The sequence below is a fragment of the Bradyrhizobium tropiciagri genome (assembly GCF_001189845.1).
Lineage (GTDB): Bacteria > Pseudomonadota > Alphaproteobacteria > Rhizobiales > Xanthobacteraceae > Bradyrhizobium > Bradyrhizobium tropiciagri.
Map to the genome: position 1 here is coordinate 1 of NZ_LFLZ01000001.1, position 114,455 is coordinate 114,455.

Consider the following 114,455-nt stretch of genomic DNA (forward strand, 5'->3'; position numbering starts at 1 on the left):
CGCCAGGACGACACTGGTGGAAATTCGCGTCTACCCCTCCGCCTCGAGCCATTCCGCGGCGCCGCGCCACAGGGCGTCGCGGTGTTCGCTGCGGAAGAAGCCAAAATGGCCGATCGCCTTCGCGCCGGCGTCCGCAGGACGGATCGAGATGATCTCCGGTGTGATCGACGTGAACGCCGAGCACAGCAGTTCGACCGCCGGCCGCGTCGCCCAGGTGTCGTCGGTGATGGTGAGTGCGCGGAGCTTGCCCTTGAACTTCGGAAAATTTTCGCGCGCAGCAAGCGCCGGGTCGTCGAGCAGATAGCGCTCGCGCATCACCCAGCCGCGCCATTGCTCGAACACGCCGCGCGGCAGGTCCATGCCGAGGCCGGCCCAGCCCGGCACATAGCCGAGCGTGCGGGCGAGCGGCAGGCCGATGCCGTTCATGAAGGCGACGACGCGGTAGCGTTCGGGCGAGGCCATCAGCTTCCAATGCGCGGCTTGCGAGGCGATCAGCAAAGCGCGCGGGATCTCGGCGTTGTTCGGCAACAGGCCGAGCGCCTGGCCGCCGAAGGAGTGGCCGACGTAGGCAAAGGGCAGGTCGCGGTAGCGCTCGCGCATCCAGCGCACGGCGGCGGTGGCGTCGAGCGCGGCCCAATCCGCCATCGTCGTCTTGAAGCCGGCCAGCGACTTCCGCTTGTTCAGGCCGGTCGCCGCCATCGGCCTGCTATCGCCGGTGCCGCGGTAGTCGTAGGTCAGGACCGCCGAACCGCGGCGGGCGAGGTAGCCGGCAAAGCCGCGATAGACCTTGCGGGGCACGGCGGTCGCCGAGTTGATCAGGACGGCGTGGCGCTTCCTGCCGCGGGGCAGGAACAGCGTGGCGGCGAGCGGATAGCCGTCCGCGGCCGGCACGACGATGTCGTCGCTAAAAACGTCGTCCAGCGCGGCGGCGGCCACGGCGATTTCCCCGGCATTCATGCTATGCTCTACCAAATGCGAATTCGGATTTTCTTGCAAGGGCTTGACGGAATTGCAGGAATCCTTCTAGCGGGAGGCTGGCGCCCTGTGTATAAGCCGGGCTTTCCGTATGCCGCGATTAAGTCGCGGTTTTTGCTCAGGAGTTGACCTCATGTCCGAGCGGTGGACACCCGATAGCTGGCGCGCCAAGAAGGTGCTGCAGGTGCCCGATTATCCCGATGCCAAGGCATTGGCCGATGTCGAGGCCCAGCTGGCGACCTTTCCGCCGCTGGTGTTCGCGGGCGAGGCGCGCAGCCTGAAGAAGGCGCTGGGCCGGGTGGCCGCGGGCGAGGCTTTCCTGCTGCAGGGCGGCGACTGCGCCGAGAGCTTTGCCGAGCACGGCGCCAACAACATCCGCGACTTCTTCCGCGTGCTGCTGCAGATGGCTGTGGTCATGACCTATGCCGGCGCGCTGCCGGTGGTGAAGGTCGGCCGCATCGCCGGGCAGTTTGCCAAGCCGCGCTCATCGCCGACCGAGAAGCAGGGCGACGTCGAGCTGCCGAGCTATCGCGGCGACATCGTCAACGACATCGCCTTCACCGCGGAGGCGCGCATTCCCGATCCGCAGCGCCAGCTGATGGCCTATCGCCAATCGGCGGCGACGCTGAACCTGCTGCGCGCGTTCGCGACCGGCGGCTTCGCCAATCTCGGCAGCGTGCATCAATGGATGCTCGGCTTCCTGAAGGATTCGCCGCAGTCCCGCCGCTACAAGGAGCTCGCCGACCGCATTTCGGACGCGCTGAACTTCATGCGCGCCTGCGGCCTCGATCTCGAGAGCCATCCGGAGCTGCGCGCCACCGATTTCTACACCAGCCACGAGGCGCTGCTGCTCGGCTACGAGCAGGCGATGACGCGGGTCGATTCGACCACCGGCGACTGGTACGCGACCTCGGGCCACATGATCTGGATCGGCGACCGCACCCGCCAGCTCGACCACGGCCATGTCGAATATTTCCGCGGCATCAAGAATCCGATCGGCCTGAAATGCGGTCCGTCGCTGAAGCCGGACGAACTGTTGAAGCTGATCGACATCCTCAATCCCGACAACGAGCCGGGACGCCTGACGCTGATCAACCGCTTCGGCGCCGACAAGGTCGGCGATCATCTGCCCGGCCTGATCCGCGCCGTGCAGCGCGAGGGCCGCGTCGTGGTCTGGTCGTGCGATCCGATGCACGGCAACACCATCACCTCGACCACGGGCTACAAGACGCGGCCGTTCGACCGCGTGCTGTCGGAGGTGAAGGCGTTCTTCCAGATCCATGCGGCGGAAGGCACCCATGCCGGCGGTGTGCATCTGGAGATGACCGGGCAGGACGTCACCGAATGCATCGGCGGTGCGCGCGCCATCACCGATGAGGATCTCAACGACCGCTATCACACAGTCTGCGATCCCCGTCTCAACGCCGAACAGTCGATCGACATGGCCTTCCTGATCGCCGAGCTCCTGAAGCAGGAGCGCGCCGGCAAGGTCAAACCGATGCCGGCCGCCGCGGGGTTGTGATTTGGGGCAGGCGAGTTGGGGGCAGTGACTTGAGGGCAGTGACTTGCTGAGGTTCTGGCGAGCCACCATCAACTCGCGCAACGGGCTGGCATTCGCCATCCGCTCGGAGCAGGCGATCCGCGAGGAGGTCGTGGCGCTGGTGCTGTCGGTGCCGCTTGCCTGGCTGGTCGGCGCCACCGTGATGCGCCGGGTCGAGCTGGTCGCGACCGTGGTGCTGGTTCTCGTGATCGAGCTGCTCAACACCGCGATCGAGAAGCTCGCCGACCGCCTGACCATGGATCACGATCCGCAGATCGGCCGGGTCAAGGACATGGGCTCCGCCGCCGTCGGCGTCGCGCTTGTGATGGCCGGGCTGTTCTGGCTGTTCGCCCTCGCCGAGCGCTCGGGTGCATTCTGACCGTGAGTGCCAATACGCCGATCAAGCTTGCGGTGATCGGACGGGGTCTGATCGGATCGGCCGCCGCGCGCCATCTGAGCAAGATGGGCCACGAGGTTGCGCTGATCGGGCCGGGTGAGCCGGTCGATTTTGCGCGCCATGACGGCGTGTTCGGCAGCCACTATGACGAAGGCCGCATCACCCGGACCTACGATCCGCAAGCCTTCTGGCGGCAGATGAACCGCGCCGCGATCGCGCGTTACGGCGAGATTGCTGCGGAAAGCGGCGTCGATTTCTACCAGGAGACCGGCGCGCTTCACGTCGGTAACAGCGAAACCACCGATGTCGGCTCGATCGGCGACGTCTGCGCCGACGAGGCGATCGCGTGTGAGGCCTATCAGGACGCGGCGCTCGCCGAGCGGTTTCCGTTTCTGAAAGCGACCGCGGGCATGCTGGGCTATTTCGAGCCGCGCAATGCCGGCTATGTCAGTCCGCGGCGCCTGGTGCGGGCGCAGACGATCGCGGCGGAGCGCGCGGGCGCGCGGATCATCGACGAGCCTGCGCTCGGGATTTCGGAAACCGCTTCCGGTGTGACGATCCGGACGCGATCGGGCAACCTCGAGGCCGAGCGTGTGCTGGTTGCCGCAGGCGGGCATACCCAATCGCTGATCGGCCGATCGCTGGGTGTTACGGTCTACGCGCGCACCGCGGCGCTGTTCCGGCTCGATCGGCCGGAGGTCGAACGCCTGGCCGGCATGCCGTCGATGCGCTGTCTCGGGCCGAAGGGCGACAACCCCTATATCCTGCCGCCGATCCCGTATCCCGACGGCCAGACCTGGTTGAAGCTCGGCGGAGATCCGGTCGATCGTCCGCTCGGCAGCGAGGCTGACATCAAGGACTGGTTCCGGTCGGGCGGGTCGGTTGACGTTGCTGATCGCCTGCAAGCGCAGATACTCGATCGCATCCGCGGCCTCAAGTTCGAAGAGCGCCGCGTCGTGCCCTGCATGACCAGCTTTGGCGACACCGGCTTGCCGCTTATCGGGCCGCTGTCCGAGCGGGTCACCGTCGCATTCTGCTGCTACGGCAAGAGCGCAAAATGTTCGGACGAATTGGGCCGGCTGGGTGGTCTGGCGCTGCTCGGCGAGGTGAGGGCGGAGCTTGCACCCTGACGAGGAATCCCAGTGCGATTTCTGCAATCGCACCATGACCGGACGGCCATTGAAGTTTGCCCTTGTGCGGGACAACATAATGCTATGAGCGAACAACAGATCAAGATTACCCTGGCGCAACTCAACCCGACGGTCGGTGACGTCACCGGCAACGCCGCGAAGGCGCGTGCCGCGCGCGAGAAAGCCAAGGTGGACGGCGCCGATCTCGTGGTGCTCTCGGAGCTGTTCCTTGCCGGCTATCCGCCGGAGGACCTGGTGCTCAAGCCGGCGTTCCAGGCGGCCTGCCGCGCCGCGGTCGAGGAGCTGGCGCGCGAGACCAAGGACGGCGGTCCGGCCATGCTGATCGGCACGCCCTGGGTCGAGGACGGCAAGCTCTACAATGCCTGCGCACTGCTTGACGGCGGACGCATCGCCGCGCTGCGCTTCAAGGCCAATCTGCCGAATTACGGCGTGTTCGACGAGAAGCGGCTGTTCGCGCGCGGTCCCGCGCCGGGCCCGGTGACGGTGCGCGGCGTGCGCATCGGCGTGCCGATCTGCGAGGACATCTGGCTCGAGGAGTCCGAAGAATACGAGAACGTCGTCGAATGTCTCGCCGAGACCGGTGCCGAGATCCTGGTGGTGCCGAACGGCTCGCCCTATGCCCGCGACAAGGCCGATCTCAGGCTGTCGATCGTGGTGGCGCGGGTCACCGAGAGCGGGCTGCCGCTGGTCTATTTGAATGAAGTGGGCGGCCAGGACGAGCTGATCTTCGACGGCGCCTCGTTTGCGCTCAATGCCGATCTGTCGGTCGCGGCGCAGCTGCCGGCGTTCGAGGAGAACATCACGACGCTGACCTGGCGCAAGACCGCCGACGGCTGGCGCTGCAACGGGCCGAGCACGGCGCAGCTCGAGGGCGACAAGGCCGATTACGCGGCCTGTGTGCTCGGCCTGCGCGACTATGTCCGCAAGAACGGTTTTCCCGGCGTGCTGCTCGGCGTCTCCGGCGGCATCGACTCGGCGCTATGCGCGGCGATCGCGGTCGATGCGCTCGGTGCCGACAAGGTGCGCGGCGTGATGCTGCCGTTCCGCTACACCGCGCAGGTGTCGCTCGACGATGCCGCCAAGCTCGCCGCCGCGCTCGGCATCCGCTACGAGATCCTGCCGATTGCCGACGCCGTGAACGGGTTCGAGAAGATTTTGGCGCCGGTGTTCGCGGGCCTGGAGCGCGACATCACCGAGGAGAATCTGCAGGCGCGCGCCCGCGGCACGCTGTTGATGGCGATCTCCAACAAGACCGGCGCCATGGTGGTGACGACCGGCAACAAGTCGGAAATGTCGGTCGGCTACGCCACGCTGTATGGCGACATGAATGGCGGCTTCAACCCGATCAAGGACATCTACAAGACCGAGGTGTTCCGCCTGTCCAGCCTGCGCAATGCCTGGAAGCCGGACGGCGCGCTCGGTCCGTCGGGCGAGGTGATTCCGGTCAACATCATCATCCGGCCGCCGACCGCGGAGCTGCGCGAGAACCAGACCGACCAGGATTCGCTGCCGCCTTACGAGGTGCTGGATGCGATCCTCGAGCGTCTCGTGGAGCGCGAGGAGCCGCTTGCGACCATCATCGAGGCCGGCTTCGATCGCGATGTGGTGACCCGCGTCGACCGCCTGCTCAACATCGCCGAATACAAGCGCCGGCAGGCCGCGCCCGGCGTGAAGGTGACGCGGAAGAATTTCGGCCGCGACCGCCGCTATCCCATCACCAACCGCTTCCGCGATTTCGGCAAGGCGCTGCCGGAGCCCGACGAGAAGCTGGTGACGCGCACCTCGCGCGCGTCGGCGGAGGCGTTCGAGGGGTGAACCCTCTCGAGTGCCACGATGCTCTTCTCCCTCTCCCGCTTGCGGGGGAGGTCGGGGTGGGGGTGTCGCCGCGAGCGAGACCGCCGACGTGGAGAAAGCCCCCACCCATATCGCATCTTCGATGCGATATGACCTCCCCGCAAGCGGGAGAGGTGGGGAATGAGTTCGCGGACGGGCTTCTACTGCTTCTTCTGCTGAATGAAGGTCGGGCCGACCGTGCGGATCTGACCGTCGCTTGCGGGCGCAGCCGGCGCCGTGGTGGCGTCAGCGGCGGCGGGCTGCTGCTGTTGAGCCGCGGCCGGCGCGCCCTTCTTGCCGGCGGCAGCTTGGTCTGCGCGCGCTGCTGCATCTTCCGCGCGCTCTCCTCGGTGACGATGATGTCGCCCTGCTGCGCGGCGGACGTCTGGTCGTCGACGGCCTTCAACGCCTCGGCCCAGCTCTGGCCGGCCGCCCTGCAGGAGCACGACGGATTGAACTCGGTGCGGTACTTGAAGGCGTTCGGCAGCGACGAGTAGGACTGGCCGCTGATCGAGACCGCCTGGTTGATGTCTTCGCCGGGATTGCGGTAGGCGAACAGGCTGGCCTCCGCGGCCGGGCACTGCGCCTTACAGATCTGCTCGTCGGCGGCAAAGCGCGCCGACGAGGTCGCGAACGAAATCGGGAAATAGGCGCCGTCGCAGGTGCGCACGCAGACGGTGCGGAAGGTGCCGGACTGCCCGCCATATTGTGCGTCGGGCGGGGGCAGCGGCGTATTCGGATTGGCGCCGCCGCCACCGCCGCCGAACAAGTTCTCGATGAAATTGCCGGGGCCACGCGCGGCGGCCGCAGCGTATTGCGGGCCGCAATTGTTCTGCGCCAGCGCGGTCAGGACCGAGCGGCGCTGGTTCTCGCGGTCGGCGCCGCCGAGCCCGCCGGTGCGCAGCCGTTCGAGATTGGTGGTCATCTGGTCGAGATTGGCGCGCATCTGCTGGATCTGGTTGTTGACCGGTCCGCACTGCGCCGAATTGTTATTGAACAGCGAAAAGAACCCGGAGCTGTCGCAGCCCATGCGCCGGGCCTGCGCGGTCACGCGATCGAGTTCGCCCTGCTGCCTTGTTGCCGCGTCCTGATAGCGGCGGATCTGCTCGTCCTTGGCCGGATCGCCACCGCCGCCGCCGCGATCGATCGCCGCCAGCTGGCCCTCGAGCCGCACGCACATCGGATTGGCCGGCGGATTCGGCTGGGCGCCCTGGGGCGCCGGGCCGGGCGGGCCAGGCGGCACTTGCGCCAGGGCATCCGTGGCGGGCAGGGCGATTGCGGCCAACAGGGCGCAAGTCGAGAACCAGCGGGAGAAGCGAGAACGGGAGCTATTGGGCATATCCGGCCATTAAAACGACGCCGCCCGGCGAGCAACGCCAAAGCGCGCGGGCAAGGCCGCTGCAATAGCCTTTTCTCGGGGCAGCGTCACGTCGTTTCCGGGGCGCCGGTGTGGCAATAACCCCGTTTATCCAGCAGCTTGGCTCAGCGCTGACACGTGATGGCGACGTATTCGCCGCAGCTATTGCCGGTGCATTTCTCATTGGCGGCGTGCGGAACCGCGCCGGTGATCTCGTCAGGATCGACGCGGCGGTAATTGGTGGCCTGCGCAAAATCCCGTGACCGGCAGTAGGCGCGGGCGGCGGACGCGCCGCAGCGGTCGCCACGAGCGAGGCACTGGTCGATGCCGTAGCCGTCGGCCTGGTTGGCGACGATGAAAACGCGGCTGTCGGCCCGTGCGGCCGAGGGGACAAGGGCGGAGGGGACAAGTAAGAGCGCGCAGGCAATCAATGCTGAAAAGGGCCGCATGGTGCACCGATGAAATGGCGGGGAATCCGCAGGCCCTCCCGTACGCCCAAATGCTTAATAATGATTAACCATGAGGGCGTTGGCGTGATTTTGGTGCGGCGCCAGCTGCAAAACGCTCGAAAACAAGCCCCTTGACGCGATAAAGGGGCCATGAGACATGGTGGAACCATGAACGGCCACCTCGCCATCTGCAGCATTTGCCGCGAGATTATGAGCTAGCGATTCGCTGGCTGAGGCCGTCTTTTCTCAATCACCCTGAGAATCACTGGACGCCCGGCCGCAAGGGACGGTGATCCATGGAATTGCGCCTTTACGACACGTTGACCCGGGAGAAGCGGCTGTTCGTGCCGCTCGATGCCAACAACGTCCGCATGTATGCCTGCGGACCGACGGTCTACGACTTCGCCCATATCGGCAACGGCCGGGCGGCCATTGTCTTCGACGTGCTATTCCGCGCGCTGCGCCATCGCTATGGCGCCGGCCACGTGACCTATGTCCGCAACATCACCGACGTCGACGACAAGATCAATGTCCGCGCCGCGCGAGACTATCCCGGCGTGCCGCTGAACGAGGCGATCCGCAAGGTCACCGAGCAGACCTACCAGCAGTATCAGGATGACGTCACGGCACTGGGCTGCTTGCCGCCCACAGTGCAGCCGCGCGCGACCGAGCACATCCCGGAGATGCGCGCGATCATCGAGAAGCTGGTCGCCGGCGGCTTTGCCTACGTCGCCGAGGATCATGTGCTGTTCTCGCCGCAGGCGATGAACGCGGCCAACTCGGTGCTGCCGCGCTATGGCGCGCTGTCGAAGCGCTCGCTCGACGAGATGATCGCGGCGCCCGCGTCGATGTCGCGCCCTACAAGCGCGACAACACCGACTTCGTGCTGTGGAAGCCGTCGAAGCCGGGCGAGCCGTCCTGGCCGTCGCCGGCAGGCATCACGGTCGAGGGCCGGCCCGGTTGGCACATCGAGTGCTCGGCGATGGCCTGGAAGCACCTCGGCGAGAAGTTCGACATCCATGGCGGCGGCATCGACCTGGTGTTCCCGCACCATGAGAACGAGCTCGCGCAGACCTGCTGCGCGTTCCACACCGACCGCATGGCCAATGTCTGGATGCACAACGGCTTCCTGCAGATCGAAAGCGAGAAGATGTCGAAGTCGCTCGGCAACTTCTTTACGATCCGCGATCTGCTGACGGATTGGCCGGGCGAGGTGCTGCGGCTCAGCATGCTCCGAACGCACTACCGTTCGCCGCTCGACTGGACGCTGAAGAGCGCAGAAGAGGCCGCAAGGACGCTCGACGACTGGTATGCGGTCGCGGCCGACGCCGAGTCCGGCGCGCCGTCGCCGGCGATGGTCGAGGCGCTCTACGACGATCTCAACACCGCGCAGGCGATGGCCGTGCTGCACGGCCTGCGGAATGCTGCCGCGAGCAGTGAGGCAGGCCGCAAGGAATTTGCCGGTTCGCTGCGGCTGCTCGGCTTCCTGTCGGAGAGCGCGGCAGCATGGGAGGCGCGCAAGCAGCAGGCGAGCGGCGTCGACGCTGCCGCGGTCGAGGCGCTGATCGCCGAGCGCACCGCGGCGCGTGCGCGCAAGGATTTCAAGGAGTCCGACCGGATCCGCGATCAGCTCGCCGCGATGGGTGTGGTGATCAAGGACTCCAAGGAAGGCACCACCTGGGAGATCGCGCGATGAGCCGTTCCGCACCCGCGTTGCGCCCGTATCTGCCTGATGACGCGCCGCTGCTGGCGGCGATCTTCACGGCCTCGATCATGGATCTAACCGGTGACGATTACAGCGAGGCGCAGCAGGAAGCCTGGGCGGCAACTGCCGACGACGAGGCGGCGTTCGGCAAGAAGCTCGCGGGCCAGCTCACACTGATCGCGACGTTGCAGGGCGCGCCGGTCGGGTTTGCCTCGTTGAAGGGCGCCGACCATATCGACATGCTCTACGTGCATCCGAGCGCGGTCGGGCAGGGCGTAGGCGCCGCGCTGTGCGATGCGCTGGAGAAGATCGCGAGCGCCCGCGGCACCAAGACCCTGAAGGTCGATGTCAGCGACACCGCGCTCGAATTCTTCCGCAAGCGCGGTTACGTCGCGCAGCAGCGCAATTCGGTGACGATCGGCGACGAATGGCTCGCCAACACCACGATGCAGAAGACGCTCGACGGCGTTGCCACGCCCGGAGGCCACGCATGAGCCGCGAGCGCCTCTATCTGTTCGACACCACGCTGCGCGACGGCGCGCAGACCAATGGGGTCGACTTCACGCTGCAGGACAAGCAGGTGATTGCGGGCATGCTCGACCAGCTCGGCATCGACTATGTCGAGGGCGGCTATCCCGGCGCCAATCCGACCGATACCGAGTTCTTCAGCCGGAAGCCTGCCTTCGACCATGCGCGCTTCACCGCGTTCGGCATGACGCGGCGGCCGGGGCGTTCGGCCTCGAACGATCCGGGGCTCGCCAGCATCCTCGAGGCCAAGGCGGACGCGATCTGCTTCGTCGCAAAATCCTCCGCCTACCAGGTCCGGGTCGCGCTCGAGACCACCAACGAGGAGAACCTCGCCTCGATACGCGACAGCGTTGCCGCCGCCAAGGCGCTCGGCCGCGAGGTGATGGTCGACTGCGAGCATTTCTTCGACGGCTACAAGGAGAACCGCGACTACGCGCTCGCCTGCGCAACGGCGGCCTATCAGGCCGGCGCGCGCTGGGTGGTGCTGTGCGACACCAATGGCGGCACCATGCCGCATGAGATCGAGACCATCGTCGCTGATGTCGTCACGCATGTGCCCGGCGCCCATGTCGGCATCCACGCCCATAACGACACCGAGCAGGCGGTCGCCAACTCGCTCGCCGCGGTGCGTGCCGGCGCGCGGCAGATCCAGGGCACGCTCAACGGCCTCGGCGAGCGCTGCGGCAACGCCAATCTCTGCTCGCTGATCCCGACCCTGAAGCTGAAGCAGGAGTTTTCCGACAAGTTCGAGATCGGCGTCACCACCGAGAAGATGGCGACGCTGATGAAGGTGTCGCGCACGCTCGACGACATGCTGAACCGCGCGCCCAACCGTCACGCGCCTTATGTCGGCGAGAGCGCCTTCGTCACCAAGACCGGCATCCATGCCTCTGCCGTGATGAAGGATCCGCAGACCTACGAGCATGTGCTGCCGGATGCCGTCGGCAACCACCGCAAGGTGCTGGTGTCGGATCAGGCTGGCCGCTCCAACGTGATGGCCGAGCTCGACCGTGCTGGCATCGTCTATGACAAGAGCGATCCGCGGCTGACGCGGCTGGTCGAGGAGTTGAAGGAGCGCGAGGCCGCGGGCTTCGCCTATGAATCCGCGAACGCTTCGTTCGACCTGTTGGCGCGCCGCACGCTCGGCAAGGTGCCGCAATATTTCACGGTCGAGCAGTTCGACGTCAATGTCGAGCAGCGCTACAACGCCAACGGCCAGCGCGTTACGGTGGCGCTTGCGGTGGTGAAGGTCGATGTCGACGGCGAGCGGCTGATCTCGGCCGCCGAAGGCAACGGTCCGGTCAACGCGCTCGACGTGGCGCTGCGCAAGGACCTCGGCAAGTACCAGAAGTACATCGATGGCCTGAAGCTGATCGACTACCGCGTGCGTATCCTCAATGGCGGCACCGAGGCGGTCACGCGCGTGCTGATCGAAAGCGAGGACGAGACCGGCGAGAGCTGGACCACGGTCGGCGTCTCGCCCAACATCATCGACGCCTCGTTCCAGGCGCTGATGGATTCGGTATTCTACAAGCTGGTGAAGTCGGGTGCGCAGGCGTAGCCGGCTAAAGGAAAACAGACGTCGTCATTGCGAGGAGCGATAGCGACGAAGCAATCCATATCTCAGCGAGCGGCGCGATGGATTGCTTCGCTTCGCTCGGAATGACGAGAAGGGGGCTTCCATGATCGACCACGTTTCCGTCGGCGTCCGCGATCTCGAACGCGCGGCGCGGTTCTATGAACCGACACTGGCCGCGCTTGGCCTGAGCCGCCTCGTCACGCGCCCGGCGACGATCGGCTTCGGCAAGGCCTATCCCGAATTCTGGATCAACCTGCGCGCCACGATGGCGCACGTCGCGCATGAGAGCGGCACCCATATCTGCCTGCGCGCGAAGACCACCACCGAGGTCGATGCCTTCCACGCTGCCGCGCTGGCCTCCGGCGGTCTCTCCGATGGCCCGCCCGGCCTGCGCCCGCACGACCGCGTGCGCTATTATGCGGCCTTCGTCCTCGACCCCGACGGCAACCGCATCGAGGCGGTGACATTTCCGAGTGAGTGAGGTTGGACGAACCTCATTGTAATCCGTCATCCTGAGGCGCGAGCGGAGCGAGCCTCGAAGGATCGACGGCCACCAGCCGGGCCGTTCATCCTTCGAGACGCGCTTCGCGCTCCTCTCAGAGCCTGACTGAAAAAGGAGTGAGTGATCTCGGTTGGCTGTGATTCGTTCGGATTTGCGAAGATTCGAGGGAGGGCACGATGCCGTGGACCGAAATCACTCGTGTCGAGTATCAACGCAAAGGGCTGCGCTACACAAGCGATCTGACCGATGCGGAGTGGGCGCTGATATCCCGGAAGATGCCAGCGCGACAGCGACGAGGACGCCCGCGGGAAGTCGATTTGCGTGAGGTGGTGCAGGCGATCTTCTACATTTTGTCGACGGGCTGCCAATGGCGAGCTCTGCCGAGCGAGTTCCCGCCATACTCAACGGTTCAAGGCTATTTTTATGCCTGGCGCGACAGTGGCCGATGGCACCGGATCGTCGGAGCCTTGGTCCGGCAAGCGCGGCGGAAACTCGGGCGCAAGGCGGGACCGACGGCTGCCGTCATCGATAGCCAGACGGCTCCGACCACGCAGGCCGGCGGGCCACGCGGCTTCGACCCCGGCAAGCGCCTTCATGGACGCAAGCGGCACATCGTCACTGACACCAATGGTCTGCTGCTGGCAGTCCACGTGCATCCCGCCAACGTTCAGGATGTCCACGGTGCTGTCCCTCTGCTGGAACACCTGAGAGAACACTTCCCCGGGCTTCAGCATGTCTTTGCTGACCGAGTCTATCGCGGCAAACAGCTGCTCGACGCACTGTCCCATTGCGGCCAATGGACCATCGATATTGTCCAGCGGCCACCCGGCGTCAAAGGCTTCCAGCTCTTACCCCGACGCTGGGTCGTCGAGCGTACCTTTGCCTGGTTCGGCAGGTGCCGTCGTCTCGCCAAGGACTTCGAGGGCTCCGCCGCAACCGAAGTCGCTTGGCTTCTCGTCGCCCATCTCAGGCTCCTGATCAGACGACTCGCCAGGCCACAACACGCTTTTTGAGTCAGACTCTCAGGATGACTGGGATAGCTTTGCGAGCTTGAGCGATCAGAGCCGGCGCGCCACTTCGGGGGCGAGCTCCTTCGCGGCTGCCGGCTTGCCGGCTACCGCCGAGCGCAGCCGCGGCAGGATGTCGTCGACACGGTCGGCCATCAGGACGTTGATCGGCAAGGTCGGGCGGATGAACTCGGTCATGCGCATGTGGTTCAACAGCGAGAGCAGGGGCTCCCAGAAGTTGTCGATGTTGGCGAGCAGGATAGGCTTGGAGTGACGGCCGAGCTGCTGCCAGGTCAGTTGCTCGACCAGCTCCTCCAACGTGCCGATGCCGCCGGGCAGTGCCACGAACGCGTCCGAGCGCTCGAACATCAGCCGCTTGCGCTCATGCATGTCTGGCGTGACGATCATCTCCTGAACCGAGGTCAGCGCATTCTCGCGCGCGCGCAGGAATTCGGGAATGATTCCGGTCACGGAGCCACCATGGTCGAGCGTAGACTTTGCGACCGCGCCCATCAGGCCGATCGAGCCGCCGCCATAGACCAGGCGAACGTTGTTTTCGGCAAAGGCCTTGCCTAGCGCGATGGCAGCTTCAACAAAGCGGGGATTGTTACCGGGGCCGGAGCCGCAATAAACACAGACGGTCTTGATTTGGTTCATACGATCCTTGTGGCACTGCAGCGTAAACAGGGTCAAGACTCGCATATGGGGATTGAGGGCCAAAAAATCCCGTAAATTCCCACGAATCGCGAACAATTTTCGTCATAAGCCTGTACGCCGCGTTCAAACGATCTATATGACGGGCACAATGGCAAATCGTGGAAAAGATGTGGCAGCGGACCGCCGCGCCATGACGGCGAGAGCGGGCTCCTGATGGTGCCGCCGCAACAGAAGATCACCGCTGCTGGGGAGCCCAAGGCCGCCACGCCGGCCGCCGAGAAGGGCACGCTGCTCGGTACCCTCGTTCACCTCTGGCCTTATATCTGGCCCGGCGATCGCGCCGATCTGAAGATGCGCGTGATCTGGTCGGTGGTGCTGCTGCTGTTCGCCAAGCTCGCGACGCTGTCGGTGCCGTTCACCTTCAAATGGGCGATCGACGCGCTGAACGGCGCGGGCTCGGCGCCGGTCGAGCCGTCGAACTGGGTGCTGTGGCTGATCGCCTCGCCGGTGCTGATGACGATCAGCTATGGCGCGGTGCGCATCATCATGGCGGTGCTGACGCAGTGGCGCGACGGCATCTTTGCCCGTGTCGCGATGCACGCGGTGCGGCGGCTCGCCTACATCACCTTCGTGCACATGCACGAGCTGTCGCTGCGCTTTCATCTCGAGCGCAAGACCGGCGGTCTGACCCGCGTGCTGGAGCGCGGCCGCTCCGGCATCGAGACCATCGTGCGGATGGTGATCCTGCAGTTGATCCCGACTATCGTCGAGGTTGCGCTGCTCGCGGGCGTGCTGCTGTGGCAGTTCGACTGGCGCTACGTGCTCGCCGTGCTGCTGACGGTCGTCGTGTTCATGTACTTCACCTACATTGCGACCGAGTGGCGTATCGAGATCCGCCGCAAGATGAACGACTCGGATACCGAGGCGAACACCAAGGCGATCGACTCGTTGCTCAACTACGAGACGGTGAAATATTTCGGCGCCGAGGAGCGTGAGGCGCGGCGCTACGACCGCTCGATGGAACGCTACGAGCAGGCCAGCGTGAAGACCTATACGTCGCTTGCGGTGCTCAACACCGGGCAGGCGATCATCTTTACCGCGGGGCTGACCGCGACCATGCTGATGTGCGCATTCGGCATCCGCAACGGCACCCACACCGTCGGCGATTTCGTGCTGATCAATTCGATGATGATCCAGCTCTACGTGCCCCTGAACTTCATGGGCATGGTCTATCGCGAGATCAAGCAGGCGATCATCGACATCGAGAAGATGTTCGAGGTGCTGGAGCGTGATCCGGAGGTGGAGGACGTGCCCGGCGCCAAGCCGCTCGCGGTGTCCACAGGCAGCGTGCGCTTCGAGGACGTCCGCTTCTCCTACGAGCCTGACCGGCCGATCCTGAAAGGCCTGAGCTTCGAGGTGCCGGCCGGCAAGACGGTCGCGATCGTCGGCCCCTCCGGCGCCGGCAAGTCGACGATCTCGCGGCTGCTGTTCCGGCTCTACGACGTCTCCGGCGGCCGCATCCTGATCGACGGCCAGGACATCAAGAGCGTGACGCAGGCGTCCCTGCGAGCCTCGATCGGCATGGTGCCGCAGGACACCGTGCTGTTCAACGACACCATCCGCTACAACATCCGCTACGGCCGCTGGGACGCCAGCAATGAGGAGGTTGAGGAGGCGGCCCGGCTCGCCCAGATCGACGGCTTCATCCGGATGTCGCCGCAGGGCTATGAGACGCCGGTCGGCGAGCGCGGCCTGAAGCTCTCCGGCGGCGAGAAGCAGCGCGTCGCGATCGCACGCACGGTGCTGAAAGCGCCGCCGATCCTGGTGCTGGACGAGGCGACCTCTGCGCTCGACAGCCACACCGAGCACGAGATCCAGGGCGCGCTGGAGCGGGTCTCGCGCAACCGCACCTCGCTGGTGATCGCGCACCGGCTGTCGACCATCGTCGCGCGACGAGATCATCGTGCTGGACCAGGGCCGGATCGCTGAGCGCGGCACCCACGCGCGGCTTTTGGCCGCCGACGGTCTCTACGCCAGCATGTGGAACCGGCAGCGCGAGGCCGAGGAGGCCCGCGAACGGCTCGCGCAGGTCGGCGAAGACGGCACCGCGCCGAATCGCCTGCCGCCGGCGGTGGCCGAATCCTCAGAGGATTCCACCCCTGACGCGGGTGAGAAACCCTTGCCGACCGCCGCGGAATAGTCGATTAGGGCATGATCCGGAAAAGTGCGAAGCGGTTTTCCGAAAGAGATCATGCCTAAAGCAACCAACTAAAGCGCGATGATCGCGCTTTAGGGCGTCTCCCGCCGCAGGGGCGGGTACCACAGCGAGTTCTGATGTCGATCGCCAATTCCATCCGCGCGCAGATCCCGCCGATCCACCCCGAGGGCTATCCCTTCATTGGCGGCTTCGCTCTGGCGAGCCTGATCCTGTTCTGGATCTGGACCCCGCTGGGCTGGATCGGGACGCTGCTGACGGTGTGGTGCGCGCTGTTTTTCCGCGACCCCGTGCGCGTGACGCCGCTGCGCGACGGCATCGTGGTGTCGCCGGCCGACGGCCGCGTCTCCATGGTGGTGCAGGCGCTGCCGCCCGCCGAGCTCGGCCTCGGCGACAAGCCGCTGCCGCGGGTCTCGGTTTTCATGAGCGTGTTCAACTGCCATGTGAATCGCAGCCCGGTGGCCGGCCGCATCGACCGCATCGCCTACCGGCCCGGCGCCTTCATCAATGCCGAGCTCGACAAGGCGAGCGAGGACAATGAACGCAATTCGCTGGTCATCTCGAGCGCGAACGGGCGGATCGGCGTGGTCCAGATCGCCGGCCTCGTGGCGCGCCGCATCGTCTGCTTCGTCAAGGAAGGCCAGTCGATCGGCGCCGGCGAGCGTTTCGGCCTGATCCGCTTCGGCTCGCGGCTCGACGTCTACCTGCCCGAGGGCACCAAGGCGCTTGTCTCCGAAGGCCAGACCGCGGTCGCCGGCGAGACCATCCTGGCCGATTTCCGCGGCGCCGATCCCGGCCGTACCTACCGGGCCGATTAACGCTGTTTTGGCCGGTCGATCAGCCGGTTCCCGCGCCAATGGCGGAGCGGGGCCATGCTTGCTATATTTATCGCACCATGACCCCATTCGATAACAATTCCAGCGAGCTGCGCCGCCGCCGGTTCCGCCCGATCCCGGTGCGGATGCTGGTGCCGAACATGATCACCTTGCTGGCGATCTGCGCCGGCCTGACCGCGATCCGGCTGTCGACGGAAGGGCGGATGGAGCTTGCGGTCGCCGCCATCGTGTTCGCCGCGATCCTCGACGGCATCGACGGCCGCGTCGCCCGCATGATCAAGGGCCAGTCGAAATTCGGCGCCGAGCTCGACAGCCTCGCCGACTTCGTCAATTTCGGCGTCGCGCCGGGCCTGATCCTGTATTTCTGGCAGCTGCATGAATTGAACAACGGCGGCTGGATCGCCGCGATGGTGTTCGCGATCTCCGGCGGCCTGCGCCTTGCGCGCTTCAATGCCTCGATCGACGACCCGAACAAACCGGCTTTCGCCGCCAACTATTTCACCGGCGTGCCGGCACCGGCCGGCGCGATCACCGTGCTGCTGCCGATCTATCTCGCCTTCCTCGGCGTGCCGATGCCGCCGGCGACCTTGACGGCGTTCTACACGCTCTTGATCGCCTTCCTGATGGTGTCGCGGCTGCCGGTGTTCTCCGGCAAGACCGTGAAGATGCGCGTGCCGCCGGAAATGGTGTTGCCGGTGTTCGTCTCGGTGGTGTTCTTCGTCGCGCTGCTGATCGGCTATCCCTGGCACATCCTGTCGGCGGGCTCCGTGCTGTATCTGATCAGCCTGCCGTGGGGCTGGAAGTCCTACCGCGACCAGGAGCGCCAGCTGGCAGCGCAGACGCAAGCCGCAACCACGCCGCCGGCGACATCGCCTGCGGCTCCCTACGCAGCGCCGGTCGCGGAGAGCGACCACGACGATCGTCCGACGCATCTGCATTAAAGCGCGCCACTGATTGACCCGTCATCCCCGCGCAAAGGCTTCGCCTTTGTCGCTGGAGGTGCGAGCGTTGCGGCGCAATTGCGCCGCTGGGCGAGCCTCGAAGGATGCACGGCCACCAGCGGGGCCGTCGACCCTTCGAGACGCGCTGCGCGCTCCTCAGGGTGACGGTGATTGAGCCGCGTGAGTCTACTCTCCCAAATATCAGCCATGAGCGTGCCTCGGTTGGGTTCGCCTCCGATCTCGGCTATAGGCTGAGACGGCCCGCTCGAGCATGATCCGGAAAAGTGGAGACCGGTTTTCCGAAAGATCATGCTCAAACAAAGAAATCTCACGCCAAAAATCAGGAGAGAAACGCCGTGACGACATCCGCTTCCGCCCCGCTTCCTGCCTCCGTTCTTGAAGCGTTGGCGCGCTACGACACGCCGACGATCTGCAACGCGATGGAGATCGTAGCGCCCGAGCGCCGTCTGATCGGCTACACCGTGAAGCCGCTGGTCTGTCCGTTCCCGACCTTGCCGCCGATCGTCGGCTACGCGCGCACGGTTGCGATCCGCTCGGTGCTGAAATCCGGCCTCTCGGCCGAGGAGCAGTCGAAGCGCCGCATCGACTATTACGAATATGTCGGCACCGGCTTCGGTCCGCGCATCTCCGTGATCCAGGACATCGACGGTCCCGACGTCGGCTACGGCGCGTTCTGGGGCGAGGTGCAGAGCGCCGTGCATAAGGCGCTCGGCTGCCTCGGCGTCATCACCGACGGCTCGATCCGTGACATTCCGCAATGGGCGCCGGGCTTCCAGGCGCTGGCCGGCTCGATCGGCCCGTCGCATGCATGGGTGCATGCCGAGAGTTTTGGCGGCGAGGTCCGCGTCGCCGGCATGACGGTGCGCTCCGACGACCTGATCCACGCCGACAGCCACGGCGCGATCGTGATCCCCTATGAGCTTGCCGCAAAGCTGCCGGAGGCCGCCGAGCTCTGCGGCCGCCGCGAGACCCCGATCCTCGACATCGCGCGATCCAAGGACTTCTCGCTCGAGAAGCTGAAGGACGCGCTGAAGCGTTCGGCCGAGATCCACTGACGCACGGTGCAGACGATAGGCATGTGCCTCCGTCATTGCGAGGAGCGATAGCGACGAAGCAATCCACATCTCGGCAAGCGGCGAGATGGATTGCTTCGCTTCGCTCGCAATGACGCAAGTCAGGTAGGTCACGTCAGGCCGGCGCGACCTTGGCGATCTCGGATGCGCCGCGGATGGTCATGTCGACGGCGACATAGAGGATCACGGCGAGGCCGACATAGGCGATCCAGCGGTGGTTCTGTAACAGCCGCGCGATGAAGGTGGCGGCGGCGCCCATCATCGCGATCGAGAGAGCGAGGCCGAACACCAGCACGATCGGCTGCTCGCGCGCCGCGCCCGCCACCGCCAGCACGTTGTCGAGCGACATCGAGACGTCGGCAACGATGATCTGCGTCGTCGCCTGCCACAGCGTCTTGCGCGGCACCTCCGCGCCGTCGAAGCCATCCACGGCGGTGGTCTCGTGCGTGCTTGCGCGCAGCTCCCGCCACATCTTCCAGCACACCCACAGCAAGAGGATGCCGCCGGCCAGCAGCAGGCCGACGATCTGCATGAGCTGCGTAGTGAGAAGCGCGAACAGAATACGCAGCAGCGTCGCGGCGCCGATGCCGATCAGGATCGCCTTGCCGCGTTGCGTCGCCGGCAGGCCGGCCGCGGCAAGGCCGATCACGACGGCATTGTCGCCGGCCAGCACGAGGTCGATGACGACGACTTGCAGCAAGGCGCTGAGCGCGTCGATTGAGAGCAGTTCGGACATGGACCATGTTCCCCTTGAGGTCGGGGAGTGGACTGTTTCGACGAATCCGGCTGTCGCCGTCATCCGACGGCAAATCCGCCACGACGGTGTCGCGTCGCGGGTCGAAGCAGGGCCACTCCAACTGAGTTCCAGTCCGACATCGCAGCTTGTGGCTGCCAGAGGGGCCCGGCCTGGGATTTACGGTCGTGATACCGGACGAAGCGCGGCCTGTTCCTCGAAGAACAGCGCCGCCTGATCCGGCTCGCCGAGGATCGCCGCCGCACACCCCATGAAGGTGAAGGCACCGGCAAAATCCCACAGCGTGAGGTTCGCCGCGCTCGCGCGCACGTGGATCACGCGCGCCGCAAGCGCGGCAATGGCTGCCTCCGCGAACAACGACAGGCTGAGCGCGGGCAGCACGAGTGCGGGCTCAACCAGACGAAGCGTCAGGACGATCGGCAGCGCGGTTAGCACGCCGAACAACACGAGCATGCCGAATGGCTCCGGCAAGGGAGCCTTCCGCAAGATCCCGTCTGGAATGGTCGAGGACATTCCGGTATCCTGGCTTTGTCGTTCATATCGACGATACCAGAATCCACTCACGTTGACGCGCGGCGCGGCGCCGCGCGACCGCAGGCCGCGCGACAAGCTGTACGCCTGGTGGACATGGAGGAGGGCTGTGGTCGGAGTCATTTCGGACGCCGTTTTGGTGCGGATGGCGCCTTGGCATGCCATGGCAAAGTTCACGCGGCATATTTATCCTTGGTGGCTGCGCTGGGCGAACGATCGAAAGGCAATTTCGATGAATATGGCAGGCAAGACGGTGCTGATCACCGGTTCCACCGATGGCGTCGGCCGCTACGTCGCGATGAAGCTGGCGTCCGCCGGCGCCCGGGTCCTGATCCACGGCCGCGATACCAAGCGGGCGCAGACCCTCGCCGACGAGATCAAGCGGGTCAGCGGCCGCGAGCCGATGTTCTATCAGGCCGATCTTGCCTCGCTCGCCGAGGTCCGCGAGTTCGCCCAGCTGGTGCTCGACGACCAGGAGCGCCTCGATGTATTCGTCAACAACGCCGGCATCGGCTCGCAGAACGAGGGGCCGGCGCGGCAGACCAGCAAGGACGGCCATGAGCTGCGCTTTGCCGTCAACTATCTCGCCGGCTTCCTGCTCGCGCACCTGCTGCTGCCTCGGCTGAAGGCGAGTGCGCCGGCGCGCATCGTCAATGTCGCCTCGGTCGGCCAGCACCCGATCGATTTCGACGACGTGATGATCACGAAGAACTACAGCGGCGGCCGTGCCTATGCGCAGAGCAAGCTGTCGCAGATCATGTTCACCATCGACCTTGCCGCCGAGCTGGAAGGCACTGGCGTCACCGTCAACGCGCTGCACCCGGCGACCTACATGAACACCACGATGGTGCGCGCCAGCGGCGTCACGCCGATCTCGACCGTCGAGCAGGGCGGCGACGCCATCCTGCGCCTCGTCCAGGGTGAAGACGTCGCCGGCCAAAGCGGGCTGTTCTTCGACGGCAAGCGCAAGGCCCGCGCCCATGCGCAGGCCTATGACGCCGAGGCGCGCCGGCGGCTGCGGACGTTGAGTCTCGCGCTTACGGGCCTGCGGGCTTCCTGACGCGGCGCGCCACGGGCGCGCCTTGGGCGAAAACGGTCACGCACGCTTCGAAGGCCGCTAGCTCTGACGCTGCGCGAGGTAGAATCCGGCCAATACGGTGACCAAGCCGGCCGCCTGCAACGTGGTCGGCGGCTCACCGATCAGGAGCCATCCCAGCAGCAAGGTGAGCACCGGCACGGTCGCAGGAAATACGGCCGCGCGGGCAACGCCTAACCGCTGGATCGACTGCGCGAACAAATACATTGCTGCGGGCCCGGCCAGGATGCCCTGGCCGACGGCTTGCAGCGCATTCTCGTTCAGGCCGATGGCCGCATCGCGCGCCAGGCCGCCCGAGGCGGCGTACAACGGAAACAGCGAGAGCGACAGCACGCTGATGACCGTTGCCACCGAGAACGCGGACACACGCCAGTAGCGTACCAACGTGGCGAAGCCTGCAAACATCAATCCGGTCGTGACGAAGATCAGATCGCCCATCACGGCGCTCAATCCCATATGGCCGATCGACTCGCTACCGATCACGCCAAGGCCGACAACGATGACGATTGCGCCTGCGACACGGGAGAGTGAGATCGATTCCTTCAGCAGGGCGACCGCGAGAAACAGTCCACCCAGGGTCGCGCAGGAAGGCTGGATCACGCTGCCATGCCCGAGGGGCACGAACACGAAGCCGGCATAGCTGATGAGCGACATCACCGGCCCGCCCAGCATCATCAGCGCCATGCCGCGGCCCCATCCGATGCCGCAGAGGTCTTTCAGGCCGGCACGCACAACGAGCGGGATGAATACGATGCCCGACCACAGGAAGCGGTGCATCAAGAGGTCCACGGGCGTGAACCCGACTTTCAGGCCGTGCCGGGTCGCCACGAAGCCGAGAGCCCAGCAAAGCGCTGCGCCGAGACCGCCTGCGACCCCGAGCAGAATGGCTTTCGTATCAGGAAGGGTTGCAGTCTCGGCGCTGGCCGCATGTTCGCTCATGCCGGACGACTACGTGAGCTGGCAAAGCGGATCAACCCATCGCGCGGCCAATTGCCAAACCCTTCTCCGGCGACGAACGCGCGCGCTTGACAGAGGCCGGTTGCGCTACCGATCTCGTGCCGCTGCACGCCAGGCGCGGGCCTTGGCTGTGGTTTCTTCGACGAAGGCAGTTTTGCCGTTTCGATAGGCCCCGATGTTGTCGTTTGACGAAGCAGCGAGGGTTCGCTTGATGTCGGCGTAGGCGCGAGCTGCCTCAGGGTGCGCGCGAAGATAGTCGCGAAACACCACCAATGCTTCCCAACGCGGATGCGACGGCTCCATCACATGCAGATGGTGGGTCCACGGACCCGGCGGTCCCTTGCGGAAGAACAACTCGCCGGGGATCCATGCGGCGTATTCCGGGACGTAGATGTAGCCAAGCGCCTCGATCGGCTCGACGCATCGTCGCTTTGCCTCTTCGAGGCTCTGCACACCGACCAGCAGGTCGATGATGGGCTTCGATGGGAGACCGGGAACGGCCGTGCTGCCCACATGCTCAACGGCCAACGCGAACACGCCGAGCGCCTGCGCGATCCGCGCGCGCTCCTGCGCGAACAGGGTAGGCCAGTTGGGATCATAATCGATGATGACGATCGACCCGGCGCCGTATTTCTCCACGCTTCACCCCGTGACTGCCTTCGCACGATATCATGCGGGGCGCGGCCGAAGAAGGCTCAGCTCGGCCAGGGAGTGTTGCGGATGCGGACGCATGCATTCGGCTTGCGGAACGTCGGATCGCGATCTTCGATGTAGTCGAAATTGACGGTTCCGAACGTGGTCTGAGGCTTCTTCAGGGCCGAGCACGTCTGTATCTCGAGAAACTCGTTCTTGAAGTCACCGCGCGGAAATGCGGCGATCACCTGCTGGCGTTGCTCCGGCGTGTAGTCGTCGTATCCGACGCCTACGACATCGACCAAAACTCCCGCGTTGGTGAGCGCGATTTCCGGCCGCATATATTGCGGAATCCCGGGGGTGGTGTGCAAGGCAATCGCCTCCCAGACCAGATCGCTCTTCGCGTCCGCGATGCCGCGCGCCCGCAGAAATTCGCGTGCTGCATCGGCGCCGTCGACCTCAAAGCGTTTGGTCTCGGTATGGTAGTGATCGACCAGGCCGAGATCGTGAAACAGTGCCGCGACATAAAGCAGCTCGGAATCGAATTTCAGCTTCTGCCGGATTCCCCTGATCGCGCCGAACACATAGACGCGAACCGAATGGTTGAACAGCATCTCGTTTTCATATTGGCGCACCAGCTCGGCCGCCTCGCGCGCCAGCTTGCTGTCGGGAATCGTGATGCCGGAAACCTCGGTCATTTGGTGGCTCCTTCTTCCATGGCGTTGATCATCAAGCCGCCAGCCCGATCGCCGCCTGCGGCGTGTTCCGAAAGCTGATCGCCATGCGATTGTAGGCATTCATCAGGCTGATCGCGATGGTCAGGTCGACGAGCTCGCGCTCATCGAAGACCGCTCGGACAGCCTCATAAGCCTGATCCGGCACGCCGGTATCGGCGACGCGGGTCACCGTTTCCGCCCATGCGAGCGCAGCGCGTTCGCGCTCGTCGAAGAGATCGCCGGCTTCCGCCCACGCCTGCAGCAGCGCCAGCTTTTCGATCTTCACCCCGCTCTTGAGCAGGTCGCGCGTGTGCATGTCGAGGCAATACGCGCAGTTGTTGATCTGCGAGATGCGCAGGTAGACCAGGGTGATCAGCGTGGCGGGCAGGTTGCTTTGCAAGACATAGCCGTAGACTCCGCCGAGGGCTTTGACGCCGGCCGGCGCAATGCGGTTGTAATCGAGACGCATGTGGGTGGGCTCCTTAACGATCGTTCTGTTTGACGGGAGTGGTCAGTTCCTTCTCGTCGGTGTCGACGACGAATACGGCGAGCAGTTTTGCCGGCGCGGTCTTGCTGGCGTTGCGGCTGACGGGATGGCGGGAACCGGGCGTCTCGTAGAAGCTTTCGCCGGTGCGGTAGACCCGCGCCGGTCCGTCATTGATCTGCGATTCAATTTCGCCAGACAGCACATAGCCGAAGATGAAGGCCGACTTGGCATGGACGTGCGGTGGCGACGCTGCGCCCGGCGCATAGTCGACGACGACCGCAATCAGCGACTTGCCGGGAATGTTGGTGATCGGCTGCTGGAAGGTCGGCGTGACCGTCTCATGCGCTGCGGCAGGCGTTGCCGCGGCGATGGCAAGGGCGGCGCAGGCAGCGAGGATGGATGATATTTGCATGGTCAGTGCTCTCCTTTGCTCCCATAGGTGCGCCTACGTTGGTCCATAAAAAAGTACCAAGAATCGGCAAAAACCGTGTACCAACGGCTATGACCGGGCGCTTCCAACTGGAACTGGATCGATCCGCGAAGACGCCGCTGGCGGAGCAGATCCGCAGAGGGATCGGCGGCGCCATCGAAAGCGGCGTGCTCGCTCCTGGCGCGCGTCTGCCGTCCTGGCAGGACCTCGCGGCTCAGCTTGGCGTTGCGCGAGGCACCGTGCGCGCGGCGTATGAAAGGCTTTCCTCGGCGCAGCTGATCGTCGCGTCACGCGCGAGGGGAACGCATGTCGCGGATCGGCCGTCCTTTGCGGCCGTGCAGGAAGAGGCTCCCGACCCCGGCTCCTTCATGGAGACGTATCAGGAGCTCATCGCGGGACCCGCCATCTTCCAGATGGGCGTACCCGCGCAGGCGACATTCCCCGCCACGCTGTTCTCGAGGCTGCACACGCAGGCAGTTCGCGCGGAGATGAGCGCGCCGGCTCTCTACCCGGATCCGCGCGGCGAACTGGAATTGCGGCGGGAGATCGCGGCATACCTTGCGCTGGCGCGCGGGATCGCGTGCACGCCATCCCACGTTTTCATCACCGGAGGCTTCAGCGGCGGCCTTGGATTGACGCTTCATGTTCTCGGCCTTGAGCAGAAGAAAGTCTGGATGGAGGAGCCGGGCTTTCCTTTCACCCGGCACGGTCTCGAGCTGGCGCGCTTGTCGATCGCGCCGATTCCGGTTGATGCCGACGGCATTGATGTCAGTTATGGCCTGCAACACGCGCCGGATGCCGCCCTGGTGGTCGTAACTCCCGGACAGCAGGCGCCGCTCGGCTTCACACTCTCGTTGGCAAGACGCGCGCGTCTGCTCGATTGGGCCGCTCAGGAGCGAGTCTGGGTGATCGAGGATGACTATCTGAGCGAGCTTCAGCTGAAGGGCCGCGCCACGCCGGCGCTCGCCTCGCTCGATCGTGCCGGGCGCGTCATTCACATCGGGTCGTTCAGCAAAACCCTGACGCCGGCCTTGCGGCTGGGCTTTGTCGTTGCACCGCCGTCCCTGATGCCCCGGTTTGCCGAGATAGCGGCCTGTCTCGCCCCGGCGCCGGCACCCCCGGTGCAGCTCGCGACCGCCGAATTCATCCGCGACGGCCACTATCTGCGGCATCTTCGCCGCACCAAGCGGGTCTACGCGGCGCAGCGTGACGCATTGCTCAAATGTCTGCGGGCCCGGGCCAAGAACGTGACCATCGGTGGATTGGCCGCGATCCTGCGACTGCCGGACGGGATTTCTGATCTCTCGATCGCAAGGGAACTGGCATCGTTCGGCTTGGCGCCCACGCCTCTGTCGCTCTGGTATGCGTCGAGCGCTTCGGTGCGATCCGGTCTGGTGCTCGGCATCGCCACGTCTCCACAAAAGAGAATCGAGGCTTCCTGCGACCGGCTCTTCAACGTCATCGATCGGCTCACGGGACACGTGCCCGCGTAGGCCGCCGTGCCGCAACGCGGGCCAAGCTCACGAATCCTGCTTCACCTCGACAGGCTTTTTCGCGAACTGCGGAAAGGTCTCGGCGACGACAGGTCCATCCAGCCGCCACGAATAGCAGCCGCCGACGAAGAACGGCGGCTCGGTGACATCGCGCTGATGATCGAGCGCGCCGCGGCCCTGCGGGTCCTTGCCCGAGGTCGCAGTCTGGAACAGCGTCGTCACCGCAGGACCCAAGAGCTCGGCGAGATGGGTGCAGGTCTCCAGCTTGCCGATCTTGCGGCGGACGAGTTCGCGCCAGCCCTTGCCGATGCGTTCGCCGACCAGACGCTGCAAGATGCCCTCGACATCGAGGCAGGACGGGTAGGGCGTCGAGGCCATATTGGTGCCGGTCTCGCGGATCGTGAAACTGTCGTCGACCGCAAGCCGCAGCCTGATGTCGTGCACGGGATCCTCGGGCTGCTGCAGGCCGCGATGCTTGTCCTGCCGCGCATAGGGCTTGGTGTCGACCAGTCGTGCCTCGACCTCCCACAGCCCGTCGTCGCGGATATAGCCGAGACATTCGACGGAGCGGCGGTGCATCAGGCGGCGGGGCTTGCTGTCGGTATTGGTATCAGGTGCGGACATCGGAACTCGCTGGATTGAATCTGAATCGATCCAATCGGCAGCAAGCTGCGATGTCAACGCTTACGGCTCGCGCGGCGCCATGCAAAGCGTAGCGCTGTGTAGGGCGGGTTAGCCAACGGGTCCGCGCGAAGCGCGGCCCGATGATAAACTCCGCGTAACCCGCCGTTCCGCGCGAACCAAGATGGCGGGTTACGCCTTCGGCTAACCCGCCCTACGGTTCTGCGATGTCGGTCGTCAGCTCACGCGCCGATCCCGGTTCTCCCAATATGGCTTGCGCAGCTCGCGCTTCAGGATCTTGCCGGCACCGGAGAGCGGCAGCGGGGTCGAAGTGATGTCGACGCTGCGCGGGCACTTGTAGCCGGCGATCAGCGCCTTGCAGTGCTCCATCAGCTCGTCCGGCGTGGCGCTTGCGCCGCTCTTCATCACCACGACGGCGTGGACCTGCTCGCCCCAGCGCTCGCTCGGGATGCCGATCACGGCGCATTGCGCCACCGACGGGTGCTGGGCGAGGGCGTTCTCGACCTCGGCCGAATAGACGTTCTCGCCGCCGGAGATGATCATGTCCTTGACGCGATCGACGACGTAGACGAAGCCGTCCTCGTCCATGTAGCCGCCGTCGCCGGTGTGCATCCAGCCGTCGATCACGGCGCGCGCGGTCTCCTCGGGGCGCTCCCAATAGCCCATCATCACCATATCGCCGCGCACTGCGATCTCGCCGACGGTGCCGAGCGGCACCTCCTGATCCAAGGCGTCGACGATCTTCACTTCGGCGCCGAGGGTGGCGCGACCCGCGCCGCGATGCCGACCCTTGGCGCGCCCGTCGCCGATATGCTCCTTCCAGTGCAGCAGCGTCGCGATCGGCGACAGCTCGGTCATGCCGTAGGCCTGGGTGAATTCGACATGCGGCAGCGCCTTCATCGCGCGCATCAGCACGGCGTCGCTGATCACGGAGGCGCCGTAGGAGATGCGCTTCAGCGACGACAGGTCGTAGGTGCCGAGCGTCGGATGATCGACGAACATCTGGATCATGGTCGGCACCAGCAGCACGTCGGTGATGCGTTCCTTCTGCACGGCGGCGGCGACGCCATCCGGCGTAAAGCCTGGATCACGACGTTGGAGCCGCCCGACAGCAGCACCGAGTACATCGCCGCGCCGTTGGCGAGGTGGAACATCGGCGCCGCGTGCAAATAGATCGAGGTGCCCGGCCACAGGCCTTCGCCGAGCGCGTTGAGCGCATTGGCCATCAGATTGCCGTGGCTCAGCATCACGCCCTTGGAGCGGCCGGTGGTGCCGCCGGTGTAGAAGATGCCGGCGAGATCGTCGCGGGTGCGCATCGCGTCCGCAATCGGCTCGCTGCGCGCGATCAGCGTCTCGTAATTCTCCATGCCGGCGGGCGTATCGCCCTCGTCGGCATAGACCAGCTTCAGGCCCGGAATCGCACCTGCCAAAGTCGCGCCGACCGCCGCAAACGCCTTGTCGACGAACAGGATGGTTGCGCGGCAGTCGCGCAGCGCGTCCTCGTTCTCGATCGGAGACCAGCGGATGTTGAGCGGCACGATCACGGCGCCGGCCCAGCCGACCGCGAGGTACAGCTCGAGATAGCGGTCGGAGTTCAGCGACAGGATCGCGACGCGGTCGCCGTCCTTGGCGCCGAGTCCGCGGATGGCGGCGGCGAGGCGAGCGACCCGGTCGCCGACCTCGCGCCAGGTGCGCCGCCGCTCACCGCAGACGACCGCGAGCCCGTTTGGATTGACCTGCAGCGCGCGCCGCAGCCCGTGTGTGATGTTCACTCTCGTCCTCCCTTGGTGCGTTTCCGTTGCGAGGCGGTTTGTCCGCCTTCTCTGCAGCCGGAACGGCTGCTTTGCGCGCTGTCTTGCGCGTTGCTGTCGTGGCGATCCCCTCGGTGAGGCGGATCGCGAACTCTTCGGCGACGGCGCGCCCGGTCATCTCACCGCCGGGCTGGAACCAGTGTCCGATCCAGTTCAGCGAGCCTGCGATCGCGAACGCCGCGAGCTTCGCGTCGCACGGTTTCACCGAACCGTCCTCAACGCCCTCAGCGATATAGTCGCGGAATGCGCCGTCGATGCGTCGCTTGGCCGTCTGCACGATCTTGCGGTTGTCCTCGCTGAGATCGCGGAGGTCGAAGCGGACCAGGCTCTTGCCGTAGTCCTCGGTCATCAGCTCGGCATAGCGGACGATCAGCTTGCGCAGCTTGCTGAGGCCGCTGCCGGTGCTTGCCGAGGTCTCGGCGATGCAGTCATCGACCAGCTCATTACCGATCGACCAGCATTCGTAGAGGATCTCGTCCTTGCCGCGGAAGTAATTGTAGAGCGCCGGCTTGGTGATGTTGAGCCGCCTGGCGACCTCGTTCAGCGTGGCGCCGTGGTAGCCCTGTTCCAGGAACAGGGCGACGGCCGTGCGCAGCACCGCCTCGCGCTTCTCGTCGCGGGCGCGGCGTCGGCTCTCGAAGGGCAGCCAGGGGGACTGGCTGGAGGAGGGGATGTGACCGTCGTCCATGTCTTGAAGCCGGTGTCGTGAAGCCGATGTCGCATTGACTCTGCGTGATGGCCCGTATATTACCCGTGGGTAAAAAATAGTCCAGCGGGTAATTTTCGGGAGGACACGCGATGACGTCACGCACCTATGTTGCCGGGGTCGGCATGATCCCGTTCGTCAAGCCCGGCGCCAATGCGCCGTATCACGTGATGGGCGCCGAGGCCGCGAAGCTCGCGCTCACTGATGCCGGTCTCGACTACGGCAAAGTGCAGCAGGCATATGTCGGCTACGTCTATGGCGACTCCACCTGCGGCCAGCGCGCGCTCTACCCAGTCGGCATGACCGGCATCCCGATCGTCAACGTCAACAACAACTGCTCGACCGGTTCGACCGCGCTGTTCCTGGCGCGGCAGGCGATCGAGTCCGGTGCGGCCGATTGCGTGATGGCGCTCGGCTTCGAGCAGATGAAGCCCGGCGCGCTGGGCGCCGTGTTCACCGATCGCCCGAGCGCGTTCGACGATTTCGACGCCGCTGCCGACAAGCTGGTCGACGCGCCCGGCGTGCCGCTGGCGCTGCGCTATTTCGGCGGCGCCGGCCTCAGCCACATGAAGAAATACGGCACGCCGCTGTCCGCGTTTGCAAAGGTGCGCGCCAAGGCGAGCCGCCACGCCAAGAACAATCCGCTGGCGCTGTTCCGCAAGGAAGTGACCGCCGACGACGTGATGAACGACCAGATGATCTGGCCCGGCGTGATGACGCGCCTGATGGCGTGCCCGCCGACTTGCGGCGGTGCCGCCGCGATCCTGGTCTCGGAGAAATTCGCCGACCAGCACGGCCTCAACAATCAGGTGCGCATCGCGGCGCAGGCGATGACGACGGACACGCCATCGACCTTCGGCGCCGACGACATGATGCAGGTGGTCGGCTACGACATGGCGCGCGATGCTGCCAACAAGGTCTATGAAGCCGCCGGCATCGGCCCCAAGGACCTCGACGTCGTCGAGCTGCACGACTGCTTCGCCCATAACGAGCTGATCACCTATGAGGGGCTCGGCCTGTGCGGTGTGGGCGAGGCCGCGAAGTTCATCGACGACGGCGACAACAGCTACGGCGGCCGGATCGTGACCAACCCGTCCGGCGGCTTGCTGTCGAAGGGCCATCCGCTCGGCGCCACCGGGCTTGCCCAGTGCTACGAGCTGACCCGGCAGCTGCGCGGCACCGCTGCGGCGACGCAGGTGGAGGGCGCGCGGCTCGGCTTGCAGCACAATCTCGGCCTCGGCGGTGCCTGCGTCGTCACGCTCTACGAACGCGCCTGAGGCTGCCATGGTCGATCAATCCGCTGTCGGGCGTGCGTTCACGCCCGTGACCGCGCGCGTCGAGCCGGGACGCCTGCGCTTCTTCCTCGATACGCTCGGCGAGACCAACCCGGTCTATCGCGACGGGTCCGCGGCGCCGGTGCCGCCGACCTATCTGTTCTGCCTGGAGATGATGGACGCAACGGTGCCGTTCGAATTCCTGACCGCACTCGGCATCGATCTCGCCCGGGTGCTGCACGGCGAGCAGCGTTTCGATTATCACGCGCCCGTCGTGATCGGTGACACCCTGACGTTCCATCCGCGCGTTGCCAGCGTGACCGACAAGAAGGGTGGGGCGATGACGCTGATCGTGGTCGACACCCCGGTCACCAACCAGAACGGCGTCCATGTCGCCGATGTCTCGCGTACCATCGTGGTGCGCAATGCGAGGCCGTCATGAGCAGCAGCGTTCCCTCGGTCGGCGACATCATCGTCCACAAGGAATTTCCACCGATCACCCGGCATCGTCTGGCGCTGTATTGCGGCGCCTCCGGCGATCACAACCCGATCCATGTCGACATCGACTTCGCGAAGGCGGCTGGTTTCCCCGACGTGTTCGCGCACGGCATGCTTGTGATGGGCTATCTCGGCCAGGCGCTGACGGATGCGGTCGCACCATCTCGCATCCGCTCGTTCTCGACCCGCTTTGCCGCGATCACCCAGCTCGGCGCGAAGCTGACCTGCGAAGGCACGGTGACCGAGTTGATCGAACAAGGCGGTGAGCGGCGCGCAAAACTCGCGCTCACCACCAAGGACCAGAACGGCGAGATCAAGCTCGCCGGCGAAGCCATTATCGCGCTGTAGGAGAGATCATGTCGAAATTGCAAGGAAAGGTCGCGCTCATCTCTGGCTCCGGCCGCGGCATCGGGCGCGCGATCGCGCTGAAGCTTGCGAGCGAGGGCGCGCGCGTCGTGGTCAATGACCTCGATGCCGAGCCGGGCGATGCCGTCGCCGCCGAGATCAAGGCTGCGGGCGGCGAAGCGATCGCGGTCAATGGCAGCGTGACCGAAGCCGGCTTTGCCGATCGCTTCGTAGGCAGCGCGATCGAGCAGTTCGGCGGCCTCGACATCATCGTCAACAATGCCGGCTACACCTGGGACTCGACGATCCAGAAGATGACCGACGAGCAGTTCCAGGCGATGCTCGACGTGCATCTGGTCGCGCCGTTCCGCATCATGCGCGCGGCGTCGGAGCCGATCCGGGTGATGGCGAAGCAGGAGTCCGAGGCGGGACGCGAGGTGTTCCGCAAGGTCGTTAACATCTCCTCGATCGCGGGCCTCTACGGCAATGCCGGGCAGGCGAGCTATTCGTCGGCGAAAGCCTCGCTGATCGGCCTGACGCGCACGATGTGCAAGGAGTGGGGCCGCTACAAGGTCAACGTCAATTGCGTGGCGTTCGGCCTGATCAACACCCGCCTGACCCAGCCGATCGAAACCCAGCAGAAGACCATCGACGTCGCCGGCCGCGACATCAAGGTCGGCGTGCAGCCGCAGATGCTGGAGGCGATGGGCCGCATGATCCCGCTCGGCCGCGGCGGCACGCCGGAAGAGGCGGCGGACGCGGTCTATCTGTTCTGTGCTCCGGAATCGAACTACATCAGCGGTCAGGTGATCGTCGCCGGCGGCGGTCTTCTGATCTAGTCTGCCTGCGTCTTTGTAGCTGACGTGGTACCTGGTCCCGTCATTGCGAGGAGCGACAGCGACGAAGCAATCCATCGGTCCGCATATGCGGTGCAATGGATTGCTTCGCTTCGCTCGCAATGACGGCGATGGGGTCGCTTCGCTCGCAATGACGGCGATGGGGTCGTTGTACGTCGGTAGAAGTGATTTACTGAGAGGACCACATGCACTACCGATCGTCCTGGATGACCGAGGAGCTGGACACCTTTCGTGACCAGTTCCGCAAATTCCTCGCCAAGGACCTCGCGCCGCACGCCGAGACATGGCGCGCGCAGAAGCTGGTCGACCGCTCGGCCTGGCGCGCGCTCGGCGAGATGGGCGCGTTGCTGCCGAGCGTGCCCGAGGCCTATGGCGGGCTCGGGACCAGCTTTGCCTATGACGCGGCGGTGCTCGATGACCTCGAGAGCACCGTCCCGGAGTTGACCACCGGCGTCTCCGTGCACAGTGCGATCGTCGCGCATTACATCCTCAACTACGGCTCGGAGGAGCAGAAGCAGCGCTGGCTGCCGAAGATGGCGTCGGGCGAGATGGTCGGCGCCATCGCGATGACCGAGCCCGGCACCGGCTCCGATTTGCAGAGCATCAAGACCACGGCCAAAAAGCAGGGCAATTCCTACGTCATCAACGGCCAGAAGACGTTCATCACCAACGGCCAGGCCGCCGATCTCGTGATCGTCGTCGCGCGCACCGGCGCGCCGGGCGCCAAGGGCATTTCGTTGATCGCGGTCGAAACGGCCGGCGCGGAAGGCTACCGGCGCGGGCGCAACCTCGACAAGATCGGCCTGCATGCGTCGGACACCTCGGAACTGTTCTTCGACAATGTCACGGTGCCGCCGGAGAACCTGCTTGGCAATGAGGAGGGCAACGGCTTCGTGCAGCTGATGCAGCAATTGCCGCAGGAGCGGCTGTCGCTTGCGATCGGCGCCGTCGCCTCGATGGAGCGCGCGGTCAAGATCACCGCCGAATACACCAAGGAGCGCACCGCGTTCGGCAAGCCGCTGATCGAATTCCAGAACACCGCGTTCACGCTCGCCGAGCGCAAGACCGAGGCGATGATCGCCCGCGTGTTCGTCGACTGGTGCGTCGAGCGGCTGGTCGCCGGCGACCTCGACACCGTGACGGCCTCGATGGCGAAATGGTGGTGCTCGCAGAAACAGGTCGAGACCGCCGACGAATGCCTGCAGCTGCATGGCGGCTACGGCTACATGCAGGAATATCCGATCTCGCGGATGTTCATCGATTCCCGCATCCAGAAGATCTATGGCGGCACCAACGAGATCATGAAGGTGTTGATCGCGCGCTCGCTGTAGGCGGGCGCGCGATCCCGGCGGCGCTACATCGCGCGTACGTTCTTGAGGAACTTGTCGACCTGGACTTCGAGCTCGGAGGCGTTGCTGGCGAGCTCTCCGGAGGCCGCCAGCACGTTCTCGGCGGCCTTGCTGGCATCGTCGATCGCCTTGGTGGTTCCGTTGATGTTCGCGATGACCTCCTTGGTGGCCGCGGCCTGCTCCTCGACCGCGCTCGCGATCACGGTCGAGATCTCGCTGATCTGGACGATGACCTGCGAGATCGCCTTCAGCGCGGTCGCGGTGTTGCCGGTCGCCGTCTGCATTTCGTTGATCTGCGCGGAAATGTCTTCAGTGGCCTTGGCGGTCTGGTTGGCCAGCGCCTTCACCTCGGATGCAACCACGGCAAAGCCGCGTCCGGCTTCGCCGGCACGCGCGGACTCGATCGTCGCGTTGAGCGCAAGCAGATTGGTCTGGCCGGCGATCTGGCTGATCAGCGCGACGACGTCGCCGATCTTCTGCGCCATGGTCACGAGGCCTGCCACCAGCTTGTCGGACTTCTCCGCTTCCTCTACCGCCATGCGGGCGATGCGGCTCGCCTCGGCCACCTGGCGGCTGATCTCGTTGACGGATGAGGAGAGCTCTTCGGAGGCGGACGCCGCGCTCGCCGAGCGCTGATTGACGAATTCGGCTGTTGTGGTCAGCGACCGCGCCGTGCCCTGCATTTGCGTCGAGGCCGACGCCAGCATCCCGGCAAGACCCTTCACGTTCGTCTCGAAATCGTCCGCCAGCTTGACGTTGCCGGTGACCACCGACCAACTCAGCATCGCGCCGGTGTAATTGCCGCGCTTGTCGGTCAGCCCGGAGACCCTGAGGTCGAGCGTTTCCGGGCCGAGCTTGATCTTGGCTGCATGCGGCAGGTTCTTGGGATCGCCGACGATGCGGCGCTGATGCGCCGGGTTCTTGTGGAAGATGTCGAACGAGTTGCCGAGGATCTGGTCCGGCCGCACCGGAAGCAAATGCTTCACCGTGTCGAGCGTCTTGAGGCTGGTCTGGTTGATGTAGGTGATGTTGAAATCGGTATCGCACATCATGATGTTAATCGGCATGTTGTCGAGCATCTGCAACAGCCGCTCGGTCTGGGTTTCAAGCCGCGCCTTCTCGGTCGCAAGCTCCCAGGTCAGCATCGGCCCGGTGTAGCGGCCGCGCGAATTGGTCATCGCCGTCACGGTGAGATCGAGCGTCTCGCCGCCGATGGTGATGCGCGCCTTGTGCGGCAGGTTCTTCGGATCGGACAGCAGCCGGCGCTGATGCTGCGGGTTCTTGTGAAAGATATCGATCGACTGACCGATCAGCGCGTCGACCTTCACCGGCAGCACATGCTCGATCTTCTTCAGATTCTGCCGCGTCGACTCGTTGATGTAGGTGATCCTGAAATTGTCCAGCTCGCAGAGCATGACACTGATCGGCATGTCGTCGAACAGCCGATATGAACTGTCCGAGCCGACGACGCTTGCGACGCTCTTCATCCCCAACATGCATTGCCTCCAGCATTGATATCAATTGGTGAACTGAAAACGCTGCACCTGACCGGCAGCAGAAAACATTCCGCCGCCGCGTAGCGGGCAGGTGCGATACACGATTTACAATCTCTGACTGCATGAAACGGTAGGCGATTCGAGTTCCATCCAGAAGTGCATGCAATGAGCTGTGCGCGATCGCGCCAGGCGTCACGCGTGGTGCATGCAGTGAACGCCGCCGAAATCGGCGCGCAACGCACCGATTTGCTGCGAAATTGGCGCGATCTCGCGGAGAAGTCGCGAAGTGACCTCGCGTCGCACCGTAGTCTTACGGGAACAACCGCGCGCGCACTTAATGTTTGTTAGTGTGCATTTGACGGAAAGTGTATGCAGATTGTGCCACGCCGTGGTCGCGCGTGCGGCAAAGCGCATCGCGTCAATCGTCTCGCGCTGTCGTCGCGCGCCTTGGTTCTGACGGTGCAGTTTGCGGATCGCGTTCTCGCTCGCACACTGCCGCATCGCCGGTAGAGCCGTTGAAAGAAGCACGCGCAGGTTGATCCGGGCCGCCGCACGATGTGTCGGTCGATCGCAGGACGATGGCGACCGGCTTGCGCGCCGGCGGGACCGCCACGATCCGGTAGGCGATCGTCCGCTCTGCGGAAATCGACGACGAAACGACGTTGCCCATTGCCTATCGCATGGCTTGACGCCGCTGCGGGCTCGCGGCGCGGCTTCGGCCTTGCACCATATTTCCGTCTATCATACCCCGTGGGACCACGATCCGCGCGACGCCAATGCGCGCCAGTAGCCGCAGGGAGCCCTCATGACCAAAAGCAACGCTCGCACCGGAGGCCAGATCCTGATCGACCAGCTGGTCGCGCAAGGCGTGGAACGCGTCACCTGCGTGCCGGGCGAGAGCTATCTGGCTGCGCTCGACGCGCTGCATGACAGCTCGATCGACGTTGTGATCTGCCGCGCCGAGGGTGGGGCTGCGATGATGGCGGAAGCCTATGGCAAGCTCACCGGACGTCCGGGCATCTGCTTCGTCACCCGCGGCCCGGGCTCGACCAACGCCGCCCATGGCGTGCACATCGCGATGCAGGATTCCACCCCGATGATCCTGTTCGTCGGCCAGGTCGACACCGGCATGCGCGAGCGCGAGGCGTTCCAGGAACTCGACTACAAGGCGGTGTTCGGCACCATGGCGAAATGGGCGGTCGAGATCGATCGTCCCGACCGCATTCCGGAGCTGGTCGCGCGCGCGTTCCGCGTCGCGCTGCAGGGCCGTCCTGGTCCGGTCGTGATCTCGCTGCCGGAGAACATGCTGACTGAAACCGCAGCCGTCGCCGACGCGCCGAAGGTCGAGCCGGCCGCGACCTGGCCGCGCCCGCGGATCTCGAACGGCTCGGCGCGATGCTCGCATCCGCCAAGGCGCCGATCGTGGTGCTCGGTGGCTCGGGCTGGACCGAACAGGCGGCGAAAGGCATTGCGCGCTTTGCCGAGCGTTTTGATCTCCCGGTCGCCACCTCGTTTCGCCGCGCCTCGCTGATCGACGCCGATCACTCGCATTATGCCGGCGATCTCGGCATCGGCCCGAGCCCGAAACTGAAAGACCGCATCACCGGCGCGACGTCATTCTGCTGATCGGCGGCCGCATGTCGGAAATGCCCTCGTCGTCCTACACGCTGCTCGACATTCCGACGCCGAGCCAGAAGCTGATCCACGTTCATCCCGGCTCCGAGGAGCTCGGCCGCGTCTACCAGCCGGCGCTGGCGATCCAGGCGACGCCCGCAGCCTTCGCCGCTGCGGTCGAGACCATGAAGCCCGCAGCCGCGCCCGCCTGGAAGGGCGAGGCGGCGAAGGCGCACGCGGATTATCTGGCCTGGACCGACAAGCCGCGCGAGCTGCCGGGCAATTTCCAATATGGCGAGGTCGTGACCTGGCTGCGCGATCGCCTGCCGAAGGATGCGATCGTCTGCAACGGCGCCGGCAACTACGCCGGCTGGATTCATCGCCACCATCGCTTCCACAGCTTCGCAGCGCAGCTCGCGCCGACCTCGGGCTCGATGGGCTATGGCGTGCCGGCGGCCGTGATGGCCAAGCGGCAGCATCCGGATCGCGTCGTCGTCGCGTTCGCCGGCGACGGCTGCTTCCTCATGAACGGGCAGGAGTTCGCCACCGCGGTGCAGTACGAGGCGCCGCTGATCGTCGTCGTCATCGACAACGCGCAATACGGCACCATCCGCATGCATCAGGAGCGCGACTATCCAGGCCGCGTCGTCGGCACCCAGCTCAAGAATCCGGACTTCGCGCTGTACGCCAAGGCGTTCGGCGGCCATGGCGAGCGGGTCGAGCGCACCGAGGATTTCGCGCCGGCCTTCGAGCGGGCGCTGGCCTCCGGCAAGCCGGCGATCCTGCACTGCCTGGTCGATCAGCGCGCGCTGTCGGTCGGCAAGGATTTCGTCCCCGAGCAGGCCGCGCGCTGATGCCGGAGTCGGCCGGCCGTCACGTTGCGATCATCGGCGCCGGCGCGGTCGGCGTGATCAGCGCTATCGAGGCGCTGCGTTGCGGCCACCGCGTCACGCTGATCGATCCGGGCGAACCCGGCGGTCAGCAGGCGGCGAGCTACGGCAATGCCGGCTGGCTGTCGTCGCATTCGGTGATCCCGCCGGCCGAGCCTGGCACCTGGAAGAAGGTGCCGGGCTATCTGATGGACCCGCTCGGGCCGCTCGCGATCCGCTGGTCCTATCTGCCGAAGGCCTTGCCGTGGCTGGTCAAATATCTGCTGTCGAGCTGGACCGAAGCGCAGGTCGAGGCCACCGCGCGGGCGATGCGCGATCTGCTCAAGGACGCGCCGCTGCTGCACCGGCAGCTCGCCGAAGAAGCCGGCGTCCCCGAGCTGATCGAGCGGCGCGGGGTGATGCACGTGTTTCCCTCGCGCGCGCCGTTCGATCGTGATCTCGGCTGGCGCATCCGCAAGCGCGTCGGCATCGAATGGCTCGAGCTCGACGAAGACGAGATGCGTCAGCGCGAGCCCGATCTGCATCCGCGCTACAAGTTCGGCGTCGTGGTCGAGGAGGCCGGACGCTGCCGCGATCCCGGCGCCTATGTCGCGGCGCTCGCCGCGCATGCGATCGCGAACGGCGCTGAGCGTGTCGCCGCCAAGGCCATAGGCCTCAGGCTTGCGGGCGACAGGCTGGTTGCCGTGGTCACCGCGAGCGGCGAGATCGCCTGCGATGCCGCGGTCGTTGCCGCGGGTGCGCGCTCGAAGCAATTGACCGCATCCATCGGCGATCCGTTGCCGCTGGAGACCGAACGCGGCTATCACGTCATGATCGAGAGCCCGGAATCCGGGCCGCGCAATTCGATGATGGCCTCGGACGCCAAGATGGTCGTCAACTGGACCGACAAGGGCCTGCGCGCTGCCGGCGCGGTGGAGATCGCCGGGCTCGACGCCGAGCCGAACTGGCAGCGCGCCGAGATCCTGCGCGAGCATCTCTTCAGCATGTTCCCGAAGCTGCCGAGGGATATCCCGCCATCGCGCATCAAGACCTGGTTCGGCCATCGCCCGAGCATGCCCGACGGACGCCCCTGCATCGGCCACAGCCGCGCCTCGCGCGACGTGGTCTACGCGTTCGGCCACGGCCATGTCGGGCTGGTCGGCTCGGCCCGCACCGGCCGGCTGGTTGCGCAATTGCTCAGCGGCAAGACACCGGAGATCCCGCTTCAGCCGTTCGCGCCGTCACGCTTCCTCTAGGAGAGCCGCGTCACCGGAATGCCTTGACGGGATCGAGCCGCGCAGCGCGCCACGAGGGATAAAGCGTCGCAAGGAACGACAGCGTCAGCGCCATGAGCACGACTGCCGCAGTCTCCGCGATATCGATCTCGGCCGGCAGTTCGGAGAGAAAATAGAGCTCAGGCGGGAAGAGCTGGATACCTGTCAGCCACGACAGGAATTGGCGGATCGCTTCGATATGCCGGCATACGAAAACGCCGACCGCGAAGCCGACCAGCGTGCCCACCACGCCGATCGAGGCTCCCGTGATCAGGAAGATCCGCATGATCGAGCCTCGAGAAGCGCCCATCGTCCGTAGGATCGCAATATCGCCGCCCTTGTCCTTCACGAGCATGATCAGCCCGGACACGATGTTCAGCGCTGCCACCAGCACGATCATGGTCAGGATCACGAACATCACGTTGCGTTGGACCTGAAGCAGACCAAAGAAGGTCGTGTTGCGCTGACGCCAATCCACCAGGAAGACCGGGCGGCCGGCCGCCTCCATCACCGTCTTGCGAAACTGGTCGATGCGATCGGGATCGGTGGTGAAGACTTCGATCCCGGTGACGTTCTGGCCACGGTTGAAATAGGCCTGCGCCTCTGCGATCGGCATGAAGATCAGGCCGGCGTCATATTCGGACATCCCGATCTCGAACACGGCTGATATCGGGTACTTCTTGATCCGCGGCATGATGCCCATCGGCGTGCTCGCGCCGCGCTGTGCGACGAGCGTGATGCTGTCGCCGACATGCGCCGAGAGTTGTTCGGCGAGCCGGCGGCCGATCACGATTCCCTGACCCTCGTCGAAACGCTCGATTGATCCCTTGATGGTGCTGCTCACGGAGGGGAGGCGAGTGAGGTCGGCCGCGCGAATGCCGCGCACGAGAACGCCGGAGGCGTTGGACGATGACGCCAGTGCCGTGCCGTCAACCACGGGTACGAGAAGGCGGATGCCCTGGGCTTGGCTGATGCGCTCGGCAACATCCTGCCAGTCGGTCAGCGGCCGTTCCACCGGCTGGACAAGAATGTGGCCGTTGAGACCTAGAATCTTGCCCAGCAATTCTTTGCGAAAGCCGTTCATGACGGCCATGACAATGATCAGCGTCGCGACGCCGAGCATGATGCCCAAAAACGAGAACCCGGCGATAACAGAAATGAAGCCTTCCCTGCGCCGCGCCCGCAGATAGCGGGCGGAGAGTATCCATTCAAACGGTGCAAAGGGCGCAGTTTGCGATGACTCAGCCACAGGCTTGCTCATTTGGCCAACAGGACAGGCATTCTGTCTGTCCGCCGCGGGATTGGCTAGAGTGCCCGCGGCCGCGTCACGCCGGAGCGGCTGCCGGGGCGTTGCCGTGAATAAGAGGGAATCTCAGCTCTCGCCGGCCCACGACGTGATCGCCGCCGGTGCGATCACGCGCCGTGGCATGTGCGGATTGATCGTGCCGGCGCTGACGTCCTGCGTCTGAACGAGCAGGGTGCGTGCGAACGCTTGGCATCCTGCTCGGTCGTGAAGGTGCGGGTCTGGCGCGCGAAGCGGTGGTGTCCGGCGTCGGGATCTCTCAGCGCGAACGAGACGTACCAGATGGCCTTGTCCATCTTCATTGCGCGTCTCTGGCGGCGGTGCTCCGCCGGCGCGATCGCCACATCGTGCTCGATGCTGAGTGTGCAATTTGTGCCAAATGAAAGATCCTGAAGTGCAACAGATGCCGGCTAATGTCCCCGGCGGGTAGGCGCGCTTCGCCACGCATATCGGAGCTAGCAGTATATTACCGTTCAACCGGCGGGTGAATGACAACACGCCGACGCCGCGGTGGTTCCAATCGGCCGATTGCTGCACCAGATGTTGGCATCCCACCGGAACATCGATTTCCTCCATGTGTTGTCCGCTCTTTCGGGGCCGAGAGCGTGCGGTAACGGGAGGCCGAGATGATGTGGGTCGGCAAATGGCAGAACCAGTATGGATCGATCGTCGACATCACCAGCGAGGCGGGCGGCCGCATCGAGGGGACCTTTCGTACCGCGCTTGCCGATAGCGGCTTTTACGGTCAGACGGTCCCGATCGTCGGCGTCCACCAGGGCAATTGCATCGGCTTTTCGTCGGTCGGGTCTTCGGCGGCAGGCGATCGTGTCGTCTCCTATGCCGGTCTGCTTCGCGACGGAAAAATGGAAACGGCGTGGTTCGTCGTATCTGACAAGGCGCTGGTTGCAGCCGGGGAGGGCGAACCGGCGATGCTCAAGCCGTTGAACTGGTGGCGAGCGGTCACGACAAGCATCGATACCTTTGAACGGGTAATTTAGCATCGACTAGGTGGATTCGCTCTCCCTGCGCGCCGCGGCAACGGTGCTTTCGATTTCCGCGGCGAGAGCACTCAGCTGCTCGGCAAGCTTGCTGAACAGCTCGCGCTTTCGGACATCCGTTGCCAGGTCGCGGATCAACGCGCACTCCGCCGCGTCGGTGCGAAGTTTTTCGAGATGCGTCAGCATGTCCTGCATTTCCGGTCCCCGAATGCGGCTTTCCATCAACGGTAAGGTGGCATGGAAGCCTGCGACAATAACCTGTGATAATTTTCCGCCGGACCTCAAGCGGAGACAATGGCAGGATGGGTATCGCTGCATTCCACTCATCCTGCGAATACTACCGGCGATCGAGTATCTCGCGGACCCGCAAGGCAAGCTTGGCCTGTGAGACCGGCTTCTCCAGGAGATCGACGCCCTGGTCCAGCCTGCCATGGTGGATGACTGCGTTCTGCGAATAGCCCGTCATGTACAGAATCTTCAGTCCCGGCCGCATCTCCGCAGCACGTTTCCCGAGTTCGCGACCGTTCATGCCCGGCATCACCACGTCGGTCAGAACGAGGTCGATATGAGGCTGGTCCTGCAGCAGGATGGTCAGCGCGGCCTGCGCGCTCCCTGCCGTCAGAACACGATAATTCAGCTCGCGCAGCAGCTCACTGACATAGGTGCGAAGATCCTCGTCATCTTCAACGACCAGGATCGTCTCGACCTTGCTCGATTCAGCCTCGGCGACCGGTTCGTCGATCTCCTCCTGCTCCACGGCAGGGCCACGGTGGCGGGGGAAGTACATCTTGATGTTGGTGCCGTAACCGAGCTCGCTGTAGATCTTGATATGGCCACCCGACTGCTTCACGAAGCCGTATACTTGACTGAGGCCGAGACCCGTGCCCTGTCCGGTTTCCTTGGTCGTGAAGAACGGCTCGAATGCGTGGTCCAGCGTGTCCCGGCTCATGCCGAGGCCTGTGTCCGTTACGCTGATCACCACATATTGCCCGGGATTGAGTTCAGGATTTCGCAGGCAATACTCATAGTCCGCAGATACGTTGACCGCCTCGATCGTCAGTTTGCCGCCGTCCGGCATCGCATCGCGCGCATTGATCGCAAGGTTGAGCATGGCAGATTCGAGATGATTTGGGTCCGCTTCAACCTGCCAGAGCCCGGCGCTGCCGACCGTCTGAACCTCGACGCGCTCGCCAAGGGTCCGTTGCAGAAAGTCCTGCAGCCCGTTGAGGAAGTTGTTCAGCTCGATCGGTTTCGGGGCAAGAGCCTGGCGCCGCGAAAAGGCGAGCAGGCGGCTGGTCAGGCTCGCTGCACGCTGGGCGCCGCGTTTCGCATGAGATAAGGCGCGCTGAAAGTTGGCGTTGCTGGCAAGCTGCCTGGCGTGCCGCTCCATCGTTTCCAAATTGCCGATCACGATCATCAGCAGATTATTGAAATCGTGCGCGACGCCTCCGCTGAGCTGTCCGACAGCCTCGAGCTTTTGCGAGGCAAGCAATTGATCCTGGATCTTGGCCAACGTCTCCTGCGCGGTGCGCCGTTCGGTGATATCGCGGGTAATTTTGGCAAACCCGATCAGTGCACCGCTTTCGTCCGCGATCCGGTCGATGACGACCGACGCCCAGAACTTCGAGCCGTCTTTGCGTACACGCCATCCCTCGGCTTCGAACCGACCGCTTTGCGCGGCTTGCTCGAGCGCGAGTTGAGGCTTCCGATTTGCGCGATCCTCCTCCGTGTAGAACTGCGAGAAGTGCCGGCCGATGATTTCCTCCGGCGTGTACCCCTTGATGCGTTCAGCGCCCGGATTCCAGGTGACGACGGAGCCCTTCGCGTCGAGCTGGAAAATGGCATAGTCAACCACCGCTTCGATCAGTCGGCGATAGCGCCGTTCGCTCTCTATGAGGGCCTGGTCTGCTTCCTGACGCTCGGTGATGTCGCGTGTGACCTTGGCGAATCCGATCAGCGCCCCCTTGTGATCCCGCACAGCCTCGATCACCACGGTCGCCCAAAAGCGGCTTCCATCCTTGCGCACGCGCCAGCCTTCCGAGCTAAACCTTCCTTGCTCGGTGGCGATCGCCAACGCCTTCAGCGGCAATCCGGCGGCCTGATCTTCGGGCGTATAGAAGATCGACAAAGGGCGCCCGATGATCTCGTCGGCGGTATAACCCTTCATTCGGGTCGCGCCGGAATTCCAGCTCGCGATCGTGCCGTCAGGATCGACCAGATAAATCGCGTAGTCGACGATCGCGTCGATCAGCAGTTGAAGCCGTTGACTGTCTGTGACGCCAGTTGCGTTTGAATGCATTCGCGCACAACACCCAAATGAGCCGCCCCTCGATGCAATCGGATGACGTAGGCGGTAACGTCAGCATATTGAACTCGTTCCCGGCCGCAATAGCCTGCAAATTAGGAACCAATCGGAGGGTTCTGCACTCGAGCCGAATGAACTGCAATTCATCAATGCGCGGAATTGCCCGAAGGGACTGGGCAAGAATGGGACGGCTTACCCATCCTTCGATTGTCCGGACCGCTGTTGCCCATGCGACACGACGGGCAACTCAGTCAAAACCTGTCAATCCGGCTCGGCAAAAATATTTCGATTTATCAGAAGTGCAACTCAGTGTATGGTTTGCCCGTCTCACCCGATCGAGGGGCGCTTCGCGATCGTCACGAACGCGGGTAGAGATGCGGTGTTTGCGCAACTGACGAGTGCGCATGACGCGGACGGTGAAGTCGTGTGGTCCTGACGCCCCCTAGTGGTAGGTGTCTCTCGAATTGCGCGGTGCGCGGTGCGCGGTGCGCGGTGCGCGGTGCGCGTTGCGGAGACGGTGACAACAAAGCCCAGTCTCGCCGGGGAGAGCACGAAGTAAGCCGTAGCCCATCGCGCAGGGAAAGCCGGGTTGTTTCCGGTTACACCTGTGGTCCTACCCCGTGCTTTCTATCCTATGCACGGGGCCCATGGGTGCGATCGGCACCCGGCTTTCCCTGCGCCCTCTGTTCCGATGAGGGCGAAACACAGCGCAAGCCTCGGACAAATCATGTCGCGAGAACGCGGATGTATGCACGCGTCAGCGGGCCTGATCGAACGTCTTCATCGCCTCCGCGACGATGGCCTCGCCGGCCTCCTGCACGAAATGCCCGGCATCAGGCAGTTCGAGCGGCGGTGGACAGTTTCGGATCAGCTGCCGCAGCCGGCTCATTACGGGCGGCCCGAGCACCGGGTCCTTCATGCCGACCGCCATGAAGCTTTGTCCGGTCCAATGCTGCGACCAGAAGTCTCGCGCCTGCCGCGAAAGCGCAGCGCCTCCGGCGTCCGGCCGATCCGGCACCAGATTGGGAAAGCGCCGGACGCCGGCCTTGTATCGCGCGTCCGGATAGGGCGCGGCGTAGGCTGCGGCCTCCTTGTCTGTGAGAGCAGGGACCGCTCGCTGCATCAGCGCCGCGATGTCCATGTCCGGGCTGCGGTTGGAGAATTCGCGCCACGCGAGAAAGCCTTCGCCGAGCGGCACGTCACCGGTGCCGAGCATCGTGTTCATCACGAGCAATCGATCGAAGCGATCGGCCATGTCCATGGGTATCGTCAGTCCGATCAATCCGCCCCAATCCTGGCACACCAGCATGACGCGGCGCAGGTCGAGCGCCGCGATCAGCGACATCACCGCCGATCGATGGAAGTCGAAGGTATAGATCTCTTCGTCGACGGGCTTGTCGGAACGACCGAAGCCGAAGAAATCCGGCGCGATGACACGGAATCCCGCGGCGAGAAGCGGTGGGATCATCTTTCGATAGAGGTAGGTCCAGGTCGGCTGGCCGTGCAGGCAAAGCGCCACCGGCGCGCTGTTCGGCCCGTCGTCGAGATAGTGCATTCGCAGCGGGCCGATCTCGATGTAGCGCGGCGCGAAGTTAAATCCGGGCAATTCGGCGAAGCGCTCGTCCGGTGTTCGAAGCGTCTGCATGTCTCTGCCTTTTCGATTTGCCATTCGGTCGAAGGACGCCGAGCGGAGCGTGCCTTGGCTCGCCCGCTACCCGATCCGCACCACCATCTTGCCGAGCGCGGCGCGGGTCTGCATGGTCGTGAATGCTGCACGGAAATCGTCAAACGCGAACACCTTGCCGACAACGGGCGTCAGGCGGCCCTCGTTCAGCCACGTCGACAATTGCGTCATCACGCGCGCCTGCGCCTCGGGTTCGCGGCGCGCGATCTGGGCGGCATCGACGCCGATCAGGAGGCCGCCCTTCAGCAGCGGCAGATTGAACGGCAACGCAGGGATGCTGCCGGCCGCAAAGCCGACCACGACATGGCGGCCGTTCCAGGCGATCGAGCGGAACGCCTGCAGCGAGACCTCGCCGCCGACCGGATCGAAGATCACATCGGGACCCTGGCCGCCGGTCGCATCCTTCAGCGCGTCGCGCCAATCGGGCTTCGTGTAGTCGACGACGGCATCGGCGCCGAAGCTTGCGGCGAAACTGCGCTTCTCCTCGCTCGAGGCCGCGGCGATGACGCGCGCGCCGAGCAGTTTGCCGACCTGGATCGCGGCGATACCGGTGCCTCCGGCGGCACCGAGCACAAGCAACTGTTCGCCGGCCTTGAGCACGCCGCGCTCGCCGAGCGCGTACAGCGCAGTGAGGTAGTTGGTGCGGAACGCCGCGGCGGCTTCCATCGACAACCCGTCGGGCATGATCTCGACGGCCTCAGGCGGCACCACGATCTGCTCGGCGAGCGCGCCCGAGCGCGCCGCGCCCATCACCCGCATGCCCAGGGTGATGCCGGTGACATCGCTCGCGACCGCATCGACGACGCCGGCGAATTCCGCGCCGGGCGTAAAGGGCAGGGCATCCTTGGTCTGGTAGCGGCCCTCGACCTTCAGCCCATCGACGAAGCCGATGCTCGCGGCGTGGACCCGGATGCGGATCTGTCCGGCGGCTGGTTCGGGGGTGGCGATCTCCTTCAGCCCGATCTGATCGATGGGTGCATATTGCTCGACGACGACCGCCTTCATTCTGCTCTGCTCGCTGGTTGGTTTCCTCTGGAGCCTTTTCCGTTCCGATTGAATCTGAACGGGGCTCTAGATTGTTGTGTTGACGCGTTTTCTTCACGCGAACCGGTACCCACTTCGCTCGAAAACGCTCCCAGCGAGTCTATCTCATGTCCGTTGTTCTACGGGGAGGTCTTTTGCGCATGCGGCCACCGCGTCGCATGCGGAAAGCCAGCATCTTCAACGACATCGCGAAAAAGGCAGCCGTTTACCCGTTGTTATCCCTACTAAATTCGGTAACGCGTCCTTAATGGCATTAACGTTAGGGTTTTTCCACGCGGCCCGCCTTGGGCTGTGCGCCGTCCAGGACAGGCGGGTTGCGTTCGCGTTGGAGTTTTTCATGGATATCATGACAGGCGCCGGGCTGTTGGCCGGCATCATCGTCATCGCGGTGATGATGTTCATGGGCGGCGACCTGCACATGTTCATTTCCGAACATGCCATGATCATCATCTTCGGCGGTTCGATTGCAGCGACGATGATCCGCTTTCCGCTCGGCGTGATGCTGCATGGCCTGCCGCTCGGCGCCAAGTTTGCCTTCACGATGAGCCGGCTGTCGGCGCGCGACCTCGTCGAGGAGCTCGCCCGCATCGCCGAGATCGCCCGCAAGCAGGGCCCGGTTGGCCTGGAGAAGGTTGAGACCGACGAGCCGTTCCTCGCCAAGGGCATCCGCTACGTCGCCGACGGCTACGACCTCGAATTCATCCGCGACAACATGGAGCGCGACCGCGACAATTTCCTGATGCACCTCGACGAGGGCAGCAAGATCTATCGTGCGATCGGCGACTGCGCGCCGGCCTTCGGCATGATCGGCACGCTGATCGGCATGGTGCAGATGTTCGCCAACATGACCGATCCATCCAAGCTCGGTCCGTTCATGGCGACCGCGCTGCTCGCGACGCTGTATGGCGCGCTGGTCGCCAACCTGTTTTGCCTTCCGATCGCCGACAAGCTGCACGGCAAGCTGCTCGATGAGGAGACCAACCGCACGCTGATCATCGACGGCATCCTGATGATCCGCGACTCCAAGAGCCCGGCGCTGGTGCGCGAGATGTTGCTGGCCTACCTGCCGGAGAAGCATCGCCACGAGGAAGGCGAGCCGGTTCCGGCCTGATCGGCCGGCGCTTTCGGGAAACGCAGCCGGAAAAACGCGACAATGGCCAAGAAAAAGCGCGGCGACGCTCATACCGGAGGTCACGGCTGGTTCGTGACCTTCGCCGACCTGATGGGCCTGATGATGAGCTTCTTCGTGATGCTCGTCGCGTTCTCGACCATGGACAACAACAAGCTGAAGATCGTCGCCGGCTCGATGCGCGACGCTTTCGGCGTGCAGACTAATGTGCGCTATTCGGGGATCGTCGAGTCCGACGGCCTGCCGACCCGGCCGAAGCTGAAGAATGTCGAGCACATCTCGCCGGAGGACTCCTCGGCCAATCCGACGCCGGACGAAAAGGAGCGCAGCCAGATCAACGGCGCGCGGCTGAAGATCGACCGCGAATTCGCGCTCGCCTCCGCTTCGCTGCGGCAGGCGCTGCAGGACATGCCGGAGCTGACCGAAATCTCCAAGAACATCATGTTCGAGGAGACCAAGGAGGGGCTCAACCTCGAGATCGTCGACCAGGACGGCCGCTCGATGTTCGCCGACGGTTCCAGGGAGCCGTATGAGCGCACCCGCCGGCTGATCCAGAAGCTCGCCGCGCCGCTGAAGGCGACGCCGCTGCGGGTCGCGATCGTGGGGCATACAGCCGCAGGCTTCGTGCCGGCGCGCAGCGATTACGACGCATTCGACCTGTCCGCCGACCGTGCCAACGCGGTGCGGCAGATCCTGGAGCGGGAAGGGCTGCCGCCGTCGCACATTTTCGCGGTTTCCGGCAAGGCCGACGGCCAGCCGCTGTTTCCCGACGACCCGACGCTGCCGGCGAACCGTCGCGTGACCATCACGTTGATGCGGGAAAATCCGCCATTGCCGCCGGATCTGAAGCCGTAGCCGCAAAATACCATGCTACCGTTGGGCTAGCCGTGTTGGTTGGTTGACAGGCGGAGCGGAAGCGTCGATAGCCGCGCGGATCAAAATCAACCGATCGAGCGTTCCAACCTCGCCATGGCCGTCAGCGTCTCATCCACCGAAGCCCAGGAAGCCCAAGGCGCGGGTCAAGGCGCAGGCCAAGGAGCAGGCCACGCCACCTCCGGCTTCTTGGCCCTGACGCTGGGCAGCATCGGGGTGGTGTTCGGCGATATCGGAACCTCGCCGCTCTACGCATTCCGCGAGGCGGTCGGCGGCGCCGCGCACGGCCAGCCGGTCACGCGCATCATGGTGTTAGGGGTGCTCAGCCTGATCCTGTGGGCGCTGTTCACCGTCGTCACCGCGAAATACGTGCTGCTGCTGCTGCGTGCCGACAACAATGGCGAGGGCGGCACGCTCTCGCTGATGGCGCTCGGCCAGCGCGCGATCGGACGGCGCAGCTGGCCGCTGCTTGCGCTCGGTGTGGTCGGCGCCTCGATGTTCATCGGCGATTCCATGATCACGCCGGCGATCTCGGTGCTGTCGGCGGTCGAGGGCCTCAAGCTCGCGACGCCGCATCTCGAGCACTATGTGGTGCCGCTAACGATCCTGATCCTGGTCGCGCTGTTCGCGGTGCAGCGCAACGGCACCGCGCGCGTCGCCTCCGCGTTCGGGCCGGTCATGGTGGTGTGGTTCGCCTCGCTCGCGGTGATGGGGCTGGTCCACATCATGGACGATCCGTCGGTGCTGGCGGCGATCAATCCCTATTACGCGATCCAGTTCCTGCTGACCCACGGCACCGTCGGCCTCGTGACCTTGGGCGCGGTGTTCCTCGCAGTGACCGGCGGCGAGGCGCTGTACGCCGATCTCGGGCATTTCGGTCGCAAGCCGATCCAGTCCGGCTGGCTGTTCTTCGTGTTGCCGTCGCTGCTGCTGAATTATTTCGGGCAGGGCGCGCTGGTGCTGTCCGATCCCGCCGCGATCGAGAACTCGTTCTACCGCATGGTGCCGGAGGTGCTGCTGCTGCCGCTGATCGGGCTCGCCACCGCCGCGACCGTGATCGCGAGCCAGGCGGTCATCACCGGCGCCTATTCGCTGATCAGCCAGGCGGTACAGCTCGGGCTCCTGCCGCGCTTCGAGGTTCGCTACACCTCGGAGACCCATGCCGGGCAGATCTATCTGCCACGGGTCAACCGGTTGCTGCTGATCGGCGTGCTGCTGCTGGTGCTGCTGTTCCGCACCTCGAGCGGGCTCGCCTCGGCCTACGGCATCGCCGTCTCCACCACCATGGTCGCCGACGGCATCATGGGCTTCATCGTGATCTGGAAGTTGTGGAACTGGCGCGTGGCGTCGGCCGCTGCGTTGATCCTGCCGTTCGTGATCGTCGACATGACCTTCTTCAGCGCCAATCTTCTGAAGCTGTTCGAAGGCGCCTGGGTGCCGCTGCTGTTCGGCGTCGTGATGGCGACGATGATCTGGACCTGGCGGCGCGGGGCCGCGATCCTGATCGCCAAGACCCGCCGCATCGAGGTGCCGCTGCGCAACCTGATCCACAGTCTGGAGAAGCGGCCGCCGCACATCGTCAAGGGCACCGCGGTGTTCCTGACCAGCGACCCCAGCTTCGTGCCGACCGCGCTGCTGCACAATCTCAAGCACAACAAGGTGTTGCACGAGCACAACGTGATCCTGACCATCGAGACCGCGCCGACGCCGCGCGTCGACCTGTCGGAGCGCGTCAACATGGAGAAGGTCAGCGACAAGTTCACCGCGGTGCGGCTGCGCTTCGGCTACATGGAATCGCCGAACGTGCCGAAGGCGCTGGCGGTCGCGCGCAAGCTCGGCTGGCAGTTCGACATCATGTCGACCTCGTTCTTCGTGTCGCGCCGTTCGCTGAAGCCGTCGGCCCAGTCCGGGATGCCGCAGTGGCAGGACCATTTGTTCATCGCGATGAGTCGGTCCGCCAATGATGCCACCGACTATTTCCAGATCCCGACCGGCCGGGTGGTTGAAGTGGGTACCCAGGTAACTATTTGAGGCAACAGCGAATTCCGGCGTTGAAAAGCCGTGATCTATGCGTGTTACGCATAGTGGAGGCCTGAATCCGTGCTAACCTATGCATTCCTGCCGGGAGTATAGGCCTGCAACCCGGCATTGTGCAGTGCGGCAGAAGACAGAGGCGCAGCTTCCCATGTCATCCGAGAGTGCGATCACCGCGGCGGAAACGCCCGCGGCAAATGGCCATGGCGAGGCGCATTCAACCGCCACCTTCAAGGCGCTGATGCTCGGCAGCATCGGTGTCGTCTATGGCGACATCGGCACCAGCCCGCTGTACGCGCTCCGCGAAGCCGTCGTGGCGGCGGCCGGCGGCGAGGGCGGGGTGACGGCGCACGCGGTGCTCGGCGTAGTGTCGCTGATCCTGTGGGCGCTGATCGTGGTCGTCACGCTGAAATACGTCGTGATCCTCTTGCGCGCCGACAACAATGGCGAGGGTGGCACGCTGGCGCTGATGGCGCTGGCGCAGCGCGTGGCCACCAAGGGCGCCGGCGCGATCGTGCTGCTCGGCATCATCAGCGGCGCGCTGTTCTACGGCGATGCCGTGATCACGCCGGCGCTCTCGGTGCTGTCGGCAATCGAGGGCATCAAGCTCGTCACCTCGACATTCGATCCCTACGTCGTCCCGCTTACGGTGGTGATCCTGGTCGTCCTGTTCGCGGTGCAGTCGCGCGGCACCGCGCGCGTCGCGGCCTTCTTCGGCCCGGTGATGTGCGTGTGGTTCGCCGTGATCGCGATCGCGGCGCTGCCGCAGATCGTGCGGCATCCCGAGGTGCTTTACGCGCTCAATCCGATCCTTGCGGTGTCGTTCATGCTGCATCATGGCGTGATCGGCTTCATCACCCTCGGTGCAGTGTTCCTCGCCGTGACCGGCGCGGAGGCGCTCTATGCCGACCTCGGCCATTTCGGTAAACGTCCGATCCAGACCGCGTGGCTGTTCATCGTGCTGCCGTCGCTGGCTCTGAACTATCTCGGGCAGGGCGCGCTCTTGATCGGTAATCCCCAGGGCATCGAGAACCCGTTCTTTCTGATGTTCCCAGACTGGGCGCTGATCCCGATGGTCGCGCTCGCGACCCTGGCGACCGTGATCGCAAGCCAGGCCGTCATCACCGGCGCCTATTCGCTGACCCGACAGGCCATCCAGCTCGGCCTGATGCCGCGGTTCGAGATCCGTCACACCTCCGAAGCCCATTCCGGCCAGATCTACATGCCGCGCATCAACCGCTTGCTGTTCATCGCGGTCATCGTGCTGGTGCTGATGTTCCGCTCGTCGAGCGCGCTCGCGTCGGCCTACGGCATCTCGGTGACCGGCACCATGGTGGTGACGGCGATGATGGGCTTTGTGGTGATCTGGCGCGTCTGGCGCTGGTCGCCGGTCGCCGCTGCGGCGCTGGTTGCGCCGTTCCTGTTCCTCGACGTCACGTTCCTGGCTGCCAATCTGCTCAAGGTGTTCGAGGGCGGCTGGGTGCCGCTGGCGCTCGGCGGAGCCATGATCGTCGTGATGTACACCTGGCGGCGCGGCAGCCGGCTGCTGTTCGAGAAGTCGCGCAAGCTGGAATTCCCGCTCGCCGATCTCGTCGCGATGCTCGAGAAGCGGCCGCCGCAGCGCGTCTCCGGCACCGCGGTGTTCCTGACCAGCGATCCCGTCAGCGCACCGACCGCGCTGATGCACAGCCTCAAGCACTACAAGGTGCTGCACGAGAAGAACGTCATCCTCACCATCGAGACCGCACCGACGCCGCGCATCGACCCGTCCGAGCGGGTGCGGATGGAGCAGCTGACCGAGACCTTCTCCAAGGTGACGCTGAAGTTCGGCTTCATGGAACAGCCGAATGTGCCGAAGACGCTGGCGATCGCCCGCAAGCTCGGCTGGCAGTTCGACATCATGTCGACCTCGTTCTTCCTGTCCCGCCGCGCGCTGAAGCCGGCCGCGCATTCGGGCATGCCGAGCTGGCAGGACCATCTGTTCATCGCGCTGAGCCGTTCGTCGAACGATGCCACCGACTATTTCCAGATCCCGACCGGGCGAGTGGTCGAGGTCGGCACGCAGGTCACGATCTAGGAGCCTCGATCCCGCGCTTTCGGCGCGGCATCTAACCCGTTTCGGGCGCTTGATTTTCTCGGCGCGAGAGGCGACTTTGCGGCCCGGACCGGCGGGCCGCGTGACGCTCGCCAATCGAATAGTCGGGAGGATATTTCCGTGGCGGACCACAAGGTGGAAGATTTGTTTCCGGACGAGGTGTCGAAGGGCATAGCGGAAGGCCGCTATCTCCTGGTCGACGTCCGCGAGCCCAATGAGGTTGCCGTCGAGGCCTATCCCGATGGCGTCGTGGTGCCGTTGTCGACCTTCGACCCGGCGGCGATTCCCGATCCGGAAGGAAAGCAGGTGGTGTTCGCCTGCCGCTCCGGCAAGCGCTCGGTGACGGCCTCGCTGGCTGCCCAGGCCGCGGGCCTGCCCTACGACAAGCATCTGGCGGGCGGCATCATCGGCTGGAAGGCGGCGGGACTGCCGACCAAGATGGGCGGCTGATCCCTGACATGACCTCCATGAACAAGGTCTTCGCGGACCTTCCCGTCACCATCTTCGAGGCGATGTCGCAGGCTGCGCGCGACAACAACGCCATCAATCTTGGCCAGGGCTTTCCCGACGATCCCGGACCGGAGGATATCCGCCGCGCCGCCGCGGACGCGTCCATCAACGGCTACAACCAGTATCCGTCGATGATGGGCATTCCGGAACTGCGTCAGGCGATCGCATCGCATTACGGCCATTGGCACGGGCTCAAGCTCGATCCGATGACCGAGGTTATGGTCACCTCGGGGGGCACCGAGGCGCTGACCTCCTCGATCCTCTCCGTGGTCGAGCCGGGCGACGAGGTGGTGTGCTTCCAGCCGGTCTATGATTCCTATCTGCCGATCATCCGCCAGGCCGGCGGCATCCCGCGCCTGTTGCGGCTCGAGCCGCCGGAGTGGCGGCTGAACGAGGAGATGCTGCGCAGCGTCTTCAACCACAAGACCAAGGCGGTGCTGTTCAACAATCCGCTCAATCCGGCGGCGGTGGTCTATCCGCGCGAGGACCTCGAACTGCTGGCGCGGTTCTGCCAGGAGTTCGACGTGGTCGCGATCTGCGACGAGGTCTGGGAGCACGTCGTGTTCGACGGACGCGAGCATATCCCGCTGATCACGATCCCCGGCATGCGCGACCGCACCATCAAGGTCGGCAGCGCCGGCAAGATCTTCTCGCTGACCGGCTGGAAGATCGGCTTCGTCTGCGCCGCGCCGCCGCTGCTGCGCGTGGCTGCGAAGGTGCACCAGTTCCTGACCTTCACGACCGCGCCCAATCTGCAGGCCGCCGTCGCCTACGGCCTCGGCAAGCCGGACGATTATTTCTTCGACATGCGCAAGGACATGGCGCGAAGCCGTGACCGCCTGACGAGAGGGCTTGAGAGCATCGGCTTTCCCGTGCTGAAATCGCAGGGCACCTACTTCCTCACCGTCGATCTGTCGCCGCTCGGGCTCAACGAGACCGATGCGGAGTTCTGCTGGCGAATTGTAAGGGATTACAAGGTCGCGGCTATTCCAGTGTCGGCGTTCTACGAGCAGGATGCGGTGACGTCGGTGGTGCGGTTCTGTTTCGCCAAGAAGGACGCGACGCTCGACACCGCGCTTGAGCGGTTGTCCGACGCCGTCCATCGTCGCAAGAGGTAGGCCAGAATGCAGAACCAGAGCCGTCGTCTCGTCAGCCTCGTCGGTGCGATCGCCACGGTTCTGTTGTTCGCTGCGTCCGCCAGCGCGGAGCAGCGCACGGTCAACTTCTCCAACTGGTCGAACTACATGGCGCCCGATGTCCTCGAGGACTTCACCAGGGAAACCGGCATCAAGGTCGTCTACGACACGTTCGACGCCAACGAGACGCTGGAGACGCGGCTGCTAGCCGGCAAGTCGGGCTACGACGTCGTGGTGCCGACCGGCTATTTCCTGCAGCGCCAGATCACCGCGAAGGTGTTCCTCAAGCTCGACAAGTCGAAGCTGCCGAACCTTGCCAATGCATGGCCAGTGGTAACGGCGCAGCTCGCGACCTACGATCCCGGCAACAATTACGGCGCCAACTACATGTGGGGCACCACCGGCATCGGCTACAATGTGAAGATGGCCGAGGAGATCCTCGGGCCCGACGCGAAGATCGACAGCTGGGACATGGTGTTCAAGCCGGAGAACCTCGCCAAGTTCAAGGATTGCGGCATCCACATGCTGGATTCCGCCGACGACATCCTGCCGGCGGCGCTGAGCTATCTCGGTCTCGATCCGAACTCGACCAAGCAGGCTGACCTCGAGAAGGCCGCCGACCTCGTCATCAAGATCCGGCCCTACGTGCGCAAATTCCATTCGTCCGAATATCTCAGCGCGCTGGCCTCGGGCGAGATCTGCTTCGTGGTCGGATGGTCCGGCGACATCATGCAGGCGCGCAGCCGGGCGGCGGAGGCCAAGAGCGGCGTCGAGATCGGCTACACGATCCCGAAGGAGGGCGCGCAGATGTTCTTCGACAATCTCGCGATCCCCGCCGATGCGAAGAACGTCGCGGAGGCCTATGAGCTGATCAACTACCTCTACCGTCCCGAGGTCGCGGCGAAGAATTCGAACTTCCTGTCCTACGCCAACGGCAATCTGGCGAGCCAGAAGCTGATCGATCCGAAGATCTTCAACGACAAGAACATCTATCCCGACGAGGCGATGCAGAAGAAGCTGTTCGTGATCACGGCGCGCGATCCGGCGACGCAGCGGATCATCAACCGGCTGTGGACGCGGGTGAAGACGGGGAAATAGGTCTATCCGTCATTGCGAGGAGCGTAGCGACGAAGCAATCCACAGCTTCGCAAACGGACGAATGGATTGCTTCGCTTCGCTCGCAATGACGCGATCGGATTTGCGACAAGCCTTACCGCCAGCGCCGGTGCAGCCAGAGCCATTGATCCGGATACTCGCGGACCCAGCCCTCGACGATGTCTGTGATCGCCTGCATCGTGCCCTGGATATCGATCTGGCCGGATGCATCGAATACCGGCTTCACTTCCTCGGTGACCTCGCCGCGGAAGCGGCCGTCGGGCAGACGGATGATCCGGGTGCCGTGGATCGGACAATCGATCTGCCGGCGCAGCCGCGCCAGCAGCGGGTTCGCGGTGGTCTTGCGGCCGAAGAAGGTGACCGGAACACCGTTGGTCAAATACTGGTCGACCAGCATCGCGACGTGCTGGCCGTTCTTCAGCGCCTGCGCCAGCTTGAGCGGCGCGTCGCGGCCGGCTGGCACCAGCGTGCCCAAATTGACGGCGCGGATGCGCTCGATGGCGCGGTCGGCGGCCTCGATGTTCGGCCGCCGGAACAGGATGGTGGCGTCGAGGCCATGCGCCGCGGCGGCGATTGGAGACAGCTCCCAGTTGCCGAGATGCGCAGCGAAGAACAGCGCCGGCTTGCCGTCGTCGCGCAACTGGTCGAACAGCTGCTTGCTGCGCGCCGAGAATTCGACGCGGCCCGGTCTGTCGGGATTCTCGGGATCGTGGTCCCAGATGCGGTCGATATGCGCGAATTCAGCGCCGATGCGTCCGAGGTTGTGCCAGACCCCGGTCAGGATCTCTTCGATCTCCTCGGGTGATTTTTCCGGAAAGGCCGCCTTGAGGTTCTCGCGGCCGATGCGGTCTTCACGCAGCCGGCGGCCGATGAAATGCGCGGCGTGGCCGAAGAATCGTGCGGTCTTCTCCGGATCGAAATAGCGCGTGGTGCGCAAGAGGCCGGTCGTCAGCGCGCCGATGGCGACGTTGGCCACGGGCTTGGCAGCGTCACGCAGCTGCGCCCGGGTGCGAAGGAGCAGGCGTTTCATCGAGGCGAGGGCGTTAAGCCGGCTCGCGCGTCAGGATCAGCGAGGCGTTCTGCCCGCCGAACCCGAACGAGTTCGACATCACGGCGGTCACCTTGGCGTCGCGCGCCTTGTTGCCGACCACGTCGAACGGGATCGCGGGATCCGGCACCTCGTAATTGATCGTCGGCGGGATCCGCTGATGCTCGAGCGTGAGCAGCGAGAAGATCGCCTCGACCGCGCCGGCGGCCGAGATGGTGTGGCCGACCATCGATTTGTTCGACGACACCGGGATGTTTTTGGTGTGTTCGCCGAACACCGCCGAGGTGGCAAGATATTCCATCTTGTCGTTTTCCGGCGTCGAGGTGCCGTGCGCGTTGATGTGGTCGATCTGCTCGGGCTCCATCCCGGCATCCGCGAGCGTCTTGCGCACGCAGCCGATCGCCGGCTTGCCGTCGGGGGCCGAGCGGGTGCGATGGAAGGAGTCGGTGAGCTCGCCGCAGCCGGCGACGACGCCCAAGATACGCGCGCCGCGCGCCATCGCGGCCTCGTAGCTCTCCAGCACCAGCGCGCCGGCGCCTTCGGCCATCACGAAGCCGTCGCGGTTCTTCGAGAACGGCTTTGAGGCGCCCTGGGGCGGATCGTTCTGGGTCGAGAGAGCCGACAGCAGCGAGAAGCGCACCATGCTTCGGGATTGACCGAGCCGTCGGTCGCAACGCACAGCGTTGCGTCGGTTTCGCCGCGCCGGATCGCCTCGACGCCGAGCTGGATCGCGGTCGCGCCGGACGCGCAAGCCGTCGAGAGCGAGATCGGCGACCCCTTGGTGCCGAAGGTCTCGGCGAGATTGAGCGCGACCGAACCGAAGGTGAAGCGCCGGTGGAAGTGCGCAAACTTGCCGCCGCTGCAGGTCGCCAGATAATCGATGATGCCAAAGTCCTTGGTCGGAACCTCGCGCGCGACTTCGAGCCGCTGCGGCCACTCGGTCTCGATCGGCGCGACCGCGAGAAACAACGGGCCGGGGAAGTCGCCCTTGCTGCCGATGCCGGATTGCTCCAGCGCCTCTTCGGTCGCGATCTCCGCCAGACGTTGCGACAGGCTGGTCGAGGAGAACGGATCGACGGTGACGAAATCGACGGCGCCGGCCATCGTCGTCTTCAGACTATCGAGCGGGAAGCGCGTCACGGTCTTGATGCCGGACTCGCCCGCGGTGAGGCGCTTCCAATTGTCGGTCTTGCCGCCGCCGAGCGACGTCACGATTCCCATGCCGGTCACGACGACGATCGGTCGGCCGAATTTATCGCGTGGTGCTGTCATGGTGTCCCCGTCGGTGCTTGCGCCGATTTACTTGACGGCCTCGACCAGTGCCATGCCTTCGCCCTGCCAGTGGCCGACCCCCAACACGACAATCTGGGTTGGCACTTCGGTCTTTTCAACCTCCAGCCCGGTCGGGTCGTTGGCAGGATAGAGCGCGCCGCGGGAAATCGACAGCGCGGCCAGCGCGAGCCCGAGCGGGAACTGGGCCTCCATGGTGTGCCCAAAGGTTGTCCCCGTGGCGCGCACGGCAAGGCCGGGATGCTGCCCGAGGAATTCGCGCTCTTCGGCGGTCGCAGGCTCGGCGCCGGTCGCGCCCGTGATCAGAACGGCGTTGTCGTTGCTGACCCCGAGCTGCGGCCACATCGTCTGCAGCGACTTCGTCACAGCGCCGGGTTGCTTGCGCTTGGCAAGATCGGCGACCACCTTGGTCAGCCTGGCGTACGGCTTGGCGCCGCGCGCCTCGGCGTGCTCGCGCGATTCCATCACCAGGAAGGCGCCGGCGGAGCCGATGGCAAAGCCCGGGTGGTTCCTGCGGGCCCAGACCGGCGCGTATTGATCCTTGAGGGCGAAGTCGCCGAACGAATAAAGCATCAAGAGGTCGCCGCGATCGCCGTTATGGGCCGCGCCGACCAGCGCGATGTCGCTCTGTCCGGCGCCGATGCGTGCGACCGCGATCCGCGCGGCGTCGATGCTCGAGGCTTCTTCGCCCATGAAGGTGCGCGACGTCCCGCACACGCCGTGAACGATCGCGATGTTGCCGGCGAGCAGGTTGGAGAGCTGCGCCAGGAACAGCGTCGGGCGCAGCTCGTTCATCAGTTTCTCGTTGAGCAGGGCAGGCGGCAGCTTGCCCTGCGCATCGGCGTTCATGATCGCGAGGTCGACATTGAGGTCACGCTCGCCGCCACCGGCTGCGATGATCATGTCCATCCGCGACAGGATTTCCTGATTGCCTTTGACGCCCGCGGAATCAAGCGCCAGCCCGGCGGCATAGGTGCCGATGCGCTGCCACATCTCCATCTGACGCTGATCGCCCTTCTTCGGGATCTGGGCGTCGAAGCTGACGGGGGCGATCGGATGGATCACGTATGGCGCGAGGCGCTTGTCGTCGGCATTGACGCGCTTTTCACCGAGCGCCTGCCAATGCGCATCCAGCCCCTCGCCAAGCGAGGAGAGCAGACCGACGCCGGTGATCCAGACTTCCTTCTCAGCCATTACTCATTGCCTGCTGCGGAAACCCGATCTTGGTGGCTATCGCATCCATGTGCACGCGCAAGTCCGGGCTTGGGAAGGGGATATGACGGAAGGTCAGCTCGGCATTGCATTTGAGCTCCTTGCCGACGCGGACCTTCGCCGAGGTCACGGTGAAGCCTGAACCTTCGTGTTCGATCTTGGCTTCGATCGTCAGTGTCGAGCCGGGGCTGACGAAGCCACGCATCTTGGCTTCCTTGACCATGGCGAGGAAGGGCATGCGCTCGAACTTGGTCAGACCAAGGATCAGCCAGCCCGAGCTCTGCGCCATCGCTTCGGTGAGCAGCACGCCGGGCATGATCGGGTAGCCCGGGAAATGCCCGGCGAACACCGAATGGCTGTCCGGCGGGACATCCGCCTCGACGACAATGGTCCTTGCGTCGAGGTTGAGGTCGACGATCCGATCGATCAGCTGAAAAGTTTCAAGCTGCATGGCGGGCGATTACGAGGCCGAGCCCGCGCCCGCATTCTTGGCCGCGACCAGCTCGTCGATGCGGTCGGCGAGATTCTGCAACACGAAGTACTGCTCCGTCGTGGCCTTGCCGTCGTTGACCTCCTGGGTCCACTTCTCGAGCGGCATCTTGATCCCGAAGGCCTTGTCGATGGCAAAGGCGATGTCCAGGAAGTCGAGGCTGTCGATCCCCAGATCGTCGATCGCGTGGCTCTCCGGCTTGATCGTATCGCGCGGGATGTCGCAGGTCTCCGCGATAATGTTGGCGATCTGCTCGAATGTGGAGGACATCATTAAGCCTTTGATATATTGAAGGTAATTCCGGGTCGGCTCGGAGGAGGCGGGCGCACTGCCCCGGAATGCCCTATTGCTGCTGCCGGGAGTCGTGTGCCCGTATATCGGAGCAGGGCCGTTAGTTCAATGGAGCTTGGCCGGCCTCGCGAGGACGGTTTTTGGGCACGGTTCCGGCCAGCCTAGGTGCGCGGCATCACCGTAATCTTCGCGCAATCCCGGCGGCCCATCAGCACGCAATCCTGGGTCTTGCGCAAATCGGCGATGCTCATGGCGAGCCAGATGCCGATCGCCGTGAGCGCCACGGTGAAGGCAAAGGCGGCGATGTTGGCGAGCATACGCTGGCGGAAGTCATCCGGCTCCTCGCGCGGCTTCTCGTAGCGGGAGAGGTCGTTGGCGACGGAAACGGGAGCGACGGAAGCCGGGCGGGTCGATCGGATCGGGGCCTCGCGCTTGCCGGGCGGCTGCGCCGAGGTGCGCGGCCGGAATTTGAGCACCACGTGCTCGTCATCCGAGGAAATTGGCCGCTGCGTCTTCACTGTTGTCAGTCCGGTCGCGTCGCCACTCATGTTTAGCATGTCCGGCGCGTTTCACACCTAAAATCTTGATACCCGCAGAGGTGGTATTCATGTTTCGATCGTCTCGTGGAACCGACTGTAGTCGATCCTGAGACGGCCGTCGTCGGTCGCGCGCAGGATTTCGGCATAGCGATGTCCGAAACGGATATCGGAATGCTCGTAGGATTTTCGCGCGTGCACGGTTTGCGCTGCAACGTCGTCATAGCCCGATACGATGAGGCCGAGGCCAGCATTGATGGCTTCCAGGTCTTCCGCGTTGAGGCCGTGCAGCGGGCTGTCCTTGTCGACCACATGAAACAGGGTCCAGCTCAGCGCCAATGCCGGGCTTTCGCTGCGCGCGAGCGGCAGCTCGAAGAACCGGCGATAGGACATGCCTTCCTTGCTGAGGTCGTTCTTGAACAGCCACAGCCGCGCGGTGGCGTTGGCGATGATGTTGTGCCGCTCGTTGGCAAGGCGGATCATCAGCGTCCGCTCGCCCTCATGGTCCGAGATCACGGGGTTGTCGGCGAACAGCAGGCGCGCGCTCGGCCGCGAGAAGCGGGCGAAGATCAGCCCGGTCATCAGCGACATCGAGAAGATGCCGGTGAAGAGCTCGATGGCGGCGATGAAGTGCCCGTAATGGGTCTGCGGGTGCATGTCGCCGTAGCCGGCGGTCGAGAGTGTTTCGATGCTGAAATAGAGGAAGTCGATGTATTGGCCGTCAGGCACGTTGGCGATCGGGTGATCGCCGAGCCAGTAGAGCAGCGCAAAGACGCCGTTGAAGGTGACGAACACCAGCGCTGCACCGCCGATGAAGGCGGGCCAGGACGCCGTCATGCAGCGATGGCTGATGTCCGCCCAGAAGCTGAGCTCCAACCCCTCGGTCACGACCTCGCGGTTGCCGAGCCGGACCGTGCGTGCCTTCACGCGTTCGCTTGCTCTCAAAGCCATTCCGCCGAACCGGCTCTTTCGTCTGCCTGAGACATCATGTCATAATGGAACCCATTCCGGAGTGCCGGTCAAACGGGAGTACAAATCATGGCCCATACGCGCGAGCCTTACGTCAAACCGGTCCCGATCCTGTCGCTGCGACCGACCCAGATGACGGTCGGTATGCACGAGGTGAAGGAAAAGCGGAAGCGCTGGCGCGAGCACAGCTCGGACAAGAAGCGCGCCGAGCTTCTGGGCAAGCACATGATCCCGGTGGTCCACGGCCCCGACGATCGCTACTACGTGGTTGACCACCATCACATGGCGCGGGCGCTGCACGAGGAAGGCGTCAAGGACATCCTGGTCACGGTGATCGGCGATCTCACGATGGTCGAGCGTGACGTGTTCTGGGGCGTGATGGACAACAAGCGCTGGGTCTATCCCTACAATTCCAAGGGCGAGCGCTGCCACTTCAGGGACATTCCGAAATCGATCAATCAACTCAAGGACGATCCGTTCCGCAGCCTCGCCGGTGAAATGCGCCGCGCCGGCGGTTTCGCCAAGGACACGACGCCGTTCAGCGAATTCCTGTGGGCCGATTTCCTGCGCCGCCACATCCCGCGCAAGACGGTGGAGAACAATTTCGCCAAGGCGCTGGAAAAGGGACTGGCCCTGGGCCGCGGCAAGGACGCGGTCTATTTGCCCGGCTGGTGCGGGCCGGCATCCGACGACTGACCGGGGGAGGCCTCCGGTCCGTGCTGATCTTCCCTGCCGCCGAGCGCGTGGTGCAGCCACCGCTCGGTCCGCTTGCCGAAGGTCAGCAGCAGGAATGCCAGCGCAAGCGCGGTGAGGACGATCGGCCAGTGTCCGGCGCCGCAGACGATCCCGATACACGCGGCAAAGAACGCGCATGCGGCGCTGGTCAGGCCGTGGACGTGATATTGGTCGCCCCGCCGGACGATCACGCCGGCGCCAAGAAAGCCGATCCCGGTCAGCACGCCCTGGATCACGCGGCTGACTGCATCGGTGAATTTGCCGGGATCAACCGCCTGCAATGCCAGCAGCACGACCGTGGCGGTCGAGAGGCTGACGAGGCCAAGCGTCTTCAGGCCGATCGGCTTGCCGCGCAGGTCGCGGTCAAGCCCGATCGCGCCACCCGCCAGCGTGGCGGCGCCGAGACGCAGGATGATCTCGCTCCAGTCTGCCAAGGCGTCCTCTACTTCTACTTCGGCTGCCGGCCGAGCATGTAGAACTCGTCGTTCGGCCGCATCCCGGTGACGTTCGCAAGCCGGTTGGAGAGCGCGAAGAAGGCCGCGACTGCGGCGATATCCCAGACATCGTCATCGCTGAAGCCGTGGGCGGCGAGCGCGGCGAAGTCCGCCTCCGAGACTTCCTCGGCCGCGCGGCTCACCTTCATGGCGAAATCGAGCATCGCGCGCTGCCGCGGCGTGATGTCGGCCTTGCGGTAGTTGATCGCGATCTGGTCCGCTATCTGCGGATTCTTGGCGCGGATGCGCAGGATGGCGCCATGGGCGATCACGCAATATTGGCACTGGTTGGCGGCGCTGGTCGCCACCACGATCATCTCGCGCTCGGCCTTGGAGAGGCCGGAGTCCTTTTCCATCAGCGCGTCGTGATAGGCAAAGAAGGCGCGAAACTCGTCGGGACGATAGGCCAGAGTGAGGAAGACGTTCGGCACGAAGCCGGACTTTTCCTGCACCGCCAGGATGCGGGTGCGGATATCCTCCGGGAGCTTGTCGAGAGCGGGCGTTGCGAAGCGTTTGGCGGTCGGCTGCGTCATGAGATGGTTCCGGCATGCCGCATGGATGCGGCGTCACGGCAAACCATAGAGGATGACGGGTCGGGCGCAAGGCGCATCGGCGCCTTGGCAGAATCTTGGCGAAATGCGGCTAGCGCAGCGGCTTCTTCAACAGCGAGAAGCGATCCGGATCGAGACCGAGCGACGGCTGCAGCATCGGCGCCTCGGCGGGCGCATGGTGCGCGCCGGCGGTGGCGCATTGAAATTGGCATCGCCGCTCGGCGAATCCCGATGCGAGGTGGCGCCGCGCCAGCGCTCCAGCACGGCGCTGACGAAATGCATGTCGTGGCCGGCGGTGACCGACGGCACCGTCGCGATGGTGGCCTCGCCGCGCGGCAGCTGGTGCGGCGGCACCTCCTTGAAGCGCAGCCGGGTCGGCAGCGCCACGCCTTCGCCGAACGCCAGCACTTCGCGGGTGCCGAGCGAGGGCACGAACGACAGCAGATTGGCGGCGGCATCCGACACCGCGGAGCGCAGCAACGCCTGGTCGCGGTCGTTGGCAAGCCGCATCGTGAACAGCGTGTTGCACTGGGAGATGATGGTCGCGTCAAGTTCGGCCGGACGCTGGGTGATCAGGCCGAGATAGACGCCGTATTTGCGGCCTTCCTTGGCGATGCGCGACACCGCCTTGCGGGTCGGCCCGAAGCCGATATTGCGGTCGGCGGAGGCGTAGCGGTGCGCTTCCTCGCAGACGAACAGCATCGGCGAGACGCCGTCGCTCCACAGCCCGAAATCGAACGCCATGCGGCACAAGACCGACACCACGGAATCGACGACTTCGGCCGGGAAGCCCGCGAGCTGCATGATGGTCATCGGCTTGCCGTTGGCGGGCAGGCGGAACAGATGGCTGATCACCTCGGCCATGGTATCGCCGCCGACATTGGCATTGTCGAACATGAAGGCGTAGCGCGGATCGTTGCGCACCGCGTCGATGCGCGAGATCAGCTTGTGATAGATGATGCGCGAGGAGCGGTTCTCGAGCTTGCCCATGCGCTCGTCGATCAGCGAGATCAGGTCGACCAGGCGATAGGGCACCGGCGTGTCGACGGTATAGCCGACCTGCTTGGGGTCGATGCGCTTCAGTCCCAGACCAACCCGGTCGGAGTTCTGGTACTGGGTATAGATGCCCTTCGCCATCGGGATCACTTCGGCGAGGATGTCGAGCTCTTCGGGCACGCCGGGCCGGCCGCCGAACAGCACGTCGACGATCTCTTCGAAATTGAACAGCCAGAACGGCAGCTTCAGGTTTCGCGGGTTGAGCACCTGCGCGCGCTCGCCGAAGCAGCGGCCGTATTCATTGTGGACGTCGAGCAGGAAGATGCGCAGGTTCGGCCGCGACTTCAGGATCTCGTTGAGCAGCAGCGACACGCCGGTGGATTTGCCGACGCCGGTCGAGCCGAGCACCGCGAAGTGCTTGGAAAGCATTTCCTCGACATCGACATAGGCGATGACCGAGCGATCCTGCTGCAGCGTGCCGACATTAATCTGGTCCGAGCCGCTCGGCGCATAGACCGTGCGCAGCTCCTGGTTGGTGATCAGATCGGTGCTGTCGCCGATAGTCGGATAGTGGGTAACGCCGCGCTGGAATTTCGGGCGGTCGCCGCCGAGGATTTCGCCGAGCAGGTCGACCGAGGCGGTCGCCATGTACTCGTCGGACGGCGGCAGGTGCTCGCACGACACTTCGGTGATCATGGCAACGATGACCGAGCTCGCGCAGCGGATGCTGACGAACCGGCCGACGGTCGCGCGCATTTCTGAAAGTTGCATCTGGCCGCCCGCCAGCAGCCCCACCCGGGCCTGTGAGCCGCGCACAGAGATCACACGTCCGAAAGGTGTCACAGTTCCAGCCTGGCTCGTTCTCGAAATCTAAATGTCCGGACCAATATGCCCGCCCGGGATTGGAAAAACCGTTAAGTCGCCGGGGTTCGGCATCGGCTAAATCTACACCTTCCCGGTGACGATTTGTTTCTATCGTGACGTGAGATTGTGCCCCGTCGCGTGCATCGGCGGCGAGATCGTCGCTTTCCGGCACAGCAGCGCTGGTTTCGCGGTTTATCCGTTAATGCGGAATTCACCATCTTGGAGGAGTGCAGCGGCGGCTCCGTAGCTTTACGGAGGTGTGGTGCGATGTGTTGCGCGGTGGCTCCAGGTATCGTGTAACCGATTGCTAACTGCGAGTTGTAACGACCTTTCCATTTGTGCTGCGTAACGATGCTGCGCCCGGGAGAGATCAGCGTGCGCATCGACCACCGCAATTCATCGTCAGGGAATGCCGATGTCGGCTCGACCAAGGGGCTGGCGTTCTGTGCCGTCCTGCTCGTCGGCAGCCTGCTCGGAAGCGCGACCGCGCAATGGAGCGAGCGCGAAGGCCTGCTGATGGCGGCGTTTGCGATCATGGCCGTGATCGTCTTCCTGCTGCTGAAGCGACATCAGGTCTCGGACGCGCGGCTCGCTACCGAACGCCGCAATCTCACGACGGCCGTGAACAACATTCCGCAGGGGCTCGTGCTCTACGATGCGTCGGCGCGCATCATCATCTGCAACCGTCCGTACATCGAGATGTTCGGGCTCTCGCCCGACGTCGCGAAGCCGGGCTGCACCATGCAGCGGCTGATCGCGCACCGGCAGGAGACCGGCTCGTTCGACGGCGACGTCGATGAATTCTGCAACGCCATCATCCACAATGTGAAGCTCGGCAAGGCGACGCGCCAGCTGACCGAGGCGCCGGGCGGGCGCGCGATCGAGATCGTCAACAAGCCGCTGCCGGACGGCGGATGGGTGGCGACCATCGAGGATGTCACCGAGCGCACGCGCACCGAGAACAAGATCGCCTACATGGCGCATTACGATGCGCTCACCGATCTGCCCAACCGCGCGCTGTTCCGCCAGCGCCTCGAACAGGCGTTGCGGGCGATCGGGACGGATGACCAGCTCGCGGTCATGTATATCGATATCGACGAGTTCAAAGCCGTCAACGACGCGCTCGGCCATCAGATCGGCGACGAGCTGCTGAGGGCAATCGCCGATCGTCTGCGCTCCTGCCTCGGGGAGAGCGACGTCGCAGCGCGGCTCGGCGGCGACGAGTTCGCCGTGATCCAGACCGCGGTCTGCGATCAGACCCAGACCATGCAGCTGCTGGCCGCGATCTACCAGAGCATCCGCCAGCCGATCGATTGCAGCGGGCACCTGATCACGACCGATGCCAGCATCGGCATCGCGGTTGCGCCGGACGACGGGCTCGATCTCGATCAATTGCTGCGCAACGCGGACCTCGCGCTCTATGGGGCGAAGAGCGACGGCCGCCGCACCTACCGGTTCTTCGAGGCTGGCATGGACGCACGCGCCAAGGCGCGACGCAGTCTGGAGCTGGAGCTGCGCCAGGCCATCCTCGACGGCAGCTTCGAACTGCATTATCAGCCGCTGCTCCATCTCGGGGACGGCCGGGTGAGCTGCTGCGAGGCGCTGCTGCGCTGGCGCCATCCCGAACGCGGCATGATCTCGCCGGCGGATTTCATCCCGGTCGCCGAGGATACCGGCCTGATCAACGATCTCGGACACTGGGTGCTCAACACTGCGTGCCGGGAAGCCGTGAACTGGCCGGATCATATCCATGTCGCGGTCAACGTGTCGCCGATCCAGTTCAAGAGCCAAACACTGGCCCTGAACGTCGCCGCCGCGCTGGCGGCGTCGGGGCTCGCGCCCGCGCGGCTCGAGCTCGAGATCACCGAGGCGGTGCTGATCCGCGACGACGAGGCTGCGCTCGACATCCTGCATCAGCTGCGCGAGCTCGGCGTGCGCATCGCGCTCGACGATTTCGGCACCGGCTACTCCTCGCTGAGCTATCTGCAGCGCTTCCCGTTCGACAAGATCAAGATCGACCGTGCCTTCATCAAGGATCTCGCCGGGACCGGCGCGTCGTCCACGATCGTTCAGGCCGTCGTGAACATTGCCGCCGCGAGCGACATGACGACAACCGCCGAGGGCGTCGAGACCGAGCAGCAGCGCAGTCTGCTTCGGACCCTCGGCTGTACCGAGATGCAGGGCTACCTGTTCAGCCGGCCGGTGCCGGATGTCGAGATCCGCAGGCTGCTGTCCTCGCATCGCGAGGATGCCGTCTCGGTCGCCTGACCGCCAGCTATGTGATTCCGGCCACGGAATGCCGCGCGGGCGCAGGCCATCTTGTTGATACGCAACAAGAGGGTCCCGCTATGTACTATCTCGTGAATGCGCTTCTCGTCCTCGCCATCGCGTTCTTCTTTTTCCTGCCGATGACCGATCGCCGTACGGCGCGGATGAAGCTGTGCATGGTGTGCGCGCTTGCCGTCGCGCTGACGGTGTCGGCGACCATGTCCCGGTCGCACGATGCGGTGCCGGTGATGGCGTCCAAGGGTTAGGCGCGGAGGCCGGTCTCAACCGCGGGCTGCGATTGCCGGTGCCAATAATTTGTTGACGGGACCTAATCCTTTGTACACTAGTACAAATCACGCCGGCACCGCTCGCCCGAGCGGAAAGACGTCGGTGGCGTCGTGCGAGGAGACCGCCCCATGCAGCCGGAACCGATCTTCGATCTCGCTCATCTCGGGCACATGGAGCTGCTGACGCCGAAGCCGGACGAGAGCCTGACGTTCTTCGTCGATGTGATGGGCATGACGGTCAGCGGCCGGCAGGGCGAGTCGGTCTATCTGCGCGGCTGGGACGACTATGAGCGTTACTCGCTGAAGCTGACCGCATCGAAGACCTCTGGCATGGAGCACATGGCGCTGCGGGCGCGCAGCGCGCAGGCGCTCGAGCGCCGCGTCGCCGCGCTGAAGGGCTCGGGCTTCGACATCGGCTGGATCGACGGCGACATGGGGCAGGGACCGGCATTCCGCTGCCGCGATCCCGACGGCCACGTCATCGAGCTCTACTACGAGACCGAATGGTACGAGGCGCCGGCCGGGCTGAAGCCTGCGTTGAAGAACCAGGCGCAGCGCTTTCCGGCCCGCGGCGTCAATGTCCGCCGGCTCGACCATCTCAACTGCCTCGCGGTCGACATCAAGGCCAATCGCCTGTTCTTCGAGAACTACCTGGGATGCCGCACCACCGAGCAGATCGTGCTCAACGACGGCACCGAAGCCGCGATGTGGATGACGATGTCGAACAAGAGCTACGACTTCGCCTACACGCGCGATCATTACGGCAAGCGCGGCCGGTTTCACCATGTCACCTACGCGCTGGATAGCCGCGAGGAGATCCTCCGGGCCGCCGATATCTTTCTCGAGCACGGGGTGCATATCGAGACCGGGCCGCACAAGCACGCGATCCAGCAGACTTTCTTCCTCTATGTCTATGAACCCGGCGGCAACCGCGTCGAGGTCGCCAATGCCGGAGCCCGCCTGATCCTGGCGCCGGACTGGAAGCCGATCGTGTGGACCGAGGAGGAACGCAAGAAGGGCCAGGCGTGGGGGTTGAAGACGATCGAGTCGTTCCACACCCACGGCACGCCGCCGGTGATCGACTAGGCGCCGGACCGCTCCCAAGAAGACCGATCGCGCGCGTCGATACGCCGCCACATACAGGCGCCGTCACTGACGACAACATCGGCGCATAACCATATGATCCGGTCGAGAGGGCGAACGCTGCGCAGCGCGCGGGACGTGAACCGGTGGAAACAGGCACAATGGTTGGCAAGACCTCCAAGAAGCCGGCGAAGAGTGCAAAGAAAGCGGCCGCGACGCGCCCGGCTGCAAAGCCGCGCCTGCTCGCGGGCGGCAACCCGCAGATCGCAAAGGGAGTTGGTGACGCGCCTGTGCAAGCCTATATCGCGGCGATGCCGGGGTGGAAAAGCGAGGTCGGACGCAGGCTCGACGCGCTCATCGTGCGGACCGTCCCCGGCGTGCACAAGGCGATGAAATGGAACTCGCCACTCTACGGCGTGGCAGGCGAAGGCTGGTTCCTCGGAATCCATGTCTTCACGCGCTACATCAAGGTGGCGTTCTTTCGCGGCACGTTGCTGCGTCCCGTGCCGCCGGGCGAGTCCAAGCAGCAGCATACGCGCTATCTCAACATTCACGAGAACGACGAGCTCGACGAAGCCCAGTTCACCGCTTGGGTGAAGCAAGCCAGCCGATTGCCCGGCGAACGGATGTGAGCCGTCACATGGAACGACCTGCGTGCAGAAGCCACGCTGTGCCGCTGGTTCCGTAGGGGCAAACGCGCCCGGCCTTGCATACACGGCATTTCGCACCATGTTCCGGACGCGCGAACGGCGGCATGAGGTGGCGCCATGGCATCGCAGCCGGATTTTTCCAGCGAAACATTCAACCGGGATCCTGCCGCCGGCATTGCGATGCTGCGTGCCCGCGGCGAGGTCGTCGAGGTCAGGTTTCCGATCGTCGGCCGGGTCTGGCTGACGACGACCTACGATGCCGCCTCGGTGATGCTGAAGGAGAGCGCGACCTTCACGTTGCGCAAGGAGGACGGTGAGGTCGCCGGCCTGCGCTGGTGGATGCCGAAGTCGGTCACCGCCGTCGCCAACAACATGCTGACGATGGACGAGCCGGATCACACGAGGCTGCGCAGCATCGTGGACGAGGCATTCCGCCGCCGCGCGGTGCTCGACATGGAGCCGCACATCCGCGGCATCGCCGATCGCCTCGCCGACGAATTGTTCGTCGCGGGAAGCCCAGCCGATCTGATCCAGCGCTATGCCCGCATCCTGCCGGTCTCGGTGATTTGCGAGCTGCTCGGCTTGCCGCCGGCCGACCGGCCGACATTCATCGCCTGGGCCAATGCGATGACGCAGCTACGAGGCCCGATCAGCTTCCTGCGCATGATGGGCTCGCTGTCGAAGATGCGAAAGTATCTCGCGCAGCAACTGCAGTTCGCACGCGAGCGAGGCGGCGAGGGGCTGATCGCGGAACTGGTGCAGGTCGAGAAGGAAGGCGGTCGCATCACACCGGACGAGATGGTGTCGATGGTGTTCCTGCTGCTCGGTGCCGGGTCGGAAACGACGACGCATCTGATCAGCGGATCGGTTTTCGAGTTGCTTAAGGACCCTGCGCGGCGTGACTGGCTGACAGCTGACTGGAGCCGCCTCGGCCTCGCGGTCGAGGAATTTCTGCGCTTCGTCTCGCCGGTGCAGTTCACCAAGCCGCGCTACGTCAGGCGCGACGTCGAATTCGGCGGCGTTCATCTGAAGAAGGGCGACCGGGTGATGGCGATGATCGCGGCCGCCAATATCGATCCGACGGCGCATGAGCATCCCGAACGAATGGATCTCGCACGCAAGCCGAACCGGCATATCTCGTTCGGGACCGGAATCCATTTCTGCCTCGGCCACCAACTGGCACGCATCGAGGCGGCATCTGCGCTGCAAGCGCTGTTCACGCGCTGGCCCGATCTCCGGCTCGCAGTGAAGCCCGAGCATATCCACTGGCGCGGCCGCCCCGGCATCCGCTCGATCGACAAATTGCCTGTCGTCGCGGGCAGTTGATGGCAGCTCTGCGCGCGGGATCATTGCCTCGCCTCGGTCGTTTGGTGTTAGGCTGCACCGGAGCACGATGAATCATCATCGCGCTTTGGGTTGTTGTCCGGGCATGATCTTTTCGGAAAATCGCTTCGCACTCTTCCCGATCATGCTCTGGTAACGTCAGAGGAAAACGTCGATGAGCGAACACACGACGGACAAGCGCGTGCGAGATGCGTCTCGCAGGCGGTTTCTTCAGGCGGGTGCGGCATTGGCCGGAGGCTCTGCGATAGCGGGAGTTACCGGTTCTCCTGCGCTTGCCGAACAGGGGAATAATCTTCCGCCCAACGTGCCGGAATGGATGAAAGCGCCCGGCGATCCGATGGGAAGCCAGCCCTATGGCACGCCATCGGTTCACGAGAAGGGCGTCGTCAAGAACATCTCGAAGACGCTGCCGCAATATATCTCGCGTCGGGCCGCACGCCGTTGCAGGAGCTCGACGGCATCATCACGCCGAACGGCCTGTTCTATGAACGCCACCATGGCGGCGTGCCGACCATCGATCCGGCCGAGCACCGGCTGATGCTGCACGGCATGGTCGATCGCCCGCTGGTGCTCACGATGGAGGACATCCGCCGCTTTCCGTCGCAATCGCGCATCCACTTCCTGGAGTGCTCCGGCAATCCGGTCTACACCAAGCCCTACGGCAAGACGGCTTCCGACCTCGTCGGCCTCCTGAGCTGCGCCGAATGGACCGGCGTGCCGCTGAAGACGGTGCTCGACGAAGCCGGCCTGCAGGCCGGCGCCAAATGGGTCGTCGCCGAAGGCGGCGATGCCGCCGCGCTGACGCGCTCGATCCCGATCGAGAAGTGCCTCGACGACGCCATGCTGGTCTACAGCCAGAACGGCGAGCGGCTGCGTCCGCAACAGGGCTATCCGCTGCGCCTGTTGCTGCCCGGCTTCGAGGGCAACATGAATGTGAAGTGGCTCCGCCGGCTCAAGGTCACCGCCGAGCCGGCCTATTCGCGCGAGGAGACTTCGAAATACACCGACCCGATGCCGGACGGCACGTCGCGCGAATTCACCTTCTACATGGAAGCCAAGTCGATCATCACGCGGCCGTCCGGCGGGCAGAAGCTGACCACGCACGGCTTCCACGAGATCACCGGGATCGCCTGGAGCGGCCACGGCAAGATCAAGAGCGTCGAGATCTCGCTCGACGAGGGCAAGAGCTGGCAGCAGGCGGAGCTTCAGGAGCCGGTGCTGACGCGCGCGCTCACGCGCTTCCGTCTGCCCTGGCACTGGGACGGCACGCCCGCAGTGATCCAGAGCCGCGCCATCGACGAGACCGGCTACACGCAGCCGACGCTGGCGGAATTGGTCAAGGTGCGTGGTCTCAACTCGTTCTACCACAACAACGCGATCTGGCCCTGGCGCATCGATGCGAATGGCGAGGTGACCAATGCCCAGGCGTAACCTCAAGGCAGCGTTTCTTGTGGGGGCGATCGCGATGCTCGCGGCTGCTGCGCAGGCCGACGATCGCTATGGCATCGGGCGTCCGGCAACGCCCGCCGAGATCGCGGGCTGGAACATCGATATCGGCCGCGATGGCTCCAACCTGCCGCCGGGCAGCGGTAGTGTCGAGCGCGGCCGCACCGTGTTCGCCGAACAGTGCTCGGCGTGCCATGGCGACAACGGGCAGGGCGGCGTCGGCGACCGCCTGGTCGGCGGACAGGGCACGCTGGCCAGCCCAAAACCGATCCGCACCGTCGGCAGCTACTGGCCCTATGCCTCGACCCTGTTCGATTACATCCGCCGCGCGATGCCGCAGAACGCGCCGCAGTCGCTGAGCAATGAGGACGTCTACGCGGTGTCCGCCTACATCCTCAGCCTCAACGGCGTCGTCCCCGCCAATGCCGTGCTCGACGCCAAGTCGCTCGCCGCGGTCAAGATGCCGAACCGCGACGGGTTCGTTTCCGACCCGCGGCCCGACGTGCATAACCACTGAGTGGCGAGCCACAGCCGGCCGGCTCGCGGCATCGTGACGCCGTGGCCCCGTGCGCTGAAGATTGCCGTCCCCATATCCGTTAGGGGCGGCTCGGCCGGCCTTCGACAGGTTTCCATTGATCGACAGGAGTGGTCGTATGTCCGGATTGAGGGCGGTTGCAACCGCCATCGTGCTTGCAGGGATGACGTTTTCTCCGGTCGTTGCCCAGATTTCGGAGCCGGCGCTGTTTGACGCGCAAAATCCCGGGCGCAGCGCAATCAACGGCGGCGCCCTGACGCCATGGGGTGAGGCTCAGGCGGCGGGGCAACGCAGCGGCAACCCGGAGAACGCCTACGGCGCCATACCGCCGGCGCCGTCCTCGTCCTGTGCTCGCTACCGCTCGTTCGATCCGGCGTCCGGCACTTTCCTTGGCCGCGACGGCCGCCGCCATCCCTGCCAGTAGGGCCCGCCACGCCGCTTGGCGGTGGATAAGCGCTCCGGCTATCGCGCGGCGTGCGAACGCCCGCGCGTCGAGCGCGTTATAGTTCGCCGATCGTGGCGGGTCCCGCTGGACCCGAGCGGCGGAGGGCCATTTGGCGTGACCGACATCCTGGCCAGTTTCTGGGATCGAAAATCGACCTCCGAACTGTTGCGGGAGGCGGCGCGCGCCGACGGCGACGCGGAGACGCCGGTCTTCAAACGCTCGCTCTCGGCGCTGCAACTGGTCACGCTCGGCATCGGCGGCATCATCGGCGCCGGCATCTTCGTGCTGACAGGACACGCGGCCGCCGCCAATGCCGGCCCCGCCGTCACGCTCTCCTTCATGCTCGGCGCGGTCGCCTGCGCCTTCGCCGGCCTGTGCTACGCCGAGATGGCATCCACCGTGCCGATCTGCGGCAGCGCCTACACTTACGCATATGCCACGCTCGGCGAATTGATCGCCTGGATCATCGGCTGGGACCTGATCCTCGAATATGCCGTCGGTGCGATCGCGGTCTCGGTCGGATGGTCCGGCTATTTCGTCAGCTTCATGCGCGATTTCGGCATCAACCTGCCGCAGCAATTCACCTCGGCGCCGCTCGCCTACGACGTCAACACCGGGGCGTGGTCTTCGACCGGCGCGGTCATCAACATCCCGGCGATGGCGATCATCGCTTTCGTCACCACGCTGCTCGTGGTCGGCATTCGCGAGTCCGCGCGCTTCACCGGCTTCGTCGTCGTGGTGAAGCTCGTCGTCATCGCATTGTTTCTCGCCACCGCAGCCTCCTCGGTCTCGCTGGCGAACTGGGTGACGGCGGGCAATCCGGAGGGCGCGCTGATCCCGCCGAATGCCGGTCCCGGTGCGTTCGGCTGGTCCGGCGTGGTCCGCGGCGCGGCGGTGGTGTTCTTCGCCTATATCGGCTTCGATGCGATCTCGACCGCAGCGCAGGAAGCGAAGACGCCGGAGCGGGACATGCCGATCGGCATTCTCGGCTCGCTCGTGATCTGCGCCGCGCTCTATGTCGCGGTCGGCTTCGTGCTGACCGGCATCGTGCCGTACGACAAGCTCAGCGTGCCGGATCCGATCGCCGTCGGCATCGATGCGGTCGGCATCGGCTGGCTCGGTCCCTTCATCAAGCTCGGCATCCTGTTCGGGCTGACATCGGTGATCCTCATCATGCTGCTGGCGCAGCCGCGGATCTTCCGCACCATGGCGCATGACGGCCTGCTGCCGGGCTTTGCCGCCAAGATCCATCCGCGCTTTCAGACCCCCCATGTCTCGACCATCTTCGCCGGCACCGTCGCCGCCATTCTCGGCGGGCTGCTGCCGATCGGGCTGGTCGGCGAGCTCGTCTCGATCGGCACGCTGTTCGCATTCACCGTAGTCTCGATCGGAACGCTGGTGCTGCGCATCCGCGATCCGCAATTGCCGCGCCCGTTCAAGGCTCCGGCAATCTGGCTGGTGGCCCCGGCTGCCGCCGGAACCTCGCTATTCCTGATGTTCGGCCTGCCGCTAGACACCTGGATCAGGCTCGCGGTGTGGCTCGTGATCGGGCTGGTGATCTATGCGGCCTATGGCAGACGCCACAGCCGGCTGCGGGCGGGCGGTGAGAGGGTCGCGGGCCTATAGTGCGCACGCGAGCGGCCTGCTAGGTTTGCGCGCTAAGATCGCATCAGAGCCGCGACAGTCGGCGTAAGTCCCGGGAGGCTTCCATGCAAAATTCAACGGTGCGCGCGCGGTGGATCGTGGCCGCGATCATTTCGATCGGCATCGCGTCGGCTGCTCTCGTGCGCGCCGCATCGGTTGCGCCGGTCGCCGCCGAGAACGGCATGGTGGTCTCCGCGCAGCATCTCGCGACGCAGGTCGGCATCGAGGTGTTGAAGCGCGGCGGCAACGCGATCGATGCGGCGGTTGCCGTCGGTTACGCGCTTGCGGTGGTCTATCCCGCCGCCGGCAATCTCGGTGGCGGCGGCTTCATGACCATCCAGCTTGCCGACGGCCGCAAGACCTTCCTGGATTTCCGCGAAACTGCACCGAAGGGTGCCACCGCCAACATGTATCTCGACAAGGACGGCGGCGTCATTGCCGGCCTGTCGACCAAGGGGCATCTCGCCGTCGGCGTGCCGGGCTCGGTGGCCGGCATGGAATATGCGCGCGAGAAGTACGGCACGTTGAAGCGCGCGGATGTGATCGCGCCGGCGCTGCAACTCGCCGAGGACGGCTTCCTGCTGGACCAGGGCGACATCAGCATGTTCCAGACTGCGACCAAGGATTTTCAGGACGATCCGGCCTCGGCCGCGATCTTCCTCAACAACGGTAAGCCGTTCCAGGTCGCGAGCGGCTGATGCAGCACGAGCTCGCCGAGACGCTGCGCGAGATCAGCAAGCGCGGCACCGATGGTTTCTACAAGGGGTGGGTGGGGGCGGCCATCGTCGCCTCGAGCCAGGCCGGCAAGGGCCTGCTCACCCAGGAGGACCTCGACAATTACAAAGTCCGTGAGCTCGCGCCGGTCGAATGCGACTATCGCGGCTATCACGTGGTCTCGGCGCCGCCGCCAAGCTCCGGTGGCGTTGTGATCTGCGAGGTGCTGAACATCCTCGAGGGCTACCCGCTGAAGGAGCTCGGCTACCATTCCGCGCAGGCGGTGCACTACCAGATCGAGGCGATGCGCCATGCCTATGTCGATCGCAACAGCTATCTCGGCGACCCCGACTTCGTGAAGAACCCGCTCGAGCGCCTGCTCGACAAGAATTACGCCGCGAAGATCCGCGCCGCGATCGACCCGGCCAAGGCCGGCGTGTCCAAGGACATCAAGCCCGGCGTGCCGCCGCACGAAGGCAGCAACACCACGCATTATTCGATCGCCGACAAGGACGGCAACGCGGTGTCGGTCACCTACACGCTCAACGATTGGTTCGGCGCCAAGGTGACCGCGGCCAAGACCGGCGTGCTCCTGAACGACGAGATGGACGACTTCACCGCCAAGGTCGGCGTGCCGAATCTGTATGGCCTGGTGCAGGGCGAAGCCAATGCGATCGTCCCGGGCAAGCGCCCGCTGTCCTCGATGAGCCCGACCATCGTCACCAAGGACGGCAAGCCGGTCATGGTGGTGGGCACGCCCGGCGGCAGCCGCATCATCACGGCCGTGCTGCTGACGATGATCAACGCCATCGACTACGGCATGAACGCGCAGGAGGCCATCGACATGCCGCGCTTCCACCAGCAATGGCTTCCGGAGGCCACCAATCTCGAGGATTACACGCTGTCGCCGGATACGCGGAAGATGCTGGAAGGGATGGGCCACAAATTCGGCCCGCCGCAGCCGGCCAACCACCTCGCGGTGATCGTCGTCGGCGCGCCATCGCTAGGCGGCGAGCCGGTCGGCAACAACCGCTTCTACGGCGCAAACGACCCGCGCCGCAATTCAGGGCTGGCGGCCGGCTACTGATCGCGCGGCGGCGGCCGGGCAGGGCGCGCCGCCCCGGTCGATCTTGCCTCAGGCGACGGCGCTCGATCTGCCGTCGTCGTGCCCGCCGGTCAGCAGCAAGCGCCGGCGGATCGCGTCCTCGATCAGAGCCAGCGATTGCCTGGCTTCGCGTGCCTCGGCTTCGGCGGCCTGGGCGCGGAATTCGGCGGCATCGAGCTGCTCCTGCTGGGACTCGATACGCCGTCGGGCCTCCTCAAGTGCCCGGGACGCGTCCCTCAGCTTGCGCTCGGTGGCGGCGATGATTTCGAGCTGCGCCTGTTCGGCGGCCTCGGCGCGGGCCTCGCCGGCGCGGGCCCTGTCCTCGATGCTGCGGAACAGATCCGCCGCCTGATAAACGAGGTCCAAGGCCTCGGTGCCCATCGCCGATGTGGGTGGTTTCGGAAATCCAACGATATTCGGGTCGACGGCAAACGGCCGTTTAAATCCGCGCAGTGCCATGCAAGTCAGCCCCTCGCGAGTCGCGTGTATCCCAACAACTTGGGGTAGTTATAGTTAATGGGGCGTTAATCGGGTGGGCCGGCCGGCACTGTCCACCGGTTTCTGATACCGCAATCCCCGTAGCGGCAGCCGGGTAGTGGAAGCGGTGGGCTGGACCTGCGCTTTTCTTTCGCGGCGGGCTCACCGCGCAAGCGCCGCGATTGCAGGCTGGAGCACCGCTCGGCGATGGCGCGGGCGAATCGAGGGACGGAGGCTTGAGGGCCGATGCCGTCCTGCGGAGCATCCCCGGGGTCGGGGACAGCTGATTTGGCTGCGCGCGCGACCCGGGCTCTATGGCATAAGTTTGACGTCTGATCCGCTTTAATTCTCCCGTGTTGAATTGCAGGTCCATGGTGCGACCGATATACCGGGCGGCCTAAGTGGCACGCAGCGCACTCAGAACGAGCGACGTATTCGCCACGGAAAATCTGGTCGATGAAATTTCTGTTGCGGTTCTTCGGGTTCCTGTTCACCGCAGGAACCATCCTGTTCCTGGCCGGTCTGGCCGCGGTCGCAGGACTGTTCTGGCATTTTTCCAAGGACCTGCCCGACTATTCGCAGCTCCAGAACTACGAGCCGCCGGTGATGACCCGCGTGCACGCGGCGGATGGATCGCTGCTCGGCGAGTTCGCCAAGGAGCGGCGGCTCTATCTGCCGATCCAGGCCGTGCCGAAGCTCGTGATCAACGCCTTCCTCGCGGCCGAGGACAAGAATTTCTACGAGCACGGCGGCGTCGACTACACCGGCATGGCGCGCGCCGGCGTCGCCTACATCCAGAACTTCGGTTCCAACCGCCGTCCGCAGGGTGCCTCGACGATCACCCAGCAGGTCGCCAAGAACTTCCTTCTGACCAACGAGGTGTCGTTCACCCGCAAGATCAAGGAAGCCCTGCTGGCGATGCGAATCGAGCGGACCTATTCCAAGGACAAGATCCTCGAGCTCTATCTCAACGAAATCTATCTCGGCCTCGGCGCCTACGGCATCGCGGCGGCGTCGCTGGTCTATTTCGACAAGTCCGTCAATGAACTGACCGTTGCCGAGGCGGCCTACCTGGCCGCGCTGCCGAAAATGCCGGCCAGCCTGCATCCGGTGCGCAACCATGCGCGCGCCGTCGAGCGCCGCAACTATGTGATCGACCGCCTGCAGGAGAACGGCTGGATCACTGCTGCCGACGCCGACAAAGCGCGCAAGGACCCGCTGGCCGTCACCAACCGCAGCAACGGCGCTCACACCTTCGCCGGCGAATATTTCTCGGAAGAAGTCCGCCGCGACATCTTCGAGCGCTATGGCGAGAAGAAGCTCTACGAGGGCGGCCTGTCGGTGCGCACCACGCTGGATCCCAAGATCCAGGTGATGGCGCGCAAGAGCATGGTGGCGGGGCTCGTGAACTATGACGAGCAGCAGGGCTATCGCGGCGCAATCCAGAAGCTCGACCTCACCAGTGACTGGGGTGTGCCGCTCGCCGAGATCAAGTCGCTCTCGGACATCTCGCCGTGGCGGATGGCGGTGGTGCTGGAGAGCAACGACCAGTCGGCGCGGATCGGCTTCCAGCCCGGCCGCGAACTCGGCGGCGCCATCAGCAAGCAGCGCGAGACCGGCATCGTCACGCTGGAAGGCGTGCGATGGGCGCGGGCACTGTCCGGCCCGTACAAGGGCAAGACGCCGACATCGGTGGCGCAGGTGCTGCAGCCCGGCGACGTGATCTATGCCGATCCGCTGTTCACCAAGGACGGCAAGGCTGTCGAAGGCCAGTACCGGCTGCGCCAGGTTCCCGAATTGTCGGGCGCGATGGTGGCGATGGATCCGCACACCGGCCGTGTGCTGGCGATGGTCGGCGGCTTCTCGTTCGACCAGAGCCAGTTCAACCGCGCGACGCAGGCCTACCGGCAGCCCGGCTCGACCTTCAAGCCGATCGTCTATTCGACGGCGCTCGACAACGGCTACACCGGGTCGAGCGTGCTGATGGACGCGCCGATCGAGATCGATCAGGGGCAGGGCAACATCTGGCGCCCGGAAAACTTCGATGCCGGCAAGTATATGGGACCGATGACCCTGCGTAACGCGCTGCGGCTATCGCGCAACACGGTGACCGTGCGGCTCGCGCAGGAGATCGGCATGCCGCTGATCAGCGAATACGCCAAGCGCTATGGTGTCTATGACGAGCTGCCGAACTATCTCGCCTATTCGCTCGGCGCCGGCGAGACCACGGTGATGCGGATGGCCACGGCCTATTCGATGATCGCCAATGGCGGCGTCCGCGTGAAGCCGACCCTGATCGACCGCATCCAGGATCGCTACGGCCACACCATCTTCAGGCACGACCAGCGCGAATGCCGCGGCTGCGACGCGCCGGAAGGCTGGAAGAACCAGCCCGAGCCGCAACTCGTCGACCGACGCGAACGGGTGCTCGACGCGATGACCGCCTACCAGATCACCTCGCTGATGGAAGGCGTGATTCAGGCCGGTACCGGCACCGCGCTGAAGGACGTCGGCAAGCCGCTCGCCGGCAAGACCGGCACCTCGAATGAGGCCAAGGACCTCTGGTTCGTCGGCTTCTCGCCGGACCTCGTGGTCGGCCTCTATGTCGGCTACGACAAGCCGCGTTCGCTCGGCCGCAACGCGCAGGCCGGCCATACCGCCGCGCCGATCGCGCGCGACTTCCTGAAGCTCGCGCTCGCCGACAAGCCCGCCACTCCGTTCAAGCAGCCGGTCGGCATCCGGCTGGTCCTGGTCGATGCCAAGTCCGGCCTGCGTGCCACGCCCGGTCAGAACCGGGGCGTGGTGCTCGAAGCCTTCAAGCCGGGCCAGGCGCCGCCGTATTATGATCCGACGCTGGTCGCCGGCACCGACGTGATCGACGGGACCCAGCAGGCGATCCCGCCGGACGCCGATCGCGCCGTGATGCGGTCAGGGACCGGCGGGCTGTACTGACGCCTGGCCGGCAGGGAATCCGCCAACTGCCTTCTGTTCAGTCTCTTGCACCGCCGTGGCAACGCGGCGGTGCGGCGCTTTGTCAGGGCGCGCCATGCCGCCGAAGTTGAACGTGCCGCCCGCGGCGCCGACTCAACATTGAGCCCTCGGAGAAGCAGGAAACGCGGCGTTCACGTTGCGTCGAAGGCATCGGGCGCGTGTTAGGCCGCGAATCGCAATGATCAAGGCGCTGGTTGCTGTAGTTCGGGTGATTTGGACCGTTGTCGTGGTTGGCGCGGCAACCCTGATGGGCGCGGTCCTTGGATGGGGGTGGCACGGCTGGATTGGTGCCATCGCGCTCGGGACCGTCGGATTTGGCCTTGGAGCCCTGCTTGCAGCCAATCCTGAGCTGCTCCTTGGAGCACTCGCCGAAATGTAACGGCCGACGGGCCGGCAACTTTCACGCCAAATCAGCGCCATCAATGCTTGCCAAGCGTGGGACCAAGCGAGTAGAAGATCGCTCTCGCGCGGGCGCTGATTTGGCAGGTGAACCCGCTGCACCGAGATGTCCAGTCATCCAGCTAAGCTGTTGATACCACGGACAATTCTTGGGGAATGGTGTAACGGTAGCACAACAGACTCTGACTCTGTTTGTCTTGGTTCGAATCCAGGTTCCCCAGCCAATCTGCCTTGGTGGCGAAGCCATCCTCCAAAATTCAGATGATTGCCTGTTGCAGCTTGCTCCGGAGGGACGGGCATGGCCGCGACACGGCATCGAGGGTGGAATAGCGCGGCGTATTCCACCATGGTCTCGCGCGCATGATGCGGCCTGTTGCGACAGAGGTTTAAGGTGATGGACGAGATTGTATATGCCCGCGAAGCGTCGATCGGCGTCGACGAGTTCATCGAGGTGCTGCGCCAGTCGGGGCTCGGCGAGCGGCGTCCGCTGGCGGATACCGAGCGGATGGCGCGCATGATCGCCAATGCCAACCTGATCGTGACGGCGCGCAAGGCGCACCGGCTCGTCGGCGTCTCGCGCGCGCTGACCGATTTCGCCTATTGCTGCTATCTGTCAGACCTTGCGGTCGATCGAGCGTATCAGGGGCACGGCATCGGCAAGCGCCTGATCGCGGAAACGCGGCGCCACGCCGGACCTGAATCGATGTGTTTGTTGCTGTCGGCGCCGGACTCGATGAGCTTCTACAAGACGATCGGCATGCCGCAGGCCGACAACGCGTTCCTCTACAAGCGGGAGTGCTAGCGAGCCGCGCCTTGCTGCTGGCCGGCAGGCGGGCGCAGCGGCTCGAGCGCGGGCACCGGCTCGTCGGCACGCTCGCGCGTCGTGCGAATGCGCTTTGCGTCGGTGGTGGTGGGTTGGCGCGTCGTGCGAACGTGCTTCACGTCGCTGTCGGGCAGCGCCTTGCCGATATACGGGGTCGATGGCGATCCGCGGTCGGTTTGTTCGTTGCGCGGCCGCACCTTCACGTCGTGCACCTTAGGCTGGCCCGTCGATGCCGCAGGCGGCGGCAGCGGCTCTGCGACGGAGGGCGTGCCTGATATCGCAAACAGGATTGCGATCAGCCGAAGGCGATTGTGACCCGATCTGCGCATCATGCTCTACCGTCGCTGCCGCTGTTTGCAGCTGTCGCCGCAGACTAGACCAGCCTGCGCGGGTCAGGAAGTGGCTCGCGCGGCGCTACTTGATCTTGTCGTACACCGTCGCGAAGTCGCCGAGCGGCATCGGGATGCTGATGGTTTCCTTGCCGAGATTCTGGAACGACACCTTGAGCTGCTTGCCCGATTTCAGCTGGGTCAGGACATCGGGCGCGATCGGCGCGTTGATGTAGCAGCCGCGCGCCTCGCAGGTCTGGATCGGCACGTCGACCGCCTTGCCTTCGTCGACCTGCAGCTTGGCGCCCACGGGCAGGTTCAGGCCAAGCGGAAGCTGGATCAGCGCAACCGGCGTGCGGGTGTCGCCGGGAACGCGGATGTTGACCAGCACGATGAGCTGGCCGGTCTTGGTGAGAACAGCAGTTTGCTCCATGGCGCATTCGAGCGGCGCGTCGCGGCTCGCGCTGGTGCAGCGCGCGACCCAGCCGGTATTGTTGCCGGATGCATCACCTTGAGGCGCGGCGGGAGCAGCTGCCGGAACCGGTGCAGGCGTCGTCTTGCCCTTCGGCGTCTGGGCTTGGCCAAGGCCGGCTGCGCCGAACACGGTGAACAGGACGAAAAGCGACTTTGCGACAATCCTCACGATACCGGCTCCGAAATGAACATCTTTCGGATGTGCCGGTATGGCGGCCAAAGTCAAGTCACTCGGCGGCCTCCTTGACCGATCGGTCGTCGCCATCGTCGGCGTCGTGGTCGGCGTGCGGCGAGCGGCCCCAGTTCGCAAACGCGTTGGAGAGCCGGTCGAGATAGAGATAAACCACCGGCGTCGTGAACAGCGTCAGCGCCTGGCTGACGATCAGGCCGCCGACCATGGCGTAGCCGAGCGGCTGGCGGATTTCGGAGCCGGTGCCGGTCCCGAGCATCAGCGGCACGCCGCCGAGCATGGCGGCCATCGTCGTCATCATGATCGGGCGGAAGCGGAGCAGGGCGGCCTGACGGATTGCCGCCACCGGCTCCATGTGCTGGTCGCTCTCGGCGGCGATCGCGAAGTCGACCATCATGATGCCGTTCTTCTTCACGATGCCGATCAGGAGGATGATGCCGATCAGCGCGATCAGCGAGAAGTCGAAGCCCGCGGCCATCAGGATCGCCAGCGCGCCGACGCCTGCCGAGGGCAGCGTCGACAGAATGGTGATCGGGTGGATGTAGCTCTCGTAGAGAATACCCAGGATCAGGTAGACGACCACGAGCGCCGCCAGGATCAGCAGCGGCACGCTCGACAGCGACTGCTGGAACGCCTGTGCGGTGCCCTGGAAGCTCGAGCTCAGGGTCGGCGGCGCGCCGAGGTCGATCATGGCCTTCTGCACCGCATCCGTCGCCTGGCCGAGCGCGACGCCCTGCGCCAGGTTGAACGAGATGGTGATGGCCGGGAACTGGCCCTGGTGGCTGATCGACAGCGGCCGCACCGGCACGGTGGTCCATTTCGCAAAGGTCGACAGCGGCACCTGTTCGCCGGTCAGCGGCGACTTGATGTAGATGTTGTTCAGCGTGTCGATCGAGCCCTGCAGCTCCGGCAGCACTTCGAGAATGACGTGGTAGCTGTTGAGCTGGGTGAAGTACTGCGTCACCTGGCGCTGGCCGAACGCGTCATAGAGCGTGTCGTCGATCAGCTGCGGCTGGATGCCATAGCGCGAGGCGGTGTCGCGGTTGATCTTCAGCTCGACGGTGGTGCCGTTGGTCTGCTGGTCGGTGGCGACGTCGCGCAGCTGCGGCAGCGTCTGCATCTTGCCGAGGATCTTCGGCGCCCATTCGTTCAGCTCGGCAAGGTTGGCATCCTGCAGCGTGAACTCGAACTGGGTGCGGGTCGGGCGGCCGCCGAGGCGGACGTCCTGCGCGGCCTGCATGAACAGCCGGGCACCGAGCACCTTCTCCAGCTTCGGCCGCAGCCGGGCGATGATCTGCTGGGCGTTGGCATCGCGCTCGTTCAGCGGCTTGAGCGTGATGAACATGTTGCCGTTGTTGCCGGCCCGGCCGCTGCCGCCGATCGCCATCGCCACCGTCGCCACGCCGGGATCCTGCATGACGATCTTGCTGAGCTGCTCCTGCTTGCCTTTCATTTCGGCGAAGGAAATGTCCTGGTTGGCTTCCGAGGTCGCGGTGATCAGGCCGACGTCCTGCTGCGGGAAGAAGCCCTTCGGGATGATGACGAACATGTAGATCGACAGCGCCAGCGTCGCGAAGAAGATCATCAGGGTGGTGAACTTCCAGCGCAGCGCAAGGTCGAGCACGGTTTCATAACCACGCAGCATCGCGTCGAAGCCGCGCTCGCTGAGCTTGTAGAGACGGCCGTGCCGCTCCTCATTGTGGGCGCGCAGGAAGCGCGAGGCCATCATCGGGGTCAGCGTCAGCGACACGAACATCGAGACGAAGATGGTCATCGCCAGCACCACCGCGAATTCGCGGAACAGGCGGCCGATGATGCCGCCCATCAGCAGCAGCGGGATCAAGACCGCGACCAGCGAGATGCTGATCGAGACGATGGTGAAGCCGATTTCCTTGGATCCCTTGAAGGCGGCCGCCATCGGCCGCTCGCCTTCCTCGATGTAGCGGCTGATGTTCTCCAGCATCACGATGGCGTCGTCGACCACGAAACCGACCGCGATCGTCAGCGCCATCAGCGACAGATTGTCGAGCGTGTAGCCGAAGATCCACATCAGCGCGCAGGCGCCCAGCAATGCCAGCGGCACCGTCACGGCAGGGATGACGGTGGCCCAGAAGCTGCGCAGGAAGGCGAAGATCACCATCACGACCAGGAAGATGGTCAGGAGCAGGGTGAACTGGACGTCCTCCACCGCGGCACGGATCGTGGTGGTGCGGTCCGAGATGACCTCGATCTTGACCGCCGGCGGAATGGCCGCGACCAGCCGCGGCAGCGCCGCCTTGATCTTGTCGACGGTGTCGATGACGTTGGCGCCGGGCTGCTTGAAGACGACGAGGAACACGCCGCGCTTGCCGTTGGCCCAGGCGGCCTGCTTGGCGTCCTCCGGTCCGGTCACGGCCTGGCCGATGTCGCGGATCCGGAGCGGCCCGCCATTCTTGTACGCGATGATGACGTTGTTCCAGGGCTCCGCCGTGAGCAGCTGGTCGTTGGCATAGATGGTGTAGGCGCGGGTGGCGCCGTCGATATTGCCCTTCGGGCTGTCGACGGTTGCGATATTGATCGCTGCGCGGACATCCTCCAGCGACAGACCCTTTGCGACAAGCTTGGCCGGATCGATCTGAACGCGGACCGATGGTTTCTGCTGACCGCCGATGATGACCTGCGCGACGCCGGAGATCTGGCTGATCTGCTGGGCAAGCTGGGCGTCGACGGAATCGCTGACCGTCGTCAGCGGCAGCGTGTCCGAGGTGGCCGACAGCAGCATGATCGGCGCGTCCGCCGGATTGACCTTGCGATAGGTCGGCGGCGAGGGAAGGTTCTTCGGCAACTGGCCGCTGGCGGCGTTGATGGCGGCCTGCACGTCATTGGCGGCGCGTCGATCGAACGGTTGAGGTCGAACTGGATCGTGACCGATGCCGTGCCGAGATAACTCGTCGAAGTCATCTGCGCGATGCCGGGGATCTGCGCGAACTGGCGCTCCAGCGGCTGGGCGACCGAACTCGCCATCGTCTCCGGGCTACCGCCCGGCAGCGTTGCCGTGATCTGGATGGTCGGGAAGTCGACTTGCGGCAGCGGCGCCACCGGAAGCAGGGGGTAGGCGACGAGGCCGACAAACAGGATGCCGGCCATCAGCAGCGAGGTGCCGATGGGGAAGCGAATGAATGGTGCGGAAATTCCGTCGCTCATTCCTGCGTAACCTTCGACTGGGACTGGTCCGAGCTCGCCACCGCCGTCGTCACCAGGGTTCCCGGCGAGACCTTGTACTGGCCCGCGGTGATCACCTGCTGTCCCGGCGACAGGCCTTCGTCGATCACCGACTTGCCGTCGATCGACTGGCTGACCTTGAGCTTGCGAAGCTCGGCCTTGTTCTCCTGATTGACCGAATACGCGTACAGGCCTTCGGTGCCATGCTGCACCGCGTCATCTGGCACGACGGTGGCATCCTTCAATGTCCGGACCAGGAGCCGGGTCGAGACCGACTGGCCCGGCCACAGCGCATGGTCCTTGTTATCAAACACCGCCTTCAGCCGGACAGTCCCGCTTGTGGTGTCGACCTGATTGTTGATCAGCGCCAGGGTTCCGGTCGACAGCACCCGTTTGCCGTCGGTGGTCAGGGCAATGGTCTTGGGCGGCGCAACGGCCAATGCCGCCTTGATATCGGGCAGCTGGTCTTCCGGCGCGGTGAAGATCACGGTGATCGGCTCGATCTGGGTGATCGTCACGATGCCGGTCTGTGCCGAGGCGTTGACGATGTTGCCGATGTCGACCAGTCGCAGGCCGACGATGCCGTCGATCGGCGACTTCACGGTGGCGTAGTCGACCTGGGTCTGCGCGTTGAAGATTGCGGCTTCGTCGGCCGTGATCTGCGCCGTGAGCTGGGCCACGGTGGAGCGCTGGGTGTCGAGCTGCTGGCGCGTCGCGAACTCGCCGAGCTTGGTGTAGCGCTGCAGATCGAGATTGGCGTTGGCGAGGTTGGCCTCGTCCTGGGCCTTCTTGGCCTTGGCCTGGTCGAGCGTCGCCTGATAGGGCCGCGGATCGATCTCAACCAGCGTGTCGCCCGCCTTGACGAACTGGCCTTCCTTGAAAGCGACCTTGGTGATCTGGCCGTCGACCCGGGTGCGGACCTGGACGGTGTTGAACGCCTGCACCGTGCCGAGACCGGTCAGGTAGACCGGGAAGTCGGCCTTCTCGACCGGCGAGATCTTGACCGGAACGGCGGGGCGCTGCTGAGCGGCACGCTTCTGCGCGGCCTCGGCCGCGAGCTTGTTGTCGGAGTATTTTTGCCAGCCGAAATAGCCGGCCGCGCCAACCGCAGCGATCACTAAAACCCAGCCGATGGTGCGTGACTTTGACATGCGGACTCTTGGGTTCGACGTAACAATAAAGGGTGATCGAAACGGTTCACAGAGCTTGCGGATATAATATGCGTGCACTTAATGTGTAAACACACCAAGGCTTGAGAATCCTAAACATTTGGAAAGGTTTAGGTCAGAAACGAGCAGAAACATTCCGGCTGTGAAACGCACCGAGGACCCCTATGTCGCTCGATCTCAAACGCCAATTCATTGCGCAGCTCGTCGAGAGTTCCAGGCTGCTGCGCAATTATATCGATCATCGCGCCAAGGCGCGAGGCACCACGCGCGCCCAATGGATCGTGCTCTTCCGCCTGCGTGAGCAGGAAGGACTGTCCCAGGTCGACCTTGCCGACGTGCTCGAATTGCAGCCGATCTCGCTGGTGCGGCTGCTTGACCGACTTGTCGAACATGGCCTGCTCGAACGCCGTCCCGATCCCAGGGATCGTCGCGCCAATCGTCTATTCCTAACCAGGACCGGGCGCCGCCTGGTCGACGACCTCGACAGCCTGCGCGATGCGATCGCCGGCGACGTGCTGCGCGACGTATCGGACAGGCATGTCGAGAGTGGCCTCGCCACGCTTCGCGAGGTCAAGGATCGCATCAAGGCGCTCGGCGAGGACGCCGAGCACATCGCCGCGAAATAGCGCGCGTCGCATCGCGCGCAGTCCTGCACTCGATCCCTTCATCAGGTTACGGTTCGCCGACGCGGTTGAAACGCCGCGGGATGTCGTTCATATCGCGCAGCGACAAGACGATGCGAGAGGATGAGGGCCGCGATGGATGAATTGAACGGGCGCATGATGGCATGCCAGATCCTGGTCACCGGATTGATCGCGCACGTTGCCAACGAGCAGCGTGATCCGCTGCGCTTTCTCACCGACTTCCGCGACGAGATCAAAGCGGTCGTCAACGGCGTCAATATCGCCGGCCTCGAGAACAGCGACCGTGTGCGGCAGGTCGCGCAGCTGACCATCGACGAGCTGTTTTCGCTGATGAAGCCGCCAAGCGCGGAGTGATTGTCGGCAACAATTTAGAACGGTTATTAGAACGCTTAAAAACTAGAGTTTAGAACGATTTCAAACCGCAGATTAGAATCCCTTTGAACTGGGGCGATTCAAGCAAACTGTGGCGCTGATCGCATTGATAAAAAAGGTCACGCTCGATAACCGGAGGAGACAGTTCGTCGCACGTGACTTCGCGACGAATTTGCTTTCTGGGGGCGTGCAAGACAATGAGCAATGTGAAGGCGCCGAGATCGCTGCGCTTCGAAGCGACGATCGGTTCGGCTGACGATACGGGTTATTCCGCTGCGAAGGTCTCCGCCGTCGCGAGCCTGATCGCGGTGGCGTCGTTCTCGGGGGCCGAAGCGCAGCAGACCAACCTGCCGCCGGTGAATGTCGATGCCCCGGTCGCGCGCCCGCGGCCCGTCTCCTCCAAGCCCACGTCGGACCAGGTCCGCGCCCGCAACGCGCTGCGCCGCGCCGCGCGCCGCAGCAATCAGCAGGCCCAGCAGGCGCCGGTGCCGTTTCCCAATGCCGGCGGTCTTCCCGCCGACCGCGATCGCTACGCGGATCCGGCCGCGCCGTACAAGGGCGACCGCCTGCAGGCCTCCGGGAAGTATCCCGAGCCGATCCTGAACACGCCGAAGTCGGTCACCGTGCTGACCAAGGACGTGCTCGAAGACAAGAACGCCACCTCGCTGAAGTCGGCAATCCTGTCGACCGCCGGCGTGACGCTCGGCACGGGCGAGGGCGGCAACGCGTTCGGCGACCGCTTCTTCATCCGCGGCTTCGACGCCCGCAACGATATCTTCATCGACGGCGTGCGCGACGCCGGCGTCAGCGTCCGCGAGAACTTCTTCACCGAGCAGGTCGAGATCCTGCGTGGCCCGGGGTCGACGTTTGCAGGCCGCGGCACCACCGGCGGTGCGATCAACATCGTCACCAAGCAGGCGACGACAGAGAACAGCTTCTACAACATGGACACCTCGTTCGGCACCGATCGCACCAAGCGCGTGACGCTCGATGTCAACCAGGTGATCAGTCCGACGCTGGCGATCCGCGCCGGCGGCCTGTTCCAGGATGCCGGCGTCGCCGGCCGCAGCTATGTCACCGACAACCGCGATGGCGCGTTCGTCGCCGGAACGTGGAAGCCGGTCGATGCGGTGAAGATCACCGGCAACTACATCCATACCGAGCTCACCGGCATCCCGGATTTCGGCGTGCCGTACTATCGGCCGAGCACCGCCAGCACGGCGGGCGGCCCGTTCCCGGACTTCGGCGTCAACCGCAACAATTTCTACGGCTTCGTCAATCGCGACTTCTTCAGGACCGGGCAGGACATCGGCACGATCAACGCCGAGGTGCAGGTCACGCCGGATCTCGTGATCAGCAACAAGATCCGGGAATCGCGCTCGACCCAGAACTACATCGGCACGCTGCCGGAGTCGCCGACGCTCGCCGCCGCGCGCCATTCTCGAGCTATACGCTCACTGCCAACCCGCAAAGCCGCTTCCAGGTCACCGATGTGTTCGCCAACCAGACCGAAGCGACCTACAAGTTCAACGACGGCGTCGGCTTCAAGCACACAGCGCTTGCCGGGTTCGAATATGACAATGAAAGGTCCTCGATCGATAAGTATCTTGGTCTGAATTCGGAAGCGCTGCCTGGCGGATTCACCGGCAGTGGATCGCTTTCTGGCGTCAGCGTGTTCAATCCGCAATACACCAACATTCCGTTCCCGATTCCGTCGGGGCTGTCCGGGCTGCCGACCAAACTCACCGTCGACACCAAGAGTGTCTATGTTCTGGATAGCGCCAACTACAACGATCTCGTGATCCTCAACGGCGGCGTCCGCTATGACGACTACAACATCAAGACCAGTGGCTATGGTACGGTCAATGGTGTCGCCAACGTTTTCGGTCAGCAGCAGCAAGACTACGGCATGCCGAACTTCAACCTTGGCCTGACGCTCAAGCCGTTGCCGAACGGGAGCGTCTATGCCGCCTATGCCACGTCATCCAACCCGGTCGGCGCGGAATTTGACGGTTCGAGCATTCAGTATGGTGGCCTCGCGCCGGTCCTCAACGGCAATCCAAGCCAGATCTTCGGGCCGGAGAAGAACAAGGCGATTGAAGTCGGAACCAAGTGGGAGCTGTTCGATCGCCATTTGCTGGTGACGGCGGCGCTGTTCCAGACCGAGAAGGAAAACGCGCGCGAATCCATGAACGTCACCCCGGCGACCGCAACCGCCGCATGCCCTTACCCGGCTGGTACGACCGGAACTGTCTCCTGCATCAGCGCTGGCGCGGCCTATAGGATCCGCGGCATCGATCTCGGAGTGGGCGGTAAGATCACCGACAAGTGGAGCGTGTTCGGCGGCCTCGTGCTCATGCAGTCGGAAGTGACCAAATCGAATATTCCGCCTGCGAACACGACTCTGTACACCTCGAACGTCGGCTTGCCGCTCGCCAATGTGGCGCACCAGTCGTTCAGCATGCTCTCGAAATACCAGCTGACCGACATGTGGGAAATCGGCGGGCAGGCAGTGTATCGTTCCAAGGTGTATGGCGGCACCTTCCTTGCGGCCAACCAGGGTACGTCGATCCCGAGCTATTGGCGCTTCGACGCCTTTGCCGAGGCAAAGATCGACAAGCACTGGACCATGAAGCTGTTCGTCAACAACATCTTCGACAAGCGCTACTACGACGCGCTGTACCAGAGCGCAGCACCGTTCGTGTTCGAGGCGCCGGGACGCGCTGCGTATCTGGTTGTGTCTGCGCGTTACTGACGGAGGCTCGCGGCACAAGATGCTGGTCTGTATTCCCAACGTATTGAGCAAGGCTGATGTGGCGGACTTCCGCCGCATCATGGACGCCAGCGAATGGGAAGACGGCCGCTCAACCGCCGGTGCTGCGTCCGCGATGGTCAAGCGCAACGAGCAGCTGCCGCCGGACAGCGAGGTCGCGCGGCAGCTCGGCAACCGGATCCTGTCGGCGCTGTCGGCAAGCCCGCGCTTCATCTCGGCGGCGATCCCGCTTCAAATCTTCCCACCTCTGTTCAACCGCTACGCCGCAAGCGACGGGCACCATTTCGGCCTGCATGTCGACAATGCGGTGCGGGGCGACAGACTGACCGGCATGCGGATCCGCACCGACCTGTCGGTCACACTGTTTTTATCGGAGCCGGAAGACTATGATGGCGGCGAGCTGGTCATCGAAGACCTCTACGGATCGCATGAAATCAAGCTGCCGGCGGGCGATCTCGTGGTTTATCCTGCTTCCAGCTTGCATCTGGTCACGCCGGTCACGCGGGGCGTGCGGGTAGCGTCTTTTTTCTGGCTGCAGAGCATGGTACGGGATGCCCACGCGCGGAGCCTGATCTTTGATCTCGATACCGCGATCCAGGCTCTGGTGGAGCGGCTGGGGCGCGATGACCCTGAAACGGTCAAATTGACCGGGATTTATCACAACCTGATCCGTCACTGGGCTGAAGTGTAACTGATGATGACATTCAAGTTCCCCGCTGCATCCGCCATGATCGCCTCGCTGGCGATGCTGATGCTGGCCGCGCCGTCTTCGGCGCAGCAGCAAACGGCGCCTGCCGCGCAGCCCGCGCCCGTGACCCGGCCGCAGCCCGCGCCCGCTGCTCAACCGGCTGCCCAGGCCGCGCCGGTGGCCCAGCCGGCGCCCGCCGCGCCGCAGGCACAGGCCGTCGCGGCTCCGGCACCGGCGGCACTCGATGCGTCGTCGGCCGCGAGCGGCGATGGCAGGACCCTGAAATCGACCAGCACCGGCCTGCACGAATTGTCGCCGTGGAACATGTTCTTGAACGCCGACATCATCGTGAAGGCGGTGATGCTCGGCCTCGCGTTCGCGTCGCTGGTGACCTGGACGGTGTTCATCGCCAAGATGGTCGAGCTGACTGTCGCGCAAAGCAAGCTGCGCGGCGCGCTCGCCAAGATCGCGGAATCGCGGTCGCTGGCGGAAGCACAGTTCGCGCTTGGCGCCAAGGGCACCGTGCTGTCGTCGTTCATTGGTGCCGCGATGCGCGAAGGGCGTCTGTCGGCGGGCATCTCCAGCGATGCCGGTATCAAGGAGCGCGCGGCATCGAGCTTCGCCGAGATCGTGCGCGCCGAAGCCCGCAAGATCCGCATCGGCATGGGCCTGCTCGCGACCATCGGCGCAACGTCGCCGTTCGTCGGCCTGTTCGGCACCGTGTGGGGCATCATGAACAGCTTCATCGGCATTTCGAAGTCGCAGACGACGAACCTCGCCGTGGTGGCGCCGGGTATCGCGGAAGCGCTGCTCGCCACCGCGATCGGCCTCGTCGCGGCGATCCCTGCCGTGATCATCTACAACCACTTCTCGCGCGTCACGAAGGTTTATCTCGAGCTCGTCAACCGCGCCTCGGGCGCCGCGGGACGGCTGCTGTCGCGCGATCTCGATCGCACCCATGGCAGCATTCCCGGCGAGGTTCCGCGCAGCGCGCACGGGCGCGCCGCCGCGGCGGAGTAGGCGATGGCAGTCTCGATCTCCGAGAACGACGGCGACGACGATTTCGCGGAATCCCACGAGATCAACGTCACGCCGTTCATCGACGTGATGCTGGTGCTGCTGATCATCTTCATGGTGGCAGCACCGCTCTCGACCGTCGACCTGCCGATCGATCTGCCGACCTCCAGCGCGACGCCGCAGAAGAAGCCGGACAAGCCGACCTATCTCAGCATCAAGCCGGACCTGACGCTGGCGATCGGCGAGAACGCGGTGAAGCGGGCCGAGCTGATCAATTCGCTGGATGCGGTGCCCGACATGAGCCGGGACAAATATGTGTTCCTGCGCGCCGATCGCACGGTGCCCTATGGCGAGCTGATGGGCGTCATGGAGCTGTTGCGTGCCGGCGGCTACACGCATGTGAAGCTGGTCACGCTCGAGGGCGTGCCGGGCGCGCCCGGGGCGGCGCCGGCCGATCCGGCCAAACCCTGACGGCGAACCACGATGTCCACCAACCCCGATCTCGATCTGCGGACGTCGAAGCGGCTCTGGGTGATCGCCGCGGTGACGGCGGTCGGGCTGCATCTGGGCGGCGCGGCGCTGGCGCTGACGAATTTGCGCGGCGACGACGGCGACGAGGGGCTTGGCGCGGCCGGCGCGGAGTTCGCGGTCGAGCTTGCCTCTCCGGATGTGCCCGAGGAAGCCGCGCCGCCCGGTGCGCCGGCCGACGAGCAGCAGGCCGTGCAGGAGATGGCGCAGCAGAAGGCAGAGGTGAAGGACACCGACCTGCCTCAGGAAAAGCCTGTCGAGGCCGACGACCCCGATCGCATCGTGACGGAGGACACCGCCAAGAAGCAGAAGGAGGAGGAGGCCAAGGTCGCCAAGGTCGAGACCAACGCGCAGGAAGCGCAGCAGGCTTCAGAGGCGGCCGCGCCAACCAAGCTGGAGGACGCGCGTCAGTCCGAGACGACGAAGGCGCCCAATCCCGGGATCGGCAAGGACAAGTTCGCGCTGACGGCCAAATGGGGCAAGAAGATCAGCGCCTATCTCGACCTGCACAAGAAATTCCCGGAGAACACCAAGACCAAGGAGGGCAAGGTGAAGCTTGCCCTGGTGCTCAATCGTCTCGGCAAGGTCTTGTCCGTCGCGGTGATGGAAACATCCGGGGACGCCGCGTTCGACGACGCAGCGGTCTCGATGGTCCACCGTTCCGATCCGGTGCCGGCGCCGCCGGCGGGGCTGACCGAGGACCAGTTCTCCTTCACGCTTCCCGTCACGTTCAACAAGCCGAAGAAGTAGCAAACGAAGGCGTAGGGCGGGTTAGCGATAGCGCAACCCGCCGATTTTTTTGGAAACGACGGTGGATTACGCTTCGCTAATCCACCCTACAGGATTGTAGCCCTCAGCTCTTCTTCACCAGCGGGCAGACGCTCTTCTCGAGCGGCAGCCAAGCCTCATCGGCGGGGATGGTGGCGATGAGCTTGTAATAGTCCCACGGATATTTCGATTCAGACGGCTTCTTCACCTCGAGCAGGTAGGCGGCGTGGATCTTGCGGCCGTCGACGCGGATCGAGCCCTTGCCGAACAGCGGATCGTCGGTCGGCAGCTCCTTCATCTTGGCGACCACGGCGCGGCCGTCATGTGGATTGCCGCCGAGCGCTTCCAGCGCCTTGAAGTAGTGGATCAGCGACGAATAGACGCCGGCCTGCACCATGGTCGGCGGGTTCTTCTTGAAGCGCTCCATGAAGCGCTTGGTGAAGGCGCGGGTCTGGTCGTTCATGTCCCAGTAGAACGTCTCGGTGAAGTTCAGGCCCTGCGCGACGTTGAGGCCGAGCGCGTTGATATCGGTGATGAACAGCAGCATGCCGGCGAGCCGCTGGCCGCCCGAGATGATGCCGAATTCGGCGGCCTGCTTGATCGCGTTGGTGGTGTCGCCGCCGGCATTGGCAAGACCGACGATCTTGGCCTTCGAGCTTTGCGCCTGCAGCAGGAAGGACGAGAAGTCCGCATTGTTGAGCGGATGCTTGACGCTGCCGAGCACCTTGCCGCCATTCGCGGTGACGACGTTCGAGGTGTCGCGCTCAAGTGCCTGGCCGAATGCATAGTCGGCAGTGAGGAAGAACCAGGTGTCGCCGCCGGATTTCACCAGCGCCTTGCCGGTGCCGTTGGCGAGCATGTAGGTGTCGTAGACCCAGTGCACCGTGTTCGGCGAGCACTGCGCGCCGGTGAGGTCGGACGAGGCGGAGCCCGAGTTCAAATTGACGACGTTCTTTTCCTTGGCGAGGTTGGCGATCGCGAGCCCGACATTGGAGGCCGCGAGATCGACGAACACGTCGACCTTCTCGACATCGATCCACTGCTTGCCGATGTTGACCGCGACGTCGGGCTTGTTCTGGTGATCGGCCGAGATCAGGTCGATCTTCCAGCCCTTGGCCAGCAGCCCGGAATCCTCGATCGCCATCTGTGCCGCGACCGTCGAGCCGGGTCCGCCGATATCCTGATAGAGACCGGACTGATCGCCGAGTGCGCCGACCTTGGCGACCTTGTCCATCGTCTGCGCCGACGCTGTGCCGGCGAATACGAGGCTCGTGGTCACAACCAGGGCTGCAATGGAACGCTTCATCTTCCCTCCAATATGATTTTGTTTTTTGAGTTCCGCATTATGCCCGGCATCGGGCGCGTCGCCTAGGGCGCTGCTTCGATCGAGTGCGCGCGATATTCCACGCAGCGGCGATTGAGTAGCCGATGCCGCGCGACGCGATGCCGCGGGTTCGTGCGCCGATCATGTGTGTCGGGCTGAGTTGAAGCGCAGGCGGCGCTATTTCCAGTAGTAGCGGATCGCGACGTAGACCACGACGAGGCAGGAGAAGATCAGCGCCACCGGCATCGGACGCTTGGCATTCGGGGCGGACGTGGCTGCCTTCTTGGCGGGCAAGCGGCGGAACGCGGTGACGTTGCCGGTGTCGGCGACCGGTTCGCGCGTGCGCGCCGGAACCTCGGGCGCCTTTCCGGCGCCGCCCATCTCCGCATAGTAGGTGCGATACATCTCCTGGATCGTCGCCTCGCTGGCCTCGGCGTCGGTCATCTGTTCCAGCAGCTTCTTGTAGATCGCCAGGAAATTCTGGGCATCGGGCGGCAAAGCGGAAGCGCCGTTCAGCTTGGCCATCATCTTCCAGGTCGCAAAGTCCGCCCGCGCGCGGGTGTCGGCGCGTCGTGCAATCAGCATATCGGCAGCTTTGATCACCATGGCCTCGAAGCGTTCCTGTCCCCGCGCATGATCCGGAAAATTGGGTACCGATTTTCCGGTCAGGTCATGTGCAAATCAAGGCTATGTGTTTCCGGTAATAAGGAGAAGGGCGTTGATTACATAGCCGGTCAGAGTTCGCAGTATCGTTGAAATAACATCAAGATTTAGGCCGACCTGCCTTCCGATCACGGGCAGCAGGATCAACAGCCCGATCAGGATCAGCATGCCGTAGGGCTCCAGCCGGGCGAGCGGGATCGCCAGCGGCCGCGGCAGCAGCCCGACCGCGACCCGGCCGCCGTCCAGCGGCGGGATCGGCATCATGTTGAAGATCGCGAGCACGATGTTGATCAGGAACGCGTTTTTCAGATTGTCCGCGGTCCATTTTGCCGCATCGGCTGGAACCAATGGCAGCGCGTGGAATGCCAGCGCGGCGGCGATCGCCAGGATGATGTTGGTTGCCGGGCCGGCCAAGGCCACCCACACCATGTCGAGCTTGGGATGGTTGAGCTTGCGGAAGTTCACCGGCACCGGCTTGGCGTAGCCGAACAGGAACGGCGAATGCGCGAACAGCAGCACCGCGGGCAGGATCAGCGTGCCGAACGGGTCGATATGCTTGAGCGGGTTGAAGCTGACGCGGCCGAGCTTCCAGGCGGTGTCGTCGCCGAGCCGGTGCGCGACGAAGCCGTGCGCGGCCTCGTGGAAGGTGATGGCGATGATCACCGGCAGCACCCAGACGGAGACGCCGTAGAGGGAAATGTTCAACTGCGTGCCGCCTCAGGTTCGCTTGGGACCGGAGGCTACGCTAGCACGGATTTGCTGAAGTCGATCTGGCAAGCGTTGCCGCGGATCACCGCGCGTCGGGTGCGACGGCGGGCCCCGCCGTGCGCGCTCGTCGCGGCTGGGTGGTCGCGATCCAGATGCCGGCGAACACAGTGACGATGCCGGCCATCAGATTCCAGCTCAGCGGCTCGCCGAGCAGGACCGCGCCGACCAGCGAGGCCGCGATCGGATTGACGGTGACCGAGATCGCCACCCGGGTCGGCGTCGTCCGCTCCAGTGCGAAGGCCCAGAGATAGAAAGTGAGCGCCGCGCCGAACGCGCCGAGATAGGTCGCGCCGAACCATTGCGGCGCGCCAAACTCCGCGACGGGTGCAAAACTGCCGCGCAGCAGCGAGGCCGCGATCAGGACCACGGCGCCGGCGCCCATCGCCAGCGTGGTGAAGGGGATCGGGCCGGAGCGGCGGATATAGGGTTTCGACCAGATGCTGTAGAGCGCCATGCAGAGCGCGGCCGCGACCATCAGCAGATCGCCGCGCCAGGCACCCGGCGGGGCGGTGGCGAGGCCGGAGAGCAGGGCCATCGAGACGCCCAGGATGGTGACCAGCACGCCTGTGGCCTTGCGCGCGGTGAGTGGCTCGGCACCGAGCGCCGCGCCGACCAGCATGGTCAGCAGCGGCAAGGTCGAGAGCGCGAGCGCGCCCCGCGCGGCGGTCGTTGATATCAGCGAGGCGTTGAACAGGATCGGAAACGCCGCGAAGAAAAGCAGGCCGAGGCCGGTGACATCGAGCCAGTCGCGCCGCTGCGGCCAGCTTCCACGTTGCAGCAGGGCCAACGGCAGCAGCAGCAGGACGCCGATGCCAAAACGGAACGCGCCGATCGCCAATGGATCGATCGCGCCGACCAGGAACCGTGTCGCCCCGATCGAGGTTCCGCCGATCGCACTCGACAGCACCGCGGCCAATACCCCCCAGATTTCGCCCATCCCGTTCGATCCCTCTATTTCGCTTGCGCAATCTAGGGAACCGGAGATATTCATGGAATGGAATAAGTATGATACATGAAATCACGGATCGTTATGAGTGCGCCTGTCCTGGACCCGGATCTCCTGCAAGCCTTCGTCGCAGTGGCGGACCATCGCTCCTTCACCCGCGCCGCCGCGGCGCTGAACCGGACCCAATCCGCCGTCAGCATGCAGGTGAAGCGGCTGGAAGAGCGGCTGCAGGCCGAGCTGTTTCACCGCAGCACGTCCAGCGTCGACCTCAGCGCCGCCGGCGAGGGGCTGCTCGGTTATGCCCGCCGTATCCTCAGCCTCAACGCTGAGGCGATCGGCCGGGTGCGCGAGCACGGCACCGACGGGCGGGTTCGCCTTGGCGTGATGGACGACTACGGGACGTTGATCGTGCCGCCGCTGCTCAAGGAATTTGTCGCCAACTACCCGCTGATCCATGTCGAGATGGAGACCGGGCTGACATCGTCGATGACGGACCGGCTCGGCGAAGCCTATGACCTCGTGATCGCGATGCATCCCGAGGGGCGCGGCGAGGGCGAGCTGCTGCGCACCGAGCAGGCGGTGTGGGCCGCAAGCGCATCGCATCGTGTCGAAGAGCTCGATCCGCTGCCGGTCGCGCTCTATCCGCAGGGCTGCCTGTTCCGGGCCTGGGCGATGCAGGCGCTGGACGAAGCGAGCCGGCCGTGGCGACTGGCTTTTGTCAGCCATAGCCTTTCTGCGGTCGAGGCAATCGCGGCCCAGGGCCTCGCCGTGACCGTGGTCAAGTCCGGCACCTTTCCGCCCGCGCTGCGGCGCCTGACGGCGCGTGACGGCATGCCGCGGCTGCCACGGGCCGAGATCCGCCTGCACCGCGCGCCAAATCTGTCGCGCGCGGCATCACTGCTGGCCGATCATCTGGTCGCTGCGCTTCGGCAGCAGGCGAAGCGGGCGAGCTAAGGCGCGATGAGTATTGGTTGAATCGGTTTGGCGCGGTCTCGGTTCACCTCTCCCCGTTGGGGAGAGGTCGGATTGCGAAGCAATCCGGGTGAGGGCTCTTGCCCTCTCGATAGACCGTAATCCCTCACCCGATTTGCTGCGCAAATCGACCTCTCCCAAGGGAGAGGTGAACCTTCGACGCCGTTCCAGCTCAACCTAATCTCATCAGGCTTTAGTAGGTCGCGCGTCCGCCGGAGATGTCGAACACCGCGCCGGTCGAGAAGGCGCAGTCCTCCGAGGCCAGCCACGCCACCATCGCGGCCAGCTCCTCGACCTGCACGAAGCGGCCTTTCGGAATTTTCGACAGCATGAAGTCGATATGCGCTTGCGTCATCTGGTCGAAGATCGCGGTCTTCGCCGCGGCCGGCGTCACGGCATTGACCAGGATGTCATGCTGCGCGAGCTCCTTGCCGAGTGACTTGGTGAGCGCGATCAGGCCGGCCTTCGACGAGGAATAATGCGCGGCGTTCGGATTGCCTTCCTTGCCGGCGATCGAGGCGATGTTGACGATGCGGCCGTATTTCCGGCCGATCATGGTCGGCGCGATCGCCTTGCAGCAGATGAAGGGACCTTCGAGATTGATGCGCATCACCCTGCGCCAATCGTCGAGATCGGTTTCCCATACCGGCTTGTTGGCGCCGGTGATACCGGCGTTGTTGACGAGAATGTCGATCTTGCCGAATGCTCGCAGCGTCTGATCGCGTGCGGCGTCGACCGCGGCAGGATCGGTGACATCGGTCTTGATCGCGATCACGTCCTCGCCGATCGCCCGCGCGGTCTTCTCGGCGAGCGGCTGGTCGAAATCCCAGATCGCGACCTTGGCGCCGGATGCGACGAAGCGCTCGGTGATGGCGCGGCCGAACCCCTGCGCGCCGCCGGTGACGACGGCGCAGCGGCCGTTGAGATCGATCTTGTTCATGCAGAATGCCTTTGCGCGCCCGTCAGAGCATGAAGCCGCCGTCGACGACCATGTCGACGCCGGTGGTGAAAGCGGCTTCGTCGCTCGCAAGATACACAGCCATGGCCGCGATCTCCTCGGCGGTGCCGAGCCGGCCCATCTTCTGGCGGGCGACGAACTTCTCGCGTCCGTCCGGACCCGCCGCAGCTGCGCGCTCCAGCATCGAGGGCGTCTCAACGGTGCCGGGGCAGATCGCGTTGCAGCGGATGCCCTGGGTGATGAAGTCGAGCGCGACCGCGCGCGTGAGCAGCGAAACCGCCGCCTTCGACGCACTGTAGACGTAGCGATTGGCCGGCGGCCGCAACGCCGCGCAGGACGAAATGTTGACGATGCTGCCGCCACCGCCTTCCAGCATCGCAGGCAGAAACGCCTTGATGGTCCGGTGCATGGATTTGACGTTGAGATCGAACGAGAAGTCGAGGTCTTCGTCGGAGCACTCCAGAATGGTGCCGTGATGCACGAAGCCCGCCGCATTGAGCAGGATGTCGATCCTGCCGACGCGCTTGGCGAAGCTGTTGACGTCGGCGGTGCTGCGAACGTCGAGCCGGACGGTCTCGGCGATGCCTTCCTTGCCCAGCGTGGCGATGCCGCTCTCGTTGATGTCGGTGGCGATCACGGTCGCACCTTCACGCGCGAATGCGATCGCGCAGGCGCGCCCGATGCCCGCCGCCGCGGCGGTGACGACGGCGCGCTTTCCCTTCAGTCGATTGGACATTCATATCTCCCAGAGTTCGCCTTGATTTTGTTTCGTCATTGCGAGCGGAGCGAAGCAATCCATTCCTCCGCTGCGGAGCTATGGATTGCTTCGTCGCTGCGCTCCTCGCAATGACGTCGAAGTATCAATGATTGTCCCGCGCCACGCCGACCTTGCCGGCGATGTCGTGGTAACGCGTCGCGAGCTCGAGGCAGGCGCCGGTCGCGTGCTGGCCGACGGTCTGGCGGTAGAGCTCCTGCCACGGCGTCTGGTTGGCCGGGTGCGGGAAGCCGCCCTTGGCCTTCAGTTCGGCGCGGCGGGTGCGCAGCTCATCCTCCGAGATCATGATGTTGGCGCTGCCCTTGTTGAGGTCGATGCGCACCTTGTCGCCGCTCCTCAGGATCGCGAGCCCGCCATCGGCCGCTGCCTCCGGCGAGGCGTTGAGGATCGACGGCGAGCCGGAGGTGCCGGACTGCCTGCCGTCGCCGATGCAGGGCAGGGACAGGATGCCGCGTTTGATCAGCGCCGCCGGCGGCTGCATGTTCACGACTTCGGCGCCGCCGGGATAGCCGATCGGGCCGGTGCCGCGGATGAACAGGATGCAGTGCTCGTCGATGTCGAGCGCGGAATCCTCGATGCGGTTGTGGTAATCCTCCGGGCCCTCGAACACGACGGCACGGCCTTCGAAGGCGTTGAGGTCCTTCGGGTTGGACAAATAGCGGTCGCGGAATTCCTTCGAGATCACGCTGGTCTTCATGATCGCGGAATCGAAGAGATTGCCGCGCAGCACGATGAAGCCGGCGTCCTTCACCAGCGGCTTGTCGTAGCCCCAGATCACGTCGCCGTCGGGCTGCGGCGCCTCCTTGCAATTCTCGCCCATGGTGCGGCCGTTGACGGTGAGGGCGCCTTCATGGATGCGCTTGTGCTTGATCAGCTCGCGCACCACAGACGGCACGCCGCCGGCGCGGTGGTATTCCTCGCCGAGATAGAAGCCGGCCGGCTGCATGTTCACCAGCAGCGGCACATCGTGGCCGTATTTCTGCCAGTCGTCGATCGACAGCTCGACGCCGACATGGCGCGCCAGCGCATTGATGTGGATCGGCGCATTGGTCGAGCCGCCGATCGCGGAGTTGACCACGATGCAGTTCTCGAACGCCTCGCGGGTCAGGAAGTCCGACGGCTTCAAATCTTCCCAGACCATGTCGACGATGCGTTTTCCCGTCTCGTAGGCGATCTGGCCGCGCTCGCGATAGGGCGCCGGGATCGCCGCGCAGCCCGGCAGCGAGAAGCCGAGCGCTTCGGCGAGCGAGTTCATCGTCGAGGCGGTGCCCATCGTGTTGCAATGGCCGACCGAGGGCGCCGAGGAGGCCACGATCTCGATGAACTGCTCATAGTCGATCTCGCCCGCGGCGAGCCGCTCGCGCGCCTTCCACACCACGGTGCCGGAGCCGGTGCGCTGGCCTTCGTGCCAGCCGTTCAGCATCGGCCCGCCCGACAGCACGATCGCCGGCAGGTTTACTGTCGCAGCCGCCATCATGCAGGCCGGCGTGGTCTTGTCGCAGCCGGTGGTCAGCACCACGCCGTCGAGCGGATAGCCGAACAGCACCTCGACGAGGCCGAGATAGGCGAGGTTGCGGTCGAGCGCCGCAGTCGGGCGCTTGCCTGTCTCCTGGATCGGATGGGTCGGAAACTCCATCGCGATGCCGCCGGCGGCGCGGATGCCCTCGCGGACGCGGTGGGCAAGCTCGAGGTGATGCCGGTTGCAGGGCGACAGGTCGTTGCCGGTCTGCGCGATGCCGATGATCGGCTTGCCCGACTGCAATTCCTCGCGGGTCAGGCCGTAATTGAGGTAGCGCTCAAGATAGAGCGCGGTCATGCCCGGATTGTGCGGGTTGTCGAACCATTCCTGGGAGCGGAGCCTGCGGCCCTTGCCCTTTGTGGTCTCGCCTGCGGCGCTGTGCCCGTTGGTGTGGGGTTTTGTCATTGGTTTCTCCCGCAATGCAAATCTTGCTGGGCCCATTCAAGGGCTCTGGTTCAACGTTGTTCTACCTTGCGCAAATCGTCGGGCATTACAAACTCAGGCGATCACGCGGAGGTGTTTCACTGGATGGATTGGACCTTAGTTGAAGGCACTTGGTTGCGCTATCATTTTGTCATTTTTCGCGTCCTTGTGACGGGCTGGTGTCGGGTGGATGTCAGCTGCGTCGCGCTGAGCTTTGCCGTTCGATGACACTGAAGCCGAGGTCGACGACGGGCTCAGCGGGCCGGCGGCCTTCCAGCGTCTCGATCACCATCATGGCAGCGTTTCTGCCCATTTCGTAGCGATTGGTGCGGACGCTGCTCAGCGTCGGCTCGCTCGAGGCCATGAATTCGAGGTCGTTGAAGCCGACGATCGCCATCTGCTCCGGCACCGCCATGTGGCGGCGCTTGCATTCGAACAGCGCGCCGAGCGCAAGGTCGTCATTGACGCAGAACACCGCGTCGATGTCGGGCGCCTTGGCGAGCAGGTCGGCAAACAGCGTCCCGCCCAGCGTCACCGAGGTCGGTATCGCCGTCGTGACGATGAGCCGCGGATCGAACAGCGCGGCCTCGGTCATCGCGGCGCGATAGCCGTCCAGCCGCCGCTGCACCCGCGGATCCATCCGTGCGCCGAGGAAGCCGATCCGCCGGTAGCCCTGCGCGAGGAGGTGGGCGATTGCGGCTTTTGCCGCGTCAAAATGCGAGAATCCGATCATCATGTCGATCGGGGCGGGGCCGACCTCCATGATCTGCACGATCGGGCAATCGACCGTTTCCATGATTCGGTGGGAATCGGCGGTCTGGTTGATGCCGGTAATGATCAGCCCGGCCGGCTTCTGTGCCAGAAAAAGACGCAGCAGCCGCTCTTCCTGCAGGATACTGTAGCGGGTGTTGGCGAGCTGAATGCTGTAGCGGCTGCCGTCGAGCGCGTCATAGATGCCGCGCAGCACGTCGGCGAACACATTGTTGGTCAGCGACGGGATCAGGACACCGATCACCTCGGTGCGCTGCGACGCAAGCGCGCGTGCCGCGAGATTGGGCACATAGCCGAGTTCTTTTGCCGCACTCTCGACCCGGGCGCGCTTGCCGGCCGACAGTGCCTCCGGATTCCTGAAGAAACGCGAGGCCGTAATCGGACTGACGCCGGCGAGCTTCGCGACTTCGGCGAGCCGGATCTTGCCAGGCGTGATGCGCTTTCGGGCCATTTGCCGCTCATATCACGACGTTCGTCGCAGACAAACCGATATTGACAGCGCTACCAAGCGATTGCTAATCGAACGATTGCCAAAACCGGATAAACTGCGGACAATATCGTCAGTCCAACAGAGCCGCGCGCCCAGCGTGGCCGGAACAAAACAGAGCGGTGGCGGCACTCGTCGTACGCCGTCGGGAACTTGAGGGAGGGAAGTGGATGTCGTCGGTCCAGATTCGCGACGTGCGGAAATCGTTCGGTAATTTTGAAGTCCTGCACGGCGTGTCGATCCCGATCGAGGACGGCGAATTCGTCGTTCTCGTCGGCCCGTCGGGCTGCGGCAAGTCGACCCTGCTGCGCATGCTGGCGGGACTTGAGAACATCACCTCGGGAACGATCTCGATCGGTGACCGCGTCGTCAACAATGTCCAGCCCAAAGAGCGCGACATTGCGATGGTGTTCCAGAACTACGCGCTCTATCCGCACATGACGGTTGCCGACAATATGGGCTTCTCGTTGAAGCTGCGCGGCGCCAAGCCCGACGAAATCTCCACCGGCGTCAAGCGCGCGGCGGAAATCCTTGCTTTGACCCCGCTGCTCGAGCGCTATCCGCGCCAGCTCTCCGGCGGCCAGCGCCAGCGTGTCGCGATGGGCCGCGCCATCGTGCGCGATCCGCAAGTGTTCCTATTCGACGAGCCGCTGTCGAACCTCGACGCCAAGCTGCGCGTGGCGATGCGCACCGAGATCAAGGAGCTGCACCAGCGGCTGAAGACCACGACGGTCTACGTCACGCACGACCAGATCGAGGCGATGACCATGGCCGACAAGATTGTGGTGATGCATGACGGCATCGTCGAGCAGATGGGCTCGCCGCTCGAGCTGTATGACACGCCGGCGAACCAGTTCGTCGCCGGCTTCATCGGCTCACCCGCAATGAATTTCCTCAAGGGCAATGTGAAGGTGAACGGCGCCGCCTATTTCGAAGGGCCGAACGGGGTCAAGCTGCCGCTAAAATCCGCGCCGGCCAATTCCGACGGCAAGCCTGCGGTGTACGGCGTGCGGCCGGAGCATTTCACCATCGCCGATGACGGCGCAGAGGCCGAGATCGTGGTGGTCGAGCCGACCGGCTCGGAGACCCAGGTGTTCGCCAAGCTCGGCGGCGAGCAGGTCGTCGCGGTGTTCCGCGAGCGCCATCTGTTCAATCCCGGCGACAAGGTTCGGCTCAAGCCGGATCCGGGCCTGGTTCATCTGTTCGACGATGCGACGGGGAAACGACTGAATAGCTGACGGACTGATCGATCATAATGGCCGACCAACAGGCCAGATCAAAAAACAATAAAAACACATTTATTGGGAGAAGGACGATGCACGATTTGACTCGCCGCTCGCTACTTCAGGGCGGCACCGCGCTGGCCGCAGCCGGGATGCTCACCGGGCCGGCGCTGTTTGACTTCGCCAAGGCCTGGGCGCAGAGCGCGCCCTGGAAGGCGGAGCCCGGCGCCAAGCTCACCGTGATGCGCTGGAAGCGCTTCGTGCCCGCGGAAGACGACGCGTTCAATGCCATGGTGGCGGCATTCAAGGCGGCAACCGGCACCGAGATGAACGTGTTCAGCGAGTCCTTCGAGGACGTGCAGCCGAAGGCTTCGGTTGCCGCCAACACCGGCTCGGGTCTCGACCTCGCCTGGGGCCTGCACACGCTGCCGCAGCTGTTCCCGACCAAGGTTCTCAAGATGAACGACGTTGCCGACTATCTCGGCAACAAATATGGCGGCTGGACGGATGCGGCGGCCAAGACCTGCAAGCTCGGCAATGATTGGCTTGGCATCCCCGTCGCCACCAACGGCGGGTACATGACCTACCGCAAGTCGGCGACCGACAAGGCGGGCTTCAAGGAATTCCCGAAGGATTTTCCGGGCTTCCTCGAGATGTGCAAGGCATTGAAGGCGAACAACACGCCGGCCGGCTTTGCGCTGGGACATGCCAGCGGCGACGCCAACGGCTGGCTGCACTGGCTGCTCTGGGGCCACAACGCCTGGACCGTCGACAAGGACGACAAGGTCATCATCAACTCGCCGGAGACGATGAAGGCGCTGGAATATGCCAAGGCGCTGTCGGAGACCTTCATTCCCGGCGTCGCATCCTGGAACGACTCCTCCAACAACAAGGCGTTCCTGGCCGGCGAGCTCTATTGCACGCTCAACGGCATTTCCATTTACGTGGCGGCCAAAACCGATCCCACCAAGAAGGAACTTGCCGAGGACACCTATCACGCGCTGCACCCGATCGGTCCGATCGGCAAGCCGACGGAATTGCAGCTGGCGTTTCCAATCCTTGCCTTCAACTTCACCAAATATCCGAATGCCGCAAAGGCGTTCGTCGCGTTCATGCTGGAGAAGGAGCAGTACGACAAGTGGCTGGATGGTGCCCAAGGCTACCTTACGCAAACGCTGAATGCGTATGAGTCGGCGCCGGTGTGGACGGCGGACCCCAAGAACGCCGTGTTCGCGCAGGCCTCCAAGCGCACGCTCCCGGCCTCCGGCATCGGCACGCCCGGCGAGAAGGCGGCGACCGCAATCGCCGACTTTATCGTGGTCGACATGTTCGCGAACTACTGCACCGGTGCGAAGGACGGCAAGGCCGCGATGGTGGAAGCCGAGCGGCAATTGAAGCGCATCTATCGCTGATGTGAACGGCGCGGGCGGCGGATTGCCGCCGCTCGCACCATCATTGGAATGCCATAACTGGAATATTGCGTGGTCATGCTCAATCCATTGAGCAATCGGGACATCGCCCATGGCTGACATTGCGCTCGCGCCGCGACGTGCGAAGACCGAAATCCGCGAAGCGACCGCCTGGGACAAGCTACGCCACAACAAGAACTGGCTCGGCTTCTGGTTCATGTTGCCGGCGTTGGCGTTCCTGATCTTCTTCCTGGCCTATCCGCTGGGGCTCGGGATCTGGCTGTCGTTCACGGATGCGCGGATCGGGCGCGTCGGCCACTACATCGGCACCGAGAACTATGAATGGCTGTGGGACGATTCGATCTTCTGGCTGTCGGTGTTCAACACGCTGATCTACACCTTCATCGCCAGCGCCATCAAATTCGCGGTCGGGCTCTATCTGGCGCTGCTGCTCAACGAGCGCATGCCGTTCAAGGCGCTGCTGCGCGCCGCCGTGCTGATCCCCTTCATCGTGCCGACCGTGCTGTCGGCGCTGGCGTTCTGGTGGATCTTCGATTCCCAGTTCTCGATCATCTCCTGGTCGCTGAAGCATCTCGGCCTGATCACGCAAAACATCAATTTCCTCGGCGACAGCACCTGGGCGCGGATCTGCGTGATCTTCGCCAATATCTGGCGCGGCGTGCCGTTCGTCGCGATCACGCTGCTGGCGGGCCTGCAGACCGTGCAGCCTTCGCTCTATGAAGCGGCGACGCTGGATGGCGCCTCGCGCTGGCAGATGTTCCGCTTCATCACCTATCCCTTGCTGACGCCGATCATCGCCGTCGTGATGACCTTCTCGGTGCTGTTCACCTTCACCGACTTCCAGCTGATCTGGGCGATGACCCGCGGCGGCCCGGTCAACGCCACCCATCTGATGGCGACGCTGTCCTACCAGCGCGCGATCATCGCCGGGCAATTGGGCGAGGGGGCTGCGATCTCGAGCGCGATGATCCCGTTCCTGCTCGCTGCCATCATGGTGTCCTGGTTCGGCCTGCAGCGCCGGAAGTGGCAACAGGGAGAGAGCAATGATTGATCTCTGCCGCTTGCTGGTATCTTTGCGCGAACGGGGCAAGCCCCGCGCGCGCCCGGGAGAGAACAATGACTGACCTCCCCGCACAGAAGGCCGACCTCAAGTCCATCCTGTCGACGCCGGCGCGCGTCGATAACAGCGAGGGCATGAGCTATTTGCAGTCGGTGCCGCGGCGGATCGTGACGCTCTACATCCCGCTGTCGATCATCGTCATCATCCTGCTGTTCCCGTTCTATTGGATGGGGCTGACGGCAATCAAGCCGGACGACCAGCTGCTCGACCTCGACAGGTACAATCCGTTCTGGACCTGGAATCCGACCTTCAAGCACATCCACAAGCTGCTGTTCGAGAGCTATTATCCGCACTGGCTCTGGAACACGATGTATGTGGCGATCGGCGCCACCGTGCTGTCGATCATCGCGAGCGTGCTCGCGGCCTACGCGATCGTGCGGTTGCGCTACAAGGGCGCCAATGTGGTCGGCGGCCTGATCTTCCTGGCCTATCTGGTGCCGCCGTCGATCCTGTTCATTCCGCTTGCCACCGTCGTGTTCCAGTACGGCCTGTTCGACTCGCCCTTAGCGCTGATCCTGACCTATCCGACGATCCTGATCCCGTTCTCGACCTGGCTGCTGATGGGCTATTTCAAGACCATCCCGTTCGAGCTCGAGGAGTGCGCACTGATCGACGGCGCCAGCCGCTGGCAGATCCTGATCAAGATCGTGCTGCCGCTCGCCATTCCCGGCCTGATCTCGGCCTTCATCTTCTGCTTCACGTTGTGCTGGAACGAGTTCATCTACGCGCTGACGTTCCTGCAATCGACCCCGAACAAGACCGTGCCGGTCGCGATCGTCAACGAATTCGTTGACGGTGACATCTATCGCTGGGGTTCCCTGATGGCAGGGGCGCTATGCGGCTCGCTGCCGCTGGTTATTCTTTACGCGTTCTTCGTTGAGCATTATGTCTCGGCGATGACGGGTGCCGTGAAAGAATAGGCGCAAGGCCCGCATCTGAATTCGAACAAGAGAAGAAAAGGAGCAGGGTCGTGCACATTCTGATTCTGGGCGCCGCCGGCATGGTCGGCCGCAAGCTGACCGAACGTCTGCTGCGTGAGGGCCGCCTCGGCAAGCAGGACATCACCAGGATGACCTTGCAGGACGTGGTCGCGCCGCAGAAGCCCGCGAACGCCGCGATCCCTGTCAGTGTCGTCGCGTCCGATTTTGCCGACGCCGGCGCTGCCGCGCCCCTGATCGCCGAGCGCCCCGACGTGATCTTCCATCTCGCGGCGATCGTCTCGGGCGAAGCGGAGGCCGAGTTCGACAAGGGCTACCGGATCAATCTCGACGGCACCCGCTATCTGATCGACGCGATCCGCGCCGTCGGCGGCGGCTACAAGCCGCGGCTGGTGTTCACCTCCTCGATCGCGGTGTTCGGCGCTCCGTTCCCCGAGAAGATCGGCGACGAGTTCTTCCACACGCCGCTGACCAGCTATGGCACGCAGAAGTCGATCTGCGAGCTCCTGATCAACGACTACACGCGCAAGGGCCTGCTGGACGGAATATCCATTCGCTTGCCTACAATTTGCGTGCGCCCGGGCAGGCCGAACAAGGCGGCGTCCGGCTTCTTCTCCAACATCATCCGCGAGCCGCTGGCGGGCGAGGAGGCTGTCCTGCCGGTGTCCGAGGACGTGCGTCATTGGCACGCCTCGCCGAAGTCGGCGGTCGGCTTCCTGATCCATGCCGGCACGATGGATCTCAACGCGATGGGCCCGCGGCGCAATCTCAGCATGCCCGGGATGTCGGTCACCGTCGGCGAGCAGATCGCCTCGCTCGAGCGCGTCGCCGGCAAGAACGTCACCGCGCGGATCAAGCGGGTGCCCGATCCGACCATCATCAGCATCGTCTCGGGCTGGCCGCGCGATTTCGCCACCGACCGCGCGCTGAAGCTCGGCTTCACCACTGCCGAGAAGACGTTCGACGACATTATCCGCATCCACATCGAGGACGAGCTGGGCGGCAAATTTGCTGCCTAGCTCCGCAGGCGCGCGGGTCTTGGTATGACCAGGGTTGCCAGCATCGGCGAATGCATGATCGAGCTGCGCCAGGCGCCGGGCGGCCAGCCCGGCGGGCTTTATTCGCGCTCCTATGGCGGCGACACGCTCAACACCGCGGTCTATCTGTCCCGGCTCGGCGTCCACATCGATTACATCACGGCGCTTGGCGATGATCCGCTCAGCGATGAGATGATCGCCGGCTGGGCGGCGGAAGGCATCGGGACCAAGCATGTCGTGCGATTGGCCGGCAAGCTGCCCGGGCTCTACATGATCCAGACCGACGACAGGGGCGAGCGGCGCTTCTTCCACTGGCGCGACAGCGCCGCCGCCCGCGAGCTGATGGACCTGCCCGATACGGAAGATCTGCTGAACTCGCTCGCGACGTACGATCTCGTCTATCTCTCGGCGATCACGCTCTCAATCCTGCGCGAGGACGGACGGGAGCGGCTGATGGCGGCGCTGAAGCGGGCGCGGCTCCTTGGCACGCGCTTCGCGTTCGATACCAATTTCCGCGCCCGCGGCTGGCCGGACCTGACCGTCGCGCGGCAGGTGTTCAGCAGCGCGTTCGAGACTGCCGATATCGTGCTGGCGTCGACCGAAGACCTAGCACCGCTCTATCCCGGCGAGAGCAACACGGCGCTGCTCGCCGGCATCTCGAGCCCTGAGGTCGTGCTGAAGCTCGCCGAGCCCGCCTGCATCGTGCGCTCCCACGCAGGGACGAACGAGGTGAGGGCGGAGCCGCTGATCAAGCCGGTGGTCGATACCACGGCGGCCGGCGACAGTTTCGCCGCGGCCTATCTTGCCGCACGGCTCGGTGGCGCCGAGCCCACGGAGGCGGCGCGCGCCGGCCACCGTCTGGCCGGCGTCGTGGTGTGCTATCCCGGCGCGATCATTCCACGCTACGCCATGCCGCCGAAGAAGGCGCCTCGTCCCCCACCATCCCGCAAGGCCTCGCTATGACAACGACATCAAAGCAGGACCAGATCGCAGAGCTGATCCGCCAGGCCACCGTGATCCCGGTGCTGACCATCGAGCGGCTCGAGGACGCTGTACCGCTCGCCAGGGCGTTGGTCGCCGGCGGTGTGCGGACGCTGGAGGTGACGCTGCGCACGGCGGTCGCGGTCGATGCGGCCAAGGCCATCATTGCCGAGGTGCCGGACGCTGTGGTCGGGATCGGCACCATCCTCAACGCCGACGATCTGGCGCGTGCCGAGGCGCTCGGGGCCAAGTTCGGTATCAGCCCAGGCGCGACGCCGGAGCTGTTGAAGGCGGTCGCCGCCAGCCGGCTGCCTTTCGCGCCGGGGATCGCGACCGCCTCCGAGCTGATGCAGGCGCTGGCGCACGGCTTCGACGTCGTCAAATTCTTCCCCGCCGAGCAGGCCGGCGGTATCAAGGCACTGCGCGCCTTGGCCGGTCCATTTCCGAACGTCAGGGTCTGCCCGACCGGCGGGGTCAGTGAGGCCAATGCGGCGACCTGGCTCGCCGAGCCCAATGTGCTCGCGGTCGGCGGCTCTTGGCTGTGCCCGGCAGCCGATATCCGCGCCGGCAACTGGGCCGGCATAACCGCCATGTGCGCCAAGGCGATGAAAACGCTGAAAGCCGCCTAGAACCCCGTACCGGGGTTCGAGATTCTGAGTTTGACGCGTTTTCTTGACGCGAACCGGTATCCACTTCGCTCGAAAACGCTACGAAGATACGCTACATAACTCCCGAACAGGAACAGGGAGATACGGCCATGACAGCAGCCAGCATTGTGGGTTGGGCGCACACGCCATTCGGAAAGTTCGACGCGGAGACCGTCGAGGGTCTCGTGGTCAAGGTCGCCAATGAGGCGCTCGCCGATGCCGGCATTGCCGCATCTGACGTCGACGAAATCATGCTCGGCCATTTCAACGCCGGCTTCTCGCCGCAGGACTTCACGGCCTCGCTGGTGCTGCAGGCCAATCCGGCGCTGCGCTTCAAGCCGACCACCCGGGTCGAGAACGCCTGCGCCACCGGATCGGCCGCCGTGCACCAGGGCATCCGCGCCATCGAGGCGGGAGCTGCGAAGATCGTGCTGGTGGTCGGCGTCGAGCAGATGACCAGGACGCCGGGCCCGGAGATCGGCAAGAACCTCCTGAAGGCGTCGTATCTGCCCGAGGACGGCGACACGGTCGGCGGCTTCGCCGGCGTGTTCGGCAAGATCGCGCAAACCTATTTCCAGAAATACGGCGACCAGTCGGACGCGCTGGCGATGATCGCCGCCAAGAACCACAAGAACGGCGTCGCCAATCCCTATGCGCAGATGCGCAAGGATTTCGGCTTCGAGTTCTGCCGCGCCGAGAGCGAGAAAAACCCGTTCGTCGCCGGTCCCCTGAAGCGCACCGATTGCTCGCTGGTCTCCGACGGCGCTGCCGCGCTGGTGCTGACCGATGCCGAGACCGCCAAGTCCATGGGCAAGGCGGTGAACATCCGCGCCACCGCGCATGCGCAGGATTTCCTGCCGATGTCCAAGCGCGACATCCTGCAGTTCGAAGGCTGCACCACCGCCTGGCAGCGCGCGCTGGACAAGGCCGGCCTGCAGCTCTCCGATCTCTCCTTCGTCGAAACCCACGACTGCTTCACGGTCGCCGAGCTGATCGAATATGAAGCGATGGGCCTGACGCCGAAGGGCCAGGGCGCGCGCGCGATCATGGAGGGCTGGACCCAGAAGGACGGCAAGCTGCCGGTCAATCCGTCCGGCGGCCTCAAGGCCAAGGGCCACCCGATCGGCGCCACCGGCGTTTCCATGCACGTGATGAGCGCGATGCAGCTCACGGGCCAGGCGCCCGAGGGCATGCAGCTCAAGAACGCGCAGATCGGCGGCATCTTCAACATGGGCGGCGCTGCGGTCGCCAACTACGTCTCGATCCTCGAGCCGGCGAAGTAGCTTGAACATTGCCGAATGGCTGGCGGCGACGGCGCGGGCACGTCCCGGTGCGCCGGCGCTGCTGACCGGCTTCGATCTCGACGCCGACTACGCGACCTTTGCCCGCCGCGCCGCCTCGATCGGGGCGGCGCTGGCGCGCGATCACGGCATTGCCACCGGCGACCGCGTCGCGCTGTTTGCGTCGAACTGCACGCAATATCTCGAATGCCTCTACGGCATCTGGTGGATCGGCGCCGCCGCGATCCCGATCAACGCCAAGCTGCACGGCCGTGAGGCAGCGTGGATCTGCGGCAATGGCGGCGCAAAACTCGCTTTCGTCTCCGATGACACGGTCGGTGCGCTGAGCGAGGCGAAGGACGATTGCCCCGCCGGCATGACCCTGCTGTCGGTCGACAGCAATGCCTACAAGACGATGCGAGGCGGCGAGGGCGCGCCCGCGCCGCTGCCGCGCGAAAGCAACGATCTCGCCTGGCTGTTCTATACGTCGGGCACGACCGGCCGCCCCAAGGGCGTGATGCTCAGCCACGGCAATCTGCTGGCGATGTCGATGTGCTATCTCGTCGACGTCGATCCGGCGACGCCGCACGATGCCTCGCTCTATGCCGCGCCGATCTCGCATGGCGCCGGCCTCTACAATTTCCCGCATGTCCGCATGGGCGGCCGACACGTCGTGCCGGAGTCCGGCGGCTTCGATCCGGACGAGGTGCTCAACCTCGGCCGCCAGCTCGACAACGTCGTGATGTTCGCGGCGCCCACCATGGTGCGCCGTCTGGTCGATGCCGCCAGGAAGCGCGGCGAGAACGGCGAGGGGCTGCGCACCATCATCTATGGCGGCGGGCCGATGTACACGGCCGACATCCTGGACGCGATGGCGACGATGGGCCAGCGCTTCGTGCAGATCTACGGACAAGGCGAGTCGCCGATGACGATCACGGCGCTGTCGCGCGGCTGGCACGCCCAGAGCGATCATCCGCGCTATCTGGAACGGCTGGCGTCGGTCGGCACCGCGCAGAGCGTCGTCACCGTGCGCATCACCGGCAAGGACGGCAAGCCGCTGCCCGCCGGCGAGACCGGCGAGATCGAGGTCAAGGGCGCGACCGTGATGCTCGGCTACTGGAACAATCCGAAGGCCAATGCCGAGACGCTGAAGGACGGCTGGCTGCGCACCGGCGACGTCGGCCGGCTCGATGCCGACGGCTTCCTGACGCTGTCGGACCGCTCCAAGGACGTCATCATCTCCGGCGGTACCAACGTCTATCCGCGCGAGGTCGAGGAAGCGCTGCTGACGCATCCCGACGTCCGAGAGGTCTCGGCGATCGGCATGCCGGATCCGGAATGGGGCGAGATCGTCGTCGCCTGCGTGGTTCTGGAGGATGGCGCCAACCCCGACGACGGCAGGCTCGACGCGCATTGCCTTGCCTCGATCGCCCGCTTCAAGCGGCCGAAGCGCTACGTCTATCTCGATGCCCTGCCAAAGAACAATTACGGCAAGGTGCTGAAGACCGCGCTGCGGGAGATGATGGCCAAAGGCATGGGCTAAGGCGCGATGAGGCCGGTTGAACCGAAAACATCGAAAACAACCCCATGCACAGGTGGGATTGGGGTGACTAAAGCGGTTAGGGGATAGGCCACGGCCTCCCGTCGCGCTAAGCTGCGTGCGCCTTGTCACCGGGAGAACGGACCATGGGAATCGAGACGTCTCTGTCGCTGTCGGAAGTGAACGATCGCATCGCGATCCTCCGGGACAATATCAGGCAGCTGATCGAGCAGGCCGCAGGCGCTGCGGGCGCCGAAGTCGAGGAACGCATCGCCGAACGGCTCGAGCAGCAGAACGCGGAACTGGAAAAGCTCCTGAAGGCGCGCGAGGTGATGACGGGTGGCCAGTAGGATGGGCAAGGGCGCGTGCGCCGTGCCCACCCTCCACCGGCTCTGATGGAACGCACGCGTTCCGCTTCGTGGAAACCGCCGGCCGCCACCGCGCATACGCCCATACGCCCGGCGCAGCTTGATCTCCGAGAAAACCTCCCGTTACTAGGCTTCAATCCAGAACAGCCGGGGAGCGAGCAGCACGATGGGACCATTGCAGGGTATCAAGGTCGTCGACATGACGACCGTGCTGATGGGACCCTACGCCACGCAGATGCTCGGCGACTACGGCGCCGACGTCATCAAGGTGGAATCGCCTGACGGCGACGTGACGCGGCAGATCGGTCCGACCCGGCATCCCGGCATGGGACCGGTGTTCCTCAACACCAACCGAAGCAAACGCTCGGTCTGCCTCGACCTGAAGAAGCCGGCGGGGCGCGAGGCCGTGCTGCGGCTGATCGCGAAGGCCGATGTGCTGGTCTACAATGTGCGCCCGCAGGCGATGGCGCGGCTGCAGCTCGGCTACGACGTCGTCGCCAAGGTCAATCCGCGGCTGATCTATGCCGGCGTGTTCGGCTTCGGCCAGGAGGGACCGTATGCCGCCAAGCCCGCCTATGACGATCTGATCCAGGGCGCCACCGCGCTGCCGGCGCTGATGGCGCAGACCTCGGACGGCGTGCCGCGCTACGTGCCGAATGCGCTGGTCGACCGCATCGTCGGGCTCACCGCGGTCGGCGCGATCTGCGCGAGCCTCGTGCATCGCGACCGCACCGGGCAGGGCCAGCGCGTCGACATCCCGATGTTTGAGACCATGGCCGGCTTCGTCATGGGCGACCACATGGGCGGGCTGACCTACGATCCGCCGCTCGACAAGGGCGGCTATGCCCGCCATCTCTCGCCGGACCGGCGGCCGTACAAGACGCTCGACGGCTATATCTGCGTGATCGTCTACAACGACAAGCAGTGGGAGAATTTCTTCAAGGCCACCGGCCGCGACGATCTGCGCAGCGATCCGAAATTCGCGACCTTCGCCGGCCGCGCCACCAACATCGATGTCGTCTACGCCGAGCTCGCACGCATCCTGCTGACCAAGACCACGGCCGAGTGGAACGCAATCCTCGAGAAGGCCGACGTCCCCGTCATGCCGATGCACGATCTCGAGAGCCTGCTCGAGGACCCACATATGGTCGCGACCGGCGTCTTCCCCGTCGTCGAACATCCGACCGAAGGCCGTATCCGTAGCATGACGCCGTCGGCGCGATGGTCGGAGACCAAGGTGGAACCGATCCGGTTGGCGCCGCGGCTCGGCGAGCACAGTGAAGCGATCCTGCGCGAGGCGGGTTTCTCGACTGAGGAGATCGCGGCGATGCTGCGCGACGGCGCGGCCAAGGCGCTGAAGGCATAGGAGACGACAGATGGATTTCGCACTCTCCGCCAACCAGGAATCGATCCGCGACGCGGTGGCAAAAATCTGCTCGCGCTTTGACGAGGCCTATTGGCTGAAGAAGGACAAGGAGGGCGGCTATCCGGCCGACTTCCACCGCGCGCTGGCCGATGCCGGCTGGCTCGGCATCTGCATCCCCGAGGAGTATGGCGGCTCCGGGCTCGGCATCACCGATGCCGCGATCATGATGCGCACGATCTCCGAATCCGGCGCCG

Annotated in this window: 99 protein-coding genes, 1 tRNA gene and 10 pseudogenes (1 of these 110 running past the window's edge); 65 read left to right on the plus strand and 45 right to left on the minus strand. The window is 64.7% G+C overall.

The annotated features are described in order from the left end of the window. Positions 1-30: 30 nt before the first annotated feature. Positions 31-957, minus strand: a complete 927-nt coding sequence (locus AKN84_RS00005) for an alpha/beta hydrolase family protein (protein WP_050418745.1) — start codon at positions 955-957, stop codon at positions 31-33. Positions 958-1,108: 151 nt separating this feature from the next. Between AKN84_RS00005 and AKN84_RS00010 the strand changes: the two genes are divergently transcribed. The 4 genes from AKN84_RS00010 (at position 1,109) to AKN84_RS00025 (ending at position 5,878) form a co-directional block, all read left to right on the plus strand. Further along, positions 1,109-2,497, plus strand: coding sequence for a class II 3-deoxy-7-phosphoheptulonate synthase (locus AKN84_RS00010; protein WP_050418746.1), 1,389 nt, complete (start codon positions 1,109-1,111; stop codon positions 2,495-2,497). Positions 2,498-2,540: 43 nt separating this feature from the next. After that, positions 2,541-2,894 (plus strand): diacylglycerol kinase, encoded by a 354-nt coding sequence (locus AKN84_RS00015; RefSeq protein WP_050418747.1) that lies wholly within the window; start codon positions 2,541-2,543, stop codon positions 2,892-2,894. Between the two features lie 2 nt (positions 2,895-2,896). Further along, entirely contained in the window at positions 2,897-4,042 is a 1,146-nt protein-coding gene (locus AKN84_RS00020; RefSeq protein WP_202814651.1) for an FAD-dependent oxidoreductase, read from the plus strand. 84 nt (positions 4,043-4,126) lie between these two features. Then, a complete protein-coding gene (locus tag AKN84_RS00025; protein WP_050418748.1) occupies positions 4,127-5,878 on the plus strand; it encodes an NAD+ synthase in 1,752 nt (583 codons plus the stop codon). On the opposite strand, the gene AKN84_RS00030 is transcribed toward AKN84_RS00025, so the two are convergent. Together AKN84_RS00030 and AKN84_RS00035 are read right to left on the minus strand one after the other, a co-directional pair. After that, a complete protein-coding gene (locus AKN84_RS00030) occupies positions 5,778-7,181 on the minus strand; it encodes a DUF2865 domain-containing protein (protein WP_347337285.1) in 1,404 nt (467 codons plus the stop codon). The genes AKN84_RS00025 and AKN84_RS00030 overlap by 101 nt on opposite strands. Positions 7,182-7,378: 197 nt before the next feature. Next, positions 7,379-7,702 (minus strand): hypothetical protein, encoded by a 324-nt coding sequence (locus tag AKN84_RS00035; RefSeq protein ID WP_050418749.1) that lies wholly within the window; start codon positions 7,700-7,702, stop codon positions 7,379-7,381. Positions 7,703-7,998: 296 nt separating this feature from the next. Between AKN84_RS00035 and cysS the strand changes: the two are divergent. The 5 genes and pseudogenes from cysS to AKN84_RS44360 all read left to right on the plus strand — a co-directional run bounded on the left by cysS (position 7,999) and on the right by AKN84_RS44360 (position 13,029). Further along, positions 7,999-9,398, plus strand: a pseudogene (gene cysS, locus AKN84_RS00040) (cysteine--tRNA ligase). Further along, complete coding sequence (locus tag AKN84_RS00045) at positions 9,395-9,901, plus strand: GNAT family N-acetyltransferase (RefSeq protein ID WP_050418751.1); 507 nt, start codon at positions 9,395-9,397, stop codon at positions 9,899-9,901. The pseudogene cysS and the gene AKN84_RS00045 overlap by 4 nt, the downstream one beginning before the upstream one ends. Then, positions 9,898-11,496, plus strand: a complete 1,599-nt coding sequence (gene cimA / locus AKN84_RS00050; protein WP_050418752.1) for a citramalate synthase — start codon at positions 9,898-9,900, stop codon at positions 11,494-11,496. Before AKN84_RS00045 ends, cimA begins: the two co-directional genes overlap by 4 nt. A 121-nt stretch (positions 11,497-11,617) precedes the next feature. Then, a complete protein-coding gene (locus AKN84_RS00055) occupies positions 11,618-11,995 on the plus strand; it encodes a VOC family protein (RefSeq protein WP_050418753.1) in 378 nt (125 codons plus the stop codon). Positions 11,996-12,192: 197 nt separating this feature from the next. Further along, on the plus strand, positions 12,193-13,029 hold the full coding sequence (locus tag AKN84_RS44360; protein WP_128970280.1) for an IS5 family transposase: 837 nt from the start codon (positions 12,193-12,195) through the stop codon (positions 13,027-13,029). 45 nt (positions 13,030-13,074) lie between these two features. On the opposite strand, the gene AKN84_RS00065 is transcribed toward AKN84_RS44360, so the two are convergent. Continuing rightward, positions 13,075-13,680, minus strand: a complete 606-nt coding sequence (locus AKN84_RS00065) for an LOG family protein (protein ID WP_050418755.1) — start codon at positions 13,678-13,680, stop codon at positions 13,075-13,077. Positions 13,681-13,893: 213 nt separating this feature from the next. Here AKN84_RS00065 and AKN84_RS00070 point away from each other — a divergent pair. The 4 genes and pseudogenes from AKN84_RS00070 (at position 13,894) to AKN84_RS00085 (ending at position 18,748) form a co-directional block, all read left to right on the plus strand. Next, positions 13,894-15,880, plus strand: a pseudogene (locus AKN84_RS00070) (ABCB family ABC transporter ATP-binding protein/permease). A 134-nt stretch (positions 15,881-16,014) separates the two neighbouring features. Continuing rightward, positions 16,015-16,713: a phosphatidylserine decarboxylase gene (locus AKN84_RS00075; RefSeq protein WP_050418756.1), complete on the plus strand. Its 699-nt coding sequence runs from the start codon at positions 16,015-16,017 to the stop codon at positions 16,711-16,713. A gap of 77 nt (positions 16,714-16,790) precedes the next feature. Continuing rightward, on the plus strand, positions 16,791-17,672 hold the full coding sequence (gene pssA / locus AKN84_RS00080) for a CDP-diacylglycerol--serine O-phosphatidyltransferase (RefSeq protein WP_050419052.1): 882 nt from the start codon (positions 16,791-16,793) through the stop codon (positions 17,670-17,672). A gap of 356 nt (positions 17,673-18,028) precedes the next feature. Then, positions 18,029-18,748: an RraA family protein gene (locus AKN84_RS00085; protein ID WP_050418757.1), complete on the plus strand. Its 720-nt coding sequence runs from the start codon at positions 18,029-18,031 to the stop codon at positions 18,746-18,748. A 133-nt stretch (positions 18,749-18,881) separates the two neighbouring features. Here AKN84_RS00085 and AKN84_RS00090 read toward each other — a convergent pair whose 3' ends face one another. Then, positions 18,882-19,502, minus strand: coding sequence for a TerC family protein (locus AKN84_RS00090; RefSeq protein WP_050418758.1), 621 nt, complete (start codon positions 19,500-19,502; stop codon positions 18,882-18,884). Between the two features lie 177 nt (positions 19,503-19,679). Then, positions 19,680-20,228: a hypothetical protein gene (locus AKN84_RS48670; RefSeq protein ID WP_244484862.1), complete on the minus strand. Its 549-nt coding sequence runs from the start codon at positions 20,226-20,228 to the stop codon at positions 19,680-19,682. 55 nt (positions 20,229-20,283) lie between these two features. On the opposite strand from AKN84_RS48670, the gene AKN84_RS00100 reads away from it, so the two are divergent. Beyond that, positions 20,284-21,111, plus strand: a complete 828-nt coding sequence (locus AKN84_RS00100; protein WP_050419053.1) for an SDR family NAD(P)-dependent oxidoreductase — start codon at positions 20,284-20,286, stop codon at positions 21,109-21,111. Between the two features lie 57 nt (positions 21,112-21,168). Here AKN84_RS00100 and AKN84_RS00105 read toward each other — a convergent pair whose 3' ends face one another. The 5 genes from AKN84_RS00105 to AKN84_RS00125 form a co-directional block, all read right to left on the minus strand. Next, a complete protein-coding gene (locus AKN84_RS00105; protein WP_050418760.1) occupies positions 21,169-22,086 on the minus strand; it encodes a DMT family transporter in 918 nt (305 codons plus the stop codon). A gap of 105 nt (positions 22,087-22,191) precedes the next feature. Next, the gene (locus AKN84_RS00110) at positions 22,192-22,743 is read right to left on the minus strand and encodes a GrpB family protein (RefSeq protein ID WP_050418761.1); all 552 of its coding nucleotides are present in this window, start codon (positions 22,741-22,743) and stop codon (positions 22,192-22,194) included. Positions 22,744-22,799: 56 nt separating this feature from the next. Then, positions 22,800-23,435: an HD domain-containing protein gene (locus tag AKN84_RS00115; protein ID WP_050418762.1), complete on the minus strand. Its 636-nt coding sequence runs from the start codon at positions 23,433-23,435 to the stop codon at positions 22,800-22,802. Between the two features lie 31 nt (positions 23,436-23,466). Next, positions 23,467-23,922: a carboxymuconolactone decarboxylase family protein gene (locus AKN84_RS00120; protein WP_050418763.1), complete on the minus strand. Its 456-nt coding sequence runs from the start codon at positions 23,920-23,922 to the stop codon at positions 23,467-23,469. Positions 23,923-23,935: 13 nt separating this feature from the next. Continuing rightward, positions 23,936-24,352, minus strand: coding sequence for a cupin domain-containing protein (locus AKN84_RS00125; protein WP_050418764.1), 417 nt, complete (start codon positions 24,350-24,352; stop codon positions 23,936-23,938). Between the two features lie 89 nt (positions 24,353-24,441). Between AKN84_RS00125 and pdxR the strand changes: the two genes are divergently transcribed. After that, positions 24,442-25,863: a MocR-like pyridoxine biosynthesis transcription factor PdxR gene (gene pdxR / locus AKN84_RS00130; RefSeq protein WP_050418765.1), complete on the plus strand. Its 1,422-nt coding sequence runs from the start codon at positions 24,442-24,444 to the stop codon at positions 25,861-25,863. A 27-nt stretch (positions 25,864-25,890) separates the two neighbouring features. Here the strand turns inward: pdxR and AKN84_RS00135 are convergent, their stop codons facing one another. The 3 genes and pseudogenes from AKN84_RS00135 to AKN84_RS00145 all read right to left on the minus strand — a co-directional run bounded on the left by AKN84_RS00135 (position 25,891) and on the right by AKN84_RS00145 (position 29,124). After that, the gene (locus AKN84_RS00135; protein ID WP_050418766.1) at positions 25,891-26,487 is read right to left on the minus strand and encodes a DUF2889 domain-containing protein; all 597 of its coding nucleotides are present in this window, start codon (positions 26,485-26,487) and stop codon (positions 25,891-25,893) included. 234 nt (positions 26,488-26,721) lie between these two features. Beyond that, positions 26,722-28,277, minus strand: a pseudogene (locus tag AKN84_RS00140) (acyl-CoA synthetase). Next, positions 28,207-29,124: a TetR/AcrR family transcriptional regulator gene (locus AKN84_RS00145; protein WP_347337286.1), complete on the minus strand. Its 918-nt coding sequence runs from the start codon at positions 29,122-29,124 to the stop codon at positions 28,207-28,209. The pseudogene AKN84_RS00140 and the gene AKN84_RS00145 overlap by 71 nt, the downstream one beginning before the upstream one ends. On the opposite strand from AKN84_RS00145, the gene AKN84_RS00150 reads away from it, so the two are divergent. The 5 genes from AKN84_RS00150 (at position 29,115) to AKN84_RS00170 (ending at position 33,327) form a co-directional block, all read left to right on the plus strand. Then, positions 29,115-30,299: a lipid-transfer protein gene (locus tag AKN84_RS00150; RefSeq protein WP_050418768.1), complete on the plus strand. Its 1,185-nt coding sequence runs from the start codon at positions 29,115-29,117 to the stop codon at positions 30,297-30,299. The genes AKN84_RS00145 and AKN84_RS00150 overlap by 10 nt on opposite strands. A 7-nt stretch (positions 30,300-30,306) precedes the next feature. Next, positions 30,307-30,738, plus strand: a complete 432-nt coding sequence (locus AKN84_RS00155) for a MaoC family dehydratase N-terminal domain-containing protein (RefSeq protein WP_050418769.1) — start codon at positions 30,307-30,309, stop codon at positions 30,736-30,738. Next, positions 30,735-31,142 carry a MaoC family dehydratase gene (locus AKN84_RS00160; protein WP_050418770.1) on the plus strand — a complete coding sequence of 136 codons (408 nt, stop codon included), beginning with the start codon at positions 30,735-30,737 and terminating at the stop codon, positions 31,140-31,142. The genes AKN84_RS00155 and AKN84_RS00160 overlap by 4 nt, the downstream gene beginning before the upstream one ends. 8 nt (positions 31,143-31,150) lie before the next feature. Further along, the gene (locus AKN84_RS00165) at positions 31,151-31,978 is read left to right on the plus strand and encodes an SDR family NAD(P)-dependent oxidoreductase (RefSeq protein ID WP_050418771.1); all 828 of its coding nucleotides are present in this window, start codon (positions 31,151-31,153) and stop codon (positions 31,976-31,978) included. Between the two features lie 203 nt (positions 31,979-32,181). After that, on the plus strand, positions 32,182-33,327 hold the full coding sequence (locus tag AKN84_RS00170; protein ID WP_050418772.1) for an acyl-CoA dehydrogenase family protein: 1,146 nt from the start codon (positions 32,182-32,184) through the stop codon (positions 33,325-33,327). A gap of 23 nt (positions 33,328-33,350) precedes the next feature. On the opposite strand, the gene AKN84_RS00175 is transcribed toward AKN84_RS00170, so the two are convergent. Both AKN84_RS00175 and AKN84_RS44365 read right to left on the minus strand, forming a co-directional pair. Further along, the gene (locus AKN84_RS00175; RefSeq protein WP_128970281.1) at positions 33,351-34,841 is read right to left on the minus strand and encodes a methyl-accepting chemotaxis protein; all 1,491 of its coding nucleotides are present in this window, start codon (positions 34,839-34,841) and stop codon (positions 33,351-33,353) included. A gap of 418 nt (positions 34,842-35,259) precedes the next feature. Then, positions 35,260-35,511 carry a hypothetical protein gene (locus AKN84_RS44365; RefSeq protein ID WP_128970282.1) on the minus strand — a complete coding sequence of 84 codons (252 nt, stop codon included), beginning with the start codon at positions 35,509-35,511 and terminating at the stop codon, positions 35,260-35,262. Between the two features lie 135 nt (positions 35,512-35,646). Between AKN84_RS44365 and AKN84_RS00180 the strand changes: the two are divergent. Next, a pseudogene (locus tag AKN84_RS00180) lies at positions 35,647-37,309 on the plus strand (thiamine pyrophosphate-binding protein). Beyond that, positions 37,309-38,580 (plus strand): NAD(P)/FAD-dependent oxidoreductase, encoded by a 1,272-nt coding sequence (locus AKN84_RS00185; RefSeq protein ID WP_050418775.1) that lies wholly within the window; start codon positions 37,309-37,311, stop codon positions 38,578-38,580. The pseudogene AKN84_RS00180 and the gene AKN84_RS00185 overlap by 1 nt, the downstream one beginning before the upstream one ends. Positions 38,581-38,590: 10 nt before the next feature. Here AKN84_RS00185 and AKN84_RS00190 read toward each other — a convergent pair whose 3' ends face one another. Then, entirely contained in the window at positions 38,591-39,859 is a 1,269-nt protein-coding gene (locus AKN84_RS00190; RefSeq protein ID WP_050418776.1) for a lipoprotein-releasing ABC transporter permease subunit, read from the minus strand. A gap of 668 nt (positions 39,860-40,527) precedes the next feature. On the opposite strand from AKN84_RS00190, the gene AKN84_RS00200 reads away from it, so the two are divergent. Next, a complete protein-coding gene (locus AKN84_RS00200; protein ID WP_050418777.1) occupies positions 40,528-40,899 on the plus strand; it encodes an avidin/streptavidin family protein in 372 nt (123 codons plus the stop codon). 6 nt (positions 40,900-40,905) lie between these two features. Here AKN84_RS00200 and AKN84_RS00205 read toward each other — a convergent pair whose 3' ends face one another. The 4 genes from AKN84_RS00205 to AKN84_RS00220 all read right to left on the minus strand — a co-directional run bounded on the left by AKN84_RS00205 (position 40,906) and on the right by AKN84_RS00220 (position 45,893). After that, positions 40,906-41,094 carry a hypothetical protein gene (locus AKN84_RS00205; RefSeq protein ID WP_050418778.1) on the minus strand — a complete coding sequence of 63 codons (189 nt, stop codon included), beginning with the start codon at positions 41,092-41,094 and terminating at the stop codon, positions 40,906-40,908. 142 nt (positions 41,095-41,236) lie between these two features. Next, the gene (locus tag AKN84_RS00210) at positions 41,237-43,198 is read right to left on the minus strand and encodes a hybrid sensor histidine kinase/response regulator (RefSeq protein ID WP_050418779.1); all 1,962 of its coding nucleotides are present in this window, start codon (positions 43,196-43,198) and stop codon (positions 41,237-41,239) included. A 763-nt stretch (positions 43,199-43,961) separates the two neighbouring features. Next, entirely contained in the window at positions 43,962-44,849 is an 888-nt protein-coding gene (locus AKN84_RS00215; RefSeq protein WP_050418780.1) for a haloalkane dehalogenase, read from the minus strand. A gap of 66 nt (positions 44,850-44,915) precedes the next feature. Beyond that, positions 44,916-45,893, minus strand: a complete 978-nt coding sequence (locus AKN84_RS00220; protein WP_050418781.1) for an NADPH:quinone oxidoreductase family protein — start codon at positions 45,891-45,893, stop codon at positions 44,916-44,918. Between the two features lie 376 nt (positions 45,894-46,269). Here AKN84_RS00220 and AKN84_RS00225 point away from each other — a divergent pair, with 376 nt between their 5' ends. The 7 genes from AKN84_RS00225 to AKN84_RS00255 all read left to right on the plus strand — a co-directional run bounded on the left by AKN84_RS00225 (position 46,270) and on the right by AKN84_RS00255 (position 54,807). Next, entirely contained in the window at positions 46,270-47,043 is a 774-nt protein-coding gene (locus AKN84_RS00225) for a motility protein A (protein WP_050418782.1), read from the plus strand. A 42-nt stretch (positions 47,044-47,085) separates the two neighbouring features. Beyond that, positions 47,086-47,916 (plus strand): OmpA/MotB family protein, encoded by an 831-nt coding sequence (locus tag AKN84_RS00230; RefSeq protein ID WP_050418783.1) that lies wholly within the window; start codon positions 47,086-47,088, stop codon positions 47,914-47,916. A 114-nt stretch (positions 47,917-48,030) separates the two neighbouring features. Beyond that, positions 48,031-49,965 carry a potassium transporter Kup gene (locus AKN84_RS00235; protein ID WP_162240834.1) on the plus strand — a complete coding sequence of 645 codons (1,935 nt, stop codon included), beginning with the start codon at positions 48,031-48,033 and terminating at the stop codon, positions 49,963-49,965. A gap of 154 nt (positions 49,966-50,119) precedes the next feature. Continuing rightward, positions 50,120-52,045 carry a potassium transporter Kup gene (locus AKN84_RS00240; protein ID WP_050418784.1) on the plus strand — a complete coding sequence of 642 codons (1,926 nt, stop codon included), beginning with the start codon at positions 50,120-50,122 and terminating at the stop codon, positions 52,043-52,045. A gap of 138 nt (positions 52,046-52,183) precedes the next feature. After that, positions 52,184-52,513 (plus strand): rhodanese-like domain-containing protein, encoded by a 330-nt coding sequence (locus AKN84_RS00245; protein ID WP_050418785.1) that lies wholly within the window; start codon positions 52,184-52,186, stop codon positions 52,511-52,513. 8 nt (positions 52,514-52,521) lie between these two features. Continuing rightward, a complete protein-coding gene (locus AKN84_RS00250) occupies positions 52,522-53,691 on the plus strand; it encodes an aminotransferase (RefSeq protein WP_050418786.1) in 1,170 nt (389 codons plus the stop codon). Between the two features lie 6 nt (positions 53,692-53,697). Further along, positions 53,698-54,807 carry a polyamine ABC transporter substrate-binding protein gene (locus tag AKN84_RS00255; RefSeq protein ID WP_050418787.1) on the plus strand — a complete coding sequence of 370 codons (1,110 nt, stop codon included), beginning with the start codon at positions 53,698-53,700 and terminating at the stop codon, positions 54,805-54,807. 112 nt (positions 54,808-54,919) lie between these two features. Here AKN84_RS00255 and AKN84_RS00260 read toward each other — a convergent pair whose 3' ends face one another. The 8 genes and pseudogenes from AKN84_RS00260 to AKN84_RS00290 all read right to left on the minus strand — a co-directional run bounded on the left by AKN84_RS00260 (position 54,920) and on the right by AKN84_RS00290 (position 60,619). Next, positions 54,920-55,855 (minus strand): lipid A biosynthesis lauroyl acyltransferase, encoded by a 936-nt coding sequence (locus AKN84_RS00260; RefSeq protein WP_050418788.1) that lies wholly within the window; start codon positions 55,853-55,855, stop codon positions 54,920-54,922. A 13-nt stretch (positions 55,856-55,868) separates the two neighbouring features. Continuing rightward, a complete protein-coding gene (locus AKN84_RS50550; protein WP_430649875.1) occupies positions 55,869-56,420 on the minus strand; it encodes a beta-ketoacyl-[acyl-carrier-protein] synthase family protein in 552 nt (183 codons plus the stop codon). A 15-nt stretch (positions 56,421-56,435) separates the two neighbouring features. Beyond that, positions 56,436-57,145, minus strand: a pseudogene (locus AKN84_RS50555) (beta-ketoacyl synthase N-terminal-like domain-containing protein); the annotation flags it as partial. 27 nt (positions 57,146-57,172) lie between these two features. After that, entirely contained in the window at positions 57,173-58,357 is a 1,185-nt protein-coding gene (locus AKN84_RS00270; RefSeq protein WP_050418790.1) for a beta-ketoacyl-ACP synthase, read from the minus strand. Next, positions 58,350-58,826, minus strand: a complete 477-nt coding sequence (locus AKN84_RS00275) for a 3-hydroxyacyl-ACP dehydratase FabZ family protein (RefSeq protein WP_050418791.1) — start codon at positions 58,824-58,826, stop codon at positions 58,350-58,352. Before AKN84_RS00275 ends, AKN84_RS00270 begins: the two co-directional genes overlap by 8 nt. Positions 58,827-58,835: 9 nt before the next feature. Then, positions 58,836-59,135: an acyl carrier protein gene (locus AKN84_RS00280; RefSeq protein ID WP_050419055.1), complete on the minus strand. Its 300-nt coding sequence runs from the start codon at positions 59,133-59,135 to the stop codon at positions 58,836-58,838. Between the two features lie 182 nt (positions 59,136-59,317). Next, the gene (locus AKN84_RS00285; protein ID WP_050419056.1) at positions 59,318-59,674 is read right to left on the minus strand and encodes a hypothetical protein; all 357 of its coding nucleotides are present in this window, start codon (positions 59,672-59,674) and stop codon (positions 59,318-59,320) included. Positions 59,675-59,761: 87 nt separating this feature from the next. Then, a complete protein-coding gene (locus AKN84_RS00290) occupies positions 59,762-60,619 on the minus strand; it encodes an ion channel (RefSeq protein WP_244484863.1) in 858 nt (285 codons plus the stop codon). Between the two features lie 111 nt (positions 60,620-60,730). Between AKN84_RS00290 and AKN84_RS00295 the strand changes: the two genes are divergently transcribed. Further along, positions 60,731-61,357 (plus strand): ParB-like protein, encoded by a 627-nt coding sequence (locus tag AKN84_RS00295; RefSeq protein ID WP_050418793.1) that lies wholly within the window; start codon positions 60,731-60,733, stop codon positions 61,355-61,357. Here AKN84_RS00295 and AKN84_RS00300 read toward each other — a convergent pair. From AKN84_RS00300 to AKN84_RS00310, 3 genes and pseudogenes are all read right to left on the minus strand, one after another. Beyond that, on the minus strand, positions 61,318-61,830 hold the full coding sequence (locus AKN84_RS00300; protein ID WP_050418794.1) for an MgtC/SapB family protein: 513 nt from the start codon (positions 61,828-61,830) through the stop codon (positions 61,318-61,320). The two genes, AKN84_RS00295 and AKN84_RS00300, sit on opposite strands and share 40 nt — an antisense overlap. 14 nt (positions 61,831-61,844) lie before the next feature. Further along, positions 61,845-62,423 (minus strand): peroxidase-related enzyme, encoded by a 579-nt coding sequence (locus AKN84_RS00305; RefSeq protein ID WP_050418795.1) that lies wholly within the window; start codon positions 62,421-62,423, stop codon positions 61,845-61,847. A gap of 109 nt (positions 62,424-62,532) precedes the next feature. Beyond that, positions 62,533-64,280: pseudogene (locus AKN84_RS00310) on the minus strand (ATP-binding protein). Between the two features lie 396 nt (positions 64,281-64,676). Here AKN84_RS00310 and AKN84_RS00315 point away from each other — a divergent pair. From AKN84_RS00315 to ggt, 10 genes and pseudogenes are all read left to right on the plus strand, one after another. After that, entirely contained in the window at positions 64,677-66,569 is a 1,893-nt protein-coding gene (locus AKN84_RS00315) for a putative bifunctional diguanylate cyclase/phosphodiesterase (RefSeq protein ID WP_430649869.1), read from the plus strand. Between the two features lie 80 nt (positions 66,570-66,649). Then, on the plus strand, positions 66,650-66,835 hold the full coding sequence (locus AKN84_RS00320; protein WP_050418797.1) for a hypothetical protein: 186 nt from the start codon (positions 66,650-66,652) through the stop codon (positions 66,833-66,835). 150 nt (positions 66,836-66,985) lie between these two features. Then, positions 66,986-67,942, plus strand: coding sequence for a catechol 2,3-dioxygenase (locus tag AKN84_RS00325; protein ID WP_050418798.1), 957 nt, complete (start codon positions 66,986-66,988; stop codon positions 67,940-67,942). Positions 67,943-68,100: 158 nt separating this feature from the next. Next, on the plus strand, positions 68,101-68,571 hold the full coding sequence (locus tag AKN84_RS00330; RefSeq protein WP_050418799.1) for a DUF1801 domain-containing protein: 471 nt from the start codon (positions 68,101-68,103) through the stop codon (positions 68,569-68,571). Between the two features lie 135 nt (positions 68,572-68,706). After that, positions 68,707-69,915 carry a cytochrome P450 family protein gene (locus tag AKN84_RS00335; RefSeq protein WP_050418800.1) on the plus strand — a complete coding sequence of 403 codons (1,209 nt, stop codon included), beginning with the start codon at positions 68,707-68,709 and terminating at the stop codon, positions 69,913-69,915. Positions 69,916-70,087: 172 nt separating this feature from the next. Next, positions 70,088-71,364: pseudogene (gene soxC, locus AKN84_RS00340) on the plus strand (sulfite dehydrogenase). After that, positions 71,351-71,896, plus strand: coding sequence for a c-type cytochrome (locus tag AKN84_RS00345; protein ID WP_050418801.1), 546 nt, complete (start codon positions 71,351-71,353; stop codon positions 71,894-71,896). Before soxC ends, AKN84_RS00345 begins: the two are co-directional and overlap by 14 nt. A gap of 136 nt (positions 71,897-72,032) precedes the next feature. Then, positions 72,033-72,338: a BA14K family protein gene (locus tag AKN84_RS00350; RefSeq protein WP_128970285.1), complete on the plus strand. Its 306-nt coding sequence runs from the start codon at positions 72,033-72,035 to the stop codon at positions 72,336-72,338. Between the two features lie 147 nt (positions 72,339-72,485). Beyond that, positions 72,486-73,985 (plus strand): amino acid permease, encoded by a 1,500-nt coding sequence (locus tag AKN84_RS00355; protein ID WP_050419057.1) that lies wholly within the window; start codon positions 72,486-72,488, stop codon positions 73,983-73,985. A gap of 83 nt (positions 73,986-74,068) precedes the next feature. Then, a pseudogene (ggt, locus tag AKN84_RS00360) lies at positions 74,069-75,804 on the plus strand (gamma-glutamyltransferase). A 48-nt stretch (positions 75,805-75,852) separates the two neighbouring features. Here the strand turns inward: ggt and AKN84_RS00365 are convergent. Beyond that, entirely contained in the window at positions 75,853-76,281 is a 429-nt protein-coding gene (locus tag AKN84_RS00365; RefSeq protein WP_244484865.1) for a hypothetical protein, read from the minus strand. Positions 76,282-76,755: 474 nt separating this feature from the next. Between AKN84_RS00365 and AKN84_RS00370 the strand changes: the two genes are divergently transcribed. From AKN84_RS00370 to AKN84_RS00385, 4 genes are all read left to right on the plus strand, one after another. Beyond that, entirely contained in the window at positions 76,756-79,251 is a 2,496-nt protein-coding gene (locus AKN84_RS00370) for a penicillin-binding protein 1A (protein ID WP_050418804.1), read from the plus strand. A gap of 217 nt (positions 79,252-79,468) precedes the next feature. After that, entirely contained in the window at positions 79,469-79,669 is a 201-nt protein-coding gene (locus AKN84_RS00375) for a hypothetical protein (protein WP_050418805.1), read from the plus strand. 170 nt (positions 79,670-79,839) lie between these two features. Beyond that, positions 79,840-79,913, plus strand: a tRNA-Gln gene (locus AKN84_RS00380). Positions 79,914-80,083: 170 nt separating this feature from the next. Then, positions 80,084-80,491, plus strand: coding sequence for a GNAT family N-acetyltransferase (locus AKN84_RS00385; RefSeq protein ID WP_050418806.1), 408 nt, complete (start codon positions 80,084-80,086; stop codon positions 80,489-80,491). On the opposite strand, the gene AKN84_RS00390 is transcribed toward AKN84_RS00385, so the two are convergent. The 4 genes and pseudogenes from AKN84_RS00390 to AKN84_RS00405 form a co-directional block, all read right to left on the minus strand. Beyond that, positions 80,488-80,844 carry a hypothetical protein gene (locus tag AKN84_RS00390; RefSeq protein ID WP_050418807.1) on the minus strand — a complete coding sequence of 119 codons (357 nt, stop codon included), beginning with the start codon at positions 80,842-80,844 and terminating at the stop codon, positions 80,488-80,490. The two genes, AKN84_RS00385 and AKN84_RS00390, sit on opposite strands and share 4 nt — an antisense overlap. Positions 80,845-80,926: 82 nt before the next feature. Continuing rightward, entirely contained in the window at positions 80,927-81,445 is a 519-nt protein-coding gene (locus tag AKN84_RS00395; RefSeq protein ID WP_050419058.1) for an invasion associated locus B family protein, read from the minus strand. A gap of 97 nt (positions 81,446-81,542) precedes the next feature. Then, positions 81,543-84,688 (minus strand): annotated as a pseudogene (locus AKN84_RS00400) (efflux RND transporter permease subunit). Further along, positions 84,685-85,857, minus strand: a complete 1,173-nt coding sequence (locus tag AKN84_RS00405; RefSeq protein WP_050418809.1) for an efflux RND transporter periplasmic adaptor subunit — start codon at positions 85,855-85,857, stop codon at positions 84,685-84,687. The pseudogene AKN84_RS00400 and the gene AKN84_RS00405 overlap by 4 nt, the downstream one beginning before the upstream one ends. 182 nt (positions 85,858-86,039) lie before the next feature. On the opposite strand from AKN84_RS00405, the gene AKN84_RS00410 reads away from it, so the two are divergent. The 7 genes and pseudogenes from AKN84_RS00410 (at position 86,040) to tolA (ending at position 92,647) form a co-directional block, all read left to right on the plus strand. Then, a complete protein-coding gene (locus AKN84_RS00410) occupies positions 86,040-86,501 on the plus strand; it encodes a MarR family winged helix-turn-helix transcriptional regulator (protein ID WP_050418810.1) in 462 nt (153 codons plus the stop codon). Positions 86,502-86,633: 132 nt separating this feature from the next. Further along, positions 86,634-86,873: a hypothetical protein gene (locus tag AKN84_RS00415; protein WP_050418811.1), complete on the plus strand. Its 240-nt coding sequence runs from the start codon at positions 86,634-86,636 to the stop codon at positions 86,871-86,873. A 215-nt stretch (positions 86,874-87,088) separates the two neighbouring features. Next, positions 87,089-89,646, plus strand: a pseudogene (locus AKN84_RS00420) (TonB-dependent receptor). A 19-nt stretch (positions 89,647-89,665) separates the two neighbouring features. Beyond that, positions 89,666-90,355, plus strand: coding sequence for a Fe2+-dependent dioxygenase (locus AKN84_RS00425; protein WP_050418812.1), 690 nt, complete (start codon positions 89,666-89,668; stop codon positions 90,353-90,355). 3 nt (positions 90,356-90,358) lie between these two features. Beyond that, complete coding sequence (gene exbB, locus AKN84_RS00430) at positions 90,359-91,372, plus strand: tonB-system energizer ExbB (protein ID WP_050418813.1); 1,014 nt, start codon at positions 90,359-90,361, stop codon at positions 91,370-91,372. 3 nt (positions 91,373-91,375) lie between these two features. After that, positions 91,376-91,840, plus strand: coding sequence for a TonB system transport protein ExbD (gene exbD / locus AKN84_RS00435; RefSeq protein WP_050418814.1), 465 nt, complete (start codon positions 91,376-91,378; stop codon positions 91,838-91,840). Between the two features lie 12 nt (positions 91,841-91,852). Next, positions 91,853-92,647 (plus strand): cell envelope integrity protein TolA, encoded by a 795-nt coding sequence (gene tolA, locus AKN84_RS00440; protein WP_050418815.1) that lies wholly within the window; start codon positions 91,853-91,855, stop codon positions 92,645-92,647. A 103-nt stretch (positions 92,648-92,750) separates the two neighbouring features. On the opposite strand, the gene AKN84_RS00445 is transcribed toward tolA, so the two are convergent. The 4 genes from AKN84_RS00445 to AKN84_RS00460 all read right to left on the minus strand — a co-directional run bounded on the left by AKN84_RS00445 (position 92,751) and on the right by AKN84_RS00460 (position 96,357). Next, positions 92,751-93,971, minus strand: coding sequence for an ABC transporter substrate-binding protein (locus AKN84_RS00445; protein ID WP_050418816.1), 1,221 nt, complete (start codon positions 93,969-93,971; stop codon positions 92,751-92,753). Between the two features lie 195 nt (positions 93,972-94,166). After that, a complete protein-coding gene (locus AKN84_RS00450; RefSeq protein WP_050419059.1) occupies positions 94,167-94,574 on the minus strand; it encodes a hypothetical protein in 408 nt (135 codons plus the stop codon). 102 nt (positions 94,575-94,676) lie between these two features. Continuing rightward, positions 94,677-95,357: a site-2 protease family protein gene (locus tag AKN84_RS00455; RefSeq protein WP_050418817.1), complete on the minus strand. Its 681-nt coding sequence runs from the start codon at positions 95,355-95,357 to the stop codon at positions 94,677-94,679. A gap of 85 nt (positions 95,358-95,442) precedes the next feature. Beyond that, positions 95,443-96,357: a DMT family transporter gene (locus AKN84_RS00460; RefSeq protein WP_050418818.1), complete on the minus strand. Its 915-nt coding sequence runs from the start codon at positions 96,355-96,357 to the stop codon at positions 95,443-95,445. A 93-nt stretch (positions 96,358-96,450) separates the two neighbouring features. Here AKN84_RS00460 and AKN84_RS00465 point away from each other — a divergent pair, with 93 nt between their 5' ends. Continuing rightward, positions 96,451-97,320 carry a LysR substrate-binding domain-containing protein gene (locus tag AKN84_RS00465; protein WP_050418819.1) on the plus strand — a complete coding sequence of 290 codons (870 nt, stop codon included), beginning with the start codon at positions 96,451-96,453 and terminating at the stop codon, positions 97,318-97,320. Between the two features lie 211 nt (positions 97,321-97,531). Here the strand turns inward: AKN84_RS00465 and AKN84_RS00470 are convergent, their stop codons facing one another. The 4 genes from AKN84_RS00470 to gntR form a co-directional block, all read right to left on the minus strand. Continuing rightward, positions 97,532-98,278, minus strand: coding sequence for an SDR family NAD(P)-dependent oxidoreductase (locus tag AKN84_RS00470; RefSeq protein ID WP_050418820.1), 747 nt, complete (start codon positions 98,276-98,278; stop codon positions 97,532-97,534). A gap of 22 nt (positions 98,279-98,300) precedes the next feature. Beyond that, positions 98,301-99,032: an SDR family oxidoreductase gene (locus tag AKN84_RS00475; RefSeq protein WP_050418821.1), complete on the minus strand. Its 732-nt coding sequence runs from the start codon at positions 99,030-99,032 to the stop codon at positions 98,301-98,303. A gap of 124 nt (positions 99,033-99,156) precedes the next feature. Continuing rightward, positions 99,157-100,995 (minus strand): IlvD/Edd family dehydratase, encoded by a 1,839-nt coding sequence (locus AKN84_RS00480; RefSeq protein WP_050418822.1) that lies wholly within the window; start codon positions 100,993-100,995, stop codon positions 99,157-99,159. 211 nt (positions 100,996-101,206) lie between these two features. Next, on the minus strand, positions 101,207-102,235 hold the full coding sequence (gntR, locus tag AKN84_RS00485; RefSeq protein WP_050418823.1) for an HTH-type transcriptional regulator GntR: 1,029 nt from the start codon (positions 102,233-102,235) through the stop codon (positions 101,207-101,209). 206 nt (positions 102,236-102,441) lie between these two features. Between gntR and AKN84_RS00490 the strand changes: the two genes are divergently transcribed. The 12 genes from AKN84_RS00490 to AKN84_RS00545 all read left to right on the plus strand — a co-directional run. Next, on the plus strand, positions 102,442-103,509 hold the full coding sequence (locus AKN84_RS00490; RefSeq protein WP_050418824.1) for an ABC transporter ATP-binding protein: 1,068 nt from the start codon (positions 102,442-102,444) through the stop codon (positions 103,507-103,509). Between the two features lie 77 nt (positions 103,510-103,586). Next, entirely contained in the window at positions 103,587-104,906 is a 1,320-nt protein-coding gene (locus AKN84_RS00495) for an ABC transporter substrate-binding protein (protein ID WP_050418825.1), read from the plus strand. Positions 104,907-105,015: 109 nt separating this feature from the next. Next, positions 105,016-105,975: a carbohydrate ABC transporter permease gene (locus AKN84_RS00500; protein ID WP_050418826.1), complete on the plus strand. Its 960-nt coding sequence runs from the start codon at positions 105,016-105,018 to the stop codon at positions 105,973-105,975. Between the two features lie 65 nt (positions 105,976-106,040). Next, positions 106,041-106,964, plus strand: a complete 924-nt coding sequence (locus AKN84_RS00505; RefSeq protein WP_050418827.1) for a carbohydrate ABC transporter permease — start codon at positions 106,041-106,043, stop codon at positions 106,962-106,964. Between the two features lie 50 nt (positions 106,965-107,014). Beyond that, positions 107,015-108,001, plus strand: a complete 987-nt coding sequence (gene denD / locus AKN84_RS00510) for a D-erythronate dehydrogenase (RefSeq protein WP_050418828.1) — start codon at positions 107,015-107,017, stop codon at positions 107,999-108,001. A 24-nt stretch (positions 108,002-108,025) separates the two neighbouring features. Beyond that, the gene (locus AKN84_RS00515; RefSeq protein ID WP_050418829.1) at positions 108,026-108,982 is read left to right on the plus strand and encodes a sugar kinase; all 957 of its coding nucleotides are present in this window, start codon (positions 108,026-108,028) and stop codon (positions 108,980-108,982) included. Then, a complete protein-coding gene (eda, locus tag AKN84_RS00520; protein ID WP_050418830.1) occupies positions 108,979-109,629 on the plus strand; it encodes a bifunctional 4-hydroxy-2-oxoglutarate aldolase/2-dehydro-3-deoxy-phosphogluconate aldolase in 651 nt (216 codons plus the stop codon). Before AKN84_RS00515 ends, eda begins: the two co-directional genes overlap by 4 nt. Positions 109,630-109,757: 128 nt before the next feature. After that, complete coding sequence (locus AKN84_RS00525) at positions 109,758-110,930, plus strand: acetyl-CoA acetyltransferase (protein ID WP_050418831.1); 1,173 nt, start codon at positions 109,758-109,760, stop codon at positions 110,928-110,930. 1 nt (position 110,931) lies between these two features. Further along, positions 110,932-112,470, plus strand: coding sequence for a class I adenylate-forming enzyme family protein (locus tag AKN84_RS00530; protein WP_050418832.1), 1,539 nt, complete (start codon positions 110,932-110,934; stop codon positions 112,468-112,470). 143 nt (positions 112,471-112,613) lie between these two features. Beyond that, entirely contained in the window at positions 112,614-112,817 is a 204-nt protein-coding gene (locus tag AKN84_RS00535; protein ID WP_050418834.1) for a hypothetical protein, read from the plus strand. Between the two features lie 184 nt (positions 112,818-113,001). Further along, complete coding sequence (locus tag AKN84_RS00540; RefSeq protein WP_050418835.1) at positions 113,002-114,201, plus strand: CaiB/BaiF CoA transferase family protein; 1,200 nt, start codon at positions 113,002-113,004, stop codon at positions 114,199-114,201. A gap of 10 nt (positions 114,202-114,211) precedes the next feature. Continuing rightward, a protein-coding gene (locus AKN84_RS00545; RefSeq protein ID WP_050418836.1) for an acyl-CoA dehydrogenase family protein crosses the window boundary here: on the plus strand, positions 114,212-114,455 show its 5' end (the start). It continues 923 nt past the right edge of the window; only the first 244 of its 1,167 coding nucleotides appear in the window; it begins with the start codon at positions 114,212-114,214; the stop codon falls past the right edge of the window.

What these genes read in the sequence shown, in the direction of transcription:
- AKN84_RS00005 (WP_050418745.1), bottom strand. Translation starts at nt 957, where the DNA reads ATGAATGCCGGGGAAATCGCCGTGGCCGCCGCCGCGCTGGACGACGTT.
- AKN84_RS00010 (WP_050418746.1), top strand. Translation starts at nt 1,109, where the DNA reads ATGTCCGAGCGGTGGACACCCGATAGCTGGCGCGCCAAGAAGGTGCTG.
- AKN84_RS00025 (WP_050418748.1), top strand. Translation starts at nt 4,127, where the DNA reads ATGAGCGAACAACAGATCAAGATTACCCTGGCGCAACTCAACCCGACG.
- AKN84_RS00035 (WP_050418749.1), bottom strand. Translation starts at nt 7,702, where the DNA reads ATGCGGCCCTTTTCAGCATTGATTGCCTGCGCGCTCTTACTTGTCCCC.
- AKN84_RS00045 (WP_050418751.1), top strand. Translation starts at nt 9,395, where the DNA reads ATGAGCCGTTCCGCACCCGCGTTGCGCCCGTATCTGCCTGATGACGCG.
- cimA (WP_050418752.1), top strand. Translation starts at nt 9,898, where the DNA reads ATGAGCCGCGAGCGCCTCTATCTGTTCGACACCACGCTGCGCGACGGC.
- AKN84_RS00055 (WP_050418753.1), top strand. Translation starts at nt 11,618, where the DNA reads ATGATCGACCACGTTTCCGTCGGCGTCCGCGATCTCGAACGCGCGGCG.
- AKN84_RS44360 (WP_128970280.1), top strand. Translation starts at nt 12,193, where the DNA reads ATGCCGTGGACCGAAATCACTCGTGTCGAGTATCAACGCAAAGGGCTG.
- AKN84_RS00065 (WP_050418755.1), bottom strand. Translation starts at nt 13,680, where the DNA reads ATGAACCAAATCAAGACCGTCTGTGTTTATTGCGGCTCCGGCCCCGGT.
- AKN84_RS00075 (WP_050418756.1), top strand. Translation starts at nt 16,015, where the DNA reads ATGTCGATCGCCAATTCCATCCGCGCGCAGATCCCGCCGATCCACCCC.
- pssA (WP_050419052.1), top strand. Translation starts at nt 16,791, where the DNA reads ATGACCCCATTCGATAACAATTCCAGCGAGCTGCGCCGCCGCCGGTTC.
- AKN84_RS00090 (WP_050418758.1), bottom strand. Translation starts at nt 19,502, where the DNA reads ATGTCCGAACTGCTCTCAATCGACGCGCTCAGCGCCTTGCTGCAAGTC.
- AKN84_RS00100 (WP_050419053.1), top strand. Translation starts at nt 20,284, where the DNA reads ATGAATATGGCAGGCAAGACGGTGCTGATCACCGGTTCCACCGATGGC.
- AKN84_RS00105 (WP_050418760.1), bottom strand. Translation starts at nt 22,086, where the DNA reads ATGAGCGAACATGCGGCCAGCGCCGAGACTGCAACCCTTCCTGATACG.
- AKN84_RS00115 (WP_050418762.1), bottom strand. Translation starts at nt 23,435, where the DNA reads ATGACCGAGGTTTCCGGCATCACGATTCCCGACAGCAAGCTGGCGCGC.
- AKN84_RS00120 (WP_050418763.1), bottom strand. Translation starts at nt 23,922, where the DNA reads ATGCGTCTCGATTACAACCGCATTGCGCCGGCCGGCGTCAAAGCCCTC.
- AKN84_RS00125 (WP_050418764.1), bottom strand. Translation starts at nt 24,352, where the DNA reads ATGCAAATATCATCCATCCTCGCTGCCTGCGCCGCCCTTGCCATCGCC.
- pdxR (WP_050418765.1), top strand. Translation starts at nt 24,442, where the DNA reads ATGACCGGGCGCTTCCAACTGGAACTGGATCGATCCGCGAAGACGCCG.
- AKN84_RS00135 (WP_050418766.1), bottom strand. Translation starts at nt 26,487, where the DNA reads ATGTCCGCACCTGATACCAATACCGACAGCAAGCCCCGCCGCCTGATG.
- AKN84_RS00150 (WP_050418768.1), top strand. Translation starts at nt 29,115, where the DNA reads ATGACGTCACGCACCTATGTTGCCGGGGTCGGCATGATCCCGTTCGTC.
- AKN84_RS00155 (WP_050418769.1), top strand. Translation starts at nt 30,307, where the DNA reads ATGGTCGATCAATCCGCTGTCGGGCGTGCGTTCACGCCCGTGACCGCG.
- AKN84_RS00160 (WP_050418770.1), top strand. Translation starts at nt 30,735, where the DNA reads ATGAGCAGCAGCGTTCCCTCGGTCGGCGACATCATCGTCCACAAGGAA.
- AKN84_RS00165 (WP_050418771.1), top strand. Translation starts at nt 31,151, where the DNA reads ATGTCGAAATTGCAAGGAAAGGTCGCGCTCATCTCTGGCTCCGGCCGC.
- AKN84_RS00170 (WP_050418772.1), top strand. Translation starts at nt 32,182, where the DNA reads ATGCACTACCGATCGTCCTGGATGACCGAGGAGCTGGACACCTTTCGT.
- AKN84_RS00175 (WP_128970281.1), bottom strand. Translation starts at nt 34,841, where the DNA reads ATGTTGGGGATGAAGAGCGTCGCAAGCGTCGTCGGCTCGGACAGTTCA.
- AKN84_RS44365 (WP_128970282.1), bottom strand. Translation starts at nt 35,511, where the DNA reads ATGGGCAACGTCGTTTCGTCGTCGATTTCCGCAGAGCGGACGATCGCC.
- AKN84_RS00185 (WP_050418775.1), top strand. Translation starts at nt 37,309, where the DNA reads ATGCCGGAGTCGGCCGGCCGTCACGTTGCGATCATCGGCGCCGGCGCG.
- AKN84_RS00190 (WP_050418776.1), bottom strand. Translation starts at nt 39,859, where the DNA reads ATGAGCAAGCCTGTGGCTGAGTCATCGCAAACTGCGCCCTTTGCACCG.
- AKN84_RS00200 (WP_050418777.1), top strand. Translation starts at nt 40,528, where the DNA reads ATGATGTGGGTCGGCAAATGGCAGAACCAGTATGGATCGATCGTCGAC.
- AKN84_RS00205 (WP_050418778.1), bottom strand. Translation starts at nt 41,094, where the DNA reads ATGCAGGACATGCTGACGCATCTCGAAAAACTTCGCACCGACGCGGCG.
- AKN84_RS00210 (WP_050418779.1), bottom strand. Translation starts at nt 43,198, where the DNA reads ATGCATTCAAACGCAACTGGCGTCACAGACAGTCAACGGCTTCAACTG.
- AKN84_RS00215 (WP_050418780.1), bottom strand. Translation starts at nt 44,849, where the DNA reads ATGCAGACGCTTCGAACACCGGACGAGCGCTTCGCCGAATTGCCCGGA.
- AKN84_RS00220 (WP_050418781.1), bottom strand. Translation starts at nt 45,893, where the DNA reads ATGAAGGCGGTCGTCGTCGAGCAATATGCACCCATCGATCAGATCGGG.
- AKN84_RS00225 (WP_050418782.1), top strand. Translation starts at nt 46,270, where the DNA reads ATGGATATCATGACAGGCGCCGGGCTGTTGGCCGGCATCATCGTCATC.
- AKN84_RS00230 (WP_050418783.1), top strand. Translation starts at nt 47,086, where the DNA reads ATGGCCAAGAAAAAGCGCGGCGACGCTCATACCGGAGGTCACGGCTGG.
- AKN84_RS00235 (WP_162240834.1), top strand. Translation starts at nt 48,031, where the DNA reads ATGGCCGTCAGCGTCTCATCCACCGAAGCCCAGGAAGCCCAAGGCGCG.
- AKN84_RS00240 (WP_050418784.1), top strand. Translation starts at nt 50,120, where the DNA reads ATGTCATCCGAGAGTGCGATCACCGCGGCGGAAACGCCCGCGGCAAAT.
- AKN84_RS00250 (WP_050418786.1), top strand. Translation starts at nt 52,522, where the DNA reads ATGACCTCCATGAACAAGGTCTTCGCGGACCTTCCCGTCACCATCTTC.
- AKN84_RS00255 (WP_050418787.1), top strand. Translation starts at nt 53,698, where the DNA reads ATGCAGAACCAGAGCCGTCGTCTCGTCAGCCTCGTCGGTGCGATCGCC.
- AKN84_RS00260 (WP_050418788.1), bottom strand. Translation starts at nt 55,855, where the DNA reads ATGAAACGCCTGCTCCTTCGCACCCGGGCGCAGCTGCGTGACGCTGCC.
- AKN84_RS50550 (WP_430649875.1), bottom strand. Translation starts at nt 56,420, where the DNA reads ATGGCCGAAGGCGCCGGCGCGCTGGTGCTGGAGAGCTACGAGGCCGCG.
- AKN84_RS00270 (WP_050418790.1), bottom strand. Translation starts at nt 58,357, where the DNA reads ATGGCTGAGAAGGAAGTCTGGATCACCGGCGTCGGTCTGCTCTCCTCG.
- AKN84_RS00275 (WP_050418791.1), bottom strand. Translation starts at nt 58,826, where the DNA reads ATGCAGCTTGAAACTTTTCAGCTGATCGATCGGATCGTCGACCTCAAC.
- AKN84_RS00280 (WP_050419055.1), bottom strand. Translation starts at nt 59,135, where the DNA reads ATGTCCTCCACATTCGAGCAGATCGCCAACATTATCGCGGAGACCTGC.
- AKN84_RS00295 (WP_050418793.1), top strand. Translation starts at nt 60,731, where the DNA reads ATGGCCCATACGCGCGAGCCTTACGTCAAACCGGTCCCGATCCTGTCG.
- AKN84_RS00305 (WP_050418795.1), bottom strand. Translation starts at nt 62,423, where the DNA reads ATGACGCAGCCGACCGCCAAACGCTTCGCAACGCCCGCTCTCGACAAG.
- AKN84_RS00320 (WP_050418797.1), top strand. Translation starts at nt 66,650, where the DNA reads ATGTACTATCTCGTGAATGCGCTTCTCGTCCTCGCCATCGCGTTCTTC.
- AKN84_RS00325 (WP_050418798.1), top strand. Translation starts at nt 66,986, where the DNA reads ATGCAGCCGGAACCGATCTTCGATCTCGCTCATCTCGGGCACATGGAG.
- AKN84_RS00330 (WP_050418799.1), top strand. Translation starts at nt 68,101, where the DNA reads ATGGTTGGCAAGACCTCCAAGAAGCCGGCGAAGAGTGCAAAGAAAGCG.
- AKN84_RS00335 (WP_050418800.1), top strand. Translation starts at nt 68,707, where the DNA reads ATGGCATCGCAGCCGGATTTTTCCAGCGAAACATTCAACCGGGATCCT.
- AKN84_RS00345 (WP_050418801.1), top strand. Translation starts at nt 71,351, where the DNA reads ATGCCCAGGCGTAACCTCAAGGCAGCGTTTCTTGTGGGGGCGATCGCG.
- AKN84_RS00350 (WP_128970285.1), top strand. Translation starts at nt 72,033, where the DNA reads ATGTCCGGATTGAGGGCGGTTGCAACCGCCATCGTGCTTGCAGGGATG.
- AKN84_RS00365 (WP_244484865.1), bottom strand. Translation starts at nt 76,281, where the DNA reads ATGGCACTGCGCGGATTTAAACGGCCGTTTGCCGTCGACCCGAATATC.
- AKN84_RS00370 (WP_050418804.1), top strand. Translation starts at nt 76,756, where the DNA reads ATGAAATTTCTGTTGCGGTTCTTCGGGTTCCTGTTCACCGCAGGAACC.
- AKN84_RS00375 (WP_050418805.1), top strand. Translation starts at nt 79,469, where the DNA reads ATGATCAAGGCGCTGGTTGCTGTAGTTCGGGTGATTTGGACCGTTGTC.
- AKN84_RS00385 (WP_050418806.1), top strand. Translation starts at nt 80,084, where the DNA reads ATGGACGAGATTGTATATGCCCGCGAAGCGTCGATCGGCGTCGACGAG.
- AKN84_RS00390 (WP_050418807.1), bottom strand. Translation starts at nt 80,844, where the DNA reads ATGATGCGCAGATCGGGTCACAATCGCCTTCGGCTGATCGCAATCCTG.
- AKN84_RS00405 (WP_050418809.1), bottom strand. Translation starts at nt 85,857, where the DNA reads ATGTCAAAGTCACGCACCATCGGCTGGGTTTTAGTGATCGCTGCGGTT.
- AKN84_RS00410 (WP_050418810.1), top strand. Translation starts at nt 86,040, where the DNA reads ATGTCGCTCGATCTCAAACGCCAATTCATTGCGCAGCTCGTCGAGAGT.
- AKN84_RS00415 (WP_050418811.1), top strand. Translation starts at nt 86,634, where the DNA reads ATGGATGAATTGAACGGGCGCATGATGGCATGCCAGATCCTGGTCACC.
- AKN84_RS00425 (WP_050418812.1), top strand. Translation starts at nt 89,666, where the DNA reads ATGCTGGTCTGTATTCCCAACGTATTGAGCAAGGCTGATGTGGCGGAC.
- exbB (WP_050418813.1), top strand. Translation starts at nt 90,359, where the DNA reads ATGATGACATTCAAGTTCCCCGCTGCATCCGCCATGATCGCCTCGCTG.
- exbD (WP_050418814.1), top strand. Translation starts at nt 91,376, where the DNA reads ATGGCAGTCTCGATCTCCGAGAACGACGGCGACGACGATTTCGCGGAA.
- tolA (WP_050418815.1), top strand. Translation starts at nt 91,853, where the DNA reads ATGTCCACCAACCCCGATCTCGATCTGCGGACGTCGAAGCGGCTCTGG.
- AKN84_RS00445 (WP_050418816.1), bottom strand. Translation starts at nt 93,971, where the DNA reads ATGAAGCGTTCCATTGCAGCCCTGGTTGTGACCACGAGCCTCGTATTC.
- AKN84_RS00450 (WP_050419059.1), bottom strand. Translation starts at nt 94,574, where the DNA reads ATGCTGATTGCACGACGCGCCGACACCCGCGCGCGGGCGGACTTTGCG.
- AKN84_RS00460 (WP_050418818.1), bottom strand. Translation starts at nt 96,357, where the DNA reads ATGGGCGAAATCTGGGGGGTATTGGCCGCGGTGCTGTCGAGTGCGATC.
- AKN84_RS00465 (WP_050418819.1), top strand. Translation starts at nt 96,451, where the DNA reads ATGAGTGCGCCTGTCCTGGACCCGGATCTCCTGCAAGCCTTCGTCGCA.
- AKN84_RS00470 (WP_050418820.1), bottom strand. Translation starts at nt 98,278, where the DNA reads ATGAACAAGATCGATCTCAACGGCCGCTGCGCCGTCGTCACCGGCGGC.
- AKN84_RS00475 (WP_050418821.1), bottom strand. Translation starts at nt 99,032, where the DNA reads ATGTCCAATCGACTGAAGGGAAAGCGCGCCGTCGTCACCGCCGCGGCG.
- AKN84_RS00480 (WP_050418822.1), bottom strand. Translation starts at nt 100,995, where the DNA reads ATGACAAAACCCCACACCAACGGGCACAGCGCCGCAGGCGAGACCACA.
- gntR (WP_050418823.1), bottom strand. Translation starts at nt 102,235, where the DNA reads ATGGCCCGAAAGCGCATCACGCCTGGCAAGATCCGGCTCGCCGAAGTC.
- AKN84_RS00490 (WP_050418824.1), top strand. Translation starts at nt 102,442, where the DNA reads ATGTCGTCGGTCCAGATTCGCGACGTGCGGAAATCGTTCGGTAATTTT.
- AKN84_RS00495 (WP_050418825.1), top strand. Translation starts at nt 103,587, where the DNA reads ATGCACGATTTGACTCGCCGCTCGCTACTTCAGGGCGGCACCGCGCTG.
- AKN84_RS00500 (WP_050418826.1), top strand. Translation starts at nt 105,016, where the DNA reads ATGGCTGACATTGCGCTCGCGCCGCGACGTGCGAAGACCGAAATCCGC.
- AKN84_RS00505 (WP_050418827.1), top strand. Translation starts at nt 106,041, where the DNA reads ATGACTGACCTCCCCGCACAGAAGGCCGACCTCAAGTCCATCCTGTCG.
- AKN84_RS00515 (WP_050418829.1), top strand. Translation starts at nt 108,026, where the DNA reads ATGACCAGGGTTGCCAGCATCGGCGAATGCATGATCGAGCTGCGCCAG.
- eda (WP_050418830.1), top strand. Translation starts at nt 108,979, where the DNA reads ATGACAACGACATCAAAGCAGGACCAGATCGCAGAGCTGATCCGCCAG.
- AKN84_RS00525 (WP_050418831.1), top strand. Translation starts at nt 109,758, where the DNA reads ATGACAGCAGCCAGCATTGTGGGTTGGGCGCACACGCCATTCGGAAAG.
- AKN84_RS00535 (WP_050418834.1), top strand. Translation starts at nt 112,614, where the DNA reads ATGGGAATCGAGACGTCTCTGTCGCTGTCGGAAGTGAACGATCGCATC.
- AKN84_RS00540 (WP_050418835.1), top strand. Translation starts at nt 113,002, where the DNA reads ATGGGACCATTGCAGGGTATCAAGGTCGTCGACATGACGACCGTGCTG.